Consider the following 115,343-nt stretch of genomic DNA (forward strand, 5'->3'; position numbering starts at 1 on the left):
TGGAGGCTGCTTCCAAAAGCCCTTGCGCTAAAACATACTTCTTCCCATCAGCCAAAACTACTGCATAGTCAAATTCTGGATGCAGACTGATTCCTAAGTTAGCAGGAAGTGTCCAAGGAGTCGTAGTCCAGATAACTATGGAAGCATCTTCTGGCAGCTTGCCCTTGCCGTCCTTGACTTGAAATGCTACGTATACAGATGTAGATGTTTTGTCTTGATACTCGATCTCTGCTTCTGCCAGAGCGCTCTCTGAGGATGGAGACCAATAAACAGGCTTCAAACCTTTGTAGATATAACCTTTATTGACCATTTCGCCAAAAACGCGGATTTGCTGGGCCTCGTATTTAGGCTGCAAAGTAATATAAGGATTTTTCCAATCTCCACGGATAGCCAATCGCTTAAACTGTGATTTTTGCTTTTCTACGGATTGTAGTGCATATTCTTCGCAGTATTTACGGAACTCGTGAACGCTCATTTTTTTGCGGTCTACCTTGCCTCCGTTGGCAATAGCCTGCTCAATCGGCAAGCCGTGTGTATCCCAGCCTGGCACATATGGCGCATCATAGCCCTGCATCGTTTTGAACCTTACAATGATGTCCTTCAACGTTTTATTCAGTGCGTGGCCGATATGAATATCTCCATTAGCATAAGGAGGTCCGTCATGCAAAATAAACTTTGGCTTCCCTTTGCGACTTTCCTGTACCTTGGCGTAAATATCGACTTCTTCCCAATGCTGCTGTAGCTTCGGTTCGGCTTGTGGCAAGTTGCCGCGCATTGGAAATTCGGTCTGCAGCAGGTTTAATGTTTTTCCATAATCCATCTCAGCTTCATCTCCACAATATAAATTTTTAACTACCCAACTCGTTGAGCGGCTAGTAGCCTAAAGTTTGGGTGGACGAAACAAAAATAAACCTCCCATCCCAAAAGGGACGAGAAGTCTCGCGGTACCACCCTGATTAAGGCTGCTGCTCCAACATAGAAGTTAAAAACGACACCTCCGATGGCAGCAACTGACCTTCACTCATTGATCTATAACGGGATCATCCGATCTTCTTTACTGTTATTCAAGAGACGCTCATGGGTGATTTTCGTCTACTACAGTGATCAGGCTCCCACCAAATCCCCGACTCGCTAGCACTGCGTACGTAAAGTACTCGTCCCAGTCAACGCTTTACATCATTATTAATTTCACTTACTTGCAACCACTTACTTAAAATTATAACTTCCGACACTACCAGTGGTTGTTACTTATACTGGAGTATAGCGAAATTGAAGCTCTGCGTCAACTTACACAGTCATAACATAAATACGAACGTTAGTTACGTCTGTTCAACTTCCATCCGCTCCAATGAATTCCAATCCTCTTTGCTAAGCAGCTCTAATTGGGCTTCCAATAAGGTACGGAACCGCGTGCGATAGATAGAGGCCTGTTTCTTCAGCTCTTCGATCTCCACGGCAACTTTACGCGACTTCGTCAATGATTCGTTAATGATTCGGTCCGCATTTTTCTCCGCTTCTTTTATAATTAACTGTGCCTCTTTCTTGGAATTGTTCTTGACTTCATCTGCCGCCTCTTGGGCTACAATAATTGTCTTGCTTAACGTTTCTTCGATTGTAGAAAAATGATTCAGTCGTTCTTGGATAGTAACCAACTGATTTTGCAAATCTTTATTTTCCCGAATCAAAGCTTCATAGTCTTTAATCACCAAATCCAAAAATTCATTAACCTGGTCCTCATCATACCCACGAAATGAACGTCCAAATTCTTTATTATGTATATCCAACGGTGTTAAAGGCATTGCTGCACCTCCTGAATATTTAGAAAACATGTATTAACTTAACTCCTGTCCTGCGCGTATTGCTATATTCGACAGTTCCCTTCATTTTCCTTCATTCCACAACAAAAAAAATCGGCGCTATACATATTTGCCGATTTTTACGCGATATCTTCCTTTTTTTGTAATCCCTTCAATATCCAGCACTTTAAAACGTCCAAAGCCCTGCAATGAAACAACATCACCCGATCGCAATGGCTTACTCGGATCCTCTTCTTGTTTCCAATTCACCTTGCAACGCCCTGCTTTAATTGGGATTAGGACTTTAGCTCGACTCATATGATATACATCGCTCACAATACCATCCAAACGCAAAGAGGCAACCGAAAGGCTGTTCTCCTCCAGCTTAGTATCCGAAGCCTGCAATCGATCGATTGGAAGCTGCTCGGTTTGTACGTGTATGCGATGCACCTGCTGCAGATTTAGCCTCATATAATCAGCTACCTCTGTTGCCACTAAGAAATGACATCCATGCTCGGTGACATGAATATCACCTATCTTCTCTCTTTTCATCCCTAAAGCCAGTATGGAACCCATATAATCTCCATGGTCCAAATCCTTCAGCCTATCATCGAGAGAGGTGACTGCAATTAAGGTAATACCCATATCCTCGCTATCCAGTTCGCGGTAGTCAGGGGCAATCAGAGCTCGTTTGCGTTCGGCTGATTCATGCCCACCGTACCACCGCACTTGTACATCTGTGGTTCGGTTCACAAGTGTCGTTACAATAAAAGCTTGCCGCGGATCCAAAAAATCCGTCAGTTTAGCTGCATGCTGTTCCGCACGTTCCACCCATTCAGTTGCCTTGTCAACAAACCGATGCTCATCAGGATGAAAGTGACTTAGTATATTGTCCGTATTCAATCCAATCACCTAACAAAAAAAGATAGAACCGCACGAATTCCCTCGCCGATAAAACGCAGCGCGATCAAAGCTACGATTGGCGAAATATCAATCATACCGCCAATAGGGGGAATAAACCGCCGAAATATCGATAAATAAGGCTCACAAAGCTTGCCTAACATTTCTCCGATAAAGCTTTCTTTTGCACTTGGGAGCCAAGACAAAAGCACATATGCAATCAGCATGTATGTATAGATTTCGATGAGCGTTCCAATGTAACCATAAATAGTACCCAACAAGCTATTCACCTCAATTTAATGTGTGGTAGTCTATACCTCGTGATTTAGTATCTCCGAGATGGACCCATGAATTTCAACAGTATCCGGTGTACAAAGAAAAATGTTAGGGCCAATTTTAGAAATTGAACCATTGAGCGCATATACGGTCCCGCTCAAGAAGTCCACTATACGTGTTGCTTGATCTGGGCGTACCAGATGCAGATTCACAACAACAGGTCGGCGTGAACGCAAATGATCAGCGATTTCCTGCGTATCCTCATAAGACTTAGGCTCCAACAGCACTACTCGGACATTTTTTTGTGAATGGATGCTCACGACGTTGCCGACGTTTCCTTTTGTTTTACGTTGTTCAGGCTGATTGGTTTCATGTTCATCCGATTGTTCTACAACACGTTCGCGTTCAATAATTTCTTCTTCCTCTTGGATACCAATGAAATTCATGAACTTGTTCATCATTCCCATGTTATCTCCTCTTTCCCAACTAAAATGGAACCCAACCGCACCCAGGTCGCTCCTTCTTCTATCGCCACCTCGAAGTCGCCCGACATCCCCATTGACAAATGCGGTATTTCATATCCAAGACTTTGCTTCTGGTTAAGCTCGTCCCTAAGTTCACGTAACCTTCTAAATACCGGTCTTGTTAATTCAGGTTCCTCTTCATATGGTGCCATCGTCATCAAACCGATAATACGGATTTGCTTAAGAGCCTGCAGTTCTTCAATGAATGAAGATAGTTCTTCAGGCGGCATTCCGTACTTCGTCTCCTCGCCTGAAATGTTTAATTGTATAAAGCATTCGACTTGTATTCCTAATGCCGCTGCTTTTTTATTAATTTCTTTGGCAAGTGATAACCGGTCTAAGGAATGTATGTAGGCAAATTTTCCGATAACATCCTTCACCTTATTAGTCTGCAGATGGCCGATAAAATGCCAGATACCCTGATCTTTGAATGTTTCCCACTTCGGCTCAGCATCCTGCCAACGGTTTTCTCCAATGTGACGCAGTCCTTGCTGAAGCACCTGTCCCGTAGTTTGCACCGAAACGTATTTAGTTACTGCAATGATCTGTACATCGTTACGGTCACGCCCGGCACGAGCACACGCTCTCGATACTTTGTCCTCAACATGCTGTATATTATGCGTTAGCAGCAAAACGTAAGTCACCTCTATTCATATAACCCAATCCAAGCAGCCATCCGGCCTGTTTTCCCGCTTTCTTTGCGATGCGAAAAGAACAAATCAGTACGACAACTTGTACATAAACTACTTATTTCGATATGTTCTGGCATAATTCCTGCTTTTATCATAATTTGTCGGTTTAATTGTTGCAAGCTTAACTTGTATTTATCATTACCTGAATATTCATAAATTGAAGAATTTTCTCCTGCGTCATCGGCAATTTCCAATTCGGCCATAACCTCTCTCACTTTGGATAGGACAACCTCATCCACCTCATAACAGCAGGCTTGAATGGACGGACCAATAGCAGCAACTATTTTTCCCGGAGTAGAACCGTATTCTCTCTGCATCGCTTTGATGGTCTCTTTGGCAATCTGCAGCACTGTTCCTTTCCAGCCGGCATGGGCCAGCCCAATGGCTCTATGAATGGGATCATAAAAATAAAGGGGCACACAATCCGCAAACAGCGCATGAAGAAATATTCCAGTTTGGTTCGTTACGAAAGCATCTTTGGATTGAATCGCTTCTTCTCTTGAATGAATACCAGCACCCGCATGCGCCTTAGTAATAACCTCTACCTCATTGCCATGTACTTGCTCTGCATAGGTACAATCATCTAACTGAGCATGGAGTGCTTCAGCCAATAGTTGGCGGTTGTTCACTACATGGCTTGAACTATCTTGAACATGCAGGCCGCAGTTGAGACTGCCAAATGGAGGTTCACTGACACCGCCAAGACGTGATGTAAAACCAGCCGTTAATCCGGAGTCTTTTTCCAACCAATTTTTTATAAACAAAAGCCCGCATCCGTTCTGTTCTTTTCGCAATAAAAACGGTTCCATACAATCGCCTCCTGTACCATTACCCGTTCCCAATACTCTACTTAATAGTATACACGATGAAATGCAAACAGCACACATACTTCTGCATAAACCGCGGTGCGCGGCTAGCATTCGTCCGTGTGCTGCTCAGTAAAATCATGATTACCCGCGATACTGCCGATTGTACTCCGTCGGAGATTCCGTTTCCTCTTGTTGACGGAAGCTTCGTACATCATCGATCTTTACCAGCACGACATCCATTCCGATTTTCACAATATTTTTCCATGGAATTACCACATCCGTCGCTCCACCGAAAAGGCCAAAAAAGCGGCTGCCATTCGGGACAACAATGGACTCAATTCGCCCATTCCGTAGATCCAATTCTAAATCACTCACTTGGCCCAGCTTTTTGCCGTCCACAATATTGATTACGTCTTTGGTTTGAAAATCCGATATTTTCACGCTGCAACCACCACGTATCATTTGGATTCTGACCTGCTACTACTATATGTATGTGAAACTTGGGCAAAATGTACATCCTCGCAAAAAATCTTCTGATCGAGCCATTTTATAAATAAAAAAAGACCTACCACCTATTACTTAGATGAGTAAGTCTTGTTTCGTTCTAATTTTTAACATGCTTCTGCATCTGAGTAATAGCTGATTTTTCGAGTCTGGATACCTGAGCTTGAGAAATACCAATCTCATCCGCTACTTCCATTTGGGTCTTGCCATCAAAGAAGCGCATAGATAATATCATTTTTTCTCGGTCATTCAGCTTATGCATAGCTTCACGAAGAGCAATTCCCTCAATCCAAGAAACATCCTTGTTACGATCGTCGCTAATTTGGTCCATTACATAGATCGGGTCGCCCCCATCATGATAGATCGGCTCAAACAGTGAAACAGGGTCTTGAATAGCGTCTAATGCAAACACAACATCTTCTTTAGGTACGTTTAATGCTTCGGAAATTTCGTAAATGGTCGGCTCACGAGAGTTCTGATTGGTCAGGCTATCGCGAACTTGAAGTGCTTTGTAGGCAATGTCTCTTAACGAGCGTGATACGCGAATTGGATTATTGTCCCGTAAATAGCGACGAATCTCGCCTATGATCATAGGTACGGCATACGTGGAAAATTTAACATTTTGGCTTAAGTCAAAATTATCAATCGCCTTCATCAGTCCAATACATCCAACTTGAAACAGGTCATCCACAAATTCGCCGCGATTGTTGAAACGCTGAATCACGCTAAGCACCAATCGTAAATTACCGTTTACCAATTTCTCTCTTGCCAACCGTTCATTGTTGGTTTGCAGCTGAACGAATAATTCACGCATTTCCGCGTTGGTCAGAACAGGAAGCTTTGCAGTATCCACACCGCAAATCTCAACTTTGTTTCGGGTCACCGTGACTACCTCCCAAGGAGAAACATTACTGTTAATTATCTCCTTGGAATGCTTTTTTATGCGTATGCCTCTGTGCCCCTCCCTGTTCCACTCGTTATAAAAAAGCCAGCAAAACCAATCAGCACAGGCGCGGATTCGCTTACAATAACCTTCAAAAAATGTTTTTTCCAGTTTACACCATTTTATTGAATTCTTTACGCAGCCTTTTAATAATGCGCTTTTCCAACCGAGAAATATAAGACTGTGAGATGCCCAACATGTCAGCTACATCCTTCTGAGTCTTCTCTTCCCCATCCTGCAAGCCGAACCTCAGCTCCATAATCGTCCGCTCACGTTCGGATAGCTTGTCAAGCGCTTTATGCAGCAGCTTTCGGTCAACCTGCTCCTCAATATTACGGTAAATAGTGTCGTTCTCCGTGCCTAATACATCCGAGAGCAGAAGCTCATTGCCATCCCAATCGATATTAAGCGGTTCATCAAAAGAAACCTCAGTCCGGATCTTGCTATTGCGTCGAAGATACATCAAGATCTCATTTTCTATACAACGTGATGCGTAGGTAGCCAGTTTGATTTTTTTCTCAGGGTCGAATGTATTTACCGCTTTGATTAATCCTATAGCCCCGATAGAAACCAGGTCTTCAATATTAATTCCTGTGTTTTCGAATTTACGCGCAATGTAGACAACAAGCCGCAGATTTCGCTCAATCAGTATAGCCCTGATCGCAGAATCTCCTGAGGGCAGCTTCTCCAGCAAGTATTCTTCCTCTTCGCGGGTGAGTGGAGGCGGCAGCGCTTCACTTCCGCCTATATAGTATATTTCCTCCCCCTTAAGTCCCAACAGCAGCAAAAGACGGAAATAATAGATTTGCAGAATCAGCTTCCACTTCACGAGCATATTTGTGTTCCTCCTTAGAGTTTTGCGCAGCTTTGCTTGCATAGCACGCATAAGCTACGTTTAGATTTCTCTACGCTGTTGTCATGGATGCTTAGGTCACATGCAACGGTGTTTAAGTTTGCAACAAGTTCGGATGTATAATAGCTTGATACGCATTATCACTGCTTAATTTCCCACTATCAAACCCAATCAACACTTTCATGGCTTCAAACTGTTTATCCCCCATAGTGATCACGACTCTATCAGGTTTTATAGCAAGCATAAACTGCGTGCTGCGGTTTACCCCACGATAAGGAACTAATCGCAGCCGATCCTGCCATTCAAACTCTTCTGTACCTATAGCCATCAAAATTTGATCAACTTCTGCGCGCTCTATCCTTAGTTTCCATGAATCCGGAATTTTTTCGCCCCATTGGGAAAGCTCCATCACCATGACCGGCGTTTTAGTCAACGGATCATACAGCTGATTGCCAGTATCAATGAGTCCCGTGCAGCTAGATGCAAACCCATCAATATAGACATCCACTTTAGCAAGAAATGAGGCAAGATCATCCTTACGCTTCGCTGCTTGATGTACGTGTCGATATAACCAAACTGCGAACAACAACACAACAAACAAAAACAGCAGCCCTATCTGTACTTCATGTTCCGTACCTCCAGATTGTGTAAACAAAATTCCGTTCATCACATCACTAGAGGACATCCAAAAATAATGCACACCCAAAATCGTTCCCGCCGCAGCAAAATTGACGATATAGAAAGTACCAACATTACTCCAAAAATACCGCATACCTCCGAAGCCAAACGCTGTAAGCAGCATAAGAAGAGACAATAAAAACTTAACTCCAAATGTAAACAGAAACGATAGCGGAGGGAAAAACATGAAGACAACATAACCCCCACCAATACAAGCAGAGGAAGCAAGCCTCCACCAGCGAAACTCCAGCTTTCTTGATCTTGCTGTTGTCCATAACAATGCGGCATCAATCAGCACATTAACGAGGAAAATGATATCGACATATACAATCATTTCCTCTACTACCTCCTGAGAGTTTTCCATATGGAAAACTACTTCGTAAGCATCAGCTGATATCGGTAATGAAAATTGTCTTTACAAGCATTCAACTGAGTTTTACATAAGTAAAACTTGCTTTGGCATTAGCTCTATGATTGCTAGGTTACCGCGAATGAGACAAGTATATAGTAATACTATTCCAATGTCTGTCTAAATTTGCCGATTAGATGTAACTATTTTTGTCAGATAATGGGGGGCCGCTCGTGAGTGGAAGCTATTGCTCCTGCGGGAAGGGGTGTGCCTACGGTCTCTGTTGAAGCGGTGTTCCTTAGATTAGACTAAGGTAGTGGGAACACCGCTTCAAAGGAGACTCGTAAACTCTCCGGCACACCCCATTCCCTCCGTCGCAGCTTCCACTCACTCGCTTAGCGCGGAGTAGAGGGAGGGAGGATCATCATGATCGATCCTGTTTTTTTGAGCCAAGGACAAGGACAAGGACAAGGACAAGGACAAGAGCAAGAGCCAAGGGCAAAGGTGCAAGGGAAAGAGCAAAGGGCATAGGCAAGAGCAAAGGGCATAGGCAAGAGCAATAAACAAACACATTGTGATGAATCTGATGTATAGTGAGTAGTAGAAAGGAAAACCAATCTTTGAGGCGGTGAAACAACTGAAAGATATCGTTATACGAAGAATAGATTGGCTAGACGCGAGGGAATTGAGTCAGTTGCTACGTGAAAGCGAAGATGAAGGCTTTCGTTTGGTGAAGAGGCTTGTCTCCGAATTTGAAAGCGGACATAACCGGTTTGATCAACCTGGAGAGGTATTGTACGGCGCCTATGAAGATAATCAGCTAATAGGAATTTGTGGCTTAAATCAAGACCCATACTTACAGGATCGAACTACAGGACGCGTTAGACGGCTTTACGTTTTACCAGCATACCGCCGCAGACGAATCGGCCATAAGCTCGTGAAAGTAGTAACTGGCTACGCCCAAGACTATTATGTACGCCTTACTTTAAAAACGGATAATCCGCTGGCTGCCCAGTTTTATGAGAAATTAGGGTTTCACTCTAATGATCCTACTCCTCACTCTACGCATTATATCGATCTCTTTCATTCAGAGGACCGGATTGCTACGCAAACACCATTTTAATATAAACACAACTTAGCTATGGGTTCTAATATAAACAAATCCCCTGACCGGTCTTACAAAAATCGGCAGGGGATTTCTTATGAATGCTATTATAGCATCTACTATTTATCCAAGTTGTTTCTTCCACGGTTACGAAGGAATGTAGGAATATCCAATTGATCATTCGAAGGCTGATTGCCAAATGGACGTAAATTGTTAACACGATTATCAGTAGGCTCAGCTGATTGCTGATGTTGGCTGCTTTGGTTGCCCATTGGCTTACGCGCAGGTGCCTGTGGCATAGCCTTGTGCTCGAAGCCGGTGGCAATTACGGTAACCTTGATTTCATCCTTAAAGGATTCATCAATAACTGCTCCAAAGATCATATTCACTTCAAGATCAGACGCAGAAGCCACAATGTCAGCTGCTTCATTAACCTCGTATAGTGATAAGTTAGCGCCTCCTGTGATGTTCATTAGAACACCGCGTGCTCCGTCGATGGAAGTTTCCAACAATGGGCTTTGAATCGCCTTTTTAGCAGCTTCCGCTGCCCTGTTTTCACCTGAAGCTTCGCCAATCCCCATTAATGCCGATCCGCGTTCAGTCATGATTGTCTTAACATCGGCAAAGTCCAAATTGATTAGACCCGGTACTGCGATCAAGTCTGAAATCCCTTGTACCCCTTGACGTAGAACATTGTCTGCTTCACGGAACGCTTCCAGCATTGGAGTTTTCTTATCAACAATTTCAAGCAACCGATCATTAGGAATGACAATAAGCGTGTCAACTTTTTCTTTCAGCGCAGCTATTCCCTGTTCGGCTTGAGCAGCACGTTTACGGCCTTCAAACGTGAACGGGCGTGTAACAACACCAACTGTCAACGCTCCGCACTCTTTTGCAATTTCAGCAATAACTGGAGCTGCACCTGTTCCGGTACCTCCACCCATACCTGCTGTTACAAATACCATGTCTGCGCCTTTAAGCGTATTAAAGATCAACTCTCTAGATTCTTCAGCTGCTTTTTTCCCTACTTCAGGATTAGCGCCTGCTCCTAAACCGCGAGTCAGTTTATCACCGATCTGAAGCTTTTGTTCCGATTTCGATGTATGTAGAGCTTGGGCGTCTGTATTTACGGTAATAAATTCTACACCTTTAACTCCATTGGCAATCATACGATTGACTGCATTGCTGCCGCCTCCGCCACAACCAATAACCTTTATCTTGGCTAAATGATCCATGTCCATATCAAATTCAAACATAGCCTACCTCTTCCCCCTCGTTAAGCTTCAAGCCTTAGGTGTACCCTTAAATAAACTCGCTCAACCAATTTTTAAATCGTTCCATTACCGAAGGTTTTTGTTCGCTGCTGCTACTGCTACCGTTGGAAGCAGTCACCTTTTTGTTGGTCGATGCTGCTTTCTTAACCGCGCTTGACGATTGTCTGGAGGCTCTCAGATACTTATAAGCATATTGAATAATACCTACACCGCTTGTATAAGAAGGGTCGCGTACACCAATGAAATCAGGCACAGCAATTCTTACAGAGGTCGCTAGTTCTGCCTGAGCTACTGCCAGTACTCCTGGCATGGAAACTGTACCGCCTGTCAATACATAACCACCTGGAAGCTCCATATAACCTAGTCGCTGAACTTCCAGTTGAATCAAATGAAAGATTTCTTGTACACGTGGCTCAACAATATTCGCCAAGTCTACTTGAGAAAATTCTTTATCCACATTACTGCCAATCCGATTTACTTTGAAAACTTGATCCGCCGCCGCATGCTCTATAACAGCGCAACCGAATTTAAGTTTGATTTTCTCAGCAATATCAACCTGAGTCCGTAGTCCTATGGATATATCATTAGTGATATACTCTCCACCAATAGGTAACGTAGATGTAGCAACCAAATTATTTTGTTCAAAAATGGCAATAGTTGTTTGACCTGCTCCAATATCAACCAGAACAGTCCCAATCGCTTTCTCATCTTTGGACAAGCACAAGTGGCCAGATGCAAGAGACATAAGAATAAGTCCTGAAACTTTCACTCCTGCTTTCTCAACAACGCGAAGCAAATTATGTATGGAAGTTTTTGCCCCAGTAATAATTGTGGCCTGTACTTCAAGACGAACACCGATCATACTGCGAGGATCATGAATTTCATCCAATCCGTCTACCAAATATTGGTTAGGAACTACGCCTATGATTTCTCGTTCCGGAGCTAAAGGGATGACCTTGGCCGCTTGAATAACACGTTCAATGTCTTCATCTCCAATTTCACGGTCGCCATTAGATACGGCTACAACACCATGACTGGATTGTAATGCGATATGATTCCCGGAAATTCCAACGTAAACCTCTGCTATTTGAATACCAACCATCCGTTCAGCATGATCGATCGCGCTGCGAATAGATTGTACCGTTTGGTCGATATCTACAATGGCTCCCTTACGAATACCTTCCGAGTCGGCTGATCCAACCCCTATTATATTAATGGCGCCGTTAACGACTTCCCCAATAATAGCACGAACTTTGGATGTACCGATGTCCAAACTAACAATGATGTCATTGCTGCTCAACCTGTGGCACCTCCTGTGACATATAATAGATGTGAGCTTTGTAGAAATAAAAGCCTTTGTACTTATTCAACATGATTGGGAATTTCCCTCTTTTTTAGAAAAGATTTTTCATCTTATTAAGAACAAAATATACATAGAAACAATTCTATCATTAATTTAGTAGCTTGAGTAGTGCATATACTATCAATTTCTCGGGATTTCTTTAACAGAGCCCTTATTATCTTTCACAGACGATGATTTCGAAGGATCCTTGGAAGAGTCCTTCTTCGGATCTTGGTTTGAATTGCCTGTCGGTGAAGCTGCCTTGTTATCAGGTGTAACATTTTTCCCAGAATTGCCCTTACCCGATGAATCTTTGGATGCCCCCTTGGCATCCGTTGTTTCAAAAGGAGCATGGGTATCCGCCTCAAGCAGTTTTAACACACCCATATTGATCTTGTTTTCCTTCAGGTTAGCAATGTAAGAATCTAAGTATTTGAGTTTTTCCGGAAGATAGCCAACCGTGGTAATAACTTCGAATTGGGATCTTGTGTACATTTTAATTTTGTCCGGATATGATTCAGAAGGCTCTGGCTTGATCTCCGAAATATCGGTTAAATACGACACTGGAACGTTCTCCAATACTTGACACAGCATAATTTTCATGGCTTCGTTATTTGCCCACCCCGATAAGATAGGCTTGTCCAATACAAAGTTAACTCCATTGGAAACTGTGATGACGCTGCCGTCTGCTAAAATCGCTTGTGGCTGATTGTTTTCGCCAAATTGATAAGCTACCTTAGGATACTCTTTCACCTCAATACGGATAACTCCTGGGAAGTGCTTGGATACGTTGACTGACTGAACCATTTTCAGAGCTTTAACATGGTCTTCGATCTTCGACGAAGAAACAGAAAAGAAATGATCTCCCGCTTTAACCTCGGAAGCTTGTCCAATTGCTTCAGCAGTTAATAATTCTTGACCTTGAATTTCTATAGAAGATACTTTACTAAAGGAGGATTGAAAAAACAAAACACACAAAAGCGTAATGAAAAAGAGAACTAAAAATACAAGCAGCTTTTTACTGCTGCGACTCTTTATCTTTGGCTTCTGAATGACAGGCAGTCTTTCTTCTGCGTGCAAGGTTGTCCCTCCTAAGGGCTTTCCGTTAGGAAAGCCTGCTTCGTAAGCCTCTACTGAGTTTTTGCATTAGCAAAAACTTACTTCTTAAGCATATGCTGATCTTCCATCTTGGCGAGATAAAATTCAAGTAATTAAAACAGTTATTACACCTATTTCCACTTTTTCAAACTTCCAATTTATTGAAACTGCTTGCATTATGTAAACCGCTAAACATCCCCTTCCAGATAAGAAGAAGGATACTAAGCGGCAATGATCATAATAATTTAAATTACTGCGCTATCCTCATGAACGAGCGCGTTGCTCAAGGTCGAGCGAAGCCAAGTGGTAAACAAACTTTCTATTCGAATAAGGAAACCTTACCTAAGCCTATTTCAATGATTGCACATTCTATCATTACGTATATGATAATTACTCTGTTGGAACTGGCGAGGTTCGGTGAATGCTCGCACCTAAATAGGAAAGCATTTGTTCAATACGGTCATAACCACGATCAATATGGTGAATCTGTTCTATAACTGTCGTACCTTGAGCAGCCAGCCCTGCTATAACAAGTGCGGCTCCAGCACGTAAATCGGTAGCCTCCACGGTAGCTCCATACAATCTCGGCACCCCTCTAATAAACGCCGAGTTCAAATCAACCCGAATGTCTGCGCCCATACGCGTCAGTTCATCGACATGCTTGAATCTACCTTCAAAAACCGTTTCCTTTAATATACTGTGACCATCAGCCAAAGATAATAGTACCATAACCTGTGACTGCAGATCTGTTGGAAAAGACGGATGCGGAGAGGTGACAATGCGGTCTACCGGTTTAGGCCTTGATAGACAGCTTACATTCATTATATCACCGTCAATTGTTATTTGAACACCCGCACGCTTCAAAACATGAATGGCAGAGGTTAAATGACCTGCACAAACATTCTCCAGCGTAATATTTCCACGCGTAACCGCAGCGGCTATCATCATCGTTCCAGCCACGATACGGTCAGGAATAATACGGTAAGTACATGGTGTTAAATCTGACACACCTTCAATGGTAATTGTGTCAGTCCCTGCTCCAATTATATTGGCTCCCATAGCATTAAGGAAATTTTGCAAGTCTTGTATTTCCGGTTCTCTAGCAGCATTAGAAATCGTAGTTAAACCTTTGGCCATGGAAGCAGCCATCATTATATTTTCCGTAGCCCCTACACTTGGAAAATCAAGTACGATTTCAGCGCCCTTCAATTCCGGTGCCGTACAAACAATAGTATTACCGGACTCCTCGATTCTTGCTCCTAAAGCAGAGAGCCCTCGCAAATGTAAGTCTATCTTTCTCTCACCAATGGCACAGCCGCCAGGTTGATAGACTTGCACCTTACCAAAACGAGCCAGCAGCGGCCCCATTAAAAAGATCGATGATCTCATTTGACTCATCTGGTCTTCCGGGATATGAAACGAATGCGCTGTTGACGTATTGACGGTTACCGTATCACCAACATGTCCGGTGCGGCATCCTAAGGCGCGAAGAATTTCTAGCATCACCTGGATGTCCGATAGATTGGGCACATTCTGAATATGAACCGTGCCTTCCGCCATCATTGCAGCCGCTAATATGGGCAGCGCTGCATTTTTCGCTCCGTGAATCTTGATGGCTCCCGATAGAGGTCTCCCACCTTCGATAACCAACTTTTCCAAAGTCCCACCTCCGATTTACCGCTCCCCAACCATCAGAACTTCCGGAACCAGTTTAACGCCGTACGTATCAAATACGATACGTTGCACTTGTTCGATGAGGGTAAGCACGTCGTGAGCTGTCGCTTGCCCAGTGTTGACAATGAAATTAGCGTGCAGCAGCGAAACCTCCGCACCTCCGACTTTGTGGCCTTTCAATCCTGCTTCTTCAATGAGCTTTGCAGCAAAATGTCCTTCAGGATTACGGAAGACACTCCCTGCACATGCCAATTGCAAAGGCTGGGTACGTAAACGGCGCTCCTTGTACGAAGCCATAGCCCCTACAATTTCCTCGCGGTCGCCAAATTGCAGTTGGAAAACTGCCTCTGTCACGATACCAGGCTGTTTCTGCAGTATTGAATGTCTATAGGCATATTCAAAATCAGCTTGCTGCATATACACCAATTCTCCTGTCGGGAGCAGCACTTCAGCTCGTATGAGTATGCGTGACACATCTGAGCCGTGAGCCCCGGCGTTCATGTAGACGGCGCCTCCCACAGTTCCCGGAATGCCTCCGGCGAACTCTAATCCAGTCAATCCTTCCTTGCCAGCCATGACAGAGAACTTAATAAATGAATAACTTCCTCCAGCATAAGCCACGTCGCCTTCAAACCGAAGTGTCTCAAGTGCGGAGCCCAGCTTAATAACTGCTCCACGTATCCCCTTATCAGCAATCAGCAAGTTAGATCCGCGTCCCAATATGGTCCATGGGATTTCATACTGATGCAGGAGCTTGACGGCATCAATCAGCTGCTCCTTGGTTTGCGGTACTAGCAGTAAATCTGCCGGACCACCTATCTTCCAAGTTGTATGAGGCGCTAGCGGTTCGTTCAGATAATATTGACCGAATGTACCGCTTTGCAATTGTGTAATGACCTGTTGCATGGGAAAACCTCCTTCACAGAACTTTCCGGTTTCCGGTACCGGCATCAAGCCGAATCCGAAATGAGCCATACAAGCTTTTATGCAAGTGTTATATAGAGCTATACTTCTTGCATCCTGCCGTATGCTGTTTCAACGGGTGTCTGTCACGGTTATAGTGTAGTTTATGTAATATCGGAAATAGTGTGACAATCGCCTAAAATAATCCCCCACGTGAGTCCCCACCCAAACCCTCCCCGCCGGTAGGGCTCCGAGGGCTGCTGCCCTCTGGACACCCGCTGGTGTACCTTTGCTGCATATGTGCAATGAGCGCTTTCGTTCCTACGGAACACGCTTTACGATGGATCTCCCACATGTAGGAACGCTTTCGTCCTGACGGACACGCTATCAGTTTGAGATTCATCCAGCAATTCCTGCTAAGACGGCGCTGTCCCTTCGGGATTCGCTTGATGGCTATTCTTAAGTACGGGACTTCTACTTCGCTCTTTCCATGACGGACACGCTATCAGTTTGAGATTCATCCAGCAATTCCTGCTAAGACGTCGCTGTCCCTTCGGGATGCGCTCACAGTAATATAAGGGGCGACTAAAGGCTATTCTCTTTAATCAATTTGATGATCAATTCTGTAGCGTTCGTTTGTTTAGCTGATCGAATGCGGTCTATCATCTGCTCCTTGCTCTTGTAAACATCGTTAATACCTTCTATTAAAGAAGCAGTGGTCAAATTTTCTTCATAAACTACCTGTGCATAGCCTTGCTTTTGAAAAGATGCTGCGTTAAGTAATTGATCCCCACGGCTAGCTTGTCTTGTGAGAGGGATAAGCAGCATTGGCTTACGGAGGGCCAAAAATTCAAATATCGAAGTAGCGCCAGCACGAGAAACTACCAATTCGGCCATTGCCAAAATATCAGCTAGCTCATCATTGATATATTCAAATTGCTTGTATCCGCGACGATTGTCGTAAGCTTCATCAATTTGTCCTTTTCCACATATATGGACAATCTGATATTGCTCCAACAATGAATCTAGTGATTCACGAACGACACTGTTTATTTTCTGAGCACCAAGACTCCCACCCATTACAAGAAGCACCGGCTTTTGCTTATGAAAATTGCATAAATCATACCCTTTAAAGGCTCTGCCCTTCGTAATTTGATCACGGATAGGCAGTCCGGTACAAACACCCTTTTCACCTTTGATATATTTCAACGATTCAGGAAAATTAACGCAGATGCGTGTGACAAAGGGTATCGATATTTTATTGGCCAAACCTGGAGACATATCCGATTCATGACTGATTACGGGTATCTGGTTTAGCCAACTGGCTAGAATGACCGGTACGGAAACGAATCCACCTTTGGAAAAAACAACCGCTGGCTTTAACTTTCGAAGAAGCCTGTACGCTTCTCCGATTCCTTTTATCACCTTAAAAGGGTCCTTGATATTTTTAATGTCAAAATATCTACGAAGCTTTCCTGAAGAAATGGGATGGAAAGAAATGCCTGCATGCTCAATGATTTCACGTTCTATACCCTCTTTGGAGCCAATATACTGAACGTTCCAACCCGCAGCCTGCAACTTCGAAATGATAGCCAAATTCGGAGTTACATGACCTGCAGAACCGCCACCTGTAAAAACTATTCTTTTCAATCCTGTCACCTCCTCTGCGTCCGCTTATGCGAGTTGTTGTCATCTCGCATAGCGTGAAATATTTAATAGTATGCCGAGCGAAGTCAGCATCAATGTTAAAGATGAACCTCCCGCACTAATCAGCGGCAGCGTAATTCCGGTTACAGGGAACATCCCGATCACAACACCAATATTAATTATTACCTGCACCGCAATCATGCCAACAATACCTGTAGCCAGCAAGCTTCCAAATGTATCCGGAGCCGTTATAGCCGTGCGCATTCCACGCCATACCAGCAGCATAAATAAAATTAGAATGAAGGAGCCTCCAATGAAGCCTAACTCCTCAGCTATGATCGAGAAAATAAAATCCGTCTGCGGCTCAGGGAGATAGCTATACTTTTGTCTACTCATTCCGAGGCCTAAGCCTACCAAGCCTCCAGGTCCGATGGCATATAGGGATTGAATTGACTGATATCCAGCTCCAAGTGGATCCTGCCATGGATCAAGAAACGCAGTGATTCTTTGCAGTCGATAAGGGGCTGCTGCAATTAGTCCTACAAAGCCAGCCAGTCCTAAGAGACCAAGAGAAGATAAGTGCAGCATACGCGCCCCGGATGTGTAAATAATAAGAAGTGTCGCGCCAACAAGCACAACTCCTGTGCCCAAGTCAGGCTGGAGCATGATCAATCCAAAAGCCAGTCCAACAAGACCAAGCGGCGGTAAAAGCCCTTTGGTAAACAAAGTGATTTTATTTTGCTGCTCGGAAAGCATTTTGGATAAATACAAGATCATGCCAATCTTCATAAACTCTGATGGTTGAATCCCGAACGATGCGATCCCAAGCCAGCTTCTCGCCCCACCACGAACGACCCCGATACCAGGTATTAGGACAGCAATAAGCAAAATAAAGCAAACAATTAACCCGATTTTTGCATACTTTTTCCATACCCAGTAATCTACGTTCATTGTAATGAACATCGCTACGACGCCTAGTACCGCAAACAACAGCTGTCTTTTCAAATAGTAGTAATAATCGCCGAATTCATGAAAGGCCAGTACCGCACTGGCACTGTAAACCATCACGACACCAATACCCAGAAGCATTAGCGTACACAATAACATCGTTACATCCGGAGCAGACCGTGCTTTTACCATACGTGCCACCTCAACCCTTACAAAATGGTAGGGTAGGCTTGTATGTATGCCCCCCTTTTACAGGTTATGCACGGACTGCCTAAACATTCTTCCCCTTTCCTCATAGGAAGGGAACATGTCCCAACTGGCGCACGCCGGTGAAAGCAGCACGACATCACCTGCCTTGGCCATCGCCATGGCCTCGCGTACCGCTTCAGTTATCGTATCCTGCACATCGTTAGCAGTATCGACCGTTTTCACACGGCTCATGCCTGCCAACATGGCTACATCGGAAATTTTCTGCTTGGTTTGACCCATTGTGACAAGTCCTTTAACCCGTTCTTGAAAAACAGGCAACAGCTCCATATAATCCGAGCCTCGGTCTAAGCCTCCCGCAATCAGGATAATATCCTGCTGCTCGAAGGATTCGATAGTTTTAATGGTAGCCGTAGCGTTCGTAGCCTTTGAATTGTTATAAAACAATACGCCGTCCTTCGTTGCAACATGCTCTAAGCGATGCTCAACTCCACGAAAGTCACGAAGTGCTTTAGCTATATGCTCCAGAGGTACGTCAGCTGTTATGGCAGCCGCCGAAGCAGCTAACGCATTCTCTACGTTAAAGCTGGCGGGAATCCCTAGCTGTGAGACACTAAGGATGTTATGTAATAGTCCTTGCCGATCGCGGTAAACCAGCTGCTTCTCTGTAGTTGGAATGGTCTTATCGCTTAATGAAGGTTGAATGAATAAACCATATTCAAGCTCCTCTTTAATAGAAAAGGGGAGTACTGAGGCTTTCACCTCTCCAGCAATACGTCTGCAGACAGGATCATCCCAGTTTAATACAGCTGTATCAACAGAGGTCTGGTTGGCAAACAGCATGGATTTGGAAGCAATGTAATCATCCATAGCTCCATGATAATCCAAATGAGTCTCATACACATTCAGCAAGCATGCGACCTTTGGTCGAAAATCCTTTGTACCTTTAAGCTGAAAGCTGCTCAGTTCGACTACCATCATGTTATCTGAATCGGCCTCCAAAGCTGCTTCTGTTAGAGCGCGACCGATATTGCCAGCAACTATCGGCTTTTTCGCCGCAGCCTCCAGCATTAAGCCGATCCATGTTGTTGTCGTTGTTTTACCATTAGAGCCTGTAACGCAAATCATGGGCGCCTGACAAACATGATAGGCTACCTCAACCTCGGTTACAATCTCAATGCCCAGCTTCTGCGCAGATTGAATCGGCTCTATAGTATAAGGGATACCGGGATTTTTAACAACCAGTTTCACAGCCTGGTGAATAATGTCAGCCGGATGACTGCCACAAATAACAGAAATACCCAGAGCCGTTAATTCATCGGCTTCAGGGCATAGGTCAAGCTCTTTTTTATCATTTACGGTAACGATAGCGCCATATTCATGGAACAGCTTAGCTACAGCCACTCCACTGCGCGCTAATCCCAAAATAACTACTTGTTGATTCTTATATTCACGGGGATGATTCATCTGCTACAACACCTCATTTAGATAAAGTCCGATTACCGCCAGCACGATGCCTGTCGTCCAGAAAGTAATGACGACACGCCACTCAGACCAGCCTACCAATTCAAAATGGTGATGAATCGGGCTCATTTTAAAAACTCGTTTACCTCTTGTTTTGAAAGAAACGACTTGTATGATTACAGACAGCACCTCTACCACAAACACGCCGCCAATCAACACAAGCAATATTTCTGATTTCGTCAAAACCGCTACAAGCGCTAATCCTCCGCCAATACCTAACGAACCGGTATCACCCATAAATACTTTGGCTGGATGAGCATTAAATACAAGAAACCCTAATACCGCACCAACCATAGCTGCTGAGAAGATCGCTACGTCCGGCTGGGTAGTATTCAAAGCAATAACCGCATAAGCTCCGAATGCGACAGCACTGGTACCAGCCAACAGACCATCAAGTCCATCAGTAAAATTCACAGCATTGGAGGTTCCAAGCATCATGATAACAACGAATGGATAATAGAACCATCCAAGTGGGATCGTATAATCAATAAAAGGAACTTTCACATCCGTGCTGTGACCTAGTTGAGCTAGCAATATACAGACGATGACAGAAACAATCAGCTGTCCCAGCAGCTTTTGTTTGGCCGTCAATCCAAGTGATCGCTTAAGTAGAATCTTAATATAATCATCCAGAAAACCTATCAGCCCATACCCTAAGGTAGCTATCAACAGGATAACTGTTTCAATACTTTTATCAGCAAACCGCAGTACAACAAGCGCTAACGCAAGCAAAATAATAGTTCCGCCCATCGTTGGCGTTCCAGCCTTTTTCAAATGGCCTTGCGGCCCATCGCTGCGGATTTGTTGGCCGAACTTCAGTCTTTTTAAAAGAGGTATAAATAATGGCCCCATGATGACAGCCAGCACAAAAGCCGCCCCCAAAGCAATCATGACCACGTTAAAATCCACGGTTTTGTCCTCCTAACTTAACTACACCTACCACCTTTCCAAACCAACTCTAAGCTATGAGAAGTTAGTTTTGCTAAGCAGACGCTTAGGGAGGTTTGGAAAGGTTCAAAAGCTTATAACTGCTGAAGTAATGTAACGACTTCCTCCAGCTTCATGCCGCGCGACCCTTTCACCAACACAATATCGCCCGATGAGGCAAAAGATGCCAGCGCTTGTGCCAAACGGTTCTTGTCATCAAATACAACTACCTTGCCTGGTGCATACTTCTTAGCTGCTTCCTCTGCAAGATGCTCAGATAGATGTCCAAACACAAAGACTCGGTCGATCTCTTTAGGATCCAGCATCCTTCCGATTTCACGGTGAAATTCCGCCTCCTGATCACCCAACTCCAGCATATCGCCCAACACTGCGATTTTACGGCTATAGCCTTTTAGCTCGACCAACAGCTTTAAAGCTGCTTTCATGGATGCAGGGCTTGCGTTGTACGCATCGTTAAGAATAGCTAAACCCGACTGTGTTTTCAGCAGTTCTATGCGCATACTTGTCATAACGCTCGCTTTGAGACCCTTTGCTATTGCAGCAGATGGGATTCCAAAATGTACACCCACTGCTATAGCCGCTAACGCATTGATCACATTATGATAACCAAGCAAAGGGATGTAGAACTCGGTTCCTTCCATCCGATTTAAACTAAAATGGGTACCTGCAGCAGCTGTTCTCGTCTCCACTGGAAACCACTCGTTATTCGGACTTGCACCAAATTTAACACGATCGTAACGGTTAGCTCTCATGCCGTTATCCAACTGTAATTCAGGCAGTACCTTCTCGATTAGAGGCTCATCACCCAAATAGATCAAAGTTCCATCCTGCTGTAAGCCTGCTAAAATCTCCGTCTTAGCTCTTGCAATTTCCTCTCGAGAGCCTAGCTGCAGAAGATGGGCTTCGCCTATGTTAGTAATGACTACAACTTCTGGCTCTGCTAACTCCGATAAGAATCGGATTTCCCCACGGCCACTCATCCCCATCTCAAGCACTGCCACATCCGTGTCCTCTTCAAGCTGCAGTAAGGTATGTGGAAGACCGATATGATTGTTATAATTACCTAATGTTTTATGCACTTTGAAAGTTGTCGATAAAACAGAAGCCGTCATATCCTTGGTAGTTGTCTTGCCATTGCTTCCTGTTATTCCAACAATGCGGACGTTCAGCTCTGAACGATACTTTTTGGCCAACTGCTGAAATGCAGCCAATGTATCATCCACCAAAATAAGCGGTAGCGAATGAGGTGGAAGCTCATGGTCCTTTTGCCACAATGAAGCGGAGGCTCCTTTAGCTATTGCATCCTCAAGAAACTGGTGCCCATCAAACGATTCGCCTATTAATGGCACATACAGGTTCCCTTGCTGCAATGTCCTCGTATCCTTGGATACGCCTTGAATAAGCAAGCTTTCGTCGTAATCCGCTGCTGCAGTTCCGCCTGACATAACAGACACCTGTGCAAAAGTTCGTTTAATCACGGTATCGTCCCCTTAATGCTTCTTTGGCCACTGACCGATCATCAAAGTCATGCTTAATACCTTTGATGTCTTGATAAGTTTCGTGTCCTTTACCCGCTATCAATACTACATCCTTAGGGGATGCCGCAGCAATGGCTTTTTTAATCGCAGCTCTTCGGTCAACAATCAGCTCGTAGCTGTCTTTAGAAAAACCCGAGTCCACTATGCCAGACTCTATATCTTCAACAATCCGTTGCGGATCTTCCATCCGAGGATTGTCAGAGGTCACGTATAAGCGGTTGCTGTAGCGTGCCGTTACTGCCCCCATAACTGGGCGCTTGGTTCGGTCCCTGTCCCCACCACAGCCAAATACACAGTGAATCTGTCCCTCAGCAAACTGCTTGATGGTAGACAAAGCATTCTCCAATCCATCTGGGGTATGAGCGTAGTCAACAAGGACCAGAAAATCCTGTCCTTCATCTACTACCTCCATCCGACCATCTACGGCATCAATAGCTTCTATGCTTTGCTTGATCGCCTCTAAGGTTATCCCTTCCAGCAGTGCAGCTGCGATCGCTGACAACGTATTATAAACGTTGAACTCACCAATCAAATTTGTTTGAAAATCGAGTGTACCACGAAAGGTCGTGCAGCGGAAGCTAGTTCCTTTGGAATTAATTTGAATCCTGTCAGCCCGGACATCGGCCTCACTATGGATACCGTAGCTTACAACCTGTGCGGCCGTCTGCTTTGCAAAATCTGCTGATGCCGGATCATCCGCATTAAGTACCGCAAATCGTTGTTCATCCTGACTAGGATAATACCCGTTGCCTAACCTTGAAAACAGCAATCCCTTCGCTGCTTTGTAATTCTCCATGGACCCATGATAATCCAGATGATCCTGAGTCAGGTTAGTAAAAATCCCTGTTCTGAACTCTGTACCTTTCACCCTGCCCATATCCAAACCGTGAGACGAAACCTCTATGATGCAATAATCGGTCCCTTGCTCAACCATTTTCCGGAAATTCCTTTGTAAGTTATGTGCATCCTGAGTATTATTTTCATGATTTATTATATATTCAGTACCTATTTTGACATGGATATTCCCCATCAATCCAGTTACAAAACCGTTATGACTCAACACTTTTTCCAGTAAATAGGAGCTTGTTGTTTTGCCATTGGTTCCTGTAATTCCAATCACTTTCATGCTGTTGCTCGGATAGTCATAAAAATGGCAGGACAATATGGACAGCGCATCCCAAGTATTTTTCACAAATAATTTAGGAACATCAACTTTCACGTCATATTCCACAACTAAAGCCGAGGCGCCATTGTTAACCGCTTGCTCAGCAAATAGATGCCTATCTTTAATTCCGATTTTCTCTGAAACGCAAACAAACAAATCACCAGGCTTCACTTTTCTGGAATCAATTTGGATGCCTGTAATATTAATGCTCCCATCACCCGAAATACGGCTAACCGCAAGATGGGAAGCCAGTTCCTTTAGCTGCATGGGTCCCCCTCCATTTTTTACACATGGTATCTATTATGGACAAAAAAAGCTCTGATGAAAAGCCTAATTTTTTAAAAACAAATATTTATTATACCGTTACTTTGATGGCGTATCTGGCGGCGCTGTCTCTTTATCCGATAAATAAACACGAATGGTTGAGCCTTGGTCTATACGCACGCCAGGTTTGGGTACTTGATTCACAACAAAATTGCCGACTCCCGACTTGGCCAGAACGAAATTAGAGTTAAGATCCTCATAAATTTCGGTAACGCTCATTCCAATCAGGCTGGGAACTTCCACGAGCGGAGTATCTCCATATATATATTTCCGGTTTAATTGGTCCTTGCGCTGCGGTACCTTCATATAACGGAGAGCATCTTCCATAATGTTCTTTACCAATGGCGCAGCAATCAGACCACCAAACTGAAGCCCTTGCGGATCATCCACAGCAGCATAAACGACGATTTTGGGATCATCCGCCGGAGCAAATCCTATAAATGAAACAATGTGCTCATCCGCCGAATAACGTCCGTTTACTACCTTTTGTGCAGTACCTGTTTTACCACCTACACGATAACCGTCGATAAATGCATTACGGCCCGTTCCGTTAGCTACAACGCTCTCCAATGTTTCTCTGACTAGCTTAGAGGTTTGCTCCGAGATAACCTGACGCACCAGCTCTGGTTTCATTGTTTCTACATTCTCGCCGCTTAGCGGATTGTACCAGGCTCTGGCAACATGCGGCTTATACAGCTTACCTCCATTAATTGCAGCAGAAACAGCTGTAATTTGCTGAATAGGCGTAACAGATACACCTTGGCCGAACGAGGTTGTTGCCAACTCAACCGGACCCACCCTAGGCAGCTTAAACATGATCCCATTTTCTTCTCCACCCAGATCGATACCCGTTTTCTTGCCGAATCCAAAGTTGGATATATATTCAAACAGCTTTTCTTTACCAAGCTTTTGTCCCATTACCACAAAGCCTGGGTTGCACGAATTCTCGACAACCTGCTGCATAGTCTCACTGCCATGACCGCCGCGCTTCCAGCACCGAAGCCTCGCTCCAGCGACCTCAATCGATCCTGGGTCATAAAAAGGATCGGTCAGCTTTATTTTCTTTTCTTCCAATGCTGCAGCCAACGTAATAATTTTAAATGTAGAACCTGGCTCATAGGTCATCCAGATTGGAAGATTACGGTCATAACTCTCTTTAGGAAAATCCCTGAAACTGCCTGGGTCGTACCCGGGTCTTGCCCCCATCGCTAATATCTCGCCGTTGTTCGGATCCATCATGATCGCAATAGCATGTTTGGCTTGATACTTCACCATCGTTTGATCGAGCTCCCGCTCCAAGACAGATTGAAGGTGACTATCAATGGTAAGCTGCAGGTTCATTCCATCCAGAGGCTGAGAATAAGTGTCCGAGGAATTCGGCATCTGTCGACCCGCTGCATCCGATAGGAAAGATACACTTCCATTAATTCCAGTAAGCTGTTTATCATATTTTAATTCTATGCCCGTTAAACCTTGATTATCAATCCCAGTAAATCCAAGAATATGAGCGGCTAGGCTGCCTAATGGATAGCTGCGCTTATTATCCTCTGCCACCACAATGCCAGGAAGTTTCAAAGAACGGATTTCCTGAGCTTTCTCCTGCGTAATCTTACGCCCGCCCGGCTGAATGCGAACAATTAACTGCCTCTGTGTAATTTGCTTCAGTACCGTCTCTGCTGGCACCTGCAGTCGGGAGGCCAATTGAGCGGCTGTAGATTGCGGGTCCTTTACTTGTGCAGGTATCGCCATGACGGTTGGCGAGCTAATATTGTAGGCAAGTTGTACGCCGTTCCGATCAACAATTTCTCCTCTTTTCGCTGCAAAAGGGATATTACGTCTCCATGAATCTTCTGCTTTGTCGGAAAGCTCGGGCCCCATCCAAATTTGTACATAACCAAGCCGCACAATCAATGCAAGGAACAGAAACGTTCCCACAATCAATGCAACGAATAGTCGACGACGAACTGTTACATTCGATGCCCTCATTACTGTTCGATCCCCTCCCGAATGGATTCTCTAGAGTCATTCGGCATAATGTCTGCCGGACTAGCCTATAGATTGTTTCATATCCAGATTATTCGGGACAAACAGGGGTTAGAACAAGCTGTCCTGTAAATTCAGAGAATTCACAGTTATTCCTCAGCAATCAGCTATCTACTCGCTTGGACAGTTTTTTTGGCATTAGTATCAGAAGCTTTGTTCTCTTCAGATGTTTTTGCCGCATTACTCGTGTTGACAGCATCCTTCTTATCTGTTCTATCGCTTTTACCAGTCGGTGTCTTATCCGATGTTTTATCAGACTTCGCCGGCGGGCCTATTGGAGTCGGTTCTTGAAGCAGCTCATGATATGGCTTTAATTGCAGGATAAGCACCTTATTTTCCCCTTCATTAGACAAGGACTGGGAGGCGACATACCCTTCACCAACAGATTGGCATTTCAATTTAATAAACGAGCAGACCTCCAATGCATCTCTAAGCGATTTACCCGTCATATCGGGTATCGCTATATCCTCGCCCTCCTGCATCATTACATAAATTCGTTGCGTCGATCCTATTTCAGTACCGGCAACAGGAGTTTGGGCGATAATTTTCGACCCTTTCCCCACTGTTTCTACGGTAACTCCATACTTATTCATCGTATTTTTCGCTTGTTCAACCGTCAATCCTTCTAAATCAGGCACAGTCATTTTCGTTTCTTTATCGGTTGTTTTCATCTGCTGCGAAGAGGAAGGAACCCCCATATAGCGTAACGTTTGGGATACGATTTCCTTGAAGATCGGAGGAGCTACTTCACTGCCTCCATGAAAATCCCCATTTAGATCCGGCTCATCGGCAATAACGGCGACAAGAATTTTCGGATCCTCTACCGGAGCAAAACCGACAAAAGAAATAACCCATTTGCCTTCAGCATAACCTTTGCCCCCCGGATCCACTTTATTAGCCGTCCCTGTTTTACCCGCAACACGATAGCCATCGATATAAGCATTTTTACCTGTTCCTATTGTTTTGTCGTTAACAACCATCTCTAAATATTCGCTCACCTGTTTAGCTGTCTTTTCTGATACAACCTCACGCACCACTTTGGGCTCGAAGGTTTGAATAACCTGTTTCGTTTTAGGATCATAAATTTCCTTTACTACATGAGGCCACATCAGCTTACCACCGTTTGCAATTGCCGCGTAAGCAGCCGTTTGTTGAATAGCCGTAGCCGTCAAGCCTTGGCCATAGGTTGCCGTTGCAAATTCAGCCGGATATTTCATCCTCACAATTCCCGGAACCTCGCCCGGAAGATCAATTCCCGTCCTTGCTCCAAAACCGAATCTTTCAATATACTCCGACAGCTTCACTTGACCTAATTTCTCACCTAGCTTTACAAAAGCAACATTACTGGACCGCTTCAGTCCGTCGAGGTAGGAAATCTGCCCCCAACCAGAAATATTCCAGTCATGCAGTCTTCGTCCAGGTACTTGTATTGAACCGGATTGGTATCGGTCCTCAGGAAAGAAGAGATTCTCCTCTACTGTAGCTGCCAAAGTGACCAGTTTGAACGTAGATCCCGGCTCATACTGTGAAGCAACCGCATTATTAATAAAATCAGATTGATTATTTGTTTCCCAATAGTGATTCGGATTAAAATTAGGGTAGCTCGACATCCCTAAAATTTCCATCGTTTTGGGATCTACAGCAATTGCCGTCAAGCTTTTGGGGCGAAATTTGGCATAATACTTTTCCAAAGCGCTCTCTATATAAAATTGGATATTTTTATCAATGGTTAATCTTACATTGCTGCCATCTATCGCTGGTTTATAATTGACTTTAGCATCAGGCAGTTCTACGCCTTTTTGGTCTTTTTCATAGCTGAGATTACCGGGGACACCCTTTAAATATTTATCTAGCATTGCTTCCAGTCCCATAATCGGCTTACCTTCCTTGTCATTATAGCCAAGTAGATGGGAAGCCATTTTTCCCCCAGGGTAAAAGCGTTTCTGTTCTTTTTGCAAATAGATACCTACATTTTTAGTAGAGGTTTGAACCTTAAGCTCCTCAATTAGCTTCTTTACTAGATCGGCCACTTCAGCATCTATTTTCCAGCCTTCATTACGGATCTCCACTTGAGGATAGAGAGTGCCATCCGGACGTGTTTTATTTAACCGAGTACGGATCTTATCTTCTAACGCTGCTAAAGCAGCAGGTTCTTCTGAGGTTTTGAGTATAGCTGCCAATCCTTTGACTACTTGGTTTTCGATATGTTTACTTTGAATTATTTTAGGATTTAAAGCAACTGTAAATGCTGGTGCATCTTCTGCCATAATCTTATCATTACGATCAACTATCGTGCCGCGAACAGGACGCAGCACCTCTTCGGTTTCCCACTTGGCCTGCGCTTCGGTTAATAATCCAGCCCCTTGCACAACCTGAACCCAATACAGTCTACCTACCAGAGCAACAAAAAAGAGGGTAAATACCCCCCCTATAAGCAATGATCTCAACTTCACTCTCTTATTCATGTCGATGCCTCTCTTCCGTTCTAATGATTACGGAGTAGTCGTCTCCACTTTTTTGTCATTGACAGCCGATGCTGTCGCATTTGATTGTGTTCCAGAGGACTTCATCGGCACCTTGCTGATTTGTTTATCTTCTGGCGGCACCATGCCAAGCTTTAACGCTTCCTGTCTTAAACGATCGGGATTCGATAAGGATTCAACCTTGTGCTTGAGCACACTGTTATCCGCCTGCAGTATCTGAATATCGGTCTCGAGCTTCAAAATTTTAGTGTTCATCTCATAAATTTGCGCATAACGCCAAATAATTAAGCTTGCTACAATGACACAAATAAGCATAGTAAACAAATACAGCAGCTTTTCTTGTACAGGAAGTGATTTATTGCGGTAAACAATTTTCTTGGTTTCCTTAACTGTGACCTTTGGTTTTGTTCTTTGCTCGACGGCCAGACTTCCATGTATGTATGCAGGCATTCCTAATGTCCTCCTCTTCGGGATGTTTAATTAGTTGATTAAATTTTATAACTTCTCTGCAACCCTTAGTTTAGCTGATCTAGCCCTAGAGTTAGCTTCCAGCTCTTCAGGTCCAGCTTCTATCGGCTTGCGATTAACTAGCTTCACGATACCCTTAGTGCCACATACGCACATCGGGAAACCTGGCGGGCAGGTGCACCGTTCTAAATATTTAGCGAACGTTTGCTTACAAATCCTGTCCTCAAGAGAATGAAATGTAATGACAGCCGCTCTTCCTTCAGGGGCTAAACAACGAATGGTTTGTTCCAACGCTTCCTCAAATACACCCAATTCGTCGTTAACTGCTATCCGTAACGCTTGAAAGCTCCGCTTAGCCGGATGGGGTCCACTGCGCCGCGCCGCGGCGGGGATGCCTTCCTTGATTAGTTCAACCAATTGAACTGTTGATTCTATAGGACCGTTCTCACGGGCTGCTACAATTTTGCCTGCAATGCGCCTAGAAAACTTTTCTTCTCCATATTCAAAAAGGATTTTGGCAATTTCCTGCTCTGTCCAGTGGTTGACAATTTCTTTGGCAGTGAGTTCAGAGTTGCGGTCCATCCTCATGTCTAATTCTGCGTCGTGGTTATAACTGAAGCCTCTTTCAGCTTCATCCAACTGAGGAGATGAGACACCCAGATCAAACAAAATGCCATCTACCTGAGGTACGCCATCCTTCATAGCCCGAGGCACCAGCTTCAGCTGCTCCTCAAGATTACGAAAATTGCTGCGTACCAGCTTAACCCTATCCATGTAAGGAGCTAACCGGATTTCGGCATTCGCTAATGCTGCGTCATCTTGATCGAAGGCAATTAACAACCCTCGTTCGCTTAACCTCGAGGCAATTACCGAGCTATGCCCCGCTCCTCCTAGGGTACAATCCACATAAACACCATCTGGGTTAATATTCAAACCTTCTATTGCTTCTTCCATTAATACCGTAACGTGATGAAACATGCTGCTTGACCTCCTGTGTTTGTTAGGCTGCTTCTCTATAGATCGAAGTTAAAATCAACAAGCTTTTCGGCAATTTCGTTGAACGATTCTTCCGATTGTAGGGAATAGGTTTCCCACATTTGCTTGCTCCAAATCTCAACCCGATTAGAAACACCAATAACAATGCAGTCCTTTTCCAACTTAGCGTGCTCAATGAGGTTGTTCGGCAAATTCATCCTGCCCTGCTTATCAAGTTCACACTCTGTTGCACCGGAGAAAAAAAACCGTGTAAACGCCCGAGCGTCCGATTTCATCAGAGGCAGCGCCTTAAGCTTCTGCTCCAATACGGACCACTCTTCCATGGGGTAAACAAACAAGCACTGATCTAAACCGCGGGTTACTATGAAGGATGTTCCTAGAGATTCACGAAACTTAGCCGGCACAATCATACGTCCTTTATCGTCGATGCTGTGCTGGTATTCGCCCATGAACATAAGAACCTTCACCCCTTTTCACCACTTTACCCCACTTCCCACCACTTGTATAGAATAAATTCTCCACAAAATAGAAAAATCCTGCTTTTAGCAGGATTTTCGAAAAATAATTTATTCATTTTTATCGATTGGAGCTTTATTATCTGACATAGTAGTTAATGATTCGCTATTTTCCTCTGACAGCTTTTTACGAAGTTCGACCAGCTTTCTCTTTTTCGACCGCCGAAGCAGCCATACAGGGATTCCAATTATGCTTAGAACGAGTGCAACTGGCAGCACAGCTGCAACTATTACGACGAGCCATTGAAACAGGACTGCAAGCACTGCTGCACTGCCATTGAGTGCTTCTGCCGCACGTTGGAACAATGGGCCGCGGTCTTGTGCCTGTATAACTACGGCCGTACCAAGCTTCTGTGTCATTCTGACATCGATCGTTGAATAGGCTACATTTTGCTCCAAATACCTCATTCGACCTTTGATTCGTTCTATCTCTTCTTGGACCTTACCTAGTTCATTTGAAAAAGCTAAAAGCTCATCGGTTTTTGCTGCTTTTTCCATAAAAACGATCAACCGACTTTCTACCAATTGCTTCGCTTTCAGTCTGGAAGTCAAATCTACAAATTCTTCGGAAACATCCTGGCCCTGCATGTTCTTCTTGACAGATGGGTTGATTTTCTCTATTTGACTTAACAACGAGCTAAAGCCGCTTGCAGGCACCTTAATACTGAAGGTTCCGCTCTTTTCATATGATGTTTCGTTCTCGTTGAACTGCAAAATATATCCGCCAGACCGACTTACCGCCTCTTCAATCTGCGCTTGTGCCTCCGCGTACTTTTCCACTTGCATGGTTAGATTGGCCTTGTAAATAATTTTACGATCAACCGCGCTTGCCTGGGCAGTTATCCCGCCATTAAAGCTGTCAGCAGGCTTTGAATCACTTGATGCCCTATCTGCCTTCTCCCCGGCAGGCACTGCCTGTGAAGTAGAGTTTACTTGCAGAGCTCCACTTTTACTGTTCTTCTGATCCATTGCGACCGATTCCATGGACGTTGATGCTGAACTTGTTGTCCCTGCGTCCTTGTTGGATGACGATATGGCCCCGCAGCCTGATAAAACGACTGCCAACAACGCAAGCATAGCTAAGGACTTCATATTTCCTTGAAACCTCTGTTTCTCTCTATTAGTTTCATCCCCTGCTACGACCCCCACATGTTTCATTCGGATTCCCCCATTTTAGAATTTGGAATCATGCTCTTGCAGCAAGCCTTTAGGCAACTTTGTCATTGCACTAACTATTAAACGTGTGAAAATATGGGAATGTTGCATGATATTAGCAGTCGACGCAAAAAAAGAACCCTCCCCAATGGGGAAGGTTCTTCTAAACAGCGTATTAATGCTCAGTCCAGCTGTCCAAATAAGATTTTTGCTCATCACTTAAGGAATCGATTGAAGTGCCAAGGGATTCAAGCTTAAAGCGAGCTACTTGCTCATCCAATGCATAAGGCACATTGACTACTTTTTTGCCAATCTCATTATAATTGTCATTCACATATTTCAAAGACATGGCCTGCAAAGCAAATGTCATATCCATAATTTCAGCTGGATGTCCGTCTCCTGCCGCCAAGTTAACAAGACGTCCTTCAGCGATCAGATAAAATTTACGTCCGTCTTTTAATTGGTATTCTTCAATATTACGGCGAACCGTACGTTTCGATACAGATAGCGCATCAAGCTCTGGTTTATTAACCTCCACATCAAAGTGGCCTGCGTTAGATAGGATCGCTCCGTCTTTCATCACTTCATAATGCTCTCCACGAATAACATCACGGTTACCGGTTACGGTTACGAAGAAATCTCCCACCTTAGCAGCTTCCTTCATCGACATTACAGCGAAACCGTCCATGTAAGCTTCAACGCCTTTAATTGCATCGATCTCAGTAACAATAACGTTGGCACCAAGACCTTTTGCACGCATTGCCACACCTTTACCGCACCAGCCGTAGCCAACAACAACAACCGTTTTACCTGCAACAACCAGATTCGTTGTACGGTTGATGCCATCCCAAACGGATTGACCCGTACCATAACGGTTATCAAACAAATATTTGCAAAATGCATCATTTACAGCAACCATAGGGAACTGCAATGAGCCATCTTTCTCCATAGCTTTTAAGCGCAAAATGCCGGTTGTCGTTTCTTCAGCTCCACCGCGGACATTTTTAAGCAAATCTTTACGCTCTGAATGCAAAGCAGAAACCAAATCGCCACCATCGTCAATAATTAGATCCGGCTCAGTTTCCAATGTTTTAATAAGCAATTCCTTATACTCTTGCGGATCAGGATTATATTTCGCAAATACAGTAATTCCATCCTCTACCAAAGCCGCACAAACATCGTCTTGAGTGGACAACGGATTGCTTCCGCAGATTGCAACCTCTGCACCGCCAGCTTTGATTACTTTAGCCAAGTAAGCCGTTTTCGCTTCCAAGTGGAGCGAGATGGCAACTTTTAGCCCTTTAAACGGCTGTTCTTTTTCAAATTGCTCGCGAATACGGTTCAAAACCGGCATATGGGCATTAACCCACTCAATTTTCAAATGACCTTCGGGCGCCAATGCTAAGTCCCGGACAATGCTGCGTTCTTTAGTATTCATGTAAAATCCTCCTAATAGGTATGTATTCAAATGAATGGGCGTCCCCGCCCGCTGAATCACAAATAAATGACTTTATGTTTCCCATCCGGCAGTAACTCGCTGTCCAGAATTTCATATAACCAGTCTGTACCATATTTGTTTAAATAGGCTAGTATATTATACACTCTCTCCTGCGGCTTGTCCAAAGGCAATACAGACAACCCTATGCGCTGAAACTGCCGAAGCGATGAGTCGAATTGAGTGCGTACGGCATCTGCTGCCTTATGCTCCAGAAAATCGATCTGCTCAAGGATTTTCCCCATATTCGTCTCGCCGAGCTTTCCAAGCCCAGCATTGATTCCTGAGATCAGTTCCACCAATGGCTGATAGTTGTCTTTAAATTGCGATTTGACAAGACCGAACCGTTCATCCAGCTTCAGAGCATCCTGCTCTCGCAGCCATTCCTGCTGTTTTTCCTCTAAACGGTACAGCACATCCTCTAAGGATAGGCCGTATTTAGCCATATTCTTCTGGACTATGCCTTCGAGTAGAGTAAACTCCATCCGAGGCACAACGATCGGCATTTTCATCCCAAGATGGTGGAAGACCTCACGTGTCAAAGCCCAATAGGCAACCTCGCCCGGCCCCAACACAGTCCCAAGTACTGGAAATAAATAATCCTGCATCAGTGGGCGAGTCATTACATTATTGCTTAAACGCTCCGGAGCCGACTCCGTCCATTCGAGCAGTTGCTCCCTCGAATAGCTTCTCTCTCGTTTACGATCGGTAAAACCATCCGATGCTTCATCCGCATACAGTAGAATTCGCTCGCCACCATCAATGATGAACAGATTGGCATTACGCTCCTGAAGTTCAACTTGGGATGAGTAACCCTTTAATTCAACTTTTTCTTTTCCATTATGTACAGCGGCCTGTATAGCTTTATTCTCCTCTAGCAGCTTACGGAACATGGACGATTCCAAGCGGCGTAGATCAGGATCATCGGAGTTCATAACCACCAGTCCGTGTGAGCCGAACAATTTGGCCATCACTCTCGCAAAAAAGTCAACCAAGCTTCTGGATTCAGAAGCAATTGTCCGAAGGGAGCTCATCCACTCTGCTTTGAATTCGGTCGGAATCAACGAAGCGTCCAACTGCTCCAACGCCTCTTCCCACTGCTTTTCGGATATCACTAACTGACTTACAGAGCTTCGAACACCGCTAGGATGCTCAACTTTAATTTTATTGACCTGCGCATCCTGTGACAAGTAATACATATGATTCACTTCATCAAAATCATGGTCCTCGCCAGCAATCCAAAAAACAGGAACGACAGGACGACCCAGCCTTGCAGAAGCATCCTTTGCAGTCCGGATGAGTGTAACGGCTTTATAAATGACCAGCGCTTGTCCGGTAAACAACCCGGCCTGCTGACCACCGACAATGCAGAGCGTCTGCTCATTATTCAGCAGTTTAATTGAATTTAGTACCTCCGGAGCATTACCTATCTCCTGATTGTACCGAGTTAATGCTGTCACCAGCTCTCCTCGGTCGGCACTTAATCGACGCTCGTTGTCCAACCATCCCGCACGCTCTTCCCAAGAGGATGCATTCCATGGATTATAATCAAACAAGGCTTCAACCAATTCGTAATGATGAATATAATCCTCTGTCAAAGGCTGGCTGGATTTCCAATGAATCGATTCTACTTTCAACATGGAAGCCGCCTCGCTTTTTTTAGTAAAATAACTACCCTTTTGATTGTACACATGTTAGGGGAAATCGTCAAAAGGCATTCCCGCTTTTTATATAAAAAAAGAGTACAGCTGATCAGTGCCTGCACTCTCCTCTATTTGATTTCTTCCAATCAGTTATATAAATGGCATGCTACGTAGTGTTTGGGCTCCACTTCTATAAATGGCGGCATCGATTCTGCACACTGCGGCATTACTTTGGGGCAGCGTGTTCGGAATGGACAGCCGCTCGGCGGATTTAACGGACTAGGAATTTCACCCTCCAGAATAATGCGTTCACGAGTCCTCTCTATCTCAGGGTCTGGGATAGGTATCGCTGATAGCAGCGATACGGTGTACGGATGCAGCGGCTTCGCATAAAGCGCCTGTGAGGTTGCCACCTCAACAAGCTTACCTAAATACATAACGCCAATCCTATCGGATATATGCTTTACCATCGCTAGATCATGGGCAATAAACAGATAAGTGAGTCCACGGTCCTTTTGCAGCTTTTTGAACAGGTTAACAACCTGTGCCTGTACGGAGACATCCAATGCCGAAATAGGTTCATCAGCAATAATGAATTGCGGTTCTATAGCTAATGCACGAGCAATTCCGATCCGTTGACGCTGACCGCCAGAAAATTCATGAGGAAACCGACTGGCATGCTCCTCATTTAATCCTACATCACGGAGCAGCTCATACACTCTTTCCTTACGCTGGGTGCTGCTATACAAATTATGAATATCAATTCCCTCAGCGATGATATTACCGACCGTCATCCGCGGGTTTAGTGAGGCGTAAGGATCTTGGAATACCATCTGCATATGACGACGGAACTCTTGAAGCTTCCGTCCACGAAGCTCATGGACATTCTCACCGTTGAATAACACCTCTCCAGCGGTTGCTTCATATAAACGGATTATCGTACGTCCTGCCGTCGATTTACCACAGCCTGATTCACCCACCAAGCCAAAGGTTTCGCCGCGGTCAATCGAAAAGTTCAAATCATCAACCGCTTTTAATATTTTACCGCCGCCTAGATTGAAATGCTTTTGCAAATTACGCACTTCTAATATCGGTTGATTACTCATCGGGAAACACCTCCCGCTTCTTTAGGGCGATCGACTTTCGGAGCATCGTGATGCAGCAGCCAACAGGCGGCAGAATGAGTCTCCGAAACGACAAAGTGCTCCGGATCAATGTCCAGGCAAACCTGCATTGCGTATGGACATCGGGCTGCAAATGCACAGCCTTTTGGCGGAGCGAATAAGTCGGGCGGGCTCCCTGGTATGGGAACCAGCTCACTGTCAGTGTCCTGGTCCAGCCGCGGCACAGAACGGAGCAGCCCCCAAGTGTAAGGATGCTGGGGTTCGTAGAACAACTCGTTGACCGTTCCCCGCTCCGCCACCTTTCCTGCATACATCACGATGACCTGCTGCGCCATTTCCGCTACAACGCCAAGATCATGGGTAATGACAATAATCGAAGCCTCTGTCTCCTCGGACAGCTTCTTCATCAAATCAATAATTTGTGCTTGAATCGTCACATCCAGAGCCGTTGTAGGTTCATCCGCAATTAGCAGCTTCGGACTGCAGGCTAATGCAATAGCAATCATAACACGCTGCCGCATCCCGCCTGAAAATTCATGCGGATATTGATTCATACGGCCTTCCGGGTTGGACATGCCCACCTGCTTTAAAATTTCAATAGCACGTAATCTTGCTGTGGAGTTGCTGATATGCTCATGTTTCATTAAACCTTCCGTGATTTGCTTGCCGACGGTCATCGTAGGATTGAGTGATGTCATGGGATCTTGAAAGATCATTCCCATCTCTGAGCCACGGATGGACTCCATTTCTTTATTAGAGCAACGGGTAATTTCCGTCTTTTCATCAAATTTTATAGAACCGCTTTTGATGACGCTTGGCGGAGAGGGTATAAGCCTCATGATAGTCTGTGCAGTTACGGACTTGCCACAGCCCGATTCACCAACGATCGCAAGCACCTCTCCTTTTTTTAGATCAAAGGAAACACCACGCACCGCTTGAACCTCTCCGGCATAGGTGTTGAATGACACACGCAGATCTTTAACCTGCAATATATGTTTACTCATGATTTGGCACCTCCTAAGAGCTTTTACTTTAGCAAAAGCTGACATCGTAAGCATAGGCTGAGCTTTTACTAACGTAAAAGCTGACTTCGCAAGCATAAGTTTGACCTTTTATACTGACACAGTATTCGCGTTACTTCCGCATCTTGGGATCAAGAGCATCACGCAATCCATCCCCTAGCAGGTTAAAGCTCATTAAAATAAAACTAAACACCAAAGTCGGAAAAATAACTCGGTAAGGGTAATAGCGAATAGCACTTGCTCCATCTGATAGAAGCGCGCCAAGAGATGCTAGCGGCACCCTGATTCCTAATCCAATAAAGCTTAGAAAAGCTTCAGTGAAAATAGCCGACGGTACAATGAACGTTATTTGTACGATAATCAAACCAAGCGCATTCGGAACAAGATGCTTAAGAATAATACGTGCCCCTCCAGCACCCAGCGTTCGTGCCGCGAGCACATACTCCTGTTCCTTAAGCGTCAAAATCTGTCCTCGAACTAATCGGGCCATGGGCACCCATCCGGTAATCGCGTATGCGATAATAATGGTCATAAAACCAGGCCCAATTACTATTATCAACAGAATGGATATTAATAAAAAAGGAATCGAGTAGATGATTTCGATAAATCTTTGCATAATGTCATCGATTCGGCCTCCATAGTAAGCAGAGATCCCTCCGTACAATACACCAAAGACCAGATCAAGCAATGCAGCCGTTAACCCGATAGCCAATGATATCCGAGTACCCCACCATACGCGAACCCACAAATCTCGTCCAAAATCGTCCGTTCCGAACCAATGCAACGAGGAAGGGGGCTGATTCTTGATATCATAATTTTGAGTAGCATAATCATGCCCTGTTATTATAGGCCCGAAGATCGCTAACACCGCCAAAACAATCATTACAGTTAAGCCGAACATCGCCAGCTTATTTTTCTTCAATCTTCTCCAAGCATCCTGCCAATAGGTCATCGAAGGGCGAACAATAACCTCATGCCCAACACCCTCTTTGGAAAGCGGCTGAAACTGCTCCTTTGAGATGTGCATTATTTACTGCCCCCTTTTGCCAACCGTATACGAGGATCCACTAAACCGTACAAAATATCCGTTAAAAACAAGACAACAACGAGCAAAAACGAGTAAAAAATAGTTAATCCCGTAATCATCGTATAGTCATTTGAATAAATGGATTGGACAAAATGCTTTCCAAGCCCAGGTACAACAAAGATTTGCTCTACAACCAGTGTTCCCGTAATTAAATTAACAAAAACAGGGCCAAGCACTGTAACAACAGGAAGAATCGCATTCCGAAGTGTATGTCTCACAACAATGGTCCTCTGTGATAACCCCTTCGATTTGGCTGTTTTAATGTAATCCAGATTCAATACATCGAGCATCGAAGTACGCATTAAGCGGGCTAATATCGCAATCGTTCCTAGTGATAGCGCAATGGAAGGTAAAACCCGGCTTGAAGCACCCGTCCACATTCCTGCTGGCAGCCAACCCAGTTTTACACCAACATAATAAGAAAGTAAGGGACCCAGAACAAATGAAGGAATGGAAATTCCTGCGATTGCAGTAAACATAGCTGCGATATCCCACCCTTTATTGTGGTTTAGGGAAGCTATGATCCCTAGAATAAGACCGACAATAATGGCGATAACAAGAGCCCAGAGCCCTAATTCAAGAGACGCTGGAAAGCCTTGCGCAATAATATCTGTGACTTTACGGGTAGGAAATGAATAGGAAACACCCAGATCCCCGTGTATCACATTGTTCATATATTTCAAATATTGCTCCCAAACCGGCTTATCCAACCCATATTGTGCGTAAAGCAGCTGTTTTTGCTCAACGGTAAGCTTAAGTGATTCCTCACCGAACGGATCTCCCGGCAAATTTTTCATCAAAACAAAGGTAAAGCTGACAATCACCCACAGGGTTATAACCATATAGATAAGACGGCGCAAAATATAGCGAAGCATTGCACACCTCCCAATAATTGAATTAGATAAGGAGGGCCGTTCCATTAAAATCAAGAACGGCCTGTTCTACTAGATAAAAAAACTTACTTCCGTTGTTTACTTAATCGATACCCACTTCAGTTCCCATTCCTTGGACATAGCCGGCAAGATTAAACCTTCGACACTCGTCCTCTTCGCATAAGGCCTAGTACGGAAGTAAAGCGGAGACACAGGTGCATCACTCATTAGGAGCTTCTCAGCATCAACGAGCATTTGGGAACGTTTGGCTAGATCGAGTTCTTTGTCCGCACCTCTAACTAAATCATCATAAGCCTTGCTCTCGTACTGCATATAGTTGAACGATTTGTTGTCAGAGAGCCACATATCAAGAAACGTCATTGGATCGTTATAATCCGCGCCCCACAGACCGATAAGCGTATCAAAGTTACCCTCTTGCATATTTTTCACGCGCAGTGCAAAAGGCAGCGGTTCACCAGTTACATTTACACCTAAATTCTGTTTCCATTGCGCTTGAATAAATTCAATTGTTTTCTTGGAGGTATCCGTATCATCGGAAGTCAGTTTAAATGGAGGCAGTGACGTCAATTTCAACTCTGCCAAGCCTTCCGCTAATAATGATTTCGCTTTTGCAGCGTCAAACTTAGGCTGTGTATCACCGGCTACCTTACGGAATTCCTGCTTATTGCCATCCAATACCGTTCCTGGAACGAGTCCCGTAGAAGGGATTGAAGATCCTCCAAGCACAACTTCATTCAAAGCAGCCCGGTCAATAGCCATACCAAGAGCTTGGCGAACCTTCACATTAGCAAAAGCCGGTACTTTTTTAACTTGGAACATCACATAGGAAGATACGAATTCTTTTTTCAGAGCAAGATCCGGCTTCCCTTGGTACATTTTGAATTGATCGCCTACTAGCTCCGTCAGGTCCACCTGATTCGTTTCGTACATATTTAAGGATGTACTTGTCTCTTTAACAACATTTACGGTAACTTTCGTCAGCTTCACATTCGCTGCATCCCAATATTTATCATTCTTCACCATAACAAGCTGTTGTTCATGATCCCACTTTTCAAGCTTAAAAGGACCTGCTCCAATCACCTTATCAGCATCTGCTCCATACTTATCTCCTTGCGCTTTTACAAAATCAGGCTTTTGCGGGAAAAAGATCGGCATCGAAAGCTGGTCAGTAAAAAAAGCCTTTGGCTTTTCCAATGTAATTTCTAACGTTTTATCGTCCTTTGCTTTAACGCCAAGCGCTGCCTTCTTCGCTTCAAGCTCTTCCGGTTTGGCTTTAATCATATCGGCCCCACCTTTTATCCAAGCCAGCATAGAAGCATATTTCGCCTTTGTTGCCGGATCTAACGTACGCTTGTAAGCAAACTCGAAATCACTTGCCTTCAGAGGAGTGCCGTCAGCCCAAGTCAAGCCGTCACGCAATTCAATCGTATAAACCAATCCATCAGCGGATATCGTTGGCAATGCCTTAGCAAGCGCAGGCTGTGGCTTACCATCAGCATCCAAGCGAAATAACCCTTCATTAATGGCATTGATAATAGTAAATGTCGGATTTGTAGTTGCAATCGAACTATCTAATGCAGGTGGTTCAGCCTTAAGATTGATACTAATTTCCTGTGCAGGTGCTTTATTGCCACCAGTGCCCCCTGCATTATTTGTACTGTTGCCTGAACAACCAACAGCAGTGATACCTAACATTGCTGTCACAGCAGTCAGAACTAGCAACTTGTTTAATTTCATAAATTATACCTCCTAGATAGATATGTAATTATATGGTAAATTCAACAATCTCGAATTAATGAGAACGTGAAGATAACATCTTACTACTGTGGATTCAATAAAAAGAAACCATAGTGAAATCGCTTTCCAAATATGTACTATACAACCAACGGTCAATTATTTCTAGTGTTATTATTTGACATTGCATCTCCCTAAATGCACAAAAAAAAGAGCCTATATCTAGGCTCCCATAATATTTAAAAAATATTCGTTCATTTTTCCAATTCAGAAGGGCGGTTGGAATTCATAACTTTTTCAATAGCATTGGCCAGCTCTCTGTATACATCTGTTTCCACCTGGGATCGAAGCTGCGTTTTCGCAAGCACCTCGCCACGGTCTGTAGATACATACTTAGGCGGAAGCTGGTTCAGAGTAATCGCTATAATATCGCTTTGCAGCTTCTCGTTTAGCTCTCCCACCTGAGGCTGGTGTTGCAACAAATCTTTCAAGCAGCTTCGCACTATATCTTCCATCAAGTTATGTACATTCATACTTATCCCCCTCAGCTTGTAACAATATATTTGCCAATACCGATGAACAACAACAACACATAGCACGCTGATAAAACAACAAATCCCAGCCTTAACAGCGTTTTGACGATTTTATACAAATTAATTTTACCCTTCGTACGATTCTGTAGATTGCCGATCATACCACCTGTAATTAAAAAGAGCAGTAAAACAAACCATAACCCAAAACCTGTACCGAACAATTGTCGCGTCATGACTGAAACGGAGCCAATCAAAAACAAGGTTGTTATATCAATAGCCATATGTGTAGCCCGTTTCTTATCCCCAGTAACCCAGTATGTAATGCCCCACGCAGCAAAAAAAGATACAAACGGCACTAGCGCTAAAAATGTATAAACCGTTTGCAGTACAGATATAAAACCATTCAAGCAGACCACCTGCTTTATCTTATATTGTTTCCCATTGTTGCTCAATGGATCGGAGTAAATGATACATGGTGTTATGAGTAGGCATTACAACCTCTGTTCCCCTTGCTCTAGCTAATAATCCTCCAGTAATGGCATCGTTTTCAGTCTGTCTTTTAGATAGCACATCCTGCAGCATGGAAGATTGGTTATTAGCTGTTCTTCTGCAAACGTCCAGCAGCTGCTCCCACAAATCGGGGGCAAGTTCAATATCTAGCTCGTCCGCCAGCATGACCCCTTCATCAAATAAAGTGCGCATAAGAACGTACGATGCAGGAAGCTCTGGTAACAATCCATTGCGGACTTGCAAAATCGCAGTAATAGGATTGATTACAGCATTGATCAGAAGCTTATTCCAAACTTTACTAGTGATGTTGTTCGACAAATTCACTGTAAATCCTGCATCGAACATAAGTTTTTTAAACTTTTTGACTAAAGTATTGTCATTTATCGCCTGTATTCCCGACTTGTCATCTCCAATCCAAGTCATTCCTCTTCCTGTATGCTCAACATGATGTGGCGAATGCTTCAGTGCTCCTTCTGTTGTCACTGCTACAAGCAGCTGTTCTTGGGGAATATAACGCTGCAGCAGCTCTATATGCCCTATCCCATTCTGGAAGCAGACTAACTTAGAGCCAGGCTTCCTCAGCTGCACTTTCATTGCAGCAGCCAACTCCTCCGTAATTGACGTTTGCTTCAACATTAACAGAATCATATCCGGCAGCTCTGCAGTCTCTTTAACCGCTTCAGCAGAAGCTGCTGCTTCCTCAAAACATAGTACTACAGGGGTAACTTTGAAAATATCTTTATTGCTGTTATTTACGGACTCTGCCCCCGCTGTAAAGAGAAGTCCCTGCTCACGGATGAGCTGAGCCTGTCCAATTGTTCTAGTAACTAGCTCAACATTAGCGCCAGCACTAATCAGCCTAGAAGCTAGCAGCATCCCCATTGCCCCGGCTCCAACCACTCTTATTTTCATTTTCCCTTCTCCATTTCATATCTGCTCTTTCTCATAGTATACAAAACTGGCACATTAAAGAAAGCCCTGCAAGCTAATCGCCTGCAGGGCTTCTCTTAATCTATTCTTTCTAAGTTGCCATTCGCATCCATTTTAAATCTCGGCTTGTTCTCATCCTCTTCCTCAACGAGAAAAGCAAGTTTACGTGCTCGATCCATTATTTGAATAAGCGCTTTATAATCATCATTTACAACACGGTAATCCGTTTCCACTTCATTAACCTGCTTGTTTAAAACATCATTTTCGCCTCGCAGGCGGTCTAGCTCTTCTTGCTTTTCATTTAATTCCTTTTCTAAGTGCCGGACATGGCGAGACATCTCGTGATAATTGCCTTTCCATTGGCGTAGAAAACGAATGACTGCATCGATTGATATAGATTCCTCAGCGAATGAATCATTCAACTTACTAGTCTCTACGTGTTCAAGCACCGAAACATTACCCGACACTGCTGCAAATGCAGAATGCTTTTTTTGCTGATTTCTTTTTTGACGCTGCGCCTTCGCAATTTGAATCGCAGTGTCATATTTTTTTCGCACAAAGCTATTCCATCGAAACCCGCACGCAGCTGCAGTTCTACCTATCTTTTCGCCTACCTCTTCAAAAGCAGATAACTGTGTACTACCTTCACGAATATGCCGTAAGGTCACCTCCGCCAGAATCAAATCGTCCTCATCGCTCCAAGCATCTTGTCTTATGGCTGTCATACAATAGCAGTCCTCCTAACCCCTGGGGTTATCAGTGTCCTCATCCATTCATCTATCGAAAGTAAGGCATGGAATGTTGCGTTACTTAATCATTATGCCCATAGTAGAGTTCATAGAATCGATTTCTACTATTTTGTATTGCCATTTTTCAAGTGACTCATACATGCTTTAGCAGACAATAGGGTAAGCTATAAAAGAAAGCAGCGAAGCATAATTTTAGAGTTTGTACAAGCGAATTGGAAAACAGTCGCAAAATGTATGAATTTCGTCACGGATTTGACATTTACAGTGAATGTTGCAACGGGTATAATGGTCAATAGTAAAGTAGTGCAGGCAGAGAGGGGGTTCGGAAATGGATCGCATGTTTCGCGTTCTTGGCTTTTGGACGCTAGTTATAGGGTTAATGGCATTAGCTGGTGAAATGATACCTATGGCTATGCTATTTTTTGCCCAAACAGCTATCTTCGTACTATTAGGATATTTGAAATTAACCGAGCGTACCTACATATTGCTTTTTTGGGGGTACATGTTTCTCTCGTTCACCGGTTTTACATACTGGTCTTTCTTCAAAATGTCAGTGTAGCTTTCAAAGGTCCTTATAATGGTTCAAAAAAAGGTGAACTGCCTTATGGCAGTTCACCTTTTTTTTGTATAAGCACCTTAAACAACTCACTCATTTGATCGCTCAGCAGCAGCTGCCTAACCGCTCGATTGCGCCTCGCGGCAGCACTGAAAGGATCCGGTGATGCCGTATCCTGAAGCTTTTGCAGCAGTCCGTTTTCCACCAGAAATTGCTTTTGTGTAATAAACTGTTCTTGCTTTAGCCCTACTGCAGCCCCTTCTTTAATTAAACAGCTGAAATTGACATGTGACGTAATGTCTTGTTCTCCTGGGTGTGTATAAGGGTTGTCCTCGGCTACATGCTTACGATAGGTCATGAGTGTACCATTCATTCGATATGGAGCGTAGAGCTCCTCTGATCGATCTCCATAATCAATCGTCACCAATTGACCTCTTCCTATCGAATGACCGATCCGATGAATCCACGCAGTGGCCTCCAAATTCACTTCCAGCAGCTGCCCATCCTGCATTTCTACTCCTTGACTATTTATGTAATCCAGCACAGGACCTGCAGCTAACAGAAATAATTTGTCACGAAAGCCGCCTTCCCTGTCATCCCACTCTACGTATATTTCATAAAGCTGTCCTTTCACTATTTGTACCCTGTGTACCGGAAAAGCATCCAATAATTCATTGGAGAATACGATAACATTGTCTCTGGGAGCCGCAATCAACCACTCCTGCTCATTCATCCATTGGACCCGCTCTGCGTGTTCAGCTAGCCTATCTGCCTGCACAGCACGATGATGAGGGCTTGCCTCCACAGATATGTAGGCCATTCGCTTATAAACCGTCATAGCGCTTACCTTGAGCTCGTCCAAGAGCTGCTGAGCCAGTTGACCCGTGCCGCCTCCCCATTCGACTAATGTTAGCTCTTGTTCTGTACCCAACTCTTCTGCCTGACTAGCAACATAGTTAGCCAGCACCTCTCCAAACAGCCCACCTATCGCAGAGCTAGTGTAAAAATCGCCATTCCGACCTATCTTATCCTTATTATTCATATAATAGCCATGCTCAGGGTGGTACAAGCAAAGCTCCATATAATCTCGAAAAGAAATGGCAAGCTTGGGGCTATTTTCAATAAAACGACGTATTATTCCGATTAAAGCTGTATTTCCAAGCACTCTGTCTTCCCGCCTTCCCTACAAAATTGCGTCTTAATATTTAATATTGATTACATTTTCGATGTAGATGCTACCTTTTCACTAAAGACAAAGCTAAGTGTTCTAGTTATAATAGATGGAGTGTTGAAACGAGCAAGAATAAAATCACATGAATACTGTAAAATGGAAGGAGCCTAACAACATCGTGGCAGTAAGCAAATGGAAAATCACCGCACGAGCATCACTATTATCCGCTGCCTTGGTATTGTTTGTAACAGGCTGCACCGATTATAAGCAAATCAAAGCGGACCTACTTCAAGCTGTCAGCAAGCAAGAGGAAGTTAAAAACTATCGTTTCGCTGGGTCCATTGAGCTGAAAGCAGATGCAGCATTGCTTGGACAAGCCAACCCCTTCGCCGCCGCTCTATTCGCTATACTGAAAGATAGTAAAATCGAATATACAGGGATAACCGCTCTTGAACCCTCGTCCCAATTGGAAACGAGTCTTAAAGTAACACCAACCGGGGGAACTGCAATCGACATTCCTATCCTCATTAAAGATAGCAAATTGTTTTTCCATATGCCAGCTTTAAATAAAGAGGATGAGTATATGGTGCTGCCTATCCAAGCATCTTCCAGTAGTACAGAGCCTTTGAAGAATACAGGGCATTTGACTGCCACGCTTAATCAGCAGCTTTTGAATGGTGTCGATCCGAATTGGCTGCAGCCTACGAAGGAGCTCATCACCTTAGCTGATGGTACTGCCGCCAATCGGATTACCCTTGCTATTAACTCCAAGAATGAAAAGGCGTTTGCAGATTATTGGGATCAATCACTCCCTGGATTCTTAGAGCTGTTGAAGACCAACGGCTTGGCGACTGGCGCCTCTATTGATTCATGGCAAGCCACGTTGAAGCAAATTAAATTTAAAGCACCCACGACCCTCGATATGCTTATTGATAATGACGGTTATATTCACGAGCAGAAATGGAACTTGATCTTTACAGCTGGAGGAAGCACCAACGAGAATCGTATCGTTTGGACTCAGACACTTTCCGAGATTAATAAAAAACCTGCATTTACTAAGGAAATTCCCGCTAAGCAGAAATCACTTGATGAGCTGCTGAAGCTTACCCAGCAAGCACCTGCTGTTAAGAAAACTAACTAAACCTCCTGCTGCTGGGAACTTCGTTTTAATTTCTTTGAACCTATGTGGTTTTTAAAAATACTTCTTCTTATGAAGAAGTATTTTTTTTCATTATTATCATAAAATTGTGATAATGTTATCTTATACTTATATAGCCGTTCACTTAGGAGGAATCTATTCTGATGAGACCCCTTCAACAAGCCATTTGTCTCATCCTTTGTCTTGTCATTGGACTGTCTCCCTGCCAGCTTGCTTACGCGGCCAATACGGAAGAAACCAAGCTGCTGCTCCAGAAAAGCCTTACTGTATTCGAGGTGGATCAAGAATTGGCCCGAATTGAGAAGCAAGAGGAGAGCCTCGTTGGCAAGCTTGCTTCAACTGAGCAGGAGCTCAAGGCTCAGCAAGCCCTCTCAGCAGACACAAAGCGCCATGCTGCGAAGGTTCTAAGAGCTTATTATATGGGAGATCGAGATTCTCTGTGGGTGCTCTTATTCTCTATTTCTTCATTCAAGGACGCCCTTACGACTTTTGAATATTTACAAATGATCATCAGAAACGACCGTGAATCTCTGAAACGATATACCGATAATCAAAAGCAGCTTCAGGAGCTCTCTGCATCGCTTTCCACATCCAAGACTGCATTGCTCCAAACCAAGGACCGTTATATTGCTCAGCGCGAGAAATTAATTCTTCTTCAAAAGCAGCTTGATGAAGATTTGGCCAAACACTCCGAAGCAGCCGAAATATTAAAGCAGATGACAAATCTGACCGTACAATGGCAAAATAAAGGCATACCGCTTTTCAAAATGTATTTTCAGGCCTTGGCGCAAGCTATGAAGCAGCTTCCCGAGATACTATCCGATTCGAACGAAGGCAAGAGCAATCATCTTATCATAAATGGCTTTCAATATACGTTTCAAATTACTGATCAAGAGCTAAACAGCTTCTTACGGAGCAAAAATGAGTTGTTTCGAAATATGACCTTTCGGTTTACTGACTCTCAAGTCATAACAACGGGTACCCAAGACGGGATGGAGGTTCTCATTAAAGGTAAATATGAATTAGCCGTTAAAGACGAACCTAAGGGAAAGACCTACGTACGTTTTCGTATCGAAAGTCTGCAGTTCAATGGCTTTGAGCTACCCGCAACCACCATAGAGGCTATGGAAAAGGAGTTCGACTTGGGAGTATATCCACAAACTGTTGCTTCTTTTCTACTCGTAACTGGCGTTAAGCTCGAGGAAGGCAAGCTCAGCCTCATGCTGAAGCTAGCTTTGTAATAGTTTACATCTTTACTTGGCACTAAAAATAACAATCGATGGAGTCGTGGAAAATGACTATAGCACTAAAACCTGCTCTTTTAATGGATATGCCGGATGGCAAGCTGCCGGGCTTTTATGCTCAAATTATTAAAGCATTAGCCGCTAAAGCTCCCTTATTCGACCGTGATAAAGAATTGCTGATTTTCAATTCTCCTATCGAAAGGGAGCCGGCTTACTCCATCATGGAGCAATATAAAATACCTTATGAAAACATGGATTTACTGCTGCTTCCAGATACGGTGAACACACGACCCGATTTTACAGATTACGGTTTTGTTAGCCGTTCCGAGCACAGCTATGCTTATGCCGATTCCGTCTACTTATTTACACTCCATCCCACAGAACCTGCCGCCGAGCCGATTCAGGCGCTTCAGCAGCTAGAAGAGCATTTACTTGCTTCCATACCGCAAGCAGAGGTCATCTATGTTGTCGACATACAATTGGATGAGCTGATGAAACGTATTGCCCAAGCATACAGTTGTGAGATTCGCCCATTTCCAAGGCAGGCTTAACTCTATCTTGGAGATCGATCCCCCACTCACTCACCTCAAGCCTCTAAACTATATATCAAAAAAAAAGCGCAGCAGTAAGGGTTCACCCTCTTACTACTGCGCTTTTTAAGTTACAGTAAATCAGCCGCGAGCTGCGCCAGATGCGAGCGTTCACCGCGCTCCAAAGTAATGTGTCCACTGATGTTTTGAGCTTTAAAACGTTCTACAACATAGGTCAGACCATTGCTGGAAGCATCCAGATAAGGATGATCAATCTGCTCTGGATCACCCAGCAGCACGATTTTACTTCCCTCGCCTACCCTAGATACAATCGTTTTAATTTCATGCTTTGATAAGTTTTGAGCCTCATCAATAATAATAAATTGCCCCGGAATGGAACGTCCTCTTATATAGGTGAGTGCCTCAACCTGAATACTTCCCAGTCCGGCCAATATTTTTTCAATATCCCCAGCCTTCTTCGTATCAAATAAATATTCCAGATTATCATAGATCGGCTGCATCCAAGGACGAAGCTTCTCTTCTTTTTCCCCTGGTAAATACCCGATATCTTTTCCCATGGGTACAACTGGCCGGGCAATCAATAGCTTTTTATATTTCCGCTCGTCCTCGACCTTCATTAATCCGGCTGCCAGGGTCAGCAATGTTTTCCCTGTACCCGCTTTCCCCGTCAAGGTCACGATGGGAATCTCATCATTAAGAAGAAGCTCCAATGCCATTCGCTGCTGCGCATTCCGGGCACCTATTCCCCAAATAGGGTCATTGCTAAGGAACAGCGGTTCCAGCTTCTTGCCATCGGCATTCACCTTCAGCAAAGCGGATTTAGACGTACCCATCTCATCCTTGAGTATAACGAATTCATGAGGATTTAGAGGGTAGGCTAAATGAAGCGAACTAACGTTTAAATACCGGTAAGTATAAAATTCATCAATTACCGAAGGATGTGCAAGAATCGTTAGATACCCCATATACATGTCCGGCATATTGACAATCCGGTCTGTTAAATAATCCTGCGCAGTTAAACCAAGTACATCCGCCTTTATCCTGACAAGTGTGTCTTTACTGACCATCACAACAGGTCTTGGATTCGGCTTTTCCTGTTCTTCCATATGATAATTAAGTGCTACCGCCAAAATACGGTTATCATTGGTTCCCTCGGCAAACGTTTCTTGAAGCTTCGCAAAGCTCCGGTGATTTAATTCAACCTTTAGACTTCCGCCACTTGGCAGATCAATGCCTTCATACAGCCTGCCTTGGCAACGCAAACCATCCATCATCCGTGAGATCTGTCTGGCGTTGCGACCAAGTTCATCCGCATTGCGCTTCTTATTGTCAATTTCCTCGAGCACAATAGCAGGTATAACCACCTCATTATCCTCAAAAGCGTAAATCGCATTCGGGTCCTGTAAGAGTACGTTGGTATCCAGCACAAAAATTTTTTTCATATGAGTCCCTCCCAGGTTTGGTGTTTGGCTGTCGTTATACATAGGAATACACAGTCAAGGACAAACTAACCAAAGCATCTAAGGGATAGAAAGGAACGATCAATAATGAGAATATTTGTCTACTGTTTCCTGCTGTTGTTCGTCTTAGTAGGTTGTACCCAATCACCAAAGAATGGAGCTTCCCCCTCTCCGACAAATGATGCGAATCGACAAATCAAGGTGCAACAAACGGCTCCTCAGAAAAAAGAAATCATCGATTCTCGGGCCGTCTCTGAACGTTTGGAGCAAATAGCCACCAGCATACCACAGGTAGAAAGCGCCAAATGCGTCGTTTTCGGAAACACTGCGGTAGTCGGGATCAATTTGCCTCCAGCGATGGACCGTGCCAAAGTGGGAACTATTAAGCTCTCCGTTGCAGAAGCGTTGAAAAAGGATCCTTACGGCGTTGATGCTATTGTAACAGCGGATATTGATCTTGCTGCAAGGATTGGTAATGTAAGGGACAGTATTCGTAACGGCAGGCCGTTTAGAGGTTTTGCTGAGGAAATGGCGGAAATTATAGGCCGAATTATTCCTCAAATGCCGCGGGATGTTGAAGAGCCCACTCCCCCTCAGAAAGCTACGGAACCGCAAATTCCTAATGCCAACCTATAGCCACCGACATCTTAGATATGGAGAAAAAGCCTAGAATCCAAAAACATTCTAGGCTTTCTTCATGGCTTCAAAAACTTGATTATCCAGCTTTTCAGCTGCACGCTTGTCATATGTTTTCTCGTATTCAGGCGCAGAGGAAATACGTGCTCCATAGAACATCGCATCTCTCACTACTGAGATGTCAATATCAAAACAAGCCAGCTTGAAAGGCACGCCTTCAAGCGCATCGGTAACAAGACGACCGTTGCCATAAATGGCATGAACCGATCCTGCTCCAACAAAGGTAAGATTCAATTGTGGGTTCTGTTTAATATTGCTCACAATGCGTGAACGTTGATCCACAGCAAAGCGAACTGTGCCCGATTCCTTGGCATAGAGCCAGGAGATGGCATTCATACTTGGTGCGCCGGATTCAAAATCGATTGTGCTTAGAAGCGCAAATGATTCTTTTTGCAAGGCTGCAAATAATGGCTCCGGCAGTAGTGTGATCGTTTCTGCCATGGCTACCCCTCCTGCATTATTTTCTTTAACTATTACTGTGTCGATGACTATATTATAACACAGGTACGAGTCGGCAACCACAGACAGTTGTGGATGTCCATCCTAGAGACATATGTATGACTTCGGCCACTCCCTTTCATTCCTGATACTATATTTTATCGATAATTCAGCTAGTTATGTCAATTGTCATTGATTGTTATACTTAGGATTAGAATTAATATCGTGAAGCAGCTGCTCTACAGATTCTTTATCAAACATAAGCTTTTTCTGCTTTCCATCAACTTCATAATGGATATGAACCATGGATTCATCCTCGGTCGTTTCAAGACTTGTCACCGCATGATCCTCATGTATAATTTCTTCAAAAAACTGTCTGGTTTCTTCTGCAGCATGATCATCTTTCCTTGCCTCAGCTACTACCTTGATCTGCAACCAGTTAAAAAGCGCGTCCTCCAGCCTCACTATTAATTCTCCTCCTTAAGCAGAGCGATAGCATATCCTTGTTTATGCCACCTTAGCATCGTATTAACCCATAGGTGAATGATATCATCTTCTGTTGCATCAACGACCTTCACAGCGGCGCTGTTGAGCCATTCATCCATTTCTTTATTGGACGGCAGCCTGTCCAAATAGGCTTGTGCACAATGAGATAGCTCCAGCCTGCCTTGTCCAAAGACAACCGGCTCATCGCTTGAAAGCTCGAACGGCAAGTCATCGATACCACAGGCCAGCTCGGACTCATCACTGAGCATAAGGTTCGCCTTGAAGCTCACAATCAGCCTTGGATGAACCGACTTAAGCCATGCAAGAAAGCGGTCTGCTTTCTCCACAGGCCGCAGCTCCATACGATCTGTTAATAAAGTAATAACCTGTTCCTGCTCATCAATAACGATGGGGGTTAGCCAAAGACTGCTCATAGGCACACCTCAACCTTCTCACTTTCTGTTCGTCCGTTCCTGAAAGAAATAACGAATTTTCACCATCAACATCAAAGCGACCGCTACCGCCATACTCGGGATAATGGGCAACGCTGCCATTTGAAACAGAAGCAGCATAAATGCCCCTACTCCAAGAAGCAAATAAATGACTGCTTCCTTCAGAATCGGCAGCCTGCGCGTTTTAAAAACCTTATTATAAACATATGTAATTAAAACAAATATGATTAAATAAGTAATATATGGATGGGCGCGAAACCATTCGGTCATTATGTGGAAACCTCCTACGTTCTGAGTAACTCTCAGTTATCTTTCTAAAATCTTTAACACCAGTTACCTGATAATTTTAAAAAGAAAGCTCTGATTTATCAGAGCTTTCCGGTTAACATTATTATACGTTCGCTGCTGCCATTTTGCGGTTCTTTTCAGCACGCTCGCGCTCGCTTTTGTTAAGAATCTTTTTACGCAAACGAATTGACTTCGGCGTAATTTCACAATACTCGTCATCATTCAAATATTCAAGCGCCTGTTCTAATGAATACAAACGAGGTGTTTTCATTTTGACGGTATCGTCTTTACCAGCTGAACGAATGTTGTTCAACTGCTTTTCTTTACAGATATTAACAATGATGTCGTTATCGCGCGTATGCTCTCCAACGATCATTCCTTCGTACACCTCTGCACCTGGTTCAAGGAACAAAATTCCACGATCCTCAACAGACAAAATTCCATATAAAGTAGAGGTACCTGTCTCGCTTGAAACTAGTACGCCCTCATGACGTCCACCAACTCCAACGCCATAATAAGGTCCGTAGCTATCAAACGCATGGTTCATAACCCCATAACCGCGTGTCAAAGTCAAAAAGTAAGTCCGGTAGCCAATCAAGCCACGCGCAGGAATTAAGAACTCCAGACGAACATTACCGCTTCCGTTATTGATCATGTTGACCATTTCCGCTTTACGCGTTCCTAGGCTCTCCATGACAGCTCCCATGCTCTCTTCAGGCAAGTCAATAATTAGACGCTCTAATGGCTCCATTTTTTGACCGTCAATCATTTTAATGATAACTTCTGGTTTGGAAACTTGAAGCTCGAAGCCTTCACGACGCATATTCTCAATTAGAATACCTAAGTGAAGCTCTCCACGTCCGGAAACGACAAATGCATCTGGGCTGTCTGTTTCATCAACACGTAAGCTTACATCAGTCTCAAGCTCTTTGAACAGACGCTCGCGAAGCTTACGAGATGTAACCCATTTTCCTTCGCGTCCTGCGAATGGACTATTATTAACAACGAACGTCATTTGCAATGTAGGCTCGTCAATTTTCAATACGGGTAATGCTTCAGGGTTAGCAGGATCCGCCATTGTTTCACCAATGTTGATATCTTTAATTCCTGAGATTGCTACGATGTCGCCAGCGCCAGCTTCTTCGATTTCGATACGTTTCAAGCCTACGAAGCCAAACAGCTTCTCAATCCGAGCTTGTTTCACAACACCATCACGATTAATAACTGCAATCGGTTGGCCTTGCTTCACAACACCACGGTTTACGCGACCAATAGCAATACGACCTAGGTATTCATTGTAGTCCATCAAAGTTACCAAGAACTGAAGTGGCTCTGTGATACTTTCTGTAGGACTAGGAATATGCGAAACTACTGTTTCATAAATCGCCTGCATGTTAGGATCCTGCTTCTCAGGCTCCGATTCCATACTGGAAGTACCCATCAAGGCAGAAGCGTAAACAACCGGGAATTCAAGCTGCTCATCATTAGCGCCCAATTCAATAAACAGATCCAACACTTCATCCACAACCTCAGATGGACGTGCGTTAGGACGGTCAATTTTATTAACAACAACGATTGGAGTCAGGTTCTGCTCAAGAGCTTTACGCAATACGAACTTCGTTTGCGGCATAGTGCCCTCAAATGCATCAACAACCAATAGAACGCCGTCAACCATTTTCATAATACGTTCAACTTCTCCGCCAAAATCGGCATGTCCAGGAGTGTCCACGATGTTGATCAAGTAATCTTTATAATTGATCGCCGTATTTTTGGCCAAAATTGTAATTCCACGTTCCCGTTCAATGTCGTTGGAGTCCATAGCGCGTTCTTGTACCGCTTCGTGGTCACGAAATGTTCCCGACTGTTGAAGCAATTTATCCACCAATGTTGTTTTTCCGTGATCGACGTGAGCAATAATTGCAATGTTGCGGATTTTATCTCTTGAATGCATGTTTTTCCCTTACCTCTCCTTATTAGACTCTCCGGCATACTTCAGTCAAGAAGAAATCCGGGGTCCGTTCATAAAACAAGCGCCGGACATAAGCGCCGACGCTTGACATTTACGCTTAGTATACGCGAATTTTGCAGAAAACGCAAGATAATACAACAAAATTAACGATCATTTTACATCCATTTAACAAGAATATGGCAATTTAAGAATGCTTAGGCTTAGGTCTGTTTGCTATTTTTTTCAATATACCGGCACCAATAACTACAATTGTGCAAATTATAGGCACGATCCAATGAGGTGTATTCCCCAGAATGAAATGAGATACCGATTCGTCCTTAACGAACATTTCACCAGCTGTATAGCCAAGAATTCCTGCTCCCAAAAACACAAGAATCGGATATTTTGTTAAAAGATTCATGACCAAGGTACTACCCCAAACGATAATCGGTACACTCAACCCAATTCCCAAAATTATTACAGTTAAATCATTCTCTGCTTTGGCGGCAATTGCCAATACATTATCCAAACTCATCACAAAGTCAGCAACAATAATCGTCCAAACCGCTTTGCCTAAAGTTGTTGCTTCCTTAACATTAGCATGTCCATCATCATCAATTAATAATTTAATTGCAATCCAGATCAGCAACACGGAGCCAGCCGCTTGAATATATGGTACGGTTAAAATATAGACGGCGATTACTGTCAATATTAAGCGTAAAAATATCGCACCAAAAGCTCCCCACCAGATAGCTTTCTTTCGTTGTTCAACCGGCAGGTTCTTACTTGCCAGTGCAATAACTACTGCATTATCCCCACTAAGCACAATATTAATTAACATGATTTGTAAAAACAATAAAAACCATTCCCACATCTTGGTAAACCCCCACTTTTTATCTTCCCATTAAGCTTTTCCGACTTAATAGAAGGTTATGAATTTTTTTTTAGAAAAATGAAGCAAATGATGATTTCCCTTCCGCTTGAATCCAAATTGTTTCTGTTTGTTTGACAGCATCATCCAATTCCGCTTCGAGCCAGTCCATCTTTCTTTCGATGCTCTCTACTACACGCAGGTTAGGATTCGTGCTAGGAGATGGCGGCAGAAAAAGGGTACAGCAGTCTTCATGCGGCAGTATGGATATTTCAAACGTATCAATCTTCTCAGCAATTCGGATGATCTGCTGCTTCTCCATACAAATAAGCGGTTGAAGAACTGGAATTCCGACAGCTCGTCCAATGGCATTTATACTTCCAAGCGTTTGGCTGGCCACTTGCCCCAAGCTTTCACCGGTAACAATTGCGGAAGCGCTATAATTATCTGCAAGCTTCTCCGTAATTCGAAACATCGCGCGGCGCAAAATGGTAATTAGCAAATTTTGATTATAAGCTTGATGAATCTTGGTCTGTACACTTGTAAAAGGAACCATGTGAAGCCTAATGTCCCCTGCGTATTCAGTCAGCTTGCTGACCAGATCCTTTACCTTTTGCTGTGATTTCTCGCTGGTATACGGGTAGCTGTGAAAATGTACAGCATCGAGCTTTAATCCTTGGCGAAGTGCTAAGAAGCCTGCGACCGGGCTATCGATACCGCCTGACAGCATAAGCATCGCCTTTCCATTGGTGCCTAGCGGGAAACCTCCGGCCCCTTCAAAGCTTTGAGAATAGATCAATGCCTGTTCCTCGCGAAGCTCCACCTTAAGCTCAACCTCGGGCTTATTTACATCCACCTTCAACCCTGGAATGGCACGAAGGACATAGCCACCAACCAGCTTGTTCATCTCTTGGGAATCATGGGGAAAGCTTTTATTCACCCTTCGAACAGTCGCCTTAAACGTTGCTGGCGCAGTACCTACTGCTTGCATAGCAACCAAGGCCAGCTCCTGAATTGCTTCAAGCTGCAGTGGGGCTGTATAAACCGGACTGAATGATCCAAGCCCCAGTACTTTCTCCAGCCTTTCAGCGAGCAAGGAGAAGGACTCACCATTTAAGTGTATGTAGACCCTGCCAAACTCTCGGTTGAAGGTTAACCCGGGAAATGGATGCAGAACCCTTCTGACCTGCTCGTACACCGCTTTTTCAAATCTGTGACGGTTTTTACCTTTCAACACAAGCTCTCCTAATCGGAGAACTACTAAATCTGGATTCATTCGTTACCTCCGTCTACGCTGCGATGTCAATGTCGATGTTTGTTTTAATTGATCCACAACTTGTTTTAATATTCTGCAAAAGTAGTCCGCATCTTCCCTTGTATGGTCAAGAGAATAGCTTATACGAATTCCGGAAGTTGCTCTGTTGTCCTCATAGCCCATAGCTTTTAACACTCGGCTGGGCTGAATAGCCCCTGAAGAACATGCAGATCCAGTCGAAACGTAAATACCATGCTGCTCTAAAGCGTGCAGAAGCACCTCAGACCTCATACCTGGAAACGAAAAATGCAAGATATAGGGTACCATATCCATAGGATGAACAGAGGCATTCAGAACCAGTTCAGGAATATCATTAATTCCTTCAATAAACCGTTGACGCAGATGCGCTGTGTGCTCATAAAACTGCTCCTGATGATCTGTAGCAATTCGCATTGCTTTAGCCATACCAACGATTGCCGGAACATTCTGCGTCCCTGAACGAATGCCGCTTTCCTGCCCACCGCCCCATAATAGCGGTTCGAGCTCAAGATTCTGCCTGCAATACAGAAATCCAATCCCTTTGGGCCCACGCATCTTATGAGCAGAACAGGACAGCAGGTCAATCCTTTGTATAGCAAGATTCATAGGAAGCTTACAGACAGCTTGAACAGCATCTACATGAAACAAAGCCTTAGACTGAAGTCGCTTCAATAGGTCAGCGATCTGTTCAATAGGCTGGATGCGACCCGTTTCATTGTTAACAGCCATTACACTAACCAGAATCGTATCCTCCGTCAAAGCAAGCTCTAGATCCTCAAGCTTTACAGCTCCGGTAGCATCCACCGGTAAATAGGTAACACGGCAGCCCTGCCGTTCCAAAGCTCTACAGGTATCATAAACAGACGCATGCTCTACAACCGATGTGATAATATGATTGCCGCGGTGGCGAAACCGGCGAACCGCTCCTTGAATGGCCAAGTTATTACTTTCAGTTCCGCCTGACGTAATTATAATTTCTTCTGGACGGCATCGCATACTTTTAGCAATTACTGCTCTTGCTTGACTGACAAGCTGCTCAGCTTCGACACCAAGTTTATGAAGAGAGGAGGGGTTGCCATAATGTTTCTTCATCACTTCGGACATCGTATCCACCACTTCATCATAGGGGGGTGTCGTTGCTGCGTAATCCAAATATAGCATAACATTCTCCTCACAAAAATAAGACCCGGCTAAGCTCCGCGGTTACGGGGCTCATTGCAGGTCTTGGTTATTTAAATGTGCTTATGCCTCGTATTCCCGCTGAAGCTTCATCACTTTACTCACATAATTCTGAGTTTCCTTCGGTAAAAGATGCAGCTTTTCCTTTAATTCAATATCGTTTGTAATGCCCAATCGAGCCATTCTACCAGATCCAGCATTGTAGGCTGCTAGTGCAACGCCTTCATTGCCGTTGTATTTCCGCAACAGATTAGACAAATACTTCGTGCCGCCATGAACATTTTGAGTGGGGTCAAACGGATTTGTAACACCCAATCCTTGACCTGTCTCATCCATCAATTGCATCAAACCTTTGGCTCCAGCCTTAGAAACCGCCCGAGAGTTAAAGGAAGATTCCGCATTGATGACTGCTTTTACAAGACTTGGCTGTACGCCATTACGACGACTAGCATCCTGAATAAGCGGATCGAGCTCCGATGATGCTTTCATTGAATTAATGGATAGGCTGTCCACACGATTAGGTGAAGAAAAACCAAATGCAGCATTCATACTCAATGGCTTCAACGAGGTTTTTCCAGCAGACTGCTGTAAAGAACCATCCAATGTTGACTTACCACCTGTAGCTTGTCCTAATATATTGTTAAATAGTTCCGAAAAGTCTGATTTGTTTGCCTCACTGCCTGCTAGTGAGCCTCCCATAATAGCATCCATTTTATTTAACATTTGCAGCTGTAGCAGTTCCTTGATGGTTCTAGGATCAATGTTCATGTAATACAGACACTCCTGTTCACAGTTTCAACATTATTGTACACTGTTTTGGGTTTGTCAGCCAGTTATTTTTAGCAGATTCCTATATCACAACAAACAGCAAGCCAATGGCCTGCTGTCTGAGGGTATATATTATGCATATAACGGCACGAGAAGAAAATAGCCAATTAATGAAATAAGTCCAAGACTAACAGCCCCTATGCCCAAAGCACGATTACCTTGAACATAGGTGATAACACCCAATAGCGCAGCTATGGATCCGAACAGTGTCGGAAAAACAAACATAGACAAAATCCCCAGAACTAAAGCTGTAACCCCCAGCCACTTCCCATGCGTCTGTATACGTTCTTCTTGTGCTGCCGATAATTGAACAGGTCTTCTGCTTTCAATCGGAGCTTGCATAGGCTCAGCATAAGGAGCGGCTATCTCAGCTGCATACTCTTCAGTGCTGTCATGTCCTGTTTCTTTATAAAGCTGCTCTCTAGAAAAATGATTTGAATTGTTCGGATGCTCCCCTGGCTGTATGCGATTCTGTTCCTTCATGGGCATAGCCTCCCGCTGCAGAGTTACTCCTTCGGTTTAAACGTATGACAGCAAGTGTTGCCTGCACTTGACGCCACATCCTTATGGCCGTTAAAATCCTCCGCAAATTCAGAACTAAAATCAGCATTTGCGTGTTGATCCACATCAATTGCAATCGATGTGGCGGAACAATTATTGCCGTTCGACCAAAACTTACAATTGGCTACACTGCATTTCACGTCTGGCATCTTCATCACCCCCAAGCTTAATTTGCTCGGTAATGTAGATGCCTATGCTATTCGTTCAGTTGGGAATTAAGGACAAGGTACATGGCATGAGACCATAATAATGGCATCGCCGGAGGGCCCCATCTCTCCACCCATTGTTCGTAAACCTTCAGCTCAGGCAGAGCATGCGGCACTTGCTCAGGCAGTCTTCCAAGATCATCTGTTTGATTGATAATCCACTGAAGGGCTTGTCCTGCTTCCTCATCCTTACCTGCACGATGACATACCCAACCATACCAGGCTGTCAGCAGGATCCATTCTCCGCCTCCATAATATTCATCTGATATATAACGACGAATGCCTCCCTGAGACGTCTTTAGGTCGGATTCGATTTTTGCAATAGTTGCAGCCATGTTAGGTTGCTCTGGAGCAAATACATGAAAAGGCTCGCACAACCACAGAAGACTCGCATCTACCCCATCGAAACTGAGCTCATAATGATCTTTTTCTGGAGCCAGACGTATACTCTTAACAAAATGCCCTGCTTCCTTATGAACGGCATGATCAAGTAAGAACTGATGAATGTCAGCACAAACCTCATCAAGCTCAACAAACTCAGAAAGTCTCTGAATGGCCTGCAGTCCTCCATAGATACACGCAAGAGTGGATGGATGCAGTTGATCATTGCGTTCTTCCCAGCAATCAAAATTAGGCTGTTGCCAAAAGGCGCACAAGTAACGCACCGTTAATTCAACACTTTTTTGATAACATTCTGGTAAAACAGTTAACCCCATCTCTTTGCAGTGCTCCGCCAACCCCCACAGCCAAGCTCCATATCCGTCAAGTTGAAAATGTCCCCACTCAGAATGATCGTCATCTCGGCCGTCCAAATGATATCTTGTATGTAAAAATTCATGCTGTTCAATAGATTCACCACGCTCATGCTTTTGCAGAAGATGCTCAATACGCTCTTGCTGTCGGAATAACACCCTATTGACCCATTGGTAAAAAAGCTCAGCACTCTCAATCTCCCCAGCTACATCCATGGAATAAGCAATAAAGCTGCCGTCACGGAGCCAGCTAAATGTATAATGGCTAAACAACGGACTTGCTGCATAGCCCCCGCTTGAATGCTGATTCAGCCTGATGATTTGCTTGCTTACTAGCGCTAATTGCCGACTTGCAAAAGAGTATTTCCCCTTCATCCGCATGCCCCCCTAGAGTTTTCGTTGTAGAAACTTGAATCCTAAGCATAATCTTAGTGATTTTCATATGAACATGAAAGACATGCATCACATGCGATTTTTAAACAAAAAGAGATGCCACAAAGCATCTCTTTTTGTAATAACCTTATTGGGAATCGATTACACTCGCTCGCCTTGCATACGTTTTTGTGTAATGTAGTCTGTTTCATAATAAGCCAGCTCTTCGCGAAGCGTTTCAAAAATTTTGGAAAGCTCAATGGTTAGATCACGAGCTTCACGCACCGGTTTTTTACGAAAACGAATGGCGTCTTGACCTGTATATGCGTACCGGCCATCTTCTGAATAACATTCGTTTTTCGGATAAAAGAAGTTGTTTACACAACTATGATATACCTCATACAATACTTTTTCCGCATACTCCACATTGAAGGTCGGACGGCGTAAGCTAACACCAAGCTTTTCATATGCAACCTCAGAGAAAACCAGAAGGTGTCTCGTATCGGACAAATATCCTTTGTAAAAATCCTCCATTGCAGCATCAACTTCTGTGTTTAGCTGTAGCAAAGAATGCTCGTTTAAAAACTTTTCCATTTTCACAATTGCTTCGTTTAATTTAGTTTTAGTCGTTTCACATACATTTTTCACATTAAATACAGCCATGTCTAAGAACCTCCTATAATCAACCACGCCTATTTTTATGGAAATACAAATCTCTTACCATCCTACCACAAAACGCGGCTAAAAGTAATACGGAATATGTCACGATCCCATATTTCGCTTCATTGAAACTTATAAATTCGGATGTGGCAACTTCTGACTAGTCAACTTCTTAAAAACTTACAATTTCTGATGTCATAAAAAAAAATGTGGCGGGGACGCTAACACTATTCATTTCTAGGTAAAGGAGCTTGCTTAATGTGGAAATATCTTTTAACCGGTGTTCTCGTTGTTGCCTTCGGCACCCTTCTTTATCCCCGCAGCGGGAATGAAACTCAATATGAAGGTTTATCTCTATCTCCAGCCGCTGAAATGCAAATGAAGCAGGCTACGCTTAAACAAGACATGCAGTTGACCGCTGATTTATGCAGGAGCCAATGCAGCATAGAGCTTCAGAGAATGCTACAGCTAAAAACCGGAGAGTCAGCCGCAGAAAAGCTCAAGGGCTTGCAGGAGCTGCAAAAAGAGCATCCCCAAATGGAGCAGCTCATCTGGGTAACAGCCGATCAGCCTGTGGATAATGGAATCAGTGTGGGTGGGCTTAATGATGAAACCCGAGCTATAGCCGTTCCCGAATTGAGAAAAGCAAAAGCTGCAACCGACCGTGGAGACAGCTATCAATCGCCTGCATTATCAAGTAATGGAGAAACCTATTTTGTACTGGGAGTTCCATCGTCACAAGCTGGCTCTGGTCTGGTTGGTGTTGTTAAACAAAGCATCATTAAGCATGTTGAAGATCACCAATTAAAAAATTTGCGTATCGTTACCTACCCCAATGAAGGCAAGTATAAAGTCGAGTCCGTTGACTCTAGAACCTTGGAGGATGTCACGGTTAATCATCCCGAACAAAATGAAGGAACAAGCCACTATACGATCAACCAGGTCGTTGTGCGTTTTAAAAAAGAGCCCACTCCAGCTGAACTTGCCCAGATCCAGTCGGAGATTCGAACAACCCGTCCGCATCACAAATTGGGTTATACCTATGTTTTTGAATCTGAGCATATGGAAGCCAAACAATTAATGAATTATTTTCAAAAATGGAATGTGGAATATGTGGAACCCCACTTTTTGTATTTAACCAATACTACTGTACCCTTAAATTCTCAACAAACGCCTGACTCAAGCACAGCTGTTCAAGACAACACAGCGATCAAGCCTAATGATTCATTGTACCAACGTTATCAATGGAATCTGCCGCAGATTGAAACTGAGTTAGGATGGGATATAAGCAAAGGCTCAGAGGATGTTATCGTAGCTGTGGTGGATACCGGGGTTGATATGAATCATCCTGACTTAAAAAATCAGCTCATAGAAGGAATTAATGTGGTCAACACGGGAGCGCTCCCTATGGATGATGTCGGACATGGAACCCACGTAGCCGGCGTTATTGGTGCACTTGTCAATAATAATTTAGGAGTCGCCGGGATGAGCTGGTATAACCGAGTGATGCCGGTTAAGGTATTGGATCAATCGGGCGCGGGAACCACCTATGCCGTAGCGCAAGGTATTATATGGGCTACAGACCACGGAGCCAAAGTAATCAATATGAGCTTAGGCAACTATGCGGATGCAAATTTCCTGCACGATGCTGTCCGTTACGCTTATGATCATGATGTAGTTCTGATCGCTGCAAGCGGAAACGATAATACAGATCGTCCCGGTTTTCCTGCTGCTTATCCTGAGGTATTTGCCGTTGCCGCTGCAGACGCGAATAAAAACAAAGCCTCCTTCTCAAATTATGGGGATTATATTGATGTTGCGGCACCAGGCGTTAGTATTGCGAGCACCTATCCGAATAATCAATATGCAGCTTTGTCAGGCACCTCTATGGCAAGCCCGCATGTCACGGCCTTAGCTGCTCTAATTCGTTCTGCCAATCCATCATTGAAAAATACGGAAGTGATGCAAATCATACGTGACACCGCTCAAGATGTAGGAGCAAAAGGAAAAGACAATTATTTCGGTTATGGCTTAATTGATGTAGCAGCAGCCTTGAGAAGCGCCAAGGGAGTAAATGAAACAACGAAATCGCAAGAAAATGCTAATCTGGATAATACTTCGTGGACTCAACGACTGCTGGAGCTATTTCATAACAAATATTCAAAATAAATAGAATGAGCATACACAATGAATGAGCTTTTAAAATCATTTGGTATGTGTTTATTGCATCATTATCATAACAGCAAAAAAACCGCCTACTAGGGCGGTTTTTCATTGGTTTAGGAAAGCTTGCGCATAAGCCGGGTTCTGTACTTCCAGTGGTCGTATCGGGTACCACCCTCCCACCATTGAAGCGACAATCATCTATCTAGGCCAAACGTTGCCGTTTGGCTCCAGCGACCAACCCGAACGCGTCCCGGGCAGAGACTGTCTCCAAGGAGACGTGCGTTCCATTAGGTCTTGCACCAAATGGGGTTTACCAGGACATATGTCACCATATCTCCTCGTGGTCTCTTACACCACGGTTCCACCCTTACCTGTGCGTGAGTTTAACCCCACGCCATCGGCGGTCCATTTCTGTGGCACTAGCCTTCAGCTCGCGCTGACTGGACGTTATCCAGCATCATTGCCCTGTGGAGCCCGGACTTTCCTCTCGTGATTTCTCACCAGCGATTGTCTGTCAAGCTTTCCTGAGTGCATTTGCTAGTATACAGCGAAACAGAATAAAACACAACTGTAAAACCATTGCCATTTCTGCCATTCTAAAAAATGGACATTTTTCCTTATACAAAACGGAACGGTTCTGTATCAATCTGAGAGGCGAAAACTGCAGTTGCTGACTTTTTTTGTTCCAGCTTGCTGCTTAAATAATCTGCCACACCCTGCTTCATAATTTTCTCAACATTATGTCCTGGATCAATCAACGCAATACCAGCCGCGGCAGCATCCTGAGCTGTATGATAGTCGATATCGCCCGTAATGAGTACATCGGCACCCGCAAACAAAGCATGGCGTACATATCGACTTCCTGAGCCTCCAAGAACGGCTACCTTGCGTATAGTACGCTGCGGATCGCCTACAACCCTCAACGCAGGCACGCTATACGCAGTCTTAACTTGCTCGCATAGCTCCTGCAAAGTTACAGTCTCGGGAAGCTTGCCAACCCGTCCCAATCCAAAAGAGCGACCCTTGAGATCCAGTTGGTACAGATCATAGGCGACTTCCTCATACGGATGTGCCTTAAGCATGGCTTGCACTGCTTTTCTTTCAATACTTTGAGGCACAATCGTCTCCAATCGAACCTCTTGAGCCTGCTCTAGCTTGCCCTGTTGACCGGCAAAAGGCACACTGCCCGCTTCAGGAACGAACGTTCCCACTCCTTCAATATTAAAGCTGCAGTGACTATACTTCCCGATCCAACCCGCTCCCGCTTGAAACAGCGCATCACGAACACGTTCCACATGATCCACCGGTACAAACACGACCAGCTTTTTCAGCTTATCTGTATGCACATCCTCCAAAGGCGATAATGCGGTTAAACCTAACGCCTCTGCCATCATATCGTTAACTCCGCCTTCCGCCACGTCGAGATTGGTATGGGCGATATACACGGAAATATCATGTTTGATCAGCTTTTCGTAGAGACGTCCTGCAGGCGAATCTGTTTGAAGATGAGCCAGCGGCCTATAAATAATGGCATGATGAGCAATAATTAAGTTGGCGCCGAGCCGAATAGCTTCGTCAACAACTTCATTGTTTACATCAAGAGCAACGAGCACTCCTTTTATTTCTTTTTGCAAAGTTCCCAATTGCAAGCCAATTTTATCATCTGGAACCGCGTAATGCTTAGGCGCCAGCTCCTCGATTAGTTGAATGATGCTTTGTCCTTTTGCAAGCAAGCCAATACCTCCTTGATTTGCTTCATTTCCGCTTCGATGATTTGTTCTTTGCTGCGTGATTCCTGCAAGGAAGAATGGGCCAATTGACCACGTATCATTTCAAGCTTATCCAGCTCCAGCTTCCATTTAAGGAACCACACCGAAGAAGGCTGTTGAAGTAAATAAGGCCCAAGCTTCAGCTGCAATTCCTCATTTGCAATAATCCCTTCACCAACCCTACGGCTTTCATAAACCTTCTCATTAGTAATTTCAGTAAGCTGTGCGGGTACAGCCGTTAAAATCTCGTATATTTTACCATCCTCTTCGAGGATTTGCTCTCTGGTCAGGACCCAGTCATGCTCCAATAGCCACATACGAACGAAGCTTTCCCCTACATTCGGTTGAAGGATTAGCATACTAACTCCTGCAAGCTTATCTTTACCTGCTTCTAAAATGGTAGCAATCAATGCACCACCCATCCCAGCTATGGTAATAACGTCTACTTCTCCCGGTTCAATTACAGCTAGTCCGTCACCTAGCCTTACATCTATTATTGACCCTAACACGGCATCACGTACCTGCTTGGCTGCTGCTTGATAAGGGCCCAGGTTAACTTCCCCTGCTACAGCTTTACTAACCCTTCCTTGCTCAGCCAAATAAGAAGGCAGCAGCGCATGATCCGAGCCTATGTCCGCCATACGGCTTCCTACAGGTACTTGTTCAGCTATCATTTCTAACCTTTTTGACAATCTCAACATGTTAAGCAACCCACTCTGTCCATTTTTTTCGTAAAACAAATAACAAGCTTGCTTCGACAACCAATTTACCTAAAAAAGCTATTTGCACCGCATCTTCTCCGTACTCTTCGGCATAAAGCATACCATACAACTCCGGCATAAACCAAACGATACAGCTAAGCATTAGGAATACCGTACCTATTTGTTTGCTTTTCTCATGAATCATCCAACCGACCCATCCAAACAAAATACATAGAGGTACCCAGCTTAGCTCAAGCGTAAGCCAATTAATTGAATCGAGCTGGTAATGCAGCAGCCAACCGTAGCAAAACACGAGTACCACCCAACCACATAACTGAAACAATAGAAGGCGAGCAAGCAGACCTGTCAAAATCCACGCCAGACTGCAACACACTACATATCCAACCACAAGAACAGGTGCATGAACATTATGCAGCCTCATCAATATGACGCCTATAAAAAGTAAAAATAACGACGCCATTCCGAATAAGACTTGTGCTCTAACCGGCTCTTTTTTATTTTGAAGACTTCCTACGGTATAACAGCAAAATAAAAAGAGGCAGGCTACCCCCATTTGCATTGGTAAATCAAAAGCAGTAAAATTAAGAGCAGCAAAAGAAATCAGGGCAATAACACCGAAGAAGACAATCCATATTTTCCAATTACTGTTTTTTATTGACGAAGGTGTTACACCCATAATTCCTCTTGTGGAGGAAGCAGGTCGTTCTGAGGAGTCCTCTAAATATATATTTAGTAAAAAGTCACAGTAATGCTCAGGCAGCAGCTTGCTTTTACGCCAGTGTTCGATTTCACGAATTAAAATTTTTCTTTTTTCTTCCACTCTTTTCGGATCACCTCATCAACTTTTGGACAACAGCTTCCATATTCTACATCTTATCTTTTTATCGGTTGAGGTGAAACAAAAAATTAGACCTCACCGCAGTTGCGCAGCAAGGTCAATGGGTCTAATTTCATAGCAATTATTCAAGAAAGTCTTTCAAACGTTTACTGCGACTTGGATGTCTCAGTTTACGCAGTGCCTTAGCTTCAATTTGGCGAATCCGTTCCCGAGTAACACCAAATACTTTACCGACTTCCTCTAGCGTACGAGTACGACCGTCATCTAGACCAAAGCGAAGTCTGAGGACGTTCTCCTCACGCTCCGTGAGTGTGTCCAGCACATCCTCCAGTTGTTCCTTCAACAGCTCGTAAGCTGCAGCATCAGCTGGAGCTAACGCTTCCTGATCCTCGATAAAATCACCCAGATGTGAGTCGTCTTCTTCCCCGATCGGTGTTTCCAAGGAAACCGGCTCTTGCGCTATTTTCATAATTTCACGCACTTTATCCGTACTCAAATCCATCTCTTTGGCGATTTCTTCCGGTGTCGGTTCGCGTCCAAGTTCTTGCAATAATTGACGAGATACTCTAATCAGCTTGTTAATGGTTTCTACCATATGCACTGGAATACGAATGGTTCTGGCTTGGTCGGCAATAGCACGGGTTATGGCTTGACGAATCCACCATGTTGCATAGGTACTAAACTTAAAGCCCTTATCATGGTCAAACTTTTCAACGGCTTTTATCAAGCCCATGTTGCCCTCTTGAATCAAATCCAGAAACAGCATACCACGTCCAACATAACGTTTGGCGATACTAACCACTAAGCGAAGATTAGCTTCAGCCAAACGGCGTTTAGCTTCTTCATCACCTAATTCAATTCGCTTGGCCAGGCCAACTTCATCCTCTGCCGATAACAATGGAACCCTGCCTATCTCCTTCAGATACATCCGAACCGGATCATTAATTTTAATTCCCGGAGGAAGCGACAAATCGTCGTCAAAATTAAAATCATCATGCTCCTGATCGCTAGGTCTATGCTCGTTATCTTCATCCGATTCATTACCTACATCAATGCCTACCTCTGAAAGCTGTTCAAAAAATTCATCAATTTGCTCAGGGTCCTGATCGAAAGGAGCCAGCTTCTCCATAATATCTTTGTAGGTTAAAGAAGAACGCTTTTTACCTTGCTCAATCAGTTGTTCCTTTACTTGATCTAACGTCAACTCGGTCTCTATCTCGGAACGTTGATCGTTCGCCATATGCCAACTCCCTCCTCCCTAGATTCATCATCTTATAGCTATAGCTGCTTAAGATGATTTTAACTGCTTCTCCAGGGACATAATCTCATTACCTATTTGTCCAGCCAATGTCAAATCACCTAAACTTGCGGCCTTAAGCATTTCTTCTCTTTTTAGCTCAATTAGCTGCTGTTGCGGATATTTCTTTATTTCTCGGATGTAATCATCAATAACTTGACCATTGACCCCATGAGAATTACCCATCATAGCAATCGAACTTGCCAAACCTTCCAGCTCTTTTTCTTGAAGCATGGCAATGAAACTGCTTGCATTCGGCTCATACCCCTGTGCAAAATAAGCGTATAAATAAGCAGCCAGCGCCGCGTGTGCATCCACATTGAATTGATCACCCAGCTGCCGCTCTACATATTTCGTAGTATCACGGTCAAACATCATGATAGCCAATAACTGACGCTCAGCATTATGATATGCTTTAAGCAAGGAAGGCGCACGTTCCCGCGGTCTCCCATCATTCATAACATTATTCCACGCTTTGTCTTTATTATCCCCGAATTTGTTGTTTTTTTCCGATTGAAGTCTGATTTCATTCAGGTCCTGCAAAGCGGCTTCAAATGTTAGCCGAAATTCGGTCGATAATTCCCTCACATAATGTTCTCTTTCGACAGGTGACGGAATGTCCGCAATAACTTTGAGAGCTTGCTGAATGTAGCGAAGCTTATCCCCATCCTCCTGAAGTTTAAAATTTTTGCGAAAGTGAATTAATTTATATTTGATCGATGGTACGGCAGCTTCAATCACATCCCGTACAAATCGTTCAGAACCGTTAGTTGTAATATACTCATCCGGATCTTGAGAGTTGGGAAGAACAGCAATCTTCACGAGACATCCTGCTTTTTCCAAAATCGGTATGCTTTTGTACGCCGCATTTTGTCCTGCAGAATCACCGTCATAAGCAACTATTACTTGATCAGCCTGCTTACGGATCACTTCGGCATGCTCTTCAGTTAATGCAGTCCCCATGGTCGCCACACCATTTATTACCCCAGTATCCCAAGCTTTAATAACATCCATATATCCTTCAAACAAAACAATCTGCTGTTTCTTGCGTATTTGCGGGCGGGCAAGATGTATGTTGTACAAGCTTCTGCTTTTATGAAAGAGCATGGACTCCGGGCTGTTCAGATATTTGGGCTGTGCATCTCCCATGGCTCTGCCGCCAAAAGCAATAAGCCTGCCCTTCCAATCATGAATCGGAAAAATAATCCTATCCCGAAACTTATCGAAGTAGCCTTGTCCGTCCTGTCTTACAGAAAGAAGTCCTCCTTTTTCCATTAACGGTAAGGGGAATTGCCGTCTTTCCAACAACTGGGATAACGTATCCCAAGGGGCGGGGGCATAACCAATGCCAAAGGTTTCGATCAGTTTGTCATTCAAGCCGCGCGAACGTAAATATTGCATAGCCTGCTTACCCTGCTCGGTGTTCTTCAGTATATACTGATATAGCTTACCGGTCAGTTCGTAGGCTTCCAGCAGCTTCGTTTTGTCCGGATTCTGCTGCGAGCGGCCGTCTGCTGCAGGATCAATTCCAATATCCAAGTTAGCTTCTTGAGCCATTTGGCTTATTGCTTCTGCAAAAGAATAACCTTCCATGGCCATTATGAACTGAATCGCGCCACCACCAGCTCCGCAACCAAAGCAATGATAAATCTGCTTTTCAGGTGTCACAGTAAAGGACGGCGTTTTCTCCGAATGAAAAGGACATAGCCCCTTCATATAGTGGCCCTGCTTGCTCAAATGGACGTAACGGCCAACCACATCGACAATATCATGATGCTTAAGGACCGCCTCAATAATTTCTTCAGGAATACGTCCGTTACTCATCCTATCCACCTTCAATCAAATTAACACGTAATAATATTCGCTATTGCTCTGAATTATCCTGCAAGCGAAGTAAAACTTTTGTCAAAGTTTGTAGAAAAATCTGCCGATCCTCGTCAGTAAACGGCTTAGGTCCTTTGGAATGCTTGCCTCCGCGTCGCTGTTTCGCTTGCTCATGTCTGCGATCAAGTAAAAAATCAATAGTGCGATCGTTGTAATTTTGGCCTCGATTCGACAATGCTATCGCTTTCTTACCCAACGCAAGTGCAGCCAAGCCAAAGTCCTGTGTTATTAATACGTCGCCGGGAGCAATACGATTCGCAATATACAAATCTACTGATTGATCCGACCGGTCCACTTGTATGATTTGGACTCCCTCCATTGGGGCGAGTCGGTGGTCATATGAAGCCACCATCATAACTTGAACTTGAAACTGTGCTGCAGCCTTAACGATTTCTGGCTTAACCGGACAAGCGTCAGCATCGACCATAATTTTGAATGGCATAGTAAGTCCACCGAAGTCCTTTTTAAGTACTATCGTAATAGTTGTTTATAAAAACTGCTTATAAACGTACTTTTAAAACATGCACTAATATTATATACGATGAAGAAATAAAAAATCCTGCTGAGTGTATGTAAAAAAGCAGATATCTATCTTCCGTGATACCAATCGATAATTAAGCTTGCGGTTTCCTCCACAGCCTTATTCGAAACATCAATAACTGTGCAGCCTATCCTTTTCATTATCTTATCCGCATATTCAAGCTCCAGATTAATTCTTTCGACATTCGCATACATAGCTGTCTGCGGCAGGCCTAAAGTTTTTAAACGTTCTGAACGAATAATGTTCAATTTTTCAGGAGTGATGCGAAGGCCGATTATTTTTTTGCTAGATACACTAAACAACTGCTCAGGCGGCTGAATTTCGGGAACTAGAGGAACGTTTGCCACTTTAAATTTTTTATGTGCAAGATACATGGATAGCGGCGTCTTAGAGGTTCTTGATACACCAACTAATACGATATCGGCCTGAAGCACTCCTGTGAAGTCTCTTCCATCGTCATATTTGACAGCGAACTCTACGGCTTCGACCTTCTTGAAATAATCTTCATCCAACGGATGTATCATACCAGGCTGATGGCGTGATTCCTGCTGCAGCTTTTTTTCAAGCGCTCCCAGAATGGGTCCAAGTAAGTCAATATATTTAAGCTGATTACGTATGGATTGCTCAACCAAATAATCTCGCAGTTCGGGAATAACAAGCGTAAATACGATGATGCCATCCCGTTCCTTCGCAGTCTGAATCAACCTATCGATGCCCTCGTGATTTTCCAAAAACGGTACAACCCGAACATCGACTTGCTGCGGATAAAACTGAACCGCCGCCGCGCGTACAACAGACTCCCCGGTCTCCCCTGCCGAATCAGAGGCTATGTATATGACGGGATTCTTCCTCTCTGCCATGAACCCACCTCTTTCTGCGAAACAAAGTAAAAACTAATGCCTTCTGCTCAAAAAAACATCTCGTCCTCAAGTCCATATTAGACTAAAGACGAGAGTCCATCTTTTATGTTAATATAATATATTACCAAAGCCAAATAAAAATGTCAAAACAATTTTTATGTAGTACTTTTAAAATTTAAATGCCATACTTGTCCATTTGATCCAAGAAATTTCTCGATTTTAAAACGAGCCCAATATGTGTGTCAAAGTAACTGCGCATTAGCTTCTTTAGGCTTTCTTTGGTTTCCGGTTTCACGTCTATCTGTCCAAGCCGTCGGATATCCATACGAGCAAAAAGACGGATCAACTTAAGAGTCCCAGCAGACAGCGGCAAAGCTTGCGGATCCTTGGATCGGCACCTGTCGCATAATATGCCGCCCATACCAGCGCTAAACCGCATCTCCCCACTGCTGCTTCTGCAGGAAACACATTCATCTAGTTCAGGCTGGTAGCCTGACTGCATCCATATTTTCATTTCATAAATATGCATGATGATTTGCATATCCTTGTCACTATCAAGTCCTTGATAAGCCGCCAGCAGTTGCTCGTATAGAAAAACATTGGCTTCCTGATCCCCAAGCATTCGGTCCGTTAATTCCGCCATATAGGAAGCGTAGGATGTTTTATACAGCTCTTCCCTAAGATGATGATTCGATTCAACTATGTCTGCGTGATTTAATGTGCCTAACGTACCTGATTTGAAAAACAAATAGTCGCCACAGGTAAATAACTGGGCAACCGATGAGTAACGGCTTTTCACTTTTTTGGCGCCTCTAACAATAATGGCGACCTTTCCTATCTCACGAGTGAACAACGTAATTATCTTGTTGTTTTCTCCGTAATCCATACTGCGGATGACGATTCCTTGCACTCGGTACTGCATCGCCAGTTTCCCCCAAGCCTAATAAAACTATTGTAACAAATCTTCCTGATTGGTCTCCTCCTCCGAATCGTCATCAGAAGTCGGATCAGAAATTTCTTTATAAAGCAGGTAGGCATCCACATCACCGGTTATTGAAAAATACTTCCACGAAAAATCTCTCATGTGTATCAATCTCCTCTCCTACAAGCTTCTGAAAGAAGCTGCTTTGTAAGCATAGGCTCTAAGCTTAAGAAGGAAACTGGCTTCTGAACAAAGGCTTTCTGCTTCAGCAAGACGGAATGATGCCTGTTGATAGGAATAGGATGATACTAAAGGCGTGAAAGTATCCTAAGCAATAACTGGCACTGAGCTATTAATCGTTACGGAAGCCAAGATCCTTCAATACCCGCTCTTGATTACGCCAATCTTTTTTCACTTTTACCCAAAGCTCAAGGAACGTTTTAGATCCAAGCAGCGCTTCGATATCTTGACGTGCTTTTTGTCCAACTTCTTTTAAGAGCGCTCCTTTTTTGCCGATAATAATACCTTTTTGTGAATCACGCTCGACAAATATTACAGCAGAAATATGAACGACACCATTCTGTTCAACCTTCATATCCTCTATTGACACAGCTATTGAATGTGGAATTTCCTCGCGGGTCAAGTGAAGAATTTTTTCCCGGATCAGCTCCGCACACACAAATTGCTCCGGATGGTCGGTTATTTGATCAGCCGGATAATATTGCGGACCCTCAGACAAATACTTCGTAACCTGCTCCAATAACGTGTTAACGTTGTTTCCTTTAATAGCAGAGATAGGAACTATTTCCGCAAAGTTGTACAAATCCTTGTAAGCTGTAATTACTGGTAAAATGGCTTCCGGTTGGACTTGGTCGATTTTATTCATAACCAAAATAACCGGAGTTTTCACTTTTTTCAAATTCTCGATAATAAATCGGTCGCCGCCACCCAAGCCTTCTACCACATCAATCAGGAACAGCACAGCATCCACTTCACTAAGTGAACTCTCTGCAATTTTCATCATGTGCTCGCCCAGCTTGGATTGAGGCTTATGGATACCCGGGGTATCCAGGAATACGATTTGAGAATCATTGGTTGTGTAAACACCATGAATTTTGTTACGAGTTGTTTGTGGTTTGTCTGACATAATGGCGATTTTTTGCCCGATTACTTGGTTCATTAATGTTGATTTACCGACATTGGGACGGCCGATAATGGCTACAAAGCCTGATTTGAATATTTTTTTACTTGATGCTGTCATTAATTATTTTCCTCCATTGAGATCATTGCTGGTGAAAGCTCCCGGTAGAAGCTCGGCAACAGTCGTTTCCGTTATGTCTCCATTAATATTTGCCATATATACTGGCATGTCAGGCGAACAAAGCTCAATCAACACTTGGCGGCACACTCCGCAGGGAGTGATTGGCTGCGATGTATCACCAACAACTGCGATAGCTTTGAAAGATTTCGGCTGCGCTCCATCCGCAATGGCTCGAAAAAGAGCCGTACGTTCTGCGCAGTTTGTTGGTCCATAAGCTGCATTTTCCACATTGCAGCCCCTATATACCGTACCATCACTCCCAAGGAGCGCGCTACCCACTTTGAATTGCGAATAAGGAACATATGCTCTTTCTCTTGCTTCTAAGGCAATAGAAATAAGTTGCTGCCGTTCCATCCTCATCGCTCCTTTATAAATTCATCAAATAATAGGCTAAAACCGCGATAAAACAGCCGATCATTGCCCCCAGCACAAGCGCTGGCATCGATCTACTACGTTTGTCGTATAGCACCAGCATGACCATGAAAGCTAATAAATAAGCTAATAATGCAATTAATGTAATGGTAACATAACTGGCGATAAACGTCGAAATTGCAAAAGCAACAGCTGCTAGCAGGCTTGGCCGCGCGCGATTGCCTGTCGTGGAAAACCTTGTTTCTACCACAATGACTGTAATCATAACCAAACTCAATAATACCCAGACCATACCTGCGGAAAAGGAATGCCCTTCTGAAGAACGAACATTTATGAATAGCCGGTCGATTGGGTCGTAAAATACAATCATCCCCACCATAGCGGCAAAAGCCGCAGACACCAGTACGGAGGCTGCGGCGACATCCTTGGCTATTTTGGCCAGCGGATGGAGATCCGGCATGGCAAGGTCTACAGCCTTTTCAACAGCCGTATTGATTAATTCGGTAACAATCATCAAGGTAATAGCCAATAAAATAAACAATATTTCCAGCTTCGGCAGTCCTAAATATAAAGCCAACAACAGCACGACAAAAGCGGCAAAAAAATGGAACTTCATGTTGCGCTGTGTAGATAAGGCGTATTTCACTCCTTCGTAAGCGAACCGGAAGCTTCTGTGCCACTTCACCTGCTGTCTCATCTTAAGAGACCTGCCTGCTGTAATATTTGCTCCTGCTTCGCAAACATTTCTTTCTCCGATTCCTCGTCTTGATGATCATATCCGATCAAATGGAGAAAACCATGAATGAACAAAAAGCCGAGCTCACGTTCTACCGAGTGTCCGTAATCCTCGCTCTGAGCAATGGCTCGCGGCACAGAAATGATGATATCGCCAAGCGGCTCCTCAAACATTGCTTCTCCGTCCTCATCGAACTCGTCGCTGTCCTCTTCAAGCTCTTCATCCGAATCGCTTGACTTGTCTAGCTGCTCTGCGTCGCTTAGGTCATCATTTTGCACGAAATTATCCTCATTAAAGATAATTTCGAGTTCATCATCTCCAACTTCCTGCATGGCAAAAGAAAGTACATCAGTAGGCTTATCTATTCCTCGATATTCTTTGTTCAGGCGGTGAATTTCTGCATCATCAACAAAGGTTAATGCTACTTCACCTTCGTCCACCTGTTCCGCTTCACCTGCGAGACGTAGAAGCAGCTCCAGCTTAGCTACGAATTCCGGTGAAATCTCAAATTCAGTTTGTTCACTATTCCATTCCAAGCGTAAGCTCATGAGGTTTAACTCCTTTTTGTCTGCTTAAGAGCGTCTGTCTGCGCCGGCAGATCGTTAGGGTATTCGATTCTAGAATGAAAAATACCGAGTAAAGTTTCATTCAATGTTTTGGCGATTTGATCCAGTTCTTTGATGGTCAAATCGCATTCGTTAAACTGTCCATCATCCAGCCGACCTTTGCTGATTCTGCGTACCATGGTGTCAATCTGCTCCAAAGTAGGACTTCGCAGAGAGCGCACAGCTGCCTCAACACAATCCGCAATACCGACAATGGCAGCTTCTTTTGACTGCGCTTTAGGACCCGGGTAGCGGAAATCCATTTCATCCACAGGCTTCGTTTGCCCCTCAGCCTCAGCTATTTTCTTAGCCTTATGGTAAAAAAATTGCAGCAGCGTCGTACCATGATGCTGTTCCGCAATATCTCGAATCGGCTTCGGGATCTGATATTCCTTCAGCATCTCAACGCCATCACGAGCGTGAGCTACGATAATCGATTTGCTTAATTCCGGATCCATTTTATCATGCGGATTTTCGATATTGGTTTGATTTTCAATAAAATATACCGGACGTTTCGTCTTCCCAATGTCGTGATAATATGCGCCAACCCTGCACAGCAGCCCATTAGCCCCAATTGCTTCCGCTGCGGCCTCCGCCAAATTGCCCACCATAATACTATGATGGTAAGTACCCGGCGTTTCCGTTAGCAGCTTACGCAACAAAGGGTGATTAGGATTAGACAGCTCCACCAATTTTAATGGAGACAAGATACCGAAAGCAACTTCAAAGAAAGGTAGAAGACCTATAACAAAAACAGCTGTGAGCAACCCGCTGCCAATAGTAAAAGATAGAGCGACCAAGGCATTTTTACTCGATTCATGTCCTTCAAGAAGCAGCAGCGAGGCAACAAGAACCATCCCAAGCAAAGAGACGACCATCCCAGCCTTCAAGATCGAGGATCTTTGGCTGGCTCGTTGAATGGAAAAAATCGCTGCAAATGAAGTCACAAACGTTAACAAGGCATATCGAAAGTCGAACGGTTGCAAATGGTCTGTATTGAAAATAACACTCGCCATGATCGCAAACAGAACTGTAGCAACATAAGCAATACTTGTATCGAGTAAAATGGTTATCAGCATAGCTCCCATAGCAGAAGGCGCTAAAAAACCAATATACGGATAATCTAAATTTTGCACAAGTGAAAACAGCTTCATACCGAACAAGGTAATTAAAAGTATGAGTACTAGCATTAACAGCTGTGCGTTGTTATTTTTGATCGATTGAGAGCTCTGCCGGATAAACATGAATATAAAAAGACTAAACATAGACACCAGCATCATTAATCCAATTTTGGGCCAGTTGCTCGACTCGTCTTTCAACATTTCCAGACTGCTTAATCGCAAATACATCTCGTCAGTAATCTGGTCGCCTTTCTTAACCAACACTTCATTCTTGTTAATAAAGATCGGCTTCACATTATCGCGTGCATGGCCTTTCGCCTCGTCCGTTCCTTTTTGATCAAAAAACTTATTGGGCGTAATTGCCGTTCTTACAAGCTCCTGCACAATTTCCCTTGCCGTGCTTTTACTTAAGGTCGAGCTGTTGACCAATTCCGCTACCTTAGCCCTCACTGTCTGAGCATCCAGAATTTGATCACTCATCAAGCGGTTTACAATTTCTTTGGCTACCGGCTCCATAGCGATTAAGTCTTCCTTCAATAAACGCGGCAATTTATAAAACGTTTCTTCCGGTATGCGATATTGCTGCTCGACAATCTTTTTCTTCATTTCTTCAAGCATTACATCGTTATATTGACCACTGCCCGTGTACATTTTCACTTGCTTGTCGGTATGTACTTCTATGATATTAGGAATGACGGTTTTATAAATATTGACCTTATCGCCAAGCGTCACTTCAGCGTCCGCGTTGATTTGCTGCAGCTTTTCGAAAATAGATTCAACAAGCTGATCATTCTTCAATGATACGATTTTGTATACGGGCTGGATGCGCTGAGCGGCATCTTCCTTGGCTTGTTCCGTTGCAATAGCATTCTCTATCGCACGCGGAGCGATAATGTCCTTCTCGGCATGTGATCCTTTTTGAATATCATAGGTTTGGGGAATGAACTTGTTTGTAAGGGCCAGATAGAACACCACTGTAAGCAGTAAAAACAGAAGAAAGCGCACAAGTGCGCTATATTTCCAACCCGATAGTCGGTATTGAAATTTCCCTTGAATTGAAGCCTGGTTTTTCATAATCGAAAGGTCATCCCTTTCTCTGCGCTACTTTTCTTGTTCTTTATGATAAGCAACGATGATTTTTTGAACCAAGGAGTGTCTGACAACATCTGCATCGGAAAACTCAATAAATCCTATCTCTTCAATGCCCAATAAAATGCGTCGAGCTTCAACTAGCCCTGAATTTTTGCCGCGAGGCAAATCAATTTGTGTTACATCTCCGGTAATGACCATCTTAGAGCCAAAACCGAGTCGAGTCAGAAACATCTTCATTTGTTCTGGAGTTGTGTTCTGAGCCTCATCTAATATGATAAAGGAATCGTCCAAAGTCCTGCCTCGCATGTAAGCAAGCGGAGCAATTTCGATCAATCCCCGTTCTAACGATTTGACCACCTGTTCCGGTCCCAGTACGTCATTAAGAGCATCATACAATGGACGTAAGTAAGGGTCAACCTTTTCCTGTAAATCTCCAGGCAGAAAGCCTAAACTCTCTCCAGCTTCAACCGCAGGACGTGTCAGAACGATACGTTTGACTTTACCTTCCTTAAGCGCTGCTACAGCAAGCACGACCGCAAGATAAGTTTTTCCAGTACCAGCCGGACCGATCCCGAATACGATGTCGAGCTTCTTGATCGTTGAGACATATTGCTTTTGACCGATCGTCTTAACACGAATGGGCTTGCCCTTGTGAGTAACGGCGATATCGCCCTTGAATAAATCCAACAATTGATCCGCTTTCATTTGCTTGGCCAGCTCTAACGCATACTTTACGTCCCGCTCGCTTAGAATATAATTGTTGCGCACGAGCTCCAGAAGCACTTCAAACAGCTGCTGCAGGGATTGTAATTCTCCCGGTTCGCCTTGGATAACGATCTCTTCCTCACGAGATTGAATCTTAGCAGTGGTATGCTGCTCAATCAAATGCAGGAATTTATCCTGTGGACCAAACAATGACAATCCCTCGGACGTATTTTTCAAAGCAACTTTCACAAAGCTAGCATTATCAATCAACAGGCCTCTTCTCCTTCGAGCTTGCTTTAGCAAGACTTTCATCGTAATCATCAGCTGAGTTTTGCAAGGTCTCGTGACTGCAAAGCATTACGGTACAGCCACAATAGGTTGTTCTTGAGTAATAGATTCTTCCACTTCCAAATGCACTTCCATATAAACTTTACCATTCTCCGTCTTTTCATGCAAAATTTTTTCACTTACGACCCTCGAGTCCTTTCCAGCAGCTTCCAATATGTCCGATTTCGCCTGCTCTATACCTCTCGTTTTAGCCTCCTGCAGGTCGATAGACCGCTCGACGACACCTGTCTCCATCACACGCTCTTTAAGCCATCCTACAGGCAATACAAAGTCTCTCCACATGACTGTTTTACGTTCCGGAATTGTTTCATATTGTTGAAAAGGAATATCCCCAAAGCCCGACAGTTGTAAGCCGCGGTTACCCATTACCAAGTAAAAGCGTTTCTGGGTCTCTCCCGTATATATTTTATACTGCTGTACGAGCGGCACCTCGACCTTCGGGGCATACCATACTAACCCTTTGACCTCTCCCGCAGCCACCACCGTTTTCTGATTAAGCTCGTCCCCCAAAACACCAGAGATAAGAATATCCCCTTTTTTCACATAGGTATTTGTCTTGACTACCGGCCGTCCCTTCTCGGCAAAAATGGAAGTTATCATTGCGCTTTTAGCAGCGACCAAATGGCGTGGATTAAGCAGCGGGGGCTTCTCCGGGATTACGGCCTCCACCACTTTGATGACGACATGGGTCCCACGAAACTCAATACCTACCCACGCGGCTTCAGGCAGCTTACTTTGCAAGCTTTTGGATAGCACATCGGCATCTTTAAGACGGAACTTCCATTGAAGCTTATAAACACCTTCTTGTCTCGCCACTTGTAAAATATCCGCTGTTTTTATTAGTTCATTCCCTTCAACCCGCACCTGCCACACAATTGAAGACAATAGATATAGACCGATAACAAAACAAATAATTCCCGCAGCAAAAAGCTTTCTCTTCTCTAGTTTGTCCAACATAAAAGGTAAGCCGAATCTCTTGCGCACACGCGACCTACAGCCTGTCTCTTTTAAAAGCGGACGAAGCCTAAAGAAATCCTTGAGTGAAATATATAGCTCTGCCTTAGCGTCATCACGAAATCGAATGTCCCAAACGGACATCCGTTTTTCCGTTAACCTATTGATCAACCGTTCCAGCTGTTGTCCCGTAATTTCAATCAAAACATACCCGCGCAGCGACAGAAGCATCGTTGTTTTCAAGCTTGAGCACCCTCTTTACGAATAAAATTTGATCTCACCAATGATCCCTTCAATAAACACTTCTTCTGTTAAAATAGCTCTTATCACAAGCTGAGTGCCTTGAACCTCCAGCTTCCCTTTGGGTAAAGCCAACAGCAGCCGCTCGCTCGAAAAATGCAGCACCCCTCGATGATTTTCAATATAAAGCTGCAAATTTCCTATCATAGTCATTCGAGGCAGGTCCAAAGCAACATCTTGTGGAAGGTCCAGCAGCTTTGCGGTGAATTGATTGAGCCTTTTAGTCAGACTGCGCATTTTTTCCCTCCTAAAAACTTTCTGTAGGAAAGTTGGCTTCGTTAGTAATTTCTGAGTTTTGCGTAGTAAAACTTACTTCGTAAGCTTCAACTTAAAATTTCTGCAGGAAAGATTACTTCGTAAATGATTCTGAGTTTTGCGTAAGTATGGGCTATTTACACCATATGCTTGCAATTCACAGATTATGAAAGCAAAGCAAAAAGCACCGAAAATCCCAATCTTGATGGGTATCCGGTGCTCATTTGTTTACATTTTATTTACGAAAAGGCTTTTTCGCTCTAGGCGGCCCAAGAATTTCGGCCCATATGATGCCCTGTGCCAGCTTCTGTGCGTCCGCACGATCATCCTGGTATTTCGAATGTTCCGACTGCTTTTGCCTTGTACGTGTATTTTGCTGAGTGCTTGACAACTCGCTTTCACCCCAAAAATCAACTTCTGCTCGTTTTTCTGAGCTATTGTGAATGGAATCGGTCTTCGCATACTTATCAGGACTCTGCTGCGCACTCATGCTGACAGCTTTTGCACGATCCTTACCTTGATTTGGCAGATTAGCAGAGGTTATTGTTGGCGCCTTATCACGGCTCCATCCTTTTATAGAACCTCCCCCACCCCCAAATGGGGGCATAGCTTGCTTGGGAGGAGGTGAGCTGCCGGCACCGCCTTTCAAACGCTTCAAGAAGCTGCTTGCCAGAAAAAAAACTACAATCGCTATATACCAGTTGTTAAAAAGAAATTCAATCAGCTTCAATCCGGCACACTCCTTCCCCATTTATGCTGACGACTTTACTGATATTACTCACGATCACTATTTTTGCCATCATCATTCATTTTACCTAAGGAAGAGCGCATTTGGGTATCCGCGTCAATATTTTTCAAATTCATATAATCCATTACGCCAAGCTTACCATTACGCAATGCTTCAGCCATCGCTAGAGGCACCTGTGACTCGGATTCTACTACCTTCGCTTTCATTTCCACAACGAGTGCTTTCATCTCTTGCTCTTGTGCTACCGCCATTGCGCGGCGTTCCTCCGCTTTGGCTTGAGCGATCCGTTTGTCCGCTTCCGCCTGCTCGGTTTGCAAATAAGCTCCGATATTTTTACCTACATCAACATCCGCAATATCGATCGACAAGATTTCAAAGGCTGTTCCAGCGTCCAACCCTTTACTCAGAACAGTACGGGAGATCATATCTGGATTTTCAAGTACATCCTTATGAGACTCGGACGAACCAACAGTCGTAACAATCCCCTCACCGACACGGGCGATAATCGTTTCTTCACCAGCGCCACCGACCAGTCGCTCAATATTGGCGCGAACAGTAACACGGGCAATTACTTTAACTTCAATACCGTTTTTCGCAACGGCTGAAACTGTAGGAGTTTCAATTACTCGCGGATTTACACTCATCTGTACGGCTTGAAGAACGTCCCGGCCTGCCAAGTCAATAGCCGCGGCACGCTCAAACGGAAGAGGGATATCCGCGCGGTGTGCAGCAATCAAAGCATTGACAACACGGTCTACATTACCGCCTGCAAGAAAATGACTTTCCAGCTGATTAATAGAAATATCGATTCCGGCCTTTGTGGCTTTGATCATCGGATTAACGATACGACTAGGAGTTACACGGCGCAGACGCATGGCAACAAGTGTAATAATACCTATCCGCACACCTGAAGCAAGTGCCGAAACCCACAGCATAATCGGTACAAAACTTAGAAATACCGAAAGTGCAATAATGATAATGACTGCTAACAAAAAAACATAAACAATAGAATCCATGGTTGATGTCCTCCAATATTTTAAATTAGATATAGCTTACTGTACCAATCCGTGCGCCTCACGAACCACAATCCGAGAGCCTTCCACTTGCACGACTACAACTTGCGTATTCACTGGAATGAATTCACCCGTTGTTACAACGTCCACTCGCTCGTCAGCAACCAGGATGGTCCCTGCTGGACGCAATGGAGTTACGGACAGGCCAGACTTACCGAGAAGATCCGTACGTATTTTGGATGATGTGAAGCCTTGCTCTGTCGTCAGCTTCTCCCGTAAAATAAATCGATTCCAAACACCACGATGCTTAAAATATTTAATGATAATGGCGACAACAATAATAGCTAACACAGTGGCAATCGACAAATTTAAAGCGGCTTGCTTCGTATTATTGGCTGCCATAATGACACTGCTAAACAAACACGCGATGCCCAGAATCCCTATTATACCGAAGCTTGAAACAAAAATTTCAATAATCAACAATACAACGCCAATCACAAAGAGTGCTATATCCTCCACCCCCGCAAAACCGGATAAGTAATTACCGAAAAAATACAATCCAAAGCCAATCAACCCAACAATTCCAGGAATCCCAAAGCCAGGAACGAACAATTCAATCAAAACTCCAGCAATACCAATGAACAGAAGAAGCATCGATATCCAAGGCTGTGTTATAAACCTTGCAAATTTTTCAGCCGGAGTTGGGTCGATATGCAGCACCGGATGATCCGTTCCGCCGACAAACCGGATGGCTTCGTCTATATCCTTGGCAATTACTTCAGCATAGCCCACTTTTATTGCTTCTTCAGCAGTTAGTGAGACCAACTGACCTTTTGGTACACTGCGGGTTAGTTGAGGCATTTCAGCTCCGACGTTTTTATCCACCATCGCCTCTGCTATTTGTGGATTACGTCCCCTCAGTTCCGCGGCTGCTCTCATTTCACTGGACCAATGTGCAATTACCTTGACACTCTCAATTTCATTACCTGTGATGTCCACTACCGCGGCTGCTCCAATCGAGCTACCAGGCTCCATAGCAATTTTAGTGGCATTGAGTGCGATATAGCTTCCAGCAGAAACTGCCTTGCCATGCACATACGCAAGTGTTGGCACCTTACTGCTTCGGATCATCTCTCCGATTTCCTCTGCCGAATCCACACGTCCACCCAGCGTATCAATATCAAGAATAACATACATGGCTCTTGCTTCTTCAGCTTCCTTCATAGCCCTTTCCAGAAATTTTTGCAACCCTGTTTCAACGCTTTGATGAACAGGCACTACCACAACCGGTGCCGCCGCAGAAACGGATGGCTTCGGTTGTGGAGGAGCATTAACATCTGCATAAGCCGCAAGTCCTGGCAGCAGCAACAGAACTACTGAGAATAGCACAAGCACGCACGATCTTAGAAACAGGGAACCGTGTTTCATCATTAACATAGTAAACCCACCTCCTTAGGGCATCGCTTAGCTAAACCTACATCGTAAGCCTTTGCTGGGTCTCCCTTCTTAGAAACCCAATCGTAAGCGTAAACATAGTTATGGTTGGATCAATGGCTTTATGTACTAGTCTATGCCATTGTTCCTTGCTTCTTTCATTCATACGTAACAAATAGCCTTTTCGATTCAAAGTTTTAAAAAAAGAACACCCCTGATACAGGAGTGCTCTTCATAACTTACTATACTAATAATTGTTGAACGGCTTGATTGACAATCTTGCCATCAGCACGTCCTTTAACCTTAGGCATCAATGCACCCATAACTTTTCCCATATCCGCTTTAGAAGAAGCTCCCACTTCTTGGATGGTCTGCTGTACAATGGCTTTTACTTCTTCTTCAGTCAACTGTTGCGGTAAGTACTCAATCAGAATATCAATTTCCGCCTTAACGGTTTCGGCCAAATCTTCACGACCGGCCTTTTCAAATTCTTGGAGGGAATCTCTGCGTTGTTTGATCTCACGACTTAGCACGTCAAGCACTTCTTGGTCATCTAAAGATTTACGCTGATCTATCTCAATGTTCTTAATAGCAGCGCGAACCATACGAATTACAGATAGTTTAAACTTGGCCTGGCTCTTCATCGCGAGCTTCATATCTTCGTTTAATCTCTCGCTTAAGCTCATCGATTAAGCCTCCTAGAACTTTCTCTTACGAGCAGCCTCTGACTTCTTCTTACGCTTAACGCTAGGCTTCTCATAATGCTTGCGTTTCTTAACCTCCGCAAGTACACCATCTTTTGCGATGGAGCGCTTAAAGCGACGAAGGGCTGCATCTATAGTTTCATTTTTGCGAACTCGAGTTTCTGACACCAGTTTTCCCTCCCTCCGAAAGACCGTCCAAGACGAAAAAAAGCAAAAGCAATTCATCAAACTTCATTATATGGCAAACTTAAAGCGTGTGTCAACCCAAACCCAGATAATAAATCACTCAGTTTGCATGGAGTGGACCCAGCTGAACTCCCGCCAGCAGATGGTAATGAATATGATAGACCACCTGTCCGCCGTCTTTGCCACAATTATTAATGAGCCTGTAACCACTTTCTGCCACGCCTTCTTGCTTAGCAATTTCTTGCGCGGCACGATGAATTTCACCAATCAAGCCCCAATCACCCGAGTCCACATCATTCATAGTTGCGATGTGCTTCTTCGGGATGATTAAAAGATGTACTGGAGCAGCAGGCTGGATATCATGAAATGCCAGTACATGTTCGTTTTCATACACTTTTTTCGAAGGAATAGAACCCTCTACAATTTTACAAAAGATACAATCCACTGCAGGCAGTCCTCCTTCAATAACTTGTATAAAAAAACGATACTTGTATCATAACGAATTTGGGCACAAAAATCCAGTCCAATACGTTCATGAAATATTACAATTTAATATTTTTTGCTTAAAAAGTATATTTTGGCTAAAGGACTACTTCGTTTGCTAATAAATATGGATGACTCACTGTTGTTATTATCGTAATAAGATGCCGTCATTATGTATGGATTTTCATTTATAGACTTGCAGTCTAATTTTAACTATAATGATAGTAGATGTTGGTTGAACAAATGAGGTGATACTTCTCATGAACAGGTTCATGCGTGCGGCTACACGAAAAAAACGCGAATATATGATAGAGGTAGCCCTGCAGTTATTCATGGCTCGAGGCTATGAGCAGGTTTCCGTAGACGACATTATTTCAGCAACTAATACATCCAAAGGTACTTTTTATCATTATTTTAAAGGTAAAGATGAAATTTTGCGTGAAGTATCACGGAAACAGATCAAAACCATTAATAATTGGTCAGAACGGACCCCTTCACAGGTTCAATCGCTAGAAGGACATATCAACCGCCTGTTATTAGACTTGGCTTCTAATATTGAAGCTTACCCCAAGCTTGTTCAAAGCTTGATTGCGTTATCTTTACAGAATGAAGCATTAAAAAGCGTCGAGGAGGAACAGTATCAATTATTGTTCGAACGACTGCTCCGCTGGCTTCCAGATCCGAATAAGGTAACTCTGCTGGTAACAGCTTATAGAGGAACTTTATTGACATGGTGCTCGCAAGAAGATCAAGTTCTTAATGATTTAATGCGCAATAATCTCGCATGGATTTGGTCAGGCTTACGTTCAGAACAATATTCGGAGCTTGTTTCTACAGATTCAGGAAAACCCTCTTCAGGCATAGAATGGCTTGCGCATAATAATATGGAGGCGAGTAAAATGAAAGTTGCCATTATTGGCGGTGGTTTAGCAGGTTTAACAGCGGCAGCCTATTTATCGGAGGAAGCCGGTATAGAAGGTGTGCTATTTGAACGGAGTCCGCAATGGGGCGGAAGAGCTTTTACGTATGAGAAAGCTGGTTTTACATTAAATTACGGTGCACATGCCATCTACGGCATTGATCGTCATGAAATAACAACTATGGAACGTGAGCTGGGACTTTCATTCAGTTCCAAGCAGGTGGATAAACGCAAGGTCATGTACGCGAAAAACGGTCAATTGACCCCCGCTCCACTGGATTTTGTTAATCTTATGCGGACTGACCTTTTGAACCCGATGCAAAAGGTTCGATTTGTGGGAGAAATTACGGCTATTATCGCGCAAATACACAATGTTAAACATTATAAAACACTTGGCGACTATTTAGCTCAATCCGATGCAGATGAAGACGTGAAAGAGCTGTGGGAACATCTGGTCTGCTCGAATTTCTTCATTACTCCAGAGGAAGCACGCAAAGTTCCTGGCTCAGTGATTAGCGATTATTACCACAATTTGTTTTTATCCGGTCGTCCTGTTAATTATGTTCTAGGCAGCTGGGCTGTAATAACAAATCAGCTTCGTCAAAAAATTGATATTTCCAGCCGCTGGGAAATGGCTCTCCAGGAGGGTGTGGAAGCAGTGAGCTATGCAGACCGCAAGTTTGTATTAAAGACCAAAACGCGGGAGATGGCTTTTGATAAAATTATTTTTGCCATGCCTGTCCAGCAAATTGGCAAGCTGCTAAAGGGATCGCCTTGGGAGCCCTTCTTGGCACCGTATGAGAGTAACACAGCAACAGAGGTAATGGTCTATGATATAGGCTTAAAGCGCGTAGTGGCACGCCCATTCAGCTATATCAGTGATATGGATAACAAGATGTTCATCAGCGATGTCTCAGCTACCGACCATACGCTCGTTCCAGAAGGTGGACAATTGCTGCAAGGGATCGCCTATTTAAGCGAAAAGTTCACAAATGAAGAGGAACGTAAAGCTTATTTGGACAGTAAAACGAAGCAAATGGAATCCCTGTTTGATCATTATTACCCAGGTTGGCGGGATGAAACTGCTGTCAAGCGGGTTTCAAAGAAAGCTATGGTTGCCAGTGTGAAAAACATAGTAACGAACCAGCTGCTGCCAACGCGATTGGATCATGTTCCATTTTATTTCTGTGGAGATGGCTGTGTTGGCAAGGGGGAATTGGCGGAACGTGCTTTCTCAAGCGCACGTCAAGTCGCGAAAGCTGTGATGGAAGATGTTAAAGTTAGTGTTCTGTTATAAAATGGAATTTGGAAGAAGCAAGTAGATTAACGAAGCGACCGCTTTAAAACTTCTCTGAGCTAATTTGAAGGATACCTTAAGTTGATAAAGCCAACCCGATTCCAATGAATCGGGTTTTTGCTCTTGTATTTGCATTGTATTCCCAGAAAATTCCTGCACTTGTTCGTTTCCAGGTTTATCCGAAAGTGCGAATTTACTTGAACTCAAATGACTTGCAGCTTTTGCCTTGCTTATGTCCGCAGTCTTGATCTTTACCGTTCTGGACTTGCCGTCCCATTGAAGCTCTCCGCCAAAGGCCTCGCCGACGAATCGGGCCGGAGCCATCGTGAAGCCGTTAATTAACTGGGCTGGAACTTCCAGCTCAACCGTTTGTCCATTTTTAACGGCTTTGCGGTCACCTATTTTCAAAGATACTTTCGTATCTCCCTTACTCCCTGTAGCCGTTTGCGTTGCCGCATCCCAGGAAACCGTTGCCCCCACCGATTCAAAGATAGCTCTTAGAGGTACTAAAGTGCTGCCTTCTTTAATTATCGGTGGCTGCTCGTAGCTTTGCAGTTTCCCGTCAATGGCTACACTAACTTCAGATGAAATCGAAAAAGTTCGGGAAGCTGCCTTGCTGCCGTTTCGGTTGTAAACCTCCAGCTTCAATGAGGATCCATCCGGCACATCCCCTGCATCCAGTTCAAACCCGAAAGGTGGACTTGTTTCCGTTCTAATAATTGCCCCGTTAATGGAATAATCTATTTTCCCAATGTAAATATCCGGTATTTTCACCCAAGGAGTTATCTTCGTTTTACCTGCAAATAGGTTTTCACCACTCACAGATAGCTTCACATGACCTGTACGGTCTGCCGGTTTGGCTCCCTGCTCTACTTTGGTTAAAAAATAAGGCGCCGTGATCATTTGGGAGTATAAAGCCTTCATAGCGTCATTGGCCCCAAGTAAATAATTATTTCTGGATTCACGGTCTTTTAAATCGACATTAAAATAAGTGATTGACTTTAAACGCGGGTATTTTAAAGGCATAATCTCATACAACCGCTGAAGATTCAACAAACCATAATCCGTAAACGACTCCTGCGGAATATGCGCATAATGAGAAACCGCTGTTTCACTGAGCATGAGTGGTTTACGGTCTGCATATGTTTTGTAAAAAGAATCAAGCCGTTCAATCGGACTCGTAGCTTGCATATTGCTCTGTGCAGGATCCCCATTTTCGTAAGGCTCCGTATACAGACTGACCCCGACCCAATCCACATAATCATCACCAGGATAATAAACATCCATTGAGTACGCAGGGACATCTCCAGGGCTCCAAACCATCGCTACATTGGGTGCCTCTTGGGCCATAACGTCATGAACCAACCGAAATTTCTCGATATATTTCTGCGGGTCTCCGTGCCACACTACCCAGTTCCCATTCATCTCACTTGCATAGCGAAGAAAAATCGGAATACCTGACGCTTTTGCTGCACGAGCCCACTCCCGTAAATGAGCGTCATCATTGACCGAATCGAGACCTTTACTTGGCTCCCACGCTATTTGCAGAGCGGACCCTGCTTCTTTGGCTCTGACCGCATATTGCTTCGGAAAGGGGTTGTCATAGGGAGAATAAGCCAAATATAATGCATGCTTCTTTCCATATAAAGCTTCGGATTTCGTGAAATTATTTTGCATCGCCGGATCCTGTTCAGAATACAGTCCAATGTACGTACCGTACTCCGGTTCAAACTTAGCCAATTTACCATTCGAGGGTGCTGCCTGACGCCTTACTACATCCTCATTGGGCGATGACATATAAACATCTGCAATGGTTCGGATCTGTTCGGCGCGCTGAATGTCAACGGCACCCCAGTCCTTACCGAATTTTAGCCAGTACTCATTTTCTAGTTCGTAATAGTAGATGGCATTCTCATAATCCTGAATACTATCATAATACTCGTCCAGCCATCCGCAAAAGAGAGCTGCACTCTGCCAATCCCCACTGGATGCATAGTGTTCGACAAGATACTTCCAATGCGGCACAGCTTCTTCCGGCTTCCCTCGGTTAACTGCTGATTCAGCAGCTTTCCATTGATCCCATATTGGGTCGGCCTGCACAGCCGGAGCTCCAGCGAGTAATCCAGAAGCAACTGTTATCGCCAGCAACCCTTTAATCCAGCGGGATGTATGCCTTTTAAAAAAAGCCATAATGACTTCTGCCCCCCTCTTCTCAACCTTTACCTACAGCTCCAAAATATGAGCTCCGTCAAATAAAAAGATATATTTTCCAATAACCGGGCGCTTCCATATTCGTTCTACTGCTTTTGCATATAAATCAAGCTGTAAACGATAGCGTTCACGCATTCCGTCCAATGCAGCAGATACGCTTCCTTTCAGATGGTCCGTTTTATAATCTAGCAGGACTAAGCCTTGTCCCTCCTCAAAAATACAATCAATAACCCCTTGAAGCATTACCGTTTCACTCGCTATCGCTGCATCTGTCACCCCATATACCTCGCCTGCCGGTAAGCCGTAGCTGAACGGCATCTCACGATGGACTTGTGGAGATCTAAGCAGCCTCATTCCAAGCTCACTGCGAAAAAATGACACAATGACATCCGGCTCTACTACAGCACTCTGAGCTTCCGTCAACAGTTCTCTACGAACCATATCGGCTAAGGTTTCCTTAATATCCAATTCAGAAGGCTGAGCACTGAGCCTCATATGCTGCATGACGGAATGGAATACCGTCCCTCGCTCAGCAGCATTTAATTGAGACTGCTCCATAAACCGGGGTCTCCGAACTATGGCAGGCCTATAAGTCTTACCTTGAGAGGCGTCTGGATATATCGGCTCGTCCGAGACCAGCTCCAGAAGCTTATGATGCTCGGACATCCGCTTCAGCTCGGTTACCGATGTCTTCGCAAGAAGAGATGAAGCTTGAATATTCTCATAACGCCAAGAAAGCTTACGCCCTACTTGCGCTTCAAACTGGCCACCTTCATTGCTTGGCTCTAGCGCCAGAACGGCTTGCCTCCACTCCTGAGATACTTCATGGCTCCCCGCAGCTTCAGCAATTGCTGCAAACAATTCAGGACGAACCAGCTGTACATGCCAACGCGAAGACTCCTTCGCAAAAATTGCCGGGATTTGCTGTGATGCTCCTGCGTGTTCACGCAACACACCCCCATCGGGATGTCGCATAAGCGCGGGACCAATCCAGTCCAAATAACTGCGTGCTTTCGCTAACGCATCATCAGGCAGCAGCAGCTTATCATGTACAATATAACGCGCCCAGTTCTGAATAAGCTTATCGGTTTCTTTCACTGTTGCCAGCAAATATAGCTTTTCCCTTGCCCGGGTCAAGGCTACATAAAGCACACGCATCTCTTCAGCAAGCATTTCCATGCGCATTTTGCGCCGGATGGCAAGCCACGGTAATGTCGGATAGCTAATTCTAGCCTCTGCATCCATGAATTTCGGTCCGAATCCTAAATCCTTGTGAACCATAAAGGAGTCCGTTAAATCCCTTTGATTAAACCGTTTCGCCATCCCTGCAACAAAAACAACCGGGAACTCCAACCCTTTGCTTTTATGAATAGACATGATACGGACTACATCCTCCTGCTCTCCAAGAGCACGAGCCGTCCCTAAATCACCTCCACTATCCTTCATCCTTTCAACGAAGCGTAAAAAGCGGAATAAACCGCGAAAGGAGGTCGATTCATACTGCCGTGCTCGGTCATACAAGGCTCTTAGATTAGCCTGCCTCTGCTGTCCACCAGGAAGCCCTCCAGCAATATCATAAAAACCGGTGACACGGTAAATATTCCATATCAGATCCGCCAGCGCACCTTGCTGCGCCTCCTGACGCCAAGCTTCAAGCTGCTTAAGAAAGCGGCTGAGCTTACCTTGCAGTGCCACATTAGGTGAAGGTTCATCACCGTTATCATTTCTCCAAGAATATGCACACACAGCTTCATAAAAGCTGCTGTATTTACCATAAATCCGGATTTCAGCTAATTCTTCTGTACTCAATTGAACGATGGGCGAACGCAGTACAGAGGCAAGCGGAATATCCTGAAACGGATTGTCTATTATTTTCAACAAAGAGAGCAGAACTTCAACCTCTGTAGCTGAGAAATATCCTGTATTCAACTCAGCATAAGCAGGTATTCCCTGCAGCCGTAGTTCTTCAATTAAAACAGGAGACCACTGCTGTGTCGCTCTAAGCAAAATAACCATATCACGGAATGTAATATCCCTTTGACCACCGTTCGACTTGTCAAGCACTTGAAACACATGCTCTCCATCCATACCCAGCAGCTTGCGGATTTGCGATGCAATCATCCGGGCTTCAAGCTGGACCGTTTCCAGTTCACGCGCTTCACTCGCGGGGTCTGAAATGTCCGCAGCATCCCGCTCGGAGAAATCATTTCCACCCGTTTCAGTATCCTGCTGTCTGGAAACCTCGCTTTCTTGCTCGTCAGGTTCACCTAAGTTATCTTCTGAACAATCTATCAATAGCAGCTCAACAGAATCGGAACCATTCGATATCTGGTTCCATTCCGGATAGTAACTGGCTCCAAAAACAAGCTCTGCACGCTCATCATATTCAATTTCTCCGACCGTTTCCCCCATCAGCTGATGAAAAATATAGTTGACCCCATCAACCACCTTCGGTCGGCTGCGGAAATTTTTTGCTAGATCGATTCTTTGTCCCGGTTCACTTTGTCCGGTTTTGTATCTTTTGTACTTCTCCAGAAACAATCCAGGCTCCGCCAGCCGGAATCGATAAATACTTTGTTTAACGTCTCCAACCATAAATCGGTTGCCTGGTGCTTCGCGGGAGATAAAAGAAACTATCGCTTCTTGAACTCTGTTAGTATCCTGATATTCGTCAAGCAGAACCTCAACAAATCGTTCCCGATATCCGATGGCGACCTGGGAAGGGAGTATTTCTCCTGAAGCTGGATCCTCAATGCACAATATTTGCAGGCAAAAATGCTCCAAATCGCCAAAATCAACAAGTCCTTTAGTCTTCTTTGCTTCCTGATAACGGCTTCCAAATTCAATGACTAGCTCAACCAATGCTTTCATCAAAGGCGCCATGACCTGCAGCTCATCATCATACTGCTCCACGGTCCGCGAGAACAATTCTTCGGCCATTCCGGACAACTGGTCCTTAGCCTTATTTCTTAAATCCTTAACCTGTTCCTGCAATACCTTATTATATTGATCGCCTCTACACGGCTTTAATTTTCCAAAGGAAGTTCCTTGGAATGAATCATACAGATGCTCCCAAGAGTAAGCTGCCACTTCCTGCAAATAGGTCACAGCTTCCAAATCCTCATGCAAATTGTGCAAATAAGGCTCTGGTCCTCCTGGCTGCTCCGCAATCAGTACGGCTTCATCCAATATTGAAACTATTCCCTCCAGCTCCAGCTGAACAGATGCCAGTAAACTCGGCAGCCATGGATTCGGCACATCTGGCCTCTTCTCGAACATCGCCGCCGTCTCTCGCAGCCACTTGGATGGCTGGGGATGACTGCGTGATTCATCATACAGACGCTGCACCAAGCGGAATAACGCATCATCGTTTCTCTCTCCGCTAAACCAATCAACCAAACGCCAGAAGTCACTCTCCTCAGTCGATTCGCCGTATCGCTCCTCGAACAGCTCCTCAATCAGATCCTGACGCATAAGCTCGCTCTCGGTCTCATTTGCTATGCGAAAACCAGGATCTAAGCCGATTCTTTGGTAATGTGTCTGAATAACCTCGAGGCAAAAGGAATGCAGCGTTGTAATTGGTGCTCTTCCAATCAGAGCAAGCTGACGACGAAGATGGTCAGATCCAGAATTTCGCTCTAACGCCTTCTCCAGAGCTTCACTGATCCGGTGTCTCATTTCCGCTGCAGCAGCTTTAGTAAAGGTCGCTACCAGCAGTCGGTCTACGTCTACAGGATTTATCTCATCGGATACCCTGCTTATTATCCGCTCTACAAGCACAGCAGTCTTTCCTGAGCCTGCTGCAGCCGCTACCAACATATCATGTCCATGTATAGAAATAGCGTCCCATTGATCATCCGTCCATGAGGTGCCTTCAGGCTTAGTTATCTTGTTGATCATCCGATGTACCTCCTGAAGACTTCGCTTTAGCGAAGCCAGCATCGTTAGCATTGTCTAAATCCAAATATTGCTGCTCATTCTCTCCCTCGGGCTCAATATCAATAATTGAGGCTGTACGGTTCCAGCCGCCTGCTCTGGAAGCACGTAATGCGACCACATTAGCTGCCCCTCGTTTCTCCAGTCCTTCCTTCATCAACTCCAACGCACGGTCCTTGCCCAACGGCTTTAGGACTTTGAATTGATTAGCTTCGAACTGGGAATCAAATTGGCAAACTGGTTTATAGGAACAGAACGTACAGGCCGCTTCCGCCCCCATCCGGTAAGGCTCAATATCTACATTGCCTCCGGTCATCGATGAACCGATTCCTTTAATAGCACCACGCACGTAACTCCGCAGCACATTCCACTGCCCTTCATCGGCAACGGAGGATGATTTATAAAAGCTTCCATCAGCCTTCAAAGCTACCGGAATTAATTGGGAATGACCACTGGAACCAACCAACGCGCTGTCCATCAAATGAGCTGTTTGAGCATCAGCATTTATCAGCCCTCTCATTTTGAATCGTTTGCGCAGCTCTTCATCCGCCTTATCCGCCGATATACGGTTTTTGAGCTGAAGCAGCGGGTTGTGAACGTGGAAATAGAGCACCCCTGCAGGCTTGGCCTCAGTACCAAGCCATTCTTTGGAATGAGTTAAAATAACATCCAAATACGTTAGCATCTGCAGCGACAATCCATAGAAAACCTCGGCAAGATGGAGGGCGGTAGGACTTGATTTATAGTCAATGACACGAAGCAGCGTACCTTGTTCTGTATCTGCCCGATCCACCCGATCGATTCTTCCCCTCACATCCATCCGCACACCATTCTCTAGAATGTAGGATAATGGGGGAATCGGCTGTCCCTCTCCGAACCCGATCTCTAAGCCGATGGGCTCAAACTGACCGCGTCGTGCATGCTCACCAAGCATCATAGCTGCTCGGCCCACCACCTGTTTCAGCTTCCGTGTTATATAATGATGCCGCTTTGAGCTGAACAAAATTTCGCTTTGAAGCCTTGGAGCTAGCAGGTCTACCACATCACCAGCAATCGATAAGCACTCCTCAGAGGTAAGCCTGCTCCAATGGCCGCCTAGGCTTGCCACCTGCCCTGCGAACATGCTGAGTGCAGCATGAAACAGCTGTCCGATATCAGGAGCTTCCAGACGATATATTCGTCTTTCCTGAAGGCGTAAGCCATGGGAAGCAAATTGCGAGAACGGACAGGCGACAAATCGTTCCATCCTCGACACACTTGTAAGCACATGCTCTCCGTATAGCTGGCGGCTTACTGAGTTGCTTAATGGCTTTGCCTCATTCGTATAAAGCAGTGACTGCATCAATAACCTCAGTCGCTTCTCCCAACCCGGCTGTCGTATAAACCAGTTGTAAACAGCCCACCAGACTCCTGAGACCGACTCTCCTCTCATTGATTGCTTAAGCTGGACAATCAGGTGAGACATGGCTTTGCTCGGATACTCCACATAATCGAGTTGTTCATCCATGCCCATAGTCGAAGTCGGCTCGTTCAATAAAAGACGTTCTTTAACAAAAGGAAACATCCGTTTCATATGCCTGATCACATCGGATGGCAGAAGCGATTTCCCTTCTTCATCAGCTAGTGGATAACTCAACCATAAACATTCCGAAGGAGTGCAGAATGCACAATAAATTAAAAATTGCTCATCAAGCAGCTTTCTTCTGCTTCCTTCCGCCATCGGAAGACCGAAATCCGTCAGCGTTTCCCTTTCCTGCTCGGACAGTACGCTATCCTCATTCATTTTTGAAGGAATAACTCCATCGTTAACACCCAACACAAACACATGCTTAACGCTTCCCATTCGGGTACGGTCCATACTTCCAATCAGCACTTGATCCAAAGACGGAGGCACAAGTCCCAGCTTAATGCTTTCCAACCCTGCTTCAAGAAGCCCCACAAATGTTTCTACAGATACTTCCTCTTCATCCATCACTTCGACAAGCTGATCGAGCATATCGATTATTCGGTCCCATACCTGTGAATGCTCCCTGGCCTTTTCCGTATTTCCAGCATGTACAGCTGCTTGGCTCCAGCTTTCAAGCCTCTCAGGCACTTTCAGATCAGTCAACAAACGGAAAAGCGTCTTCACCTTGGACCTAACTGTCTTGGATTTCTTCATTTCCTCTTGAAATTGATGCAATGGCACTGCAAATTGTCTGCGGCTTGCATTAATTTTATGTAAATAAGCGGCTTCTGCTTCATTGACCTCTGCATCAGGCTGCTCCAAGCTAGAACGCAGCGAAAATGTCCACGGTTTACCATCAAACCATCTAGCACCTTGAATACCGAATGCTAGCACGTAATTTTCCAGTTGATCCATCGCATGGCGGTCGAGATTATTCGGATTCTCATCCGAGCTAAGCGGAAGAAAGAACCCTGTTTTCGTGCAACGAAATATCGCTTCGTATTTCCAGTAATGCAGAATAACTTCCATAGCAGATCGAATCAGCTCAACCAATGGGTGATCCATTACCGACCTTTTTTGATCGAAAAAATGGGGTATCCCGAAATCAGTAAACGTCATGCCCAGCAATTCCCCATATCCTTCTGCATTTCTTACTGTAACTGCAATATCCCGATAGCGAAGACCTCCGTCCCGAACCAACCGCAAAATATCTCTTGCCGCTCCTTCCACTTCCGCCCTACGGCTTACAGCAGCGGATAAGCGAACACCCGTCCCTTCCCGACCAACAGGATCTCCCGCTGGATAGGGTTTCTTCAGACGCTGCTCAAAAGCACCCTCCATATAAGCAAGCATTGGGCTTTCCTTGAAGCGAACTGGAGGCTGGGACGGCAATATTAGCGTCTCTTCCAAAGGTATCTGAAGACGGTCCAGTCGTTCCTGCAATTGCAGCATCGTACGAGCAGGCGGATGAAAGAGATCCAGATCATTCAGTTTTTGTCCCAAACGATATTCCTTGTCTAAGGTAAGTGTCAAAGTTATACTGCTGCATCGGCTTGCTAAGCCCTCAACGACTGCAAACTCTTGTGGTGTAAAACCGTGAAATCCATCAATCCAGCATTCAGCCCCCTGAACATACTCAGAGTGCTGTAATTGTTCAGCCAGCAGCGTTAAATAATCTTCTCCGTCCAGATAAGCTTTGGATAATTCCAGCTCGAATTCTCTATACAGCAGCCGCAGGTCATGCAGCTTGTCCGTAAGCAGCATTGAATTATTCGATTTCAATTGTACATTTGCAGCGAAATCCACAAGTCCGTCAGCAGTAATACAGTACCTTTTAAATTCCGTAAACAGTTCGCCTAGCTTTTCAATAAAGCCCATTTGTTCAGTGGATGTATGAAATAATTGTAAGCTGTCACGATGCTTGTTTAATATTTTATGTAAAAGCAGCATTTTTCCAGTTCCATCGATCGGTAGACGCGCTGTGCCCCCTACTTCCTGCATAACGCGCCATGCCAGTCTATGAAAGCTTAATACTTGCGCACGCAGTGTCCCGCCTAACTCCGGTGATGAGACGAGAGCGTACTCCGCAAGAGAGGTGGCCTGTTCGGGCACTAATAAAATCAATGGTCGTCCATTCGGCGCCTCCAACAGCTTGTCTTTGATGCTGCTCAGGCAATAGTCGCTTTTCCCGCTGCCGGTTCTTCCCAGCACAAAACGCAGAGCCATTATGTATCCTCCTAAACTAAATGTTCTCCCTCAGGAAAACTTCTTCGTATCGTTCGTAAGCTTAGTGAAACTTATCTGGGAAGCTCTGCTAAATTCCAGCAGAAACTTACTTCACAAGCAACTCTTGCAATTATATTATTCTACCAAATATAAGTGCTTGATGGTAAGGGATGTTATGGGAGTCTTAAAAATTATAACACATAATGAGAACGTATGTTTTTGTTTTTCGAGAAAAAAGAGCCCGGCTTATCGTCCAAAAAGGAGATATGCGGGCTCTTGAAACTCTCAATAGGGTTATTCAGTGATCCATACTGTTTTCGCGGCAACAGATTCTCTTTTGCCTGGCTGCTGCGGATTAGCAGGGTATCCTACATAGATTAAACCAACAATCTGTTCGGTTTCTGACAGACCAAACGCTTGCTTCATTCGAGGATGATAAGCAGGCTCTCCTGTACGCCAAACAGCACCAAAGCCCATGCCATGTGCTGCTAGAAGCATGTTTTGCACAGCGGAATGGACAGCTGCAAATTCCTCCATTTGGTTAACTCCTGCTGCCGAGGACGGCGATACTGCTACTGCAATAACAACTGGGGCACGAAATGCTTTGTCTGCATGTTTTTTACGCGAGATCTCCAGTTCCTCGGCAGTCTTCTTCTGATCCATCTCCTTCATTCCAATATCTGCGTAAGCGTCACCCAGCACTTGCCTGCCTTGTCCAGTCATGACGAAGAAACGCCATGGTTCCGTTGTGTGATGATTTGGAGCCCATGCCGCAGCTTCAAGTAATTTTTCAATATCCTTGCGTTCCAGAGGGTCTTGTTTCACTTTACCAACGCTTCGTCTATCACGGATCGCTTCCCATAATCCTATCGTGCTAAGAGTTTCTTGGTTCATATGATTACCACCTTTGCTTGAATCAAAGTTTATTTATTTCAAGTCTTTTTGATGTGGATTCCTAAATAATATGATTCTGTACTTGAGAATAATTATCATTATGATTATATAAGCAAGATAGAACTTTTTCAACAGGCTAATAGACCATAGCAGCAATCCAAATAAATTGTACATTAAAAAACAAAGCATGGAAGAAACGTTTGTAATAAAAAACCGCCGTTCCATTAGAACGACGGTACAACATTACTTACTTCGTACTTCAAATATAGCAAATTTCAAGTAATGCCCTTCATCTACACCCAAAATCCGCGGATGATCCTTACCAGCCTCTCGGAACTCTATTAAGCGCAATATTTTTTTCGCATCCGTTGCGGCTGCATGAATCGTCTCAAGAAACAAGTCCGGCTTCATGTGATAGGAGCAGCTGGCAGTAACCAAATAGCCGCCTTCATTAACGAGCTTCATTCCTTGCAGGTTGATATCCTTGTAGCCTCTGCAAGCCCCTTCGACTGCGCTTTTTGTTTTGGCAAATGCAGGCGGATCCAGTATAACTACATCCCAAGTCCTGCTCTTAGTCTCCAGTGGTTTTGATGTATCGACCTTTTTCACATCAGCCAAGCTTCTTTCCTGGCGCTGATCCAGTCCCTTGACCTGCTGACGCAAGTATTCGAAAGCATCAGCAACAACGAACTCTACACGATCCTCGAAGCCGTTAAGCTTAACATTTGTTCGTGCACTTTCCACAGCATGCTCCGAAATGTCAAGGCAGGTTACCTTCTTCGCTCCATACTTGCAAGCATTCAAAGTGAAGCTGCCTGTATGCGAAAAGCATTCCAGCACCGTAGCGCCATCCCATAAAGGAAATGTAACCGTTTTGCCATTAGCATTTACAGGAACCTTGACAGTACCGCCAGAGCCATCTTCGGCTGGCAGCTCTTGAAGTTCAATACCGCTTCGCTTTCCCCAGCCCGTCATTAATGGCGCAATAGCAGCGCGATTTTCTCGTTGATCGAAGAAATAGCCTGTCTTCTGACCTTCCATAATATCGATCTCCAACAAAAGGCCGTTTTCTGTAATTTGAACATGACGTGGACATTCGCCGTACAGAAGTCCTTTACGCAGTTCCAAACCTTCCAGCTCACGTACATTCACATCACTGCGCTCGTAAATCCCCTTTGGTTGCATTACCTCAACTAGGGCCGATACGATTGCATCTTTTACTCGGTCCATACCGAGGGTCAGCAGCTGTACAACAAGTACATCTTCAAAGCGGTCAACAATTAATCCCGGCAAAAAATCCGCTTCCCCATAAACAAGCCGGTACGAGAGGGCACCTGGCACAAACCGCTCTCGTTGTTCCAGACAGCGAAGAAACCGTTCCACAAAAAAGGCTTGAGTCATCTCCTCAATCGGCTCATAGGCAACAATACGTACCGTAATTTGTGATGCTGGATTCCAATAGCCGGTTGCAAGATATTGCCCCAAATGTGAATGTACCGATACCAATTGTCCCGGAACAGGTTCTCCTTCGGTGCGTTCCATCTCGGATTTGTAAATCCAAGGATGTCCGGCTTCAAGCCGTTTTTTTCTTTTTTTATCTAAGTAAACTGCGGGCACGATCGGTTCCCCATCTCTTGTGTGTTTTCCTACCCTCCCAAACCCCCTCTAGGCTGATACTTCCGAAGTAAGCTTTGCTACGCAAAGCTCTTAGGAGAGCCCCAAGGACTACGCCCTCTGGACACCGGAAAGTTTGGTTGGGGCATTCAATAGCCACTCCCTTGTTACTGAAGTGAACTATCACTTTCGTCCCTACGGGACACGTAAATCCCTTTGCAAACTAGTAAGAACTATTGTCTTTAAGACCATTCACAATTGCAACCCCTGAGCTCGTTCCGAGGCGAGTTGCACCGGCTTCAATCATCTTCAGAGCGGTTTCAAGGTCACGGACGCCACCTGATGCTTTAACACCGATCGAAGCAGAAACGTTTGCTCTCATCAAACTAATATCTTCGATGGTTGCGCCGCCGGGACCGAAACCTGTAGATGTTTTTACATAATGGGCGCCTGCCTCCTCGGATAACCGGCAAGCTATCATTTTCTGCTCCTCATTTAAGAAGCCCGTTTCAAAAATCACTTTAACTATTGCCTGTCCTTGGACTGCTTGAACGACTGCCCGAATATCTGCGCGTACCGCGTCATAATTCCCTTCCAACAGCCGTCCTACCTGCAGCACCATATCAATCTCATCAGCACCGGCTTCTGCCGCTTTAGCTGCTTCAAAGGCTTTTACCGTACTGTCATTGGCACCCAGAGGAAAGCCGCAAACAACACTGATATGAACCTCACTTCCTGCTAGCGCTTTTTTGCAAACAGGCACCCAAACACCATTTACGCACACACTGTAGAATCCATATTTCATCGCCTCATCGCACAGCTTCAAGACAGCTTGTTCATTCGAATCCGCTTTAAGCAAAGTGTGATCTATATAAGACGGAATTTGTTTAGGATCGATGGACAACCCTTTTCTAGCTTCACTCATTTATTTCACCTCATATCCCAAGGAATGTAATGCTTTTTTCATTACTGAATCGTTATTCCCATAACCGAAGTGCTTCTGCTGATACCAAGCATTCATAGGATCAAGCCATTCAACACCACGAATTTCTTCGACCTGCGCTTGCAGCTCACCGCTCTTGGCTTCCACTAAAAAATAATGAACCTCTTTATCAACCAACCCGACGTTAGTTAATGTAAACTGATATGTAATAATTTCGAGCGGCTCCGTAATAGCCCCTACAATACCTGTTTCCTCTAAAATTTCCCGCAGAGCGGTCTGCTCCACCGTTTCCCCAGGCTCCATTTTGCCTTTAGGAAGTGTTATTTTGCCGTAACGGTCCTGAATCATCTGGATTTTCAGTTCATTCCCGTTTTTCCAATACACGACACCGCCTGCGGAAATTTCTCTCACACCAACCACCCTTTCCATTAGGAGAAAGAATAAGGACTTCATCCCTCAATAGGAATGAAATCCTTGCTAGTCACTACACATTCACTGCCTGAGCATGAGACAAATCCAGAGTACGCACCAGTTGGCCGCGGCACTCGTTAACTCCTGCTTCCGTTACTTTTACCTTGCATACACTACCTACCCAATCCTCACTGCCTTCAAAAACAACCTGTAAATAATTATCCGAATAGCCCATAATAAGACCACTGCCAGCCTCGCCTTTATGTGCGCGTTCTGGTATTACTTCCAGCACCTGTCCCACATATTTCTGCGCATAGGTCAGCTGCATACGTTCAGATAAGTCGATCAGCTCATGGACACGAGCATTTTTCAATTCCTCATCAACCTGATCTTCCATACGTGCTGCTGGTGTTCCTGTACGCTTGGAATAAGGAAATACATGCATTTCAGAGAATTGCATTTGCTCCATAAACTTGTATCCATTGCGGAACATTTCCTCAGTTTCACCTGGGAATCCGACAATGACGTCAGTTGTAATCGCGACACCTGGCATAATCTTATGAATTTGCTCAATTTTACTGGCAAACTCAGCTGTTGTATATTTACGGCGCATTCTTGCCAATACTCGATCATCGCCAGCCTGAAGCGGAATGTGCAGATGTCGGCACATTTTGTCCGAATTCTTAAGAACATCCAGCACTTCATCGGTAATTTGACTCGCTTCAATAGAGCTGATTCGGATTCGCTTCAAGCCCTCGACTTTATCCAAATCCCACAGCAGCTTAGCCAAACTGTAATTTTCTATATCCTCGCCATATCCGCCCGTGTGAATCCCTGTCAATACAATTTCCTGATAACCCGCATCAACCAGCATCCGAGCTTGTTTAATAACGCTTTCCGGTTCACGGCTGCGCATCAATCCACGTGACCAAGGAATAATACAGAAGGTACAGAAATTGTTACAGCCCTCCTGAATTTTCAAGAAAGCCCGCGTACGGTCTGCAAAATCAGGAACATCCAGTTCTTCGAACTGGCGAGTTTTCATAATATTGCGGACAGCATTGATCGGCTGACGCTCTTGATTCAGCTGCTGGACGTAAGGGATGATTTTATCCCGGTCCTGTGTCCCGATGACTAGATCAACGCCAGGGATCGCCAATATTTCTGCAGGCGAGGTTTGCGCGTAACAGCCAGTGACTGCAACAATTGCTTCGGGATTGCGGCGAATGGCGCGGCGGATCATCTGACGGCTCTTTTTATCGCCTGTATTAGTTACGGTGCATGTATTAATAACATAAATGTCAGCCGTTGTTTCAAAATCAACCTGCTCATAGCCTTCGTGCTTGAACAGCTGCCAAATAGCTTCTGTATCGTAAAAATTCACTTTACAACCTAATGTATGAAATGCTACTGTAGCCATTTATTATTGTCCTCCCATCTCTCCGGATTCGTACAAAATACAGGTTAGTCCGACCATCGCAGCTGTCTCCGTCCGCAAAATACGCCGGCCAAGACTGATGGACCTGCATCCTGCTGCCTCTGCCGCTTCTATCTCCCGCTCGCTGAAGCCCCCTTCAGGACCAACGATCAGCATTAACTTAGGCTTTGCCTGCTGGCTTTCAGATCGCGTCTTTAAGGAAACAGGCATTGCTTTATCCTCAATCGTTACAGAGTTCAAACCGGAATCTATTGGAGCCGCCACATCCTTCATCACGGACAAAGCGGCTTGAATCTCTTGGCGCAGCTGCAAGCCGTCTTGCTTCTCATAGCAAATCCATGCCGCATCAGCTTGTGTTGCACACTGGAGCAGCTGTTTCCATGACAGTGGAGCATCTACTGCAGGAATCCTGTTGCGATGTGCTTGTTCAGCTGCTTCCTTAGCGATCTTCTGCCAACGCTCCACGCGTTTGCCCTCTTTTTTGGCGTCAAGCTGTACAACCGTTCGTTCAGATACAAAAGGAATAAACCTACCTGCCCCGATCTCTGTCCCCTTTTGGATCACCAGCTCCATTTTATCGCCTTTAGGCAAACTTTGCGCAATCCAAACCTCGACAGCAGGCTCATGGTTCATTTCAAGAAGCTCCACAATATCGGCAAACACCTGATCCTTACCCATCTCATTAATCCGAACTAACGCTTCACGGTTCACGCCATCGCTGACAATAATCTTTTCCCCGACTTTTGCCCGCATGACACGGATTATATGGTGGGCGTCATCCCCCATAATAGTTACAGAGTTATCGGCAAAAAGTTCAGGTGCAATAAAATAACGCTGCATGCTCTTCTCTACTTTCTGTCTAGCTTAATTGATGATCTCTATTGAAAAATAACAACCTACATCATACTATGTTTTCTATGAAAAAGCTATTGTTTACAGCATTCCCCAAGCTCGCTCCCAGCCATTCACCTTTTACCTAAATGCCCCGAAAATTAGCTCGGCCGCCTGATTAAACATGCCTAGTATCGGCCACTGCAACGCAAACACTGGGCCAATAGTTACACTGCGAACCGGAGGAATGAAAACCATTAGCAGTATAGCGAAAAAAAGCCACTGCTCATATGCCTTAAGCTTCATTGCCATAGATCGCGGCAGCAAGTCCTCCAGAATACGGTAACCATCCAACGGTGGAAATGGAATAAGATTCAGAATGAACAAAAATATATTTTGAATAACCATGTAGTTAAAAAATAATTTAATCGCCTTAACTCCACCCTCTGAAACCCCATCAAACACATGCAGCTGAAGCAGTGAATAATAGATGATCAAGCTGACAAAAGCAAGCACCAGATTGCTCAGCGGCCCCGCTAAAGATACGATAATACCCATCAAGCGAGGGCTTTTGAACTTCGCACGATTTACCAATACAGGCTTAGCCCAACCGATTCCGATAATTAGAAAAAAGATCATTCCGAGCCAATCAATATGCACCCGAGGATTCAGCGTCAGACGCCCCATTGAACGAGGCGTCGGATCACCGAAACGGTCAGCAAAAAAAGCGTGTGAAAACTCATGTATCGCAAATGAAATCAACAGGACGACAAAAACAAACGGCATTTCCTCTATAGGAAACGGAAGAAACGAACTGAAATCCATAGTTTCCTCCTACAGTTTCCGGGCGATAATAACAACCCAATCTTGATCCTCATAATACTCAGTAACACTAAACCCTACAGCTGACAAGCCTTTTTCCACATCTTCTTGTTTGCTCTTGATAACACCTGATACAACGTAAGTTCCGCCTGGAGCAAGGACATCATAGACATCCTGTACGAACATCAGAATAATCTCAGCCAATATATTCGCGACGACAACCTGTACCGGGATCTTTACTCCCAGCGCTGAAGTAGGGGCCTCTGACGAGCCTGCCAATGTACTTTCCCGAAGTACCTGCAGCAAATCGCTTTGCTTCACAGTAATTTCACTTTCCAGTCCATTCAATCGACTATTCTCGTTGGCGCTAGAAACAGCTACTGGATCCAAGTCCAATGCTAATACATGCTTCGCTCCCAGCTTAGCCGCTGCTATAGCAAGTACGCCGGAGCCGGTTCCAACATCAATTACGTCATCGCCGGTTTGAACCACTTTCTCCAACGTTCGCAAGCACAATGAGGTTGTAGCATGCGTTCCCGTACCAAAAGCCATTCCTGGGTCCAATTCGATAATCAATTCCTCAGGGCCGGCCGTATAGTCCTCCCATGTTGGTTTGATCGTTAAACGTTCCGAAATACGGATCGGCTTGAAATACTGTTTCCAAGCATTCGCCCAATCCTCATCATCCACTTCCTTGAGCTCAAACTCAGGGTTGCCTGTATCGATATCATACTCAGCCAGTTGTGTAACGGACTGCTTTAACTCTTCCATCACTGACTCCATAGTCGTTCCTTCAGAAAAGTAACCTTTAATAACCGCTCTTCCCTCTGGAATATCATTAAAGGGCAGTTCATACCATTGACCTAATGAAGTGTCTCTCTTCTTGTTCAACGTACCGGATTCCTCAATGGAAACACCGCCAGCACCTAATTCATGTATAAAATTCGAAATCATTTCAATTGCTTCTTCGGTTGTATGTACCGTCACTTCATGCCAGCGCACGTTTGTATCCTCCTTGGGGTTTTCTTTAGAAAACCTGCGTTTTAAGCTTCAGCTGAACTATTACGACAAAAACTATCTCGTAAACATATGCTCAAGTTCAGCTCATAAAATTGCACATGATTCCCAGTATACTATACTTGACCGCACCGGTAAAATAGCAGAGCTTAAAAGTAGCCGAGCGCATACATTACTACACCTTTTCTTGGTGTTTGAGAGCTTATCATCATGCTACTTCCAAACAACTAGTTAACACCAGAAATGGCCCCTGCAAAAGAAAAATCTTTTGCAGGAGCCATTTTATTAAGGATCAATAATAGAGATTTTCTTAATTTAATGAATTAATTGCTGATTGAATGTCATTGCTTGCTTGATTCAAAAGCTCTTCTTTTTGTTTATCGGAGATTTGTCCATTTTGATAAGCCTCTTCAATGTCTTTTCCCCATAAGCCTTTAAGATTTGCAATCAACTCACTGGAGGAAAGCCCCGAAGTTTGAAATAGTTTCACGCCACTGTTTAGGGCATCTTTAAGCTCAATCGCATCATATTCTGCAGTAAACAAGGAAATGTCCTGTATGAGGGATTCTCCCCGCTTTTTCAATAATGCTGCACCGTCAAAACCTGAACCTGAACCAGCTTGCTCGACCTTAACCGTAATCCCGCCTGGAGTTTCGATTCCTGTACGAATGGCTTGCAAAGCTTCTTCTTTATATTTCGAAGCTTGCTCTGAAGAAATAGCACCATTCGTTTCTGCTTGTTCAAGCAGTTGAACTATCGGATGCTGCAGTCTATTAATCAATTCAGTTGAATCTAATCGAGTTGCTTGTAACAGTGTTGCACCATTCTGCAAACGATCAATTACATCAATGTTCTCATCCTCGGATAAAGAAGTAGCAGCCGAATTAAGGGATGACATACGATCTTGAAGAACCGCTTTAAAATCGAAAGACTTCAAATTATTACCGTTGTAGCCGGGAATCGACAAAATTTCAGTCGTTTTATTTTTTATTTCCTTGCTTAGGTTATCAAATTCATCACTATTGCCCGAATAATTACTTGCAGCATTTGCAACCGTTTGATCAGCTAATTTGAACAGCTCGGTAGACAAATTCCCATCAAGACCGGAAGCTTGACTTAATGTTTGTCCAGCGGCCAAACCATCCAGCACATCACTCAAGTCCTTGCTCGCAACCCCTGACGTATTAACAACAATCAATCTTACCCAATCAGTCAAGATTTTATTACTGTCCAAAGGTGCTTTTACAATTACGACTGCATCATCGTCATCTGCGAATGCGGATGGCGTCAAAGCCATAGTTCCATTAAATAATAAAGCAGCAGAAAGAACACCAACCATTAATTGTTTATTTCTCTTCATTTTTTTCTCCATCCTGTCTCTATATGTATTCATTTCGTATAGGAAATGTATAATTTAATTATATTTCTTATACGAAATGTTCCTGTACGAAATATATCACACCCAAAGGTCTTTGTGTCCGTCTTTTTATTAAAATGTTTGAACATAATATGAACTTTTTGTAAAGAACGGTGAACGGCCCAAGGAATATTCCTTGGGCCGTTCTAAAAAAATCTATGTGCTTTTAGCTTGCTTTCTTAAGCTTATGCTTGTCCCCCAGCGTCGCGTATTACGCGTAGAGCTTGGTCATAGCTCTGTTCGTCAACGACAACGGTTAACAGTGTATCCAAGCCATTAATGCCTCCATAGTCCTCGATAGATCCATCCGATGCTCTTGGGGCGCTAAGTCCACTTGCATCAGCATTAGCTGCTGCCAAAATGCTTGAATCAATATCCATTCCTTCCGCCCCAAGCGTCAAGTAGGATAAGCCTGGGAAATTTCCAGTTAACGGATTGATAGACTCGCTTACGCCTCCACCCGCGAACTGTCCTATCTTATCAACAGACACATCGATTACCCTCAGTGCTTTCAGCTTAGGCAGGATACTCTCTGCTTCAGCAGGCGAATGGAAATATGCCAGTATGCCTTTTTCAGTCATTCCTAATACCCCTTTTTGTTCCTATATGAAATAAAAGACTACTCTTGTCTTGCGTCGGCTTCCTTGGCTCTTTCCACTGCTCTCAAATCATCCTCATCTGCTAGCTCTGCATTGAAATCAACATCTTCATTTTTACCGTCAACAACATTTTGCGGCTGCTGTTGAAATTGTTGGCTTTTCATATCTGTCATTGAACGAATCCCTCGCTTTAGATGTCTTTTAAACGCTCCATCTATTCTCCGCAATAAAGCAAAATCTATTCAACACAAAAAAACACAGCAGACGGATTTCTCCCCTTCTGCTGTGCTGCTAGTAAATTAATCTCCAAGAATCGCTTTTTTCATTCGTTCAAAAATAGACTGGTTCTGCTCGTGGGTATGCTCCCCGCTTTGACGCGCAAATTCCCTCAGCAATTCCTTTTGCTCTTCATTCATAGTAGTCGGAGTTACTACGACCACCTTTACATGCTGATCGCCCTGACCGTAGCCCCGCAAGCGAGGCACCCCTTTGGATTTTAGACGGAAATAAGTATCTGTCTGTGTTCCCGCAGGAATTTTCAGCTTAATTTTCTCCGTTAAGGTAGGTATCTCTATCTCGTCACCCAATGCTGCTTGCGCAAAAGTAAGTGGGATTTCGCAATAAATATCATCGCCTTCGCGTTCAAAGAAGTCATGAGCTTTTACGCGGATAACTACGTACAAATCACCTGAGGGACCGCCTTTAGTTCCAGCTTCCCCTTCACCGGTAACACGAAGCTGTGCCCCGTCATCAACACCAGCTGGAATATTCAAGTGTATGGTGCGCTGCTTCTTCACTTTACCTGTGCCATGGCATGTTCCGCATTTGTCTTTAATCGTTACTCCTTGACCTCCGCAGCCTGAGCATACACGGCGGTTAACAATCCGGCCAAATGCAGTATTCTGTACAACTTCCTGCTGCCCACTTCCGTGACATATCGAGCATGTTTCTGGTTTCGTCCCAGGCTTTGCCCCATTGCCATGACATGTATCACAAGACTCTGTGCGAGGAATATGAATATCCGTTTCCTTACCGAAAACAGCCTCTTTAAACTCGATAGTCATCGTATATTGCAGGTCATTTCCCCGCTGCGGCGCGTTCGGGTTACGTCGTTGTCCCCCACCTCCACCACCAAAAAACATATCGAATAAGTCGCCGAAACCACCGCCGAAATCAGCGTTTCCACCGCCACCCATGCCTTGATTTGGATCGACATGGCCAAAACGATCATACTGAGCTTTTTTCTGGTCATCGCTCAATATATCATAAGCTTCCTTTGCTTCTTTAAACTTGGTTCCCGCATCAGCAGCTTTGTTCACATCTGGATGGTATTGGCGGGCCATTTGCCGGTAAGCCTTCTTAAGCTCATCTTGCGATGCGTTCTTATCTACCCCGAGAACCTCGTAATAATCGCGTTTGCTCATTATCCCACTCCCATTCATAAGACCATAAGAAATCCCCCGCTATCCACAGAAATTTGCTCCGCAAAATTTCCTAAGCAACAAAGGGAAAGTCAAAGCCGTAAAACGGCTTTGACCTTTCTTTAACCTATGCTTTTTGGCGCTATTAGTTGTTTTTCTTCTCGTCAACAACCTCGAAATCAGCGTCTACGACGTTATCTTTCTTCGCTGTGCCTGCTTCGCCTGCTGCGCCAGCTTCACCTGCTTGAGCTTGCTGTGCCGCTTGCTCATACAGCTTCACGGACAGCTGCTGCACGATCTCAGTTAAAGCTTCTGTGGTTGCTTTAATTTCATCCAAATTGTCGCCTTCAAGAGCTTTTTTCACGTTCTCTTTGGCTTCGTTAGCTTTGTCGATTTCAGCTTGATCTACTTTGTCGCCAAGATCCTTGATCGTTTTATCAACAGAGTATACAAGTTGGTCGGCATTGTTGCGGGCTTCAACAAGCTCTTTACGCTTACGATCTTCTTCCGCATTGGATTCGGCATCCTTCATCATGCGGTCGATTTCCTCATCGGACAAGCCGCTGGAGGATGTGATCGTAATTTTGTGGCTTTTGCCAGTTCCTTTATCCGTTGCATTAACATTAACAATACCGTTCGAGTCAATGTCAAATGTAACTTCAATTTGCGGGATACCGCGCGGCGCAGGAGGAATATCACCCAGCATAAAGCGGCCCAACGTTTTATTATCATTAGCCATAGCGCGCTCACCTTGCAAGACATGAATTTCCACGCTTGGTTGGTTATCGGCATAGGTTGTGTACACTTGGGATTTAGTTGTAGGAATAGTTGTGTTGCGATCGATCATTTTGGTAAATACGCCACCCGCAGTTTCGATACCTAAAGATAATGGAGTTACGTCAAGAAGAACAACGTCTTTCACATCACCCGTTAGTACGCCTGCTTGCACAGCTGCGCCCAAAGCAACAACTTCATCCGGATTTACGCCTTTATGAGGATCTTTACCGATTAATTTCTTAACAGCTTCTTGTACAGCAGGAATCCGTGTGGAGCCGCCAACAAGAACAACTTTATCGATTTGATTAGGAGACAGTCCTGCATCGCTCAAAGCTTGACGAGTAGGTCCCATTGTTCTTTCTACCAAAGCAGCGGTAATTTCATCAAATTTAGCACGAGTCAGGTTGATCTCCAAATGCTGAGGAACCCCATCAACCACAGTGATAAATGGCAAGGAAATCGTTGTAGTAAGTACGCCTGATAGTTCTTTCTTTGCTTTTTCAGCAGCATCTTTAAGACGTTGAACTGCTGATTTATCTTTGCTCAGATCGATACTATGTTCTTTTTTAAATTCTGCTACCAAATAATCCATAACAACTTGGTCAAAATCATCTCCGCCCAAACGGTTGTCACCGCTAGTTGCTTTTACTTCAAAGATGCCTTCGCCGAGCTCAAGAATCGATACATCAAACGTACCGCCACCCAGGTCATATACTAGAATTGTGTGGTCCTCGGATTTCTCCATACCGTAAGCCAAAGCAGATGCTGTCGGCTCGTTCACAATACGTAGCACTTCAAGACCAGCAATTTTCCCTGCATCCTTAGTCGCTTGACGCTGGCTATCGTTGAAGTATGCAGGAACTGTAATTACAGCCTGTGTTACAGTAGTACCCAAGTAAGCTTCTGCATCTGCCTTCAGCTTTTGAAGGATGATAGCGGAAATTTCTTGAGGCGTATAGGATGTACCTTCAATTGTTTCCTTATGATTGGTACCCATGTGACGTTTGATCGAGATGACAGTGCGATCTGGATTTGTAATCGCTTGACGTTTTGCCGTTTCACCGACAACGCGCTCTCCATCTTTTTTGAAGCCTACAACAGACGGTGTAGTACGGTTACCTTCCGCGTTTGGAATAACAACGGCCTCGCCGCCTTCCATAACAGCAACGCAGGAGTTGGTTGTTCCTAAGTCGATACCAATTACTTTACTCATGTCAGATAATCCTCCTTTAATTTTGGAACCCTATTCACTAATCTATGTGGAAGAACGAAAAATGTCTGATAATCAATCCAAGTAAACAAATCGCAAATAAAACATTAAGAGCTTACTTTTACCATAGCAGGGCGAAGAACTTTATCCTTCAATATATAGCCCTTTTGAATTTCTTCAACTACAATACCTTCTTCGTGCTCTTCCGACTCAACCTGCATAATCGCTTGGTGGAATTCCGGATTGAACGGTTGTCCTACTGATTCCATTGCTTGTAGGCCTTCGTTAGCAAGAGTTTGTTCCAATTGGCGGAAAATCATGTCTACACCTTTAAGAAGTGCTTCATAATCGTTACCCTCTTTGCCTGCGCTCAAAGCACGCTCCATATTGTCCACAACGGGTAGAAGCTGCTCAATAACTTTCATAGAAGCATATTTTGCGAAATCTTCTTTCTCTAAACGGGTTCTTCTTCTAAAATTGTCAAAATCCGCTTGAGCCCGCAAATAACGTTGGTAGTTCTCCTCAGATTCCTTGCGCAGCTGCTCAAGCTCCTGCTCGGATGCTTGCTCTTGAGCGGCTTCTCCAGCTTCTGTGGAATTGTTAGCTGCATTTTCTACGTCACCGGCATATGTAGTTTCTACATTTTGCTCGGCGTCCGCTGTTACTTCTGTTTGACTTTTTTGATCTGCACTCAATTTCTGTCACCTCCTTGATCCGAATCCACAATATTCTCTCTACTATTCTAACCACAACCTCGTTATTCTTCCGTACGAGGCTGCTTCATCTTTATTACCGTATGAATTCGCAGCACCGCCGCGGCAACTTCTCCAGCCGCCTGCAGCGCATGCAGCTTCACCTGAGCAGGGTCAACGACACCATGCTCCAACATATCAACCAAAGCGCCGGTATCGCAATCAATGCCGAGTGAATCCGAGCCGGCTGCAATTTGCGCAGCCTTCACTTCCTCAACCTTCTCAAGCGGATTGTAGCCGGCATTGACTACAATCTGCGCGAGCGGCTTGCGCAGCGCCTGGGCTACGGCTGCAACGCCGAAGCCCTCCATGCCCTGGATCGTCTCTCGATGACGATCCAAATCGTAGGCGGCGGCCATCTCAGCTGCGCCGCCGCCGGGCAAGCACCCGCCGCGCAGCGCAGCCTGCACGGCCGAAGCTGCATCCTTGGCGATGCGCAGACGCTCGCCAACGACCTCGCTCGTGCTGGCGCCGACGACGATCGTCACCTGCGTCCGCCCTTTGCCTTCGGCCATGCGGACGCACTCCAGACGCTCGTCGTACGACACGCGCCCAGCGAAGCCAAGATAGCCTGCCAGCTCGGTGGCAGGCTTGCGCAGCCCGCTGCGGCGGATCGGCCGCGCACCAGTATACTCGCACACGAGTCGCAGATCGTGGCGGGGCACCCGCTGTACGACCATGATGCCATGGTCGGTGCAGAACTGCTCTGCCTCCGCGTTAACGCCTCTGTCGGCGATTACAAGCCCTACCCGCAGCTCGACCAGCTTGTCGAGCCACTGACGGAACTGCTCCTTCAGCTGCATCTGCTTCTGGAAGCCAGCTTCCGTCATCAGTGCTTCCTCATCAATCGTCTCCGGTTCAAAGGCATCCTGAAAGACTAACACCGATGCGGAATCCGGAGGAAAATCAAGCTGTGCGTTAACCGGCTTCTTCTGAATCAGAAGCCCTGGCCACACTTCGCTGACCGCGCGGCTGTGTGAGATCACAACATCTGCAAAACGGAAGCTATCCTCCTGCAGTTTATGAATGCCGAGCCGCTTCGCGCCTTCCAAAATCAATTCAGCCAAATCTGCATGCTCACGGCCGGCAATGTAGCCTATCCTGTACAGCAGTGGATCCTTAAATCCATCAAGCTTACGGCTGCGTTTAGCCAATGAAGCCAGTGCCGTCGCCACTCCTTCTTGAATGCCCTTGACGACCTTGGCAACCGGCACTCCGCGTGTCACCTGTGCAACCCCTTCTGCAACAATCGCCCCAGCTAGCACAGTAGCTGTCGTTGTACCGTCACCCACCTGCTGCTGTTGTGAACGTGCCACTTGAATAAGCAGCCTTGCAGCAGGATGAGTAACATCCATCTTCTCCAGAATGGTCACGCCATCATTTGTTATGATGACCTCGCCCTGTCCGCCAACAAGCATCGTATCCAGACCTTTAGGCCCCAACGTTCCTTCAACTGCGGAGCAGATCGCACGAATTGCGCCTGCATTATTTAGCAGGGTTGCATACGTGTCATCACCTTCATGCGACACTGGCTTCATTGAATTCATTTATACCATCGCTCCAGTACCAGCGTCATATCCTTGGACAAATGATCCAGCAAATGAATAACCTTGCCATAATCCATACGAGTCGGACCCAGAATACCGATCGTCCCCAGATGCTTGCCTTCAAAAGTATAAGAAGCGGTGATCAAGCTGCAATCATTGATGGCGGCCATCGTATTTTCACTGCCTATTCGCACCTGTATGCCAGTGGAAGCACCTGTGAAAAGCTTGGCAAGCGTCGGTGTTTCTGCGAGCAGATCCAGTATATTCTTAACCTTCTCCATGTCCTGAAATTCTGGCTGTGTCAACATATTTGTAGTTCCACCCAGAAAAATCCGGTCCTCTTCGCCCTGATCAATAACACCGTTGAGCATCGTGAGGATTTCTTCATATCCAGATATACAGCTGCGCATTTCCTCGCCAATCTCAGTAAATAGCTTGGATTTAAATTGAAGCAACGGTACGTTCTTAAGCCGGGCATTAAGCAGATTGACGACCTTCTCAATTTCCGACATAGGAATGCCTTCAGGAATCGATACAGTCTTGTTCTCTACTTGACCGCTATTCGTCACAACAATGGCAACTGCAGTTTGCTCATTCAATGGAACGAGCTGCAGATGACGCAATGTAGTACCGAACATCTCAGGCCCCATTACAATCGATGTATAATTAGTAAGATTCGACAAAATCATCGCAACCTGCTGGATGACCTGCTCCATCTCTTGCATTTTCTCAGCAAAAAATAATTTTAGCACGTCAATCTCATGCTGTCCAAGTCCGCCGAAGGTAACTAGGTGGTCCACATAATACCTGTAACCCTTATGGGACGGAATGCGTCCTGCGGAAGTATGCGGCTGCTCTAGGAAGCCCATTTCTTCCAAGTCGGACATCTCATTACGTATGGTCGCTGGGCTGAATCCTACATTGCCCCGTTTGGATATGCTGCGCGAGCCAACAGGCTCGGCGGAGCGAATATAATCATCTACAATGGCACTTAAAATATGGCGTTGGCGTTCTGTCAACATGAACATACCCCCCATCCACAGTCATTCGTTATGTTGAAATAAGAGCTTCTGTTGTTTGTCGTTAGCACTCCAATCTAATGAGTGCTAATTCATATTACAAAAATAACAGACCCGACGGTCTGTGTCAAGTTAAACTACCGCTAGATTACTGCAATTTTCGAGCGGCTCCTCTAGATTTACATACAGCATTTCATGAATTATTTTTCGTGCTGTTCATATACAGTTCACAAATAAGCATTACAATTACATTTGTTTTACAGCCCCACAATGTTCATTAAATGGAGGTGAAAAATGAACATTTCATCCTTATCAAGCAACACCTCTACTAGTTACTCCTCTTCTTCAAGCAGTCAAAGTGAATTGAAAGCATTGGAGAACCAGCTTACCGCTGCCCAAAAGGAATTAAATGAAGTAGCCCAAAGCAAAGACGATCAGAAAACAAAGCAACAAAAGAGCGAACAGCTGCAGCTGCAGATTCAACAACTCCAAATGTCGATACAGCAAAAGAAATCCGAAGCAACCAAATCAAGCTCTTCAAGTAATCCAAGCAGCAACAATAATCAAAGCAGCAGCTCCAACCAAGTCCATAAAAATCCAGATAGCATTGCCGGGTCACCCAACAGTTGCAGAAAAGCAGATCGACATCCGAATCTAATTGTGAAAGTAGTCCTACATAACAAGTTTACGGATTTCATCCTAGAAAGCGAAAATCGGTCTCCTTGATAATCAATCAAGGGACCGATTTTTATAAATCCTGCGGTTAGTTGCTCGAAGCTGCTACACCAATTGGATTAACCATCTTCAATACTGCTATCTCATCACAACAATCTTGCTTTTTGCAATGAATACAATCCCGCCATACCTTCTCCGGGAAAATCTCCTTCTGAACAACCGAGAAACCATTTCTTTCAAAGAAATTCACCGCATAGGTTAACGCCATTACCTTTGGAATTCCTTGCTGCCTGGCTTCCTCCACAAGAAAATCAACGATTATGTTGCCGATACCCAAGCCTTTATGTCCTTCCGTTACACCTAGGGAACGGATTTCAACTAAGTCTTGGCCTAGACGAGTTAAAGAACCGCAGCCAACAAATTGATCATCTATAACAGCGACAACAAAAGTATCGATTTGCTCGGCTAATGTTTCCCTCGTTCGGGGCAGCATAATCCCTTGCTCTGCATAGCCTTGAATAATATCATATAGCGTCTCGATATCTTGCTCTGTTGCTTTTCTGCACGTTACTGTCATAGATAACCCACCATTTCATGTCGTAAATTCAATTTATATGAATAAATATACAACAAAACGTATAAATAATTCAATACAAAAATAATTAATCTACGATCAGGCTCACAAATTCCCCAAATACTTCGTTACCGAGCAGCAAGCCATGCTCCGATAATCTGTATCCATCCTCTGTTGGCTCAAGCAGCTTCCGTTCAGTAAGCCTGACCAGTTGATCGCCAAATACATCCTCTAGCTCCTTGCCGAACTGTTTGCTGAAGTCAGACCGCTTCACTCCGCACAGCATCCGCAATCCAACCATCATGAAGTCCTCCATAGCGTCCTGTTCGCTGATTTCATATTGCTCTAGCAGCGGCAGTCCGTTGAGCGTCGAATCAATGTAAGGCTGTACTCCTTTAATATTCACATGTCTCTTTCCATACATATACCCGTGAGCACCGGCTCCTAAACCATAATAACTCCGATTCAGCCAATACATGCTGTTGTGTCGGCTCTCGTAGCCTTGCTTAGCGAAATTGCTGATCTCATACTGTTCATAGCCCGCCTGCTTCAGACGCTTCATAATTAGAAGGAACATCTCTACTTCCTCATCCTCATCAGGAAGAGGCAATTGGTTTTTTTGATAAAGTGAATGAAACAACGTGTGCTCCTCCACCTTCAAGCCGTAAATCGAATAATGCTTCAAACCAAGCGCCAATGCTTTATCAAGTGTATCGTTCATTACGGTCACCGTTTGATTCGGAAGCCCAAACATCAGATCAATGGACATATTCGTAAAACCAACGCTTCGCGCATTTTCGATACTCCTGTAAACATCATCCGTATTGTGAATCCGGCCAATCCCTTCCAATAAAGCATTGTCAAACGACTGAACCCCAAAGCTGATCCGATTGACGCCGCCTTCCTTCATTGCTTGCAGCTTCTCCTTATCGGTCGTCCCTGGATTAGCTTCCATCGAAAACTCCAGCTCTGCTGATTGATTCGGAAAGTAGGTACGCACCCGCTGCAAAAAGCTCTCCATTTGATCTGGCAGCAGCACAGTTGGAGTTCCACCGCCGACAAAAATGGTCTCGATCTGCTGCGGCGGTACGAGTTGAACCGTCTGTTCCATCTCCCGCTCCAGCGCATCCAAATAATCCATGACTGGTTGGCCCTTCAATACATAGGAGTTAAAGTCACAGTAATGGCATTTGTTTGTACAAAACGGAATGTGGATATATACCGCAGCAGGTGTTTCATTTCTGTGGATCATCATATACATTCCTCCCACTTAATCTTCCTTATGTCACGTAAAAGCAGGTGCGTCAAGTATCACGCACCTGCTCATGATTTACTTCTAATCGTCAAGCTTCAATACGGCCATGAACGCTTCCTGAGGCACCTCAACGCTGCCGACT

108 protein-coding genes, 1 other RNA gene and 1 other annotated feature (2 of these 110 only partly in view) are annotated in these 115,343 nt (G+C 44.5%); of the genes, 9 read left to right on the forward strand and 100 right to left on the reverse strand.

Features of this window, described 5'->3' with window-relative positions; all coding sequences use genetic code 11:
- From ileS to spoIIGA, 11 genes are all read right to left on the reverse strand, one after another.
- Positions 1-820: the beginning of an isoleucine--tRNA ligase gene (gene ileS / locus GC093_RS19660; protein ID WP_171653582.1), read on the reverse strand. Its footprint begins 1,955 nt before the window's first position; the window shows 820 of its 2,775 coding nt (coding positions 1-820); the start codon lies at positions 818-820; its stop codon lies beyond the left edge, outside the window.
- A gap of 102 nt (positions 821-922) precedes the next feature.
- Positions 923-1,176 (reverse strand) — a binding site (T-box leader).
- Between the two features lie 143 nt (positions 1,177-1,319).
- Positions 1,320-1,799 (reverse strand): DivIVA domain-containing protein, encoded by a 480-nt coding sequence (locus GC093_RS19665; RefSeq protein WP_171653583.1) that lies wholly within the window; start codon positions 1,797-1,799, stop codon positions 1,320-1,322.
- 117 nt (positions 1,800-1,916) lie between these two features.
- Positions 1,917-2,699, reverse strand: a complete 783-nt coding sequence (locus tag GC093_RS19670) for a YlmH family RNA-binding protein (RefSeq protein ID WP_171653777.1) — start codon at positions 2,697-2,699, stop codon at positions 1,917-1,919.
- A gap of 5 nt (positions 2,700-2,704) precedes the next feature.
- Positions 2,705-2,965 (reverse strand): YggT family protein, encoded by a 261-nt coding sequence (locus GC093_RS19675; RefSeq protein WP_171653778.1) that lies wholly within the window; start codon positions 2,963-2,965, stop codon positions 2,705-2,707.
- Positions 2,966-3,007: 42 nt separating this feature from the next.
- Positions 3,008-3,439 carry a cell division protein SepF gene (locus GC093_RS19680; protein WP_171653584.1) on the reverse strand — a complete coding sequence of 144 codons (432 nt, stop codon included), beginning with the start codon at positions 3,437-3,439 and terminating at the stop codon, positions 3,008-3,010.
- On the reverse strand, positions 3,430-4,128 hold the full coding sequence (locus GC093_RS19685) for a YggS family pyridoxal phosphate-dependent enzyme (protein WP_171653585.1): 699 nt from the start codon (positions 4,126-4,128) through the stop codon (positions 3,430-3,432). Before GC093_RS19685 ends, GC093_RS19680 begins: the two co-directional genes overlap by 10 nt.
- A 14-nt stretch (positions 4,129-4,142) precedes the next feature.
- Positions 4,143-4,997 (reverse strand): peptidoglycan editing factor PgeF, encoded by an 855-nt coding sequence (gene pgeF / locus GC093_RS19690; RefSeq protein ID WP_171653586.1) that lies wholly within the window; start codon positions 4,995-4,997, stop codon positions 4,143-4,145.
- A 141-nt stretch (positions 4,998-5,138) separates the two neighbouring features.
- Entirely contained in the window at positions 5,139-5,438 is a 300-nt protein-coding gene (locus GC093_RS19695; protein ID WP_171653587.1) for a YlmC/YmxH family sporulation protein, read from the reverse strand.
- Positions 5,439-5,601: 163 nt separating this feature from the next.
- Positions 5,602-6,384 (reverse strand): RNA polymerase sporulation sigma factor SigG, encoded by a 783-nt coding sequence (gene sigG / locus GC093_RS19700; protein ID WP_171653588.1) that lies wholly within the window; start codon positions 6,382-6,384, stop codon positions 5,602-5,604.
- 172 nt (positions 6,385-6,556) lie between these two features.
- On the reverse strand, positions 6,557-7,279 hold the full coding sequence (gene sigE / locus GC093_RS19705; RefSeq protein ID WP_171653589.1) for an RNA polymerase sporulation sigma factor SigE: 723 nt from the start codon (positions 7,277-7,279) through the stop codon (positions 6,557-6,559).
- Between the two features lie 112 nt (positions 7,280-7,391).
- Positions 7,392-8,309 (reverse strand): sigma-E processing peptidase SpoIIGA, encoded by a 918-nt coding sequence (spoIIGA, locus tag GC093_RS19710; protein WP_171653590.1) that lies wholly within the window; start codon positions 8,307-8,309, stop codon positions 7,392-7,394.
- A gap of 643 nt (positions 8,310-8,952) precedes the next feature.
- On the opposite strand from spoIIGA, the gene GC093_RS19715 reads away from it, so the two are divergent.
- The gene (locus GC093_RS19715) at positions 8,953-9,447 is read left to right on the forward strand and encodes a GNAT family N-acetyltransferase (protein WP_171653591.1); all 495 of its coding nucleotides are present in this window, start codon (positions 8,953-8,955) and stop codon (positions 9,445-9,447) included.
- Positions 9,448-9,548: 101 nt separating this feature from the next.
- Here the strand turns inward: GC093_RS19715 and ftsZ are convergent, their stop codons facing one another.
- The 28 genes from ftsZ to GC093_RS19855 form a co-directional block, all read right to left on the reverse strand.
- Positions 9,549-10,685 (reverse strand): cell division protein FtsZ, encoded by a 1,137-nt coding sequence (gene ftsZ / locus GC093_RS19720; protein WP_171653592.1) that lies wholly within the window; start codon positions 10,683-10,685, stop codon positions 9,549-9,551.
- A 46-nt stretch (positions 10,686-10,731) separates the two neighbouring features.
- Positions 10,732-12,003 carry a cell division protein FtsA gene (gene ftsA, locus GC093_RS19725; RefSeq protein WP_171653593.1) on the reverse strand — a complete coding sequence of 424 codons (1,272 nt, stop codon included), beginning with the start codon at positions 12,001-12,003 and terminating at the stop codon, positions 10,732-10,734.
- A gap of 183 nt (positions 12,004-12,186) precedes the next feature.
- Complete coding sequence (locus GC093_RS19730; protein WP_171653594.1) at positions 12,187-13,125, reverse strand: cell division protein FtsQ/DivIB; 939 nt, start codon at positions 13,123-13,125, stop codon at positions 12,187-12,189.
- A 408-nt stretch (positions 13,126-13,533) separates the two neighbouring features.
- Positions 13,534-14,802 carry a UDP-N-acetylglucosamine 1-carboxyvinyltransferase gene (murA, locus tag GC093_RS19735; RefSeq protein WP_171653595.1) on the reverse strand — a complete coding sequence of 423 codons (1,269 nt, stop codon included), beginning with the start codon at positions 14,800-14,802 and terminating at the stop codon, positions 13,534-13,536.
- A 15-nt stretch (positions 14,803-14,817) separates the two neighbouring features.
- The gene (gene murB, locus GC093_RS19740) at positions 14,818-15,723 is read right to left on the reverse strand and encodes a UDP-N-acetylmuramate dehydrogenase (protein WP_171653596.1); all 906 of its coding nucleotides are present in this window, start codon (positions 15,721-15,723) and stop codon (positions 14,818-14,820) included.
- 582 nt (positions 15,724-16,305) lie between these two features.
- Positions 16,306-17,370, reverse strand: coding sequence for an undecaprenyldiphospho-muramoylpentapeptide beta-N-acetylglucosaminyltransferase (gene murG, locus GC093_RS19745; RefSeq protein WP_171653597.1), 1,065 nt, complete (start codon positions 17,368-17,370; stop codon positions 16,306-16,308).
- A 39-nt stretch (positions 17,371-17,409) separates the two neighbouring features.
- Positions 17,410-18,507: a stage V sporulation protein E gene (spoVE, locus tag GC093_RS19750; protein ID WP_171653598.1), complete on the reverse strand. Its 1,098-nt coding sequence runs from the start codon at positions 18,505-18,507 to the stop codon at positions 17,410-17,412.
- Positions 18,508-18,564: 57 nt separating this feature from the next.
- Entirely contained in the window at positions 18,565-19,989 is a 1,425-nt protein-coding gene (gene murD / locus GC093_RS19755) for a UDP-N-acetylmuramoyl-L-alanine--D-glutamate ligase (protein ID WP_171653599.1), read from the reverse strand.
- Between the two features lie 3 nt (positions 19,990-19,992).
- Positions 19,993-20,955 (reverse strand): phospho-N-acetylmuramoyl-pentapeptide-transferase, encoded by a 963-nt coding sequence (gene mraY, locus GC093_RS19760; RefSeq protein ID WP_312886571.1) that lies wholly within the window; start codon positions 20,953-20,955, stop codon positions 19,993-19,995.
- Between the two features lie 113 nt (positions 20,956-21,068).
- A complete protein-coding gene (locus GC093_RS19765) occupies positions 21,069-22,472 on the reverse strand; it encodes a UDP-N-acetylmuramoyl-tripeptide--D-alanyl-D-alanine ligase (RefSeq protein WP_171653600.1) in 1,404 nt (467 codons plus the stop codon).
- Entirely contained in the window at positions 22,465-23,964 is a 1,500-nt protein-coding gene (locus GC093_RS19770) for a UDP-N-acetylmuramoyl-L-alanyl-D-glutamate--2,6-diaminopimelate ligase (protein WP_171653601.1), read from the reverse strand. Before GC093_RS19770 ends, GC093_RS19765 begins: the two co-directional genes overlap by 8 nt.
- A gap of 96 nt (positions 23,965-24,060) precedes the next feature.
- The gene (locus tag GC093_RS19775; RefSeq protein ID WP_171653602.1) at positions 24,061-26,007 is read right to left on the reverse strand and encodes a stage V sporulation protein D; all 1,947 of its coding nucleotides are present in this window, start codon (positions 26,005-26,007) and stop codon (positions 24,061-24,063) included.
- Positions 26,008-26,171: 164 nt separating this feature from the next.
- On the reverse strand, positions 26,172-28,529 hold the full coding sequence (locus GC093_RS19780; RefSeq protein ID WP_171653603.1) for a penicillin-binding transpeptidase domain-containing protein: 2,358 nt from the start codon (positions 28,527-28,529) through the stop codon (positions 26,172-26,174).
- Positions 28,530-28,556: 27 nt separating this feature from the next.
- Positions 28,557-28,997 (reverse strand): cell division protein FtsL, encoded by a 441-nt coding sequence (gene ftsL, locus GC093_RS19785; RefSeq protein ID WP_171653604.1) that lies wholly within the window; start codon positions 28,995-28,997, stop codon positions 28,557-28,559.
- A gap of 45 nt (positions 28,998-29,042) precedes the next feature.
- Positions 29,043-29,993, reverse strand: a complete 951-nt coding sequence (gene rsmH, locus GC093_RS19790; RefSeq protein ID WP_171653605.1) for a 16S rRNA (cytosine(1402)-N(4))-methyltransferase RsmH — start codon at positions 29,991-29,993, stop codon at positions 29,043-29,045.
- Positions 29,994-30,028: 35 nt separating this feature from the next.
- On the reverse strand, positions 30,029-30,466 hold the full coding sequence (mraZ, locus tag GC093_RS19795) for a division/cell wall cluster transcriptional repressor MraZ (RefSeq protein WP_171653780.1): 438 nt from the start codon (positions 30,464-30,466) through the stop codon (positions 30,029-30,031).
- A gap of 111 nt (positions 30,467-30,577) precedes the next feature.
- On the reverse strand, positions 30,578-31,684 hold the full coding sequence (locus GC093_RS19800; RefSeq protein ID WP_171653606.1) for a DUF4349 domain-containing protein: 1,107 nt from the start codon (positions 31,682-31,684) through the stop codon (positions 30,578-30,580).
- A gap of 172 nt (positions 31,685-31,856) precedes the next feature.
- Positions 31,857-33,119 (reverse strand): adenosylhomocysteinase, encoded by a 1,263-nt coding sequence (locus GC093_RS19805; RefSeq protein WP_171653607.1) that lies wholly within the window; start codon positions 33,117-33,119, stop codon positions 31,857-31,859.
- Between the two features lie 56 nt (positions 33,120-33,175).
- Positions 33,176-34,867: a bacillithiol biosynthesis cysteine-adding enzyme BshC gene (gene bshC, locus GC093_RS19810; RefSeq protein ID WP_312886573.1), complete on the reverse strand. Its 1,692-nt coding sequence runs from the start codon at positions 34,865-34,867 to the stop codon at positions 33,176-33,178.
- A 98-nt stretch (positions 34,868-34,965) separates the two neighbouring features.
- A complete protein-coding gene (locus GC093_RS19815; protein ID WP_171653608.1) occupies positions 34,966-35,925 on the reverse strand; it encodes an ABC transporter ATP-binding protein in 960 nt (319 codons plus the stop codon).
- Positions 35,922-36,947, reverse strand: a complete 1,026-nt coding sequence (locus tag GC093_RS19820; protein WP_171653609.1) for an ABC transporter ATP-binding protein — start codon at positions 36,945-36,947, stop codon at positions 35,922-35,924. The genes GC093_RS19815 and GC093_RS19820 overlap by 4 nt, the downstream gene beginning before the upstream one ends.
- 130 nt (positions 36,948-37,077) lie before the next feature.
- Positions 37,078-37,992 carry an ABC transporter permease gene (locus tag GC093_RS19825; RefSeq protein WP_171653610.1) on the reverse strand — a complete coding sequence of 305 codons (915 nt, stop codon included), beginning with the start codon at positions 37,990-37,992 and terminating at the stop codon, positions 37,078-37,080.
- Complete coding sequence (locus tag GC093_RS19830) at positions 37,992-38,927, reverse strand: ABC transporter permease (protein WP_171653611.1); 936 nt, start codon at positions 38,925-38,927, stop codon at positions 37,992-37,994. The genes GC093_RS19825 and GC093_RS19830 overlap by 1 nt, the downstream gene beginning before the upstream one ends.
- Before the next feature lie 96 nt (positions 38,928-39,023).
- Positions 39,024-40,682, reverse strand: a complete 1,659-nt coding sequence (locus GC093_RS19835) for a peptide ABC transporter substrate-binding protein (RefSeq protein WP_171653612.1) — start codon at positions 40,680-40,682, stop codon at positions 39,024-39,026.
- A 251-nt stretch (positions 40,683-40,933) separates the two neighbouring features.
- Complete coding sequence (locus GC093_RS19840) at positions 40,934-41,212, reverse strand: late competence development ComFB family protein (protein ID WP_171653613.1); 279 nt, start codon at positions 41,210-41,212, stop codon at positions 40,934-40,936.
- Positions 41,213-41,223: 11 nt separating this feature from the next.
- Positions 41,224-41,619 (reverse strand): DUF3397 domain-containing protein, encoded by a 396-nt coding sequence (locus tag GC093_RS19845; RefSeq protein WP_171653614.1) that lies wholly within the window; start codon positions 41,617-41,619, stop codon positions 41,224-41,226.
- Between the two features lie 19 nt (positions 41,620-41,638).
- Complete coding sequence (locus tag GC093_RS19850; RefSeq protein WP_171653615.1) at positions 41,639-42,634, reverse strand: ketopantoate reductase family protein; 996 nt, start codon at positions 42,632-42,634, stop codon at positions 41,639-41,641.
- Positions 42,635-42,729: 95 nt separating this feature from the next.
- Complete coding sequence (locus tag GC093_RS19855) at positions 42,730-43,377, reverse strand: RsfA family transcriptional regulator (RefSeq protein ID WP_171653616.1); 648 nt, start codon at positions 43,375-43,377, stop codon at positions 42,730-42,732.
- Positions 43,378-43,729: 352 nt separating this feature from the next.
- Between GC093_RS19855 and GC093_RS19860 the strand changes: the two genes are divergently transcribed.
- Positions 43,730-43,960, forward strand: coding sequence for a DUF2626 domain-containing protein (locus tag GC093_RS19860; protein ID WP_171653617.1), 231 nt, complete (start codon positions 43,730-43,732; stop codon positions 43,958-43,960).
- Between the two features lie 43 nt (positions 43,961-44,003).
- On the opposite strand, the gene GC093_RS19865 is transcribed toward GC093_RS19860, so the two are convergent.
- Positions 44,004-45,122 (reverse strand): class I SAM-dependent methyltransferase, encoded by a 1,119-nt coding sequence (locus tag GC093_RS19865; protein WP_312886574.1) that lies wholly within the window; start codon positions 45,120-45,122, stop codon positions 44,004-44,006.
- 148 nt (positions 45,123-45,270) lie between these two features.
- Here GC093_RS19865 and GC093_RS19870 point away from each other — a divergent pair, with 148 nt between their 5' ends.
- The 3 genes from GC093_RS19870 (at position 45,271) to GC093_RS19880 (ending at position 48,082) form a co-directional block, all read left to right on the forward strand.
- On the forward strand, positions 45,271-46,269 hold the full coding sequence (locus tag GC093_RS19870; RefSeq protein ID WP_171653618.1) for a hypothetical protein: 999 nt from the start codon (positions 45,271-45,273) through the stop codon (positions 46,267-46,269).
- A gap of 161 nt (positions 46,270-46,430) precedes the next feature.
- Positions 46,431-47,528 (forward strand): hypothetical protein, encoded by a 1,098-nt coding sequence (locus tag GC093_RS19875; protein ID WP_171653619.1) that lies wholly within the window; start codon positions 46,431-46,433, stop codon positions 47,526-47,528.
- Positions 47,529-47,581: 53 nt separating this feature from the next.
- A complete protein-coding gene (locus GC093_RS19880; RefSeq protein WP_171653620.1) occupies positions 47,582-48,082 on the forward strand; it encodes a hypothetical protein in 501 nt (166 codons plus the stop codon).
- 110 nt (positions 48,083-48,192) lie between these two features.
- Here the strand turns inward: GC093_RS19880 and GC093_RS19885 are convergent, their stop codons facing one another.
- Positions 48,193-49,524, reverse strand: coding sequence for a PhoH family protein (locus GC093_RS19885; RefSeq protein ID WP_171653621.1), 1,332 nt, complete (start codon positions 49,522-49,524; stop codon positions 48,193-48,195).
- A gap of 105 nt (positions 49,525-49,629) precedes the next feature.
- On the opposite strand from GC093_RS19885, the gene GC093_RS19890 reads away from it, so the two are divergent.
- Entirely contained in the window at positions 49,630-50,178 is a 549-nt protein-coding gene (locus tag GC093_RS19890) for a YhcN/YlaJ family sporulation lipoprotein (protein ID WP_171653622.1), read from the forward strand.
- 48 nt (positions 50,179-50,226) lie between these two features.
- On the opposite strand, the gene GC093_RS19895 is transcribed toward GC093_RS19890, so the two are convergent.
- The 13 genes from GC093_RS19895 to GC093_RS19955 form a co-directional block, all read right to left on the reverse strand.
- A complete protein-coding gene (locus tag GC093_RS19895; RefSeq protein ID WP_171653623.1) occupies positions 50,227-50,679 on the reverse strand; it encodes a pyridoxamine 5'-phosphate oxidase family protein in 453 nt (150 codons plus the stop codon).
- A gap of 186 nt (positions 50,680-50,865) precedes the next feature.
- Entirely contained in the window at positions 50,866-51,141 is a 276-nt protein-coding gene (locus GC093_RS19900) for a hypothetical protein (RefSeq protein ID WP_171653624.1), read from the reverse strand.
- Positions 51,142-51,143: 2 nt separating this feature from the next.
- Positions 51,144-51,596: a hypothetical protein gene (locus tag GC093_RS19905; protein WP_171653625.1), complete on the reverse strand. Its 453-nt coding sequence runs from the start codon at positions 51,594-51,596 to the stop codon at positions 51,144-51,146.
- Between the two features lie 18 nt (positions 51,597-51,614).
- Positions 51,615-51,884: a YlaH-like family protein gene (locus tag GC093_RS19910; RefSeq protein WP_171653626.1), complete on the reverse strand. Its 270-nt coding sequence runs from the start codon at positions 51,882-51,884 to the stop codon at positions 51,615-51,617.
- Between the two features lie 121 nt (positions 51,885-52,005).
- Positions 52,006-53,853, reverse strand: a complete 1,848-nt coding sequence (gene typA, locus GC093_RS19915; protein WP_171653627.1) for a translational GTPase TypA — start codon at positions 53,851-53,853, stop codon at positions 52,006-52,008.
- A 202-nt stretch (positions 53,854-54,055) separates the two neighbouring features.
- Complete coding sequence (locus tag GC093_RS19920) at positions 54,056-54,724, reverse strand: TerC family protein (protein WP_171653628.1); 669 nt, start codon at positions 54,722-54,724, stop codon at positions 54,056-54,058.
- A gap of 70 nt (positions 54,725-54,794) precedes the next feature.
- A complete protein-coding gene (gene thiI / locus GC093_RS19925; RefSeq protein ID WP_171653629.1) occupies positions 54,795-55,997 on the reverse strand; it encodes a tRNA uracil 4-sulfurtransferase ThiI in 1,203 nt (400 codons plus the stop codon).
- Between the two features lie 3 nt (positions 55,998-56,000).
- A complete protein-coding gene (locus GC093_RS19930) occupies positions 56,001-57,176 on the reverse strand; it encodes a cysteine desulfurase family protein (protein WP_171653630.1) in 1,176 nt (391 codons plus the stop codon).
- An 81-nt stretch (positions 57,177-57,257) separates the two neighbouring features.
- Positions 57,258-57,962, reverse strand: coding sequence for a lytic transglycosylase domain-containing protein (locus tag GC093_RS19935; RefSeq protein WP_171653631.1), 705 nt, complete (start codon positions 57,960-57,962; stop codon positions 57,258-57,260).
- A 132-nt stretch (positions 57,963-58,094) separates the two neighbouring features.
- A complete protein-coding gene (locus GC093_RS19940; protein WP_171653632.1) occupies positions 58,095-58,505 on the reverse strand; it encodes a hypothetical protein in 411 nt (136 codons plus the stop codon).
- Between the two features lie 23 nt (positions 58,506-58,528).
- Positions 58,529-58,732 carry a DUF1540 domain-containing protein gene (locus GC093_RS19945; RefSeq protein ID WP_171653633.1) on the reverse strand — a complete coding sequence of 68 codons (204 nt, stop codon included), beginning with the start codon at positions 58,730-58,732 and terminating at the stop codon, positions 58,529-58,531.
- Positions 58,733-58,779: 47 nt separating this feature from the next.
- Complete coding sequence (locus GC093_RS19950) at positions 58,780-59,916, reverse strand: glycoside hydrolase family 15 protein (RefSeq protein ID WP_171653634.1); 1,137 nt, start codon at positions 59,914-59,916, stop codon at positions 58,780-58,782.
- Between the two features lie 159 nt (positions 59,917-60,075).
- On the reverse strand, positions 60,076-60,576 hold the full coding sequence (locus GC093_RS19955) for a YpuI family protein (protein ID WP_171653635.1): 501 nt from the start codon (positions 60,574-60,576) through the stop codon (positions 60,076-60,078).
- 255 nt (positions 60,577-60,831) lie between these two features.
- Here GC093_RS19955 and GC093_RS19960 point away from each other — a divergent pair, with 255 nt between their 5' ends.
- Positions 60,832-62,742: a S8 family peptidase gene (locus tag GC093_RS19960; RefSeq protein ID WP_171653636.1), complete on the forward strand. Its 1,911-nt coding sequence runs from the start codon at positions 60,832-60,834 to the stop codon at positions 62,740-62,742.
- Positions 62,743-62,853: 111 nt separating this feature from the next.
- On the opposite strand, the gene rnpB is transcribed toward GC093_RS19960, so the two are convergent.
- From rnpB to GC093_RS20080, 24 genes are all read right to left on the reverse strand, one after another.
- Positions 62,854-63,262: RNase P RNA component class A (rnpB, locus tag GC093_RS19965), an RNA gene on the reverse strand.
- Between the two features lie 94 nt (positions 63,263-63,356).
- A complete protein-coding gene (locus tag GC093_RS19970; RefSeq protein WP_171653637.1) occupies positions 63,357-64,472 on the reverse strand; it encodes a Nif3-like dinuclear metal center hexameric protein in 1,116 nt (371 codons plus the stop codon).
- A complete protein-coding gene (locus GC093_RS19975) occupies positions 64,439-65,209 on the reverse strand; it encodes a tRNA (adenine(22)-N(1))-methyltransferase (RefSeq protein WP_171653638.1) in 771 nt (256 codons plus the stop codon). The genes GC093_RS19970 and GC093_RS19975 overlap by 34 nt, the downstream gene beginning before the upstream one ends.
- Before the next feature lies 1 nt (position 65,210).
- The gene (locus GC093_RS19980; protein ID WP_171653639.1) at positions 65,211-66,050 is read right to left on the reverse strand and encodes a hypothetical protein; all 840 of its coding nucleotides are present in this window, start codon (positions 66,048-66,050) and stop codon (positions 65,211-65,213) included.
- A 139-nt stretch (positions 66,051-66,189) separates the two neighbouring features.
- Entirely contained in the window at positions 66,190-67,308 is a 1,119-nt protein-coding gene (gene rpoD / locus GC093_RS19985; RefSeq protein ID WP_171653640.1) for an RNA polymerase sigma factor RpoD, read from the reverse strand.
- 48 nt (positions 67,309-67,356) lie between these two features.
- Positions 67,357-69,189 (reverse strand): DNA primase, encoded by a 1,833-nt coding sequence (gene dnaG, locus GC093_RS19990; protein WP_171653641.1) that lies wholly within the window; start codon positions 69,187-69,189, stop codon positions 67,357-67,359.
- Between the two features lie 40 nt (positions 69,190-69,229).
- Positions 69,230-69,691: a YaiI/YqxD family protein gene (locus GC093_RS19995; protein WP_171653642.1), complete on the reverse strand. Its 462-nt coding sequence runs from the start codon at positions 69,689-69,691 to the stop codon at positions 69,230-69,232.
- Positions 69,692-69,837: 146 nt separating this feature from the next.
- Positions 69,838-70,650 carry a pyruvate, water dikinase regulatory protein gene (locus tag GC093_RS20000; RefSeq protein ID WP_171653643.1) on the reverse strand — a complete coding sequence of 271 codons (813 nt, stop codon included), beginning with the start codon at positions 70,648-70,650 and terminating at the stop codon, positions 69,838-69,840.
- 175 nt (positions 70,651-70,825) lie between these two features.
- Complete coding sequence (recO, locus tag GC093_RS20005; RefSeq protein ID WP_171653644.1) at positions 70,826-71,572, reverse strand: DNA repair protein RecO; 747 nt, start codon at positions 71,570-71,572, stop codon at positions 70,826-70,828.
- Positions 71,573-71,599: 27 nt separating this feature from the next.
- On the reverse strand, positions 71,600-71,734 hold the full coding sequence (locus GC093_RS20010; RefSeq protein ID WP_171653645.1) for a YqzL family protein: 135 nt from the start codon (positions 71,732-71,734) through the stop codon (positions 71,600-71,602).
- Between the two features lie 190 nt (positions 71,735-71,924).
- Positions 71,925-72,833: a GTPase Era gene (gene era / locus GC093_RS20015; RefSeq protein WP_171653646.1), complete on the reverse strand. Its 909-nt coding sequence runs from the start codon at positions 72,831-72,833 to the stop codon at positions 71,925-71,927.
- A 3-nt stretch (positions 72,834-72,836) separates the two neighbouring features.
- Positions 72,837-73,247: a cytidine deaminase gene (locus GC093_RS20020; RefSeq protein ID WP_171653647.1), complete on the reverse strand. Its 411-nt coding sequence runs from the start codon at positions 73,245-73,247 to the stop codon at positions 72,837-72,839.
- Positions 73,248-73,260: 13 nt separating this feature from the next.
- Positions 73,261-73,962 carry a diacylglycerol kinase family protein gene (locus GC093_RS20025; protein WP_171653648.1) on the reverse strand — a complete coding sequence of 234 codons (702 nt, stop codon included), beginning with the start codon at positions 73,960-73,962 and terminating at the stop codon, positions 73,261-73,263.
- Entirely contained in the window at positions 73,959-74,549 is a 591-nt protein-coding gene (gene ybeY, locus GC093_RS20030; RefSeq protein ID WP_171653649.1) for an rRNA maturation RNase YbeY, read from the reverse strand. The genes GC093_RS20025 and ybeY overlap by 4 nt, the downstream gene beginning before the upstream one ends.
- 5 nt (positions 74,550-74,554) lie before the next feature.
- The gene (locus GC093_RS20035) at positions 74,555-76,801 is read right to left on the reverse strand and encodes an HD family phosphohydrolase (protein WP_171653650.1); all 2,247 of its coding nucleotides are present in this window, start codon (positions 76,799-76,801) and stop codon (positions 74,555-74,557) included.
- A 27-nt stretch (positions 76,802-76,828) separates the two neighbouring features.
- A complete protein-coding gene (locus tag GC093_RS20040; protein WP_312886579.1) occupies positions 76,829-77,791 on the reverse strand; it encodes a PhoH family protein in 963 nt (320 codons plus the stop codon).
- A gap of 90 nt (positions 77,792-77,881) precedes the next feature.
- Positions 77,882-79,069: a sporulation protein YqfD gene (gene yqfD, locus GC093_RS20045; RefSeq protein WP_171653652.1), complete on the reverse strand. Its 1,188-nt coding sequence runs from the start codon at positions 79,067-79,069 to the stop codon at positions 77,882-77,884.
- Positions 79,070-79,084: 15 nt separating this feature from the next.
- Complete coding sequence (yqfC, locus tag GC093_RS20050) at positions 79,085-79,363, reverse strand: sporulation protein YqfC (protein ID WP_171653653.1); 279 nt, start codon at positions 79,361-79,363, stop codon at positions 79,085-79,087.
- 253 nt (positions 79,364-79,616) lie between these two features.
- Positions 79,617-80,111, reverse strand: a complete 495-nt coding sequence (locus tag GC093_RS20055) for a YqfB family membrane protein (RefSeq protein WP_171653654.1) — start codon at positions 80,109-80,111, stop codon at positions 79,617-79,619.
- 44 nt (positions 80,112-80,155) lie between these two features.
- The gene (gene floA / locus GC093_RS20060) at positions 80,156-81,145 is read right to left on the reverse strand and encodes a flotillin-like protein FloA (RefSeq protein WP_171653655.1); all 990 of its coding nucleotides are present in this window, start codon (positions 81,143-81,145) and stop codon (positions 80,156-80,158) included.
- Between the two features lie 36 nt (positions 81,146-81,181).
- Positions 81,182-82,579, reverse strand: coding sequence for an NfeD family protein (locus tag GC093_RS20065; RefSeq protein WP_246314810.1), 1,398 nt, complete (start codon positions 82,577-82,579; stop codon positions 81,182-81,184).
- 239 nt (positions 82,580-82,818) lie between these two features.
- The gene (locus tag GC093_RS20070; RefSeq protein WP_171653656.1) at positions 82,819-83,262 is read right to left on the reverse strand and encodes a GatB/YqeY domain-containing protein; all 444 of its coding nucleotides are present in this window, start codon (positions 83,260-83,262) and stop codon (positions 82,819-82,821) included.
- A gap of 12 nt (positions 83,263-83,274) precedes the next feature.
- Positions 83,275-83,448, reverse strand: coding sequence for a 30S ribosomal protein S21 (rpsU, locus tag GC093_RS20075; RefSeq protein ID WP_010491812.1), 174 nt, complete (start codon positions 83,446-83,448; stop codon positions 83,275-83,277).
- A gap of 118 nt (positions 83,449-83,566) precedes the next feature.
- The gene (locus GC093_RS20080; RefSeq protein ID WP_171653657.1) at positions 83,567-83,911 is read right to left on the reverse strand and encodes a histidine triad nucleotide-binding protein; all 345 of its coding nucleotides are present in this window, start codon (positions 83,909-83,911) and stop codon (positions 83,567-83,569) included.
- A gap of 298 nt (positions 83,912-84,209) precedes the next feature.
- On the opposite strand from GC093_RS20080, the gene GC093_RS20085 reads away from it, so the two are divergent.
- Positions 84,210-86,165 carry an FAD-dependent oxidoreductase gene (locus GC093_RS20085; RefSeq protein ID WP_171653658.1) on the forward strand — a complete coding sequence of 652 codons (1,956 nt, stop codon included), beginning with the start codon at positions 84,210-84,212 and terminating at the stop codon, positions 86,163-86,165.
- On the opposite strand, the gene GC093_RS20090 is transcribed toward GC093_RS20085, so the two are convergent.
- The 19 genes from GC093_RS20090 to hrcA form a co-directional block, all read right to left on the reverse strand.
- Positions 86,160-88,355 (reverse strand): stalk domain-containing protein, encoded by a 2,196-nt coding sequence (locus tag GC093_RS20090; protein ID WP_171653659.1) that lies wholly within the window; start codon positions 88,353-88,355, stop codon positions 86,160-86,162. The two genes, GC093_RS20085 and GC093_RS20090, sit on opposite strands and share 6 nt — an antisense overlap.
- Positions 88,356-88,388: 33 nt before the next feature.
- Positions 88,389-92,276 carry a helicase-exonuclease AddAB subunit AddA gene (gene addA / locus GC093_RS20095; RefSeq protein WP_171653660.1) on the reverse strand — a complete coding sequence of 1,296 codons (3,888 nt, stop codon included), beginning with the start codon at positions 92,274-92,276 and terminating at the stop codon, positions 88,389-88,391.
- A complete protein-coding gene (gene addB / locus GC093_RS20100; RefSeq protein WP_171653661.1) occupies positions 92,257-95,985 on the reverse strand; it encodes a helicase-exonuclease AddAB subunit AddB in 3,729 nt (1,242 codons plus the stop codon). The genes addA and addB overlap by 20 nt, the downstream gene beginning before the upstream one ends.
- Positions 95,986-96,279: 294 nt before the next feature.
- Positions 96,280-96,879 carry a nitroreductase family protein gene (locus GC093_RS20105; RefSeq protein ID WP_171653662.1) on the reverse strand — a complete coding sequence of 200 codons (600 nt, stop codon included), beginning with the start codon at positions 96,877-96,879 and terminating at the stop codon, positions 96,280-96,282.
- Between the two features lie 243 nt (positions 96,880-97,122).
- Positions 97,123-98,496: a class I SAM-dependent rRNA methyltransferase gene (locus GC093_RS20110; RefSeq protein WP_171653663.1), complete on the reverse strand. Its 1,374-nt coding sequence runs from the start codon at positions 98,494-98,496 to the stop codon at positions 97,123-97,125.
- 220 nt (positions 98,497-98,716) lie between these two features.
- Positions 98,717-99,418 (reverse strand): deoxyribose-phosphate aldolase, encoded by a 702-nt coding sequence (gene deoC, locus GC093_RS20115; protein ID WP_171653664.1) that lies wholly within the window; start codon positions 99,416-99,418, stop codon positions 98,717-98,719.
- Positions 99,419-99,865, reverse strand: coding sequence for an NUDIX hydrolase (locus GC093_RS20120; RefSeq protein ID WP_216624706.1), 447 nt, complete (start codon positions 99,863-99,865; stop codon positions 99,419-99,421). It lies immediately after the preceding gene.
- Between the two features lie 55 nt (positions 99,866-99,920).
- Complete coding sequence (mtaB, locus tag GC093_RS20125; RefSeq protein WP_171653665.1) at positions 99,921-101,267, reverse strand: tRNA (N(6)-L-threonylcarbamoyladenosine(37)-C(2))-methylthiotransferase MtaB; 1,347 nt, start codon at positions 101,265-101,267, stop codon at positions 99,921-99,923.
- A gap of 3 nt (positions 101,268-101,270) precedes the next feature.
- The gene (locus tag GC093_RS20130; RefSeq protein ID WP_171653666.1) at positions 101,271-102,125 is read right to left on the reverse strand and encodes a 16S rRNA (uracil(1498)-N(3))-methyltransferase; all 855 of its coding nucleotides are present in this window, start codon (positions 102,123-102,125) and stop codon (positions 101,271-101,273) included.
- A 132-nt stretch (positions 102,126-102,257) separates the two neighbouring features.
- Positions 102,258-102,941: a site-2 protease family protein gene (locus GC093_RS20135; RefSeq protein ID WP_171653667.1), complete on the reverse strand. Its 684-nt coding sequence runs from the start codon at positions 102,939-102,941 to the stop codon at positions 102,258-102,260.
- A 9-nt stretch (positions 102,942-102,950) separates the two neighbouring features.
- Complete coding sequence (prmA, locus tag GC093_RS20140; RefSeq protein ID WP_171653668.1) at positions 102,951-103,940, reverse strand: 50S ribosomal protein L11 methyltransferase; 990 nt, start codon at positions 103,938-103,940, stop codon at positions 102,951-102,953.
- 325 nt (positions 103,941-104,265) lie between these two features.
- On the reverse strand, positions 104,266-105,315 hold the full coding sequence (locus GC093_RS20145; protein WP_171653669.1) for a hypothetical protein: 1,050 nt from the start codon (positions 105,313-105,315) through the stop codon (positions 104,266-104,268).
- A 242-nt stretch (positions 105,316-105,557) separates the two neighbouring features.
- A complete protein-coding gene (locus GC093_RS20150) occupies positions 105,558-105,953 on the reverse strand; it encodes a hypothetical protein (protein WP_171653670.1) in 396 nt (131 codons plus the stop codon).
- A 38-nt stretch (positions 105,954-105,991) separates the two neighbouring features.
- Positions 105,992-106,144, reverse strand: coding sequence for a YfhD family protein (locus GC093_RS20155; RefSeq protein WP_171653671.1), 153 nt, complete (start codon positions 106,142-106,144; stop codon positions 105,992-105,994).
- Positions 106,145-106,270: 126 nt separating this feature from the next.
- A complete protein-coding gene (gene dnaJ / locus GC093_RS20160) occupies positions 106,271-107,395 on the reverse strand; it encodes a molecular chaperone DnaJ (protein WP_171653672.1) in 1,125 nt (374 codons plus the stop codon).
- 142 nt (positions 107,396-107,537) lie between these two features.
- Positions 107,538-109,382 carry a molecular chaperone DnaK gene (gene dnaK, locus GC093_RS20165; protein WP_171653673.1) on the reverse strand — a complete coding sequence of 615 codons (1,845 nt, stop codon included), beginning with the start codon at positions 109,380-109,382 and terminating at the stop codon, positions 107,538-107,540.
- Between the two features lie 104 nt (positions 109,383-109,486).
- Complete coding sequence (gene grpE / locus GC093_RS20170) at positions 109,487-110,074, reverse strand: nucleotide exchange factor GrpE (RefSeq protein WP_171653674.1); 588 nt, start codon at positions 110,072-110,074, stop codon at positions 109,487-109,489.
- A gap of 62 nt (positions 110,075-110,136) precedes the next feature.
- Positions 110,137-111,678 (reverse strand): TCP-1/cpn60 chaperonin family protein, encoded by a 1,542-nt coding sequence (locus tag GC093_RS20175; RefSeq protein ID WP_171653675.1) that lies wholly within the window; start codon positions 111,676-111,678, stop codon positions 110,137-110,139.
- Positions 111,675-112,700 (reverse strand): heat-inducible transcriptional repressor HrcA, encoded by a 1,026-nt coding sequence (hrcA, locus tag GC093_RS20180; protein ID WP_171653676.1) that lies wholly within the window; start codon positions 112,698-112,700, stop codon positions 111,675-111,677. The genes GC093_RS20175 and hrcA overlap by 4 nt, the downstream gene beginning before the upstream one ends.
- A gap of 291 nt (positions 112,701-112,991) precedes the next feature.
- Here hrcA and GC093_RS20185 point away from each other — a divergent pair, with 291 nt between their 5' ends.
- Complete coding sequence (locus GC093_RS20185; protein WP_171653677.1) at positions 112,992-113,423, forward strand: FlxA-like family protein; 432 nt, start codon at positions 112,992-112,994, stop codon at positions 113,421-113,423.
- A gap of 37 nt (positions 113,424-113,460) precedes the next feature.
- Here GC093_RS20185 and GC093_RS20190 read toward each other — a convergent pair whose 3' ends face one another.
- From GC093_RS20190 to lepA, 3 genes are all read right to left on the reverse strand, one after another.
- A complete protein-coding gene (locus GC093_RS20190) occupies positions 113,461-113,949 on the reverse strand; it encodes an N-acetyltransferase (protein WP_171653678.1) in 489 nt (162 codons plus the stop codon).
- 85 nt (positions 113,950-114,034) lie between these two features.
- Positions 114,035-115,198 (reverse strand): radical SAM family heme chaperone HemW, encoded by a 1,164-nt coding sequence (gene hemW / locus GC093_RS20195; RefSeq protein WP_376768668.1) that lies wholly within the window; start codon positions 115,196-115,198, stop codon positions 114,035-114,037.
- Positions 115,199-115,282: 84 nt separating this feature from the next.
- Positions 115,283-115,343, reverse strand: partial view of a translation elongation factor 4 gene (gene lepA / locus GC093_RS20200; RefSeq protein ID WP_171653680.1) — the end only. 1,751 nt of this gene lie beyond the right edge of the window; the window shows 61 of its 1,812 coding nt (coding positions 1,752-1,812); the start codon falls outside the window, past its right edge; the stop codon is at positions 115,283-115,285.

Source organism: Paenibacillus foliorum, assembly GCF_013141765.1.
Lineage (GTDB): Bacteria > Bacillota > Bacilli > Paenibacillales > NBRC-103111 > Paenibacillus_S > Paenibacillus_S foliorum.

Excerpts from the sequence above, each read along its gene's own strand:
- GC093_RS19875 (WP_171653619.1), top strand. The coding sequence starts at position 46,431 with ATGAGACCCCTTCAACAAGCCATTTGTCTCATCCTTTGTCTTGTCATT.
- GC093_RS19885 (WP_171653621.1), bottom strand. The coding sequence starts at position 49,524 with ATGAAAAAAATTTTTGTGCTGGATACCAACGTACTCTTACAGGACCCG.
- murD (WP_171653599.1), bottom strand. The coding sequence starts at position 19,989 with ATGAATCATCCCCGTGAATATAAGAATCAACAAGTAGTTATTTTGGGA.
- GC093_RS19975 (WP_171653638.1), bottom strand. The coding sequence starts at position 65,209 with ATGTTGAGATTGTCAAAAAGGTTAGAAATGATAGCTGAACAAGTACCT.
- GC093_RS19800 (WP_171653606.1), bottom strand. The coding sequence starts at position 31,684 with ATGAAACATGTGGGGGTCGTAGCAGGGGATGAAACTAATAGAGAGAAA.
- GC093_RS20105 (WP_171653662.1), bottom strand. The coding sequence starts at position 96,879 with ATGAACCAAGAAACTCTTAGCACGATAGGATTATGGGAAGCGATCCGT.
- GC093_RS20120 (WP_216624706.1), bottom strand. The coding sequence starts at position 99,865 with ATGGAAAGGGTGGTTGGTGTGAGAGAAATTTCCGCAGGCGGTGTCGTG.
- hemW (WP_376768668.1), bottom strand. The coding sequence starts at position 115,198 with ATGATCCACAGAAATGAAACACCTGCTGCGGTATATATCCACATTCCG.
- dnaK (WP_171653673.1), bottom strand. The coding sequence starts at position 109,382 with ATGAGTAAAGTAATTGGTATCGACTTAGGAACAACCAACTCCTGCGTT.
- rpoD (WP_171653640.1), bottom strand. The coding sequence starts at position 67,308 with ATGGCGAACGATCAACGTTCCGAGATAGAGACCGAGTTGACGTTAGAT.
- rsmH (WP_171653605.1), bottom strand. The coding sequence starts at position 29,993 with ATGTTTCATCACGTTACGGTATTAATGGAAGAAGCAATAGAAGGTTTG.
- GC093_RS20020 (WP_171653647.1), bottom strand. The coding sequence starts at position 73,247 with ATGGAACGGCAGCAACTTATTTCTATTGCCTTAGAAGCAAGAGAAAGA.
- GC093_RS19805 (WP_171653607.1), bottom strand. The coding sequence starts at position 33,119 with ATGAATACTAAAGAACGCAGCATTGTCCGGGACTTAGCATTGGCGCCC.
- GC093_RS20035 (WP_171653650.1), bottom strand. The coding sequence starts at position 76,801 with ATGAAAAACCAGGCTTCAATTCAAGGGAAATTTCAATACCGACTATCG.
- dnaG (WP_171653641.1), bottom strand. The coding sequence starts at position 69,189 with ATGAGTAACGGACGTATTCCTGAAGAAATTATTGAGGCGGTCCTTAAG.
- murB (WP_171653596.1), bottom strand. The coding sequence starts at position 15,723 with ATGCAACAGGTCATTACACAATTGCAAAGCGGTACATTCGGTCAATAT.
- GC093_RS19665 (WP_171653583.1), bottom strand. The coding sequence starts at position 1,799 with ATGCCTTTAACACCGTTGGATATACATAATAAAGAATTTGGACGTTCA.
- GC093_RS20130 (WP_171653666.1), bottom strand. The coding sequence starts at position 102,125 with ATGCAGCGTTATTTTATTGCACCTGAACTTTTTGCCGATAACTCTGTA.
- thiI (WP_171653629.1), bottom strand. The coding sequence starts at position 55,997 with ATGAATCCAGATTTAGTAGTTCTCCGATTAGGAGAGCTTGTGTTGAAA.
- GC093_RS19945 (WP_171653633.1), bottom strand. The coding sequence starts at position 58,732 with ATGCCAGACGTGAAATGCAGTGTAGCCAATTGTAAGTTTTGGTCGAAC.
- GC093_RS19775 (WP_171653602.1), bottom strand. The coding sequence starts at position 26,007 with ATGAGGGCATCGAATGTAACAGTTCGTCGTCGACTATTCGTTGCATTG.
- GC093_RS20065 (WP_246314810.1), bottom strand. The coding sequence starts at position 82,579 with ATGTTAATGATGAAACACGGTTCCCTGTTTCTAAGATCGTGCGTGCTT.
- GC093_RS19680 (WP_171653584.1), bottom strand. The coding sequence starts at position 3,439 with ATGGGAATGATGAACAAGTTCATGAATTTCATTGGTATCCAAGAGGAA.
- GC093_RS19960 (WP_171653636.1), top strand. The coding sequence starts at position 60,832 with ATGTGGAAATATCTTTTAACCGGTGTTCTCGTTGTTGCCTTCGGCACC.
- dnaJ (WP_171653672.1), bottom strand. The coding sequence starts at position 107,395 with ATGAGCAAACGCGATTATTACGAGGTTCTCGGGGTAGATAAGAACGCA.
- GC093_RS19860 (WP_171653617.1), top strand. The coding sequence starts at position 43,730 with ATGGATCGCATGTTTCGCGTTCTTGGCTTTTGGACGCTAGTTATAGGG.
- GC093_RS20070 (WP_171653656.1), bottom strand. The coding sequence starts at position 83,262 with ATGAGCTTAAGCGAGAGATTAAACGAAGATATGAAGCTCGCGATGAAG.
- GC093_RS19835 (WP_171653612.1), bottom strand. The coding sequence starts at position 40,682 with ATGAAATTAAACAAGTTGCTAGTTCTGACTGCTGTGACAGCAATGTTA.
- GC093_RS20190 (WP_171653678.1), bottom strand. The coding sequence starts at position 113,949 with ATGACAGTAACGTGCAGAAAAGCAACAGAGCAAGATATCGAGACGCTA.
- GC093_RS20155 (WP_171653671.1), bottom strand. The coding sequence starts at position 106,144 with ATGACAGATATGAAAAGCCAACAATTTCAACAGCAGCCGCAAAATGTT.
- recO (WP_171653644.1), bottom strand. The coding sequence starts at position 71,572 with ATGCAGTACCGAGTGCAAGGAATCGTCATCCGCAGTATGGATTACGGA.
- GC093_RS19855 (WP_171653616.1), bottom strand. The coding sequence starts at position 43,377 with ATGACAGCCATAAGACAAGATGCTTGGAGCGATGAGGACGATTTGATT.
- GC093_RS19815 (WP_171653608.1), bottom strand. The coding sequence starts at position 35,925 with ATGAGTAATCAACCGATATTAGAAGTGCGTAATTTGCAAAAGCATTTC.
- floA (WP_171653655.1), bottom strand. The coding sequence starts at position 81,145 with ATGGATTCTATTGTTTATGTTTTTTTGTTAGCAGTCATTATCATTATT.
- GC093_RS19955 (WP_171653635.1), bottom strand. The coding sequence starts at position 60,576 with ATGGCTGTATTTAATGTGAAAAATGTATGTGAAACGACTAAAACTAAA.
- GC093_RS20145 (WP_171653669.1), bottom strand. The coding sequence starts at position 105,315 with ATGAAGAGAAATAAACAATTAATGGTTGGTGTTCTTTCTGCTGCTTTA.
- yqfC (WP_171653653.1), bottom strand. The coding sequence starts at position 79,363 with ATGCGCAGTCTGACTAAAAGGCTCAATCAATTCACCGCAAAGCTGCTG.
- GC093_RS20085 (WP_171653658.1), top strand. The coding sequence starts at position 84,210 with ATGAACAGGTTCATGCGTGCGGCTACACGAAAAAAACGCGAATATATG.
- addA (WP_171653660.1), bottom strand. The coding sequence starts at position 92,276 with ATGATCAACAAGATAACTAAGCCTGAAGGCACCTCATGGACGGATGAT.
- GC093_RS20135 (WP_171653667.1), bottom strand. The coding sequence starts at position 102,941 with ATGGATTTCAGTTCGTTTCTTCCGTTTCCTATAGAGGAAATGCCGTTT.
- mraZ (WP_171653780.1), bottom strand. The coding sequence starts at position 30,466 with ATGTTCATGGGCGAATACCAGCACAGCATCGACGATAAAGGACGTATG.
- GC093_RS19935 (WP_171653631.1), bottom strand. The coding sequence starts at position 57,962 with ATGAACATTGATCCTAGAACCATCAAGGAACTGCTACAGCTGCAAATG.
- GC093_RS20185 (WP_171653677.1), top strand. The coding sequence starts at position 112,992 with ATGAACATTTCATCCTTATCAAGCAACACCTCTACTAGTTACTCCTCT.
- ftsZ (WP_171653592.1), bottom strand. The coding sequence starts at position 10,685 with ATGTTTGAATTTGATATGGACATGGATCATTTAGCCAAGATAAAGGTT.
- GC093_RS19930 (WP_171653630.1), bottom strand. The coding sequence starts at position 57,176 with ATGCTATATTTGGATTACGCAGCAACGACACCCCCCTATGATGAAGTG.
- GC093_RS20025 (WP_171653648.1), bottom strand. The coding sequence starts at position 73,962 with ATGAGACAGCAGGTGAAGTGGCACAGAAGCTTCCGGTTCGCTTACGAA.
- ybeY (WP_171653649.1), bottom strand. The coding sequence starts at position 74,549 with ATGAGCTTACGCTTGGAATGGAATAGTGAACAAACTGAATTTGAGATT.
- GC093_RS19995 (WP_171653642.1), bottom strand. The coding sequence starts at position 69,691 with ATGCCATTCAAAATTATGGTCGATGCTGACGCTTGTCCGGTTAAGCCA.
- GC093_RS19920 (WP_171653628.1), bottom strand. The coding sequence starts at position 54,724 with ATGTGGGAATGGTTTTTATTGTTTTTACAAATCATGTTAATTAATATT.
- spoVE (WP_171653598.1), bottom strand. The coding sequence starts at position 18,507 with ATGGTAAAAGCACGGTCTGCTCCGGATGTAACGATGTTATTGTGTACG.
- spoIIGA (WP_171653590.1), bottom strand. The coding sequence starts at position 8,309 with ATGATTGTATATGTCGATATCATTTTCCTCGTTAATGTGCTGATTGAT.
- GC093_RS20150 (WP_171653670.1), bottom strand. The coding sequence starts at position 105,953 with ATGACTGAAAAAGGCATACTGGCATATTTCCATTCGCCTGCTGAAGCA.
- GC093_RS19940 (WP_171653632.1), bottom strand. The coding sequence starts at position 58,505 with ATGAAGGAACAGAATCGCATACAGCCAGGGGAGCATCCGAACAATTCA.
- GC093_RS19780 (WP_171653603.1), bottom strand. The coding sequence starts at position 28,529 with ATGAATAAGAGAGTGAAGTTGAGATCATTGCTTATAGGGGGGGTATTT.
- hrcA (WP_171653676.1), bottom strand. The coding sequence starts at position 112,700 with ATGTTGACAGAACGCCAACGCCATATTTTAAGTGCCATTGTAGATGAT.
- GC093_RS20000 (WP_171653643.1), bottom strand. The coding sequence starts at position 70,650 with ATGGCAGAGAGGAAGAATCCCGTCATATACATAGCCTCTGATTCGGCA.
- ftsL (WP_171653604.1), bottom strand. The coding sequence starts at position 28,997 with ATGCCTGCATACATACATGGAAGTCTGGCCGTCGAGCAAAGAACAAAA.
- GC093_RS19870 (WP_171653618.1), top strand. The coding sequence starts at position 45,271 with ATGAATACTGTAAAATGGAAGGAGCCTAACAACATCGTGGCAGTAAGC.
- typA (WP_171653627.1), bottom strand. The coding sequence starts at position 53,853 with ATGCATTCAAGAGATAAAATCCGCAACATTGCAATTATTGCTCACGTC.
- GC093_RS19895 (WP_171653623.1), bottom strand. The coding sequence starts at position 50,679 with ATGGCAGAAACGATCACACTACTGCCGGAGCCATTATTTGCAGCCTTG.
- deoC (WP_171653664.1), bottom strand. The coding sequence starts at position 99,418 with ATGAGTGAAGCTAGAAAAGGGTTGTCCATCGATCCTAAACAAATTCCG.
- addB (WP_171653661.1), bottom strand. The coding sequence starts at position 95,985 with ATGGCTCTGCGTTTTGTGCTGGGAAGAACCGGCAGCGGGAAAAGCGAC.
- GC093_RS19950 (WP_171653634.1), bottom strand. The coding sequence starts at position 59,916 with ATGAAGGGGAAATACTCTTTTGCAAGTCGGCAATTAGCGCTAGTAAGC.
- GC093_RS19850 (WP_171653615.1), bottom strand. The coding sequence starts at position 42,634 with ATGAAAATAAGAGTGGTTGGAGCCGGGGCAATGGGGATGCTGCTAGCT.
- GC093_RS19840 (WP_171653613.1), bottom strand. The coding sequence starts at position 41,212 with ATGAATGTACATAACTTGATGGAAGATATAGTGCGAAGCTGCTTGAAA.
- mtaB (WP_171653665.1), bottom strand. The coding sequence starts at position 101,267 with ATGGCTACAGTAGCATTTCATACATTAGGTTGTAAAGTGAATTTTTAC.
- GC093_RS20010 (WP_171653645.1), bottom strand. The coding sequence starts at position 71,734 with ATGAGAGATTTTTCGTGGAAGTATTTTTCAATAACCGGTGATGTGGAT.
- sigE (WP_171653589.1), bottom strand. The coding sequence starts at position 7,279 with ATGCTCGTGAAGTGGAAGCTGATTCTGCAAATCTATTATTTCCGTCTT.
- pgeF (WP_171653586.1), bottom strand. The coding sequence starts at position 4,997 with ATGGAACCGTTTTTATTGCGAAAAGAACAGAACGGATGCGGGCTTTTG.
- GC093_RS19910 (WP_171653626.1), bottom strand. The coding sequence starts at position 51,884 with ATGACCGAATGGTTTCGCGCCCATCCATATATTACTTATTTAATCATA.
- GC093_RS20090 (WP_171653659.1), bottom strand. The coding sequence starts at position 88,355 with ATGGCTTTTTTTAAAAGGCATACATCCCGCTGGATTAAAGGGTTGCTG.
- GC093_RS19820 (WP_171653609.1), bottom strand. The coding sequence starts at position 36,947 with ATGAGTAAACATATATTGCAGGTTAAAGATCTGCGTGTGTCATTCAAC.
- GC093_RS19880 (WP_171653620.1), top strand. The coding sequence starts at position 47,582 with ATGACTATAGCACTAAAACCTGCTCTTTTAATGGATATGCCGGATGGC.
- GC093_RS19890 (WP_171653622.1), top strand. The coding sequence starts at position 49,630 with ATGAGAATATTTGTCTACTGTTTCCTGCTGTTGTTCGTCTTAGTAGGT.
- GC093_RS19905 (WP_171653625.1), bottom strand. The coding sequence starts at position 51,596 with ATGAGCAGTCTTTGGCTAACCCCCATCGTTATTGATGAGCAGGAACAG.
- GC093_RS19825 (WP_171653610.1), bottom strand. The coding sequence starts at position 37,992 with ATGCACATCTCAAAGGAGCAGTTTCAGCCGCTTTCCAAAGAGGGTGTT.
- GC093_RS20175 (WP_171653675.1), bottom strand. The coding sequence starts at position 111,678 with ATGAATTCAATGAAGCCAGTGTCGCATGAAGGTGATGACACGTATGCA.
- era (WP_171653646.1), bottom strand. The coding sequence starts at position 72,833 with ATGACAGCATCAAGTAAAAAAATATTCAAATCAGGCTTTGTAGCCATT.
- GC093_RS19770 (WP_171653601.1), bottom strand. The coding sequence starts at position 23,964 with ATGCAGCTAAAGGAACTGGCTTCCCATCTTGCGGTTAGCCGTATTTCG.
- GC093_RS19830 (WP_171653611.1), bottom strand. The coding sequence starts at position 38,927 with ATGCTTCGCTATATTTTGCGCCGTCTTATCTATATGGTTATAACCCTG.